Raw genomic sequence first — 113,876 nt, 5'->3', positions numbered from 1 at the left:
GGATGCCCACCAGCATGAACAGGAACGGCTGGAAGGCGATGCCCACGAACAGCGATCCGACAAGGTAGATGATCTGCCCCTGTTGCAGCGCAGTGGCCAGGCCCCATTGCCAGCTTTTCTCGCCCGACCCGTCGGCCACGGCCTTGCGATTGTATCGCCAGCGGATGCGCTCCATCTGCCACACGCCCAGCCCCTGCAGCAGCAGCCACATGAATAGGCCGGGATAGCCCTGCTCGCCCAGCATCTCGAAATAGCTCGAATGGTATGCGCGCGCCTCGTCGGTGACTTCTTCGTATTTGACCACCTTCTGGCCGCCCACTTCCTCCACCGTGCGGGTGTTGTAAGTGAAGCTGTTGCCCAGGAAGGCAGAGAAGCCGCCGCCCATCGGATTGCGCTCCGCATAGTCCATCGTCCAGGTCCAGACGCGCACGCGGGTGGAGGCGGATTCGTCGCCTTCATGGCTGGCGATGGTGGTCATGCGCTCGGTGTAGGATTGCGGCAGGAAGGGGAAGGCCGCCACGGCCAGCAGTCCTGCCAGGCCCATGTAAAGGAAGCGGTGCTTCACGGAGCGCAAGAGCAGCACGGCCAGCACGCCCAGACAGACAAGGCCCGTCCGCGCTGCCGTCCCCACCGGGATCAGCAGGCAGGCGAAGATGAGCGCAGCGGCAAAGGCCTTAACCCGCCAGTCCGGCTTGAAGATCGTGCCGTGCCGCGTCAGCCACAGCACCAGCGGGATGATGGCCACGGTCGCGGTGGACAGGATGGAGCCTTCGTAAAGGCCGTAATCCTCCTTCACCAACAGGCTGAGCGTGCCGTAGCCGCCGCCGCCAAAGACCGTCTTGATACCGCCGTTGATGATGATGAGGCCGATCGACAGCACGATGGTCAGCACCGCCGCCTCGATCCGCAGCTTGGTGCGCAGGGTCAGCGGCAGGAAGGCGGCGAAGACCAGCGCCTTCCACACCCATTCCCATTTCACCGCCGCTTCGACCGGGAAATCGGCATTCATCGTGGTCCAGCCGGCATAGGCCAGCAGCGCCAGGATCAGGCCCTGGCGAAAGGTGAAGCGCGAGCCCTTCTTGCTGTCGAACAGCAGCCAGCCGGTAAAGGCGGCCAAGAAAGCGATCAGCGACAATTGCAGCGTCGTGATCATGCCCCAGCCCATCTTCTGCGGGGCCACGCTGTCGACATACATGTACAGCAGCACCCAGAAGAACGGCCGTTTCAGGCCGAGCAGCAACGCGATGAAGAAAAACGCGACGAGGAAAAGGTCGAACATCTCAGCCGTCCGCCTCACCGTCACCCGGTGCGGGCTTGCCGCTCCGGGGGCGCCGGGGCTGTTCTTCCTTGTCCAGCTCGTCCCGCGTCAGCAGGCGCGCGAACATGACCAGCAGCAGGCCGTGCATCAGCAGGACGGTGGCGATGTCGATCATGTCTCGGCGTGCTCAATGGCGCGGGCGGATGCGCCCATGGCCTGCGTGATAGCGCCATGCAGTTGACGCGGCGTTAAGGGTGTTGTGGCAGGCAGGCCCCGTCATGACCCGCCCCTTGCGCATCCTCCACGTCCTCGACCATTCGCTGCCGCTGCACAGTGGCTATACCTTCCGCACGCGCGCCATACTGAAGGCGCAGCAGGCGCTGGGTCTGGAGGTGCGCGGCATCACCGGGCAGCGCCACAGCGCCGATGGACCGGAAGTGGAAGAAGCGGACGGGCTCACATTTTACCGCACACCCGGCGCCGCCTCGGGCCCGCCTGGCGTCGGCGAATGGCGCGAGGTTAATGCGCTGGCGCAGGCGATCGAGCGCGCTGCGGCGGACTATAAGCCTGACATCCTCCACGCCCATTCGCCCGCCCTGTGCGGCATGGCGGCCAAGAAGGCTGCGCGCCGGCTGGGCATCCCCTTCGTCTATGAGATCCGCGCCTTCTGGGAAGATGCGGCCGTAGGCAATGGCACGGGGCGCGAGGGATCGGTCAAATACCGCCTGACGCGCAGCCTTGAAAACCATGTCGTGTCGGAAGCGGACGCGGTCTTCACCATCTGTCATGGCCTGCGCGACGATCTGGTCACTCGCGGTTTCGATGGCGGGAAGATCGGCATCATGCCCAATGGCGTGGACCTGTCGCTGTTCGGCGATCCTCCCCCGCGCGATGCGGCTCTGGCGAAGCGCCTCGGCATCCCGGACGGCGCGCCGGTGATCGGCTTCATCGGCAGTTTCTACGATTACGAAGGGCTGGACGATCTCGTCGCAGCCATGCCGCGCCTGATCGAACGCCAGCCCGGGGCACGCCTGCTGCTGGTGGGCGGCGGGCCGATGCAGGACGCAATCCGCGCGGCAGCCGAAGCCTCCTCCGCTGCACCTGCCATCGTGATGACCGGCCGCGTGCCGCATGGCGAGGTGCAGGATTACTACGCCTTGTGCGACATCATGGCCTATCCCCGGAAAGCCAGCCGCCTGACAGAACTGGTCACGCCGCTGAAGCCACTCGAAGCGATGGCCGAAGGCAGACTGGTCGCAGCGTCGGACGTTGGCGGACACCGGGAACTTGTGACCGATGGTTCCACCGGCACGCTGTTCGCGCCGGACGATCCGGCAGCCCTTGCAGAAGCGCTGGCGGACCTGATCGAACGCAAGCCGGCCTGGCCCGCAATGCGCGAAAGGGCACGCCAGCACGTGCGCGAAAAGCACGACTGGGCCCGCAATGCACAGCGTTATCCAGACGTTTACCATCTGTTGCTAGACAGCCCTTCCGACCGCCGGGACATGCGCGCCGCCTGAGGCGTGCCTGACCGCAAACGAAACGAGACGGGGTTATCTTGGCCACACTTGCTGCCGATACCGTGAAACAGCAAAGCCGCGCGAAGGGTGGAAAACCGCCCATCAGCGCGCATCCGGCCTTTCCGGCCGTGGTGGCGCTGTGGTTCGCCGCGCTGTTCGGCCTGGGCTGCATGGTCCTGCCGATTGCCCTGCTCGAATCCTTCGTGACGGCGACGGGTATTTCATCCTTCTTCGCCGCCGCGCAACCGCCGCTCGGCATGACGGCGCGCCTTTCCATGGCCCTTGGTTTCGCCGCGATCGGCGCGGGCTTCGGCTATTGGCTGGGCAACAAGGTGGCCGATGCGCAAGCTCCGAAGCCGGAAGGCCGCGCGCTTTTCGGTGAGATTGCGGGTGGCGGCACGTCCGCGCCGACCCCGATCTCCGCGCGGGACGAACTGGGTGAAGAGGGCCTCGGCGGCGAGCAGCCTGCTGGACAGAAGCAGAAGCGCCGCTCCCTCGCCATCGAGGAAGATGAAGGCCCGAGCGATTACATGACTTATGTGCCCGTGCCGGGTGAAGGCGAAGGATCGCCCGTTCACGAGCCGGTGGACATCGACGCGCTGGAGCTGGGCGATTTCGCCAGCGAAGAAGGTGAGCCGGATGATCCGGAGCCCGTCCACCTTGAACATTTGCGCAATGACACGGCCGAAGTCGGCGAAGACGGCGAAGACGCAGCCGAACCGGCTGACGAAGCCGATTCGGCAGCATCGCCGCCACTGCAGTTTTCTGCGCCTTCGCTGGCGAGCGAGCGTCAGCTCTTCCAGCCGGATATGCCGGCGCCGGAACCAGATTCCGAACCTATCACCGATCTGATTTCCGACCCTGCCATCAAGCAAACCTATGAGCCGGCACCGGAACCGGCCAAAACGCTGGCATTTTCCGCGCCATCGCAGGCAGAGATGCCCGCGCAGCCTGCTTCTTTCGAGATGCCGCACGACCACGCAGCAGAGCCCCTTGCGGCCACACCCCCAATCCACGCCGAAAGGCCCGCCATGCCCAGTGAATTCACGCCCGAAGACCAGCCGCAGCTCCATGCCGCGCCCGTCCAGCAGCCGGCGGCACCGCAGCAAAGCGGGTCCGAACCCGGCCTGATGGCATTGGCCGAGCGGCTTGGCGGCGCGATCCGTAAACGGCAGGAAATGGCTGCTGCGGCGCCGCAGCCGGCCTTTGCCCCGCAGGCCGCACCGGCTGGCCTGGACGCCCGCGGTGCCGTTCCGGCACTGGCCGCAGAAGAAATCGACCCGCTGCAGGACGACGATGTCGCCAGCGCAGTTGCCAGCTTCTTCAAGAAGCCTGAGGCCGCCGCGCCTGCCGACTTCTCGGCACCCTCTCCCGCTACGGAACCCGCAGCGCAGTCCGCCATGCCGCAGGCTTTTGCCGCGCCCCAGCAGCCGCCCGAGCAGGCACCCGAGCCCGCAGAGCCGATGGAACAGGTAGCCGAAGCGCAGCCCGCTTTCGCAGCCGAGCCAACCCCGGTCGCCCCGCCCGCGCCATCCAATCCCTTCGCGCGGATGGATCTCTCTGTGCATGATGATGACGATGAGGATGACGACAGCGACGATCTCGCCGCTTCGCTCACCTTGCCGCTCAATGCCATGCGTGCCGATCCGAGCCAGCCGCGGCAGGTCTTCCAGGCCCCGCAGGCGGTCGACGCGCACGAGGATGAGGCGCATGACGATGAGGCGGGCGAAGACGTGGCGGACGAGAGCACCGACCGGTTCGGCTCGCTGTCGGAAATGTCCAACCCCTTCGCTCGCAAACAGGAATTCGTCCGCGTGGACGAGCCGGAAGACGATGGCGTCCAGCAGAGCGTCAGCTTCCCGCCGCAGGCCGCGGTCGATGGCAAGCCGTCAGAGGCAGCAAGCGCGGCCCCGCGTCCGTTCGACCCGCCCGCAGGCATGGCTGCGGCTGAAGCGCCGGCCGATCGCGAGAAGGCCGAGCGCGAATTGCGCGAGGCGCTGGAAACGCTGCAACGCATCAGCGGCGCCGCCTAAAGTCCAACTTTGCTGCGGCGCAGCAAAACGCGCCGCCACGAATCTTGCCAAAACAGTTTCCTGTCTCCAATAGGGGCTTTCGCGACATTTTGTGAAAGCACCCGGTGCGGTGGGCGCGGTTTCGTTTCGGATGAAACCATTCTGACGCCCTGTCCCCCGCTCCGGCCCGGTTAGAGAGCGACAGGAAGGGCCGCCTTGGACGATTTTCCCGCCCCGCAAGGTTTGTACGATTCCCGCAACGAGCATGACGCCTGCGGCGTCGGCTTCATCGCGCATATCAAGGGCGAGAAGAGTCACTCCATCGTCAGCCAGGCGCTGGAGATCCTGCAGAACCTGGACCATCGCGGCGCGGTGGGGGCGGATCCGCTGCTGGGTGACGGCGCGGGCCTGCTGATGCAGATCCCCGATACGCTGTATCGCAAATGGGCGGACGGCAAGGGCCTGACCCTGCCTGCGGCCGGCGATTATGCCGTCGCCATGTGCTTCATGCCGCAGGAAGCCGAAGCGCGCGATTTCATCACCACGCAGTTCGAGAAATTCATCGCCAAAGAAGGCCAAGGCCTGATCGGCTGGCGCGATGTGCCCACCACCACGCAAGGGCTGGGCAAGGCAGTGCTCGATTCGATGCCGGTGATCCGCCAGTGCTTCATCGCCCGCGGCGAGAACTGCGCCGACCAGGACGCGTTCGAACGCAAGTTGATCGTCATCCGCAAGCAGACCCAGAACCCGCTGAAGGAACTGGCAAAGAAGCACGGCATGCCAGGGCTGGAGAGGCTCTACATCCCCAGTTTCTCCAGCCGGACGGTGGTCTACAAGGGGCTGCTGCTGGCTACGCAGGTGGGCAGTTTCTACGACGATTTGCGCGATCCGGACTGCACCAGCGCACTGGGCCTGGTGCACCAGCGCTTCTCCACCAACACCTTCCCCAGCTGGCGCCTTGCCCAGCCCTTCCGCCTGATCGCTCACAACGGAGAGATCAACACGGTGCGCGGCAATGTGAACTGGATGAACGCCCGCCGCCGCACGATGGAAAGCGAGCTGCTGGGCGCCGACCTCGACAAGCTGTGGCCGATCGTCCCGCACGGGCAGAGCGATACCGCCTGCCTCGACAATGCGCTGGAGCTGCTGCTGCTGGGCGGATATTCCCTCGCCCACGCGATGATGATGCTGATCCCGGAGGCCTGGGCGCGCGATCCGCTGATCGATCCGGCGCGCAAGGCCTTCTATGAATATCACGCCGCGCTGATGGAGCCGTGGGACGGCCCGGCCGCCGTGGCCTTTACCGATGGCCGCCAGATCGCCGCCACGCTGGACCGCAACGGCCTGCGCCCGGCGCGTTTCTGCGTGACGAAGGATGACCTGGTCTGCCTCAGCTCCGAAAGCGGCGTGCTGCCGTTTGCGGAAGAGGATATTACGCGGAAATGGCGCCTGCAGCCCGGCAAGATGCTGCTGATCGACCTGGAAGAAGGTCGCATCGTTGAAGACGCCGAGCTGAAGGCGCAGCTGGCCTCAGCGCATCCTTACGACAAGTGGCTGAAGGACGCGCAGTACAAGCTGGCCGACCTTGAAACCATAGAGACGGACAAGGACGCCGTGCGCGAGCCGGAGGCATCGCTGCTGAACCGTCAGCAGGCCTTTGGTTACACGCAAGAGGACATCTCCCGCTTCCTGGAACCCATGGCGGTGAACGGCGAGGATCCCATCGGCTCCATGGGTACGGACACGCCCATCGCCGTTCTCTCCGACCGGTCGCGGCTGCTTTACGATTACTTCAAGCAGAACTTCGCGCAGGTCACCAATCCGCCGATCGACCCGATCCGCGAGGAGCTGGTGATGAGCCTGCTTTCGATGATCGGTCCGCGCCCGAACCTGCTGGGCCGCGAGGCCGGCACGCACAGGCGACTGGAAGTCGAACAGCCGATCCTGACCAATTCGGACCTCGAGAAAATCCGCTCGGTCGAAACCAGCCTGGACGGTGCTTTCCGCACCGAGACCATCGACATTACCTGGGATGCCGCCAGCGGGGCAGAGGGCCTCGAGATGGCATTGAAGGAGATGTGCTGGGCCGCGACGGAAGCCGTGCTGCAGGACAAGAACATCCTGATCCTGTCCGACCGGGCGCATTCGGCGGACCGCATTCCCATGCCCGCCCTTTTGGCCACGGCAGCCGTCCACCACCATCTGGTGCGGCAGGGCCTGCGGATGCAGACCGGGCTGGTCGTGGAAACCGGCGAAGCGCGCGAAGTGCACCATTTCTGCGTGCTGGCAGGTTACGGGGCGGAAGCCATCAACCCCTATCTCGCCTTCGAGACGCTGGAGGATATCCGCGCCCGCAAGGTCCCTGACCTGGACCCGCAGGCGGTCGAGAAGAACTTCGTGAAGGCCATCGGCAAGGGCATCCAGAAGGTGATGTCCAAGATGGGCATCTCCACTTACCAGTCCTATTGCGGGGCGCAGATCTTCGATGCTGTCGGCCTGTCCAGCGCCTTCATCGACAGCTATTTCAAGGGCACGGCCACCACCATCGAAGGCGTGGGCCTGCAGGAAGTGGCGACCGAAGCGGTGCGCCGCCACGCCACCGCTTACGGCGACAATCCGCTTTACAAGAGCATGCTCGATGTCGGCGGCATCTACCAATACCGCCTGCGCGGCGAGGAGCATGCCTGGACCCCGGCGAACATCGCCAACCTCCAGCACGCAGTGCGCGGTGAGAACCCCAAGAATTACGAGGAATTCGCCAAGAGCGTGAACGAGCAGTCCGAACGGCTGCTGACCATTCGCGGCCTGATGGAACTGAAGACGGCGGACACGGCCATCCCGCTGGAAGAGGTTGAAAGCGCGGAAAGCATCGTGAAACGCTTCAGCACCGGCGCGATGAGCTTCGGCTCCATCAGCCACGAGGCGCATTCCACACTGGCCATCGCGATGAACCGCATCGGCGGCCGTTCCAACACCGGCGAGGGCGGCGAGGAGCCGTTCCGTTTCAAGCCGCTGGAGAACGGCGATTCCATGCGCAGCCGCATCAAGCAGGTCGCCAGCGGCCGCTTCGGCGTGACGACGGAATATCTCGCCAATTCGGACGATATCCAGATCAAGATGGCGCAGGGCGCGAAGCCGGGTGAAGGCGGCCAGCTGCCCGGCCACAAGGTGGACAAGCGGATCGGCGCGGTGCGCCATTCGACGCCGGGCGTGGGCCTGATCAGCCCACCCCCGCACCACGACATCTATTCGATCGAGGACCTGGCGCAGCTGATCCACGATTTGAAGAACGTGAACCCGGTCGCGCGCATTTCCGTGAAGCTGGTGTCCGAAGTGGGCGTGGGCACGGTGGCCGCCGGCGTGTCCAAGGCGCGCGCCGACCATGTGACCATTTCCGGTTATGAAGGCGGCACGGGCGCGTCCCCGCTGACCAGCCTGACGCATGCCGGTTCCCCGTGGGAGATCGGCCTCGCCGAAACGCAGCAGACGCTGATCCTGAACGATTTGCGCAGCCGCATCGCCGTGCAGGTGGATGGCGGCCTTCGCACGGGCCGCGACGTGGCCATCGGAGCGCTGCTGGGTGCGGACGAGTTCGGCTTTGCCACCGCCCCGCTAATCGCGGCGGGCTGCATCATGATGAGGAAGTGCCACCTCAACACCTGCCCGGTGGGTGTCGCGACGCAGAACCCGGAACTGCGCAAGCGCTTCGTCGGCACGCCAGAGCATGTCATCAACTACTTCTTCTATGTCGCGGAAGAGCTGCGCCAGATCATGGCGGACATGGGCTTCCGCACGGTGGGCGAAATGGTCGGCCGGGTGGACCGGATCGACATGGCCCGCGTGCATCGCCACTGGAAGGCCGCCGGCGTGGACCTTGGCAAGCTGCTGCACCAGGTCGAGCCGCATGACGGGCACACCATCTATCATTCCGAAGAGCAGGACCATGGCCTTGGCGCGGTCCTCGATGTCAGCCTGATCGAGGAGTCGCAGGCCGCCATCCAGTCCGGCGAGGCGATGGTGATCACGCGCGAGGTGCGCAATGTGAACCGCACCGTGGGCGCAATGCTTTCAGGCGAGATTGCCAAGGCGCATGGTCACGAGGGCCTGGCGGCCGATACGCTGCGTATCAACCTGACCGGCGTTGCCGGGCAGAGCTTCGGGGCATGGCTGGCGCACGGCGTAACGCTGGACCTGACCGGCGATGCCAATGACTATGTCGGCAAGGGCCTGTCGGGCGGCCGCATCATCGTGAAGCAGCCCGAAGGCGTGTCCCGCGATCCGGGCGAAAATATCATCGTGGGCAATACGGTGCTTTACGGCGCCATCGCGGGCGAAGCCTATTTCGGCGGCGTTGCGGGTGAACGCTTCGCTGTGCGCAATTCGGGCGCGGTCGCCGTGGTCGAGGGCACGGGCGACCATGGCTGCGAATACATGACCGGCGGCGTTGTCTGCGTGCTTGGCCCGACGGGCCGCAATTTCGCGGCCGGGATGAGCGGCGGCATCGCTTACGTCTATGACCCCGACGATACCTTCCTGCTGCGCTGCAATTTGGCGCAGGTCACGCTGGAGCCGATTGCGGCCGATGCGGAAGACCCGGAAGGGACAGGCCTGCCGCAGCAGCGCGCCAGCCATGTCGGCGACAATGGCATGGGCGATCCCCTGTACCACGATGCGCAGCGCCTGCGCGTGCTGCTGGAACGGCACAAGCTGCACACCGGAAGCGCACGGGCCGCGGCGCTGCTGGACGATTTCGACAATGCTTTGGGCAAGTTCAAGAAAGTGATGCCGGTGGATTATGCCCGCGCCCTCAAGCAGCTTGAAACCGAACGCGAAGCAGCCGCCAGCGTGGCGGCGGAGTAAGGGACATGGGCAAGGAAACGGGCTTTCTCGAAATCGAGCGGCAGGACCGCGGCTATGCGGCGCCGGAAGAGCGGCTGAAGCATTACCGCGAGTTTGCCATCCCGCATTCGGAAGAGGCGATCTCCAACCAGGCGGCGCGCTGCATGAATTGCGGCATCCCGTATTGTCACAACGGCTGCCCGGTAAACAACATCATCCCGGACTGGAACCACCTGGTGTACGAAGGCGACTGGCGCAACGCGCTGGAAGTGCTGCATTCCACCAACAATTTCCCGGAGTTTACCGGCCGCGTCTGCCCCGCCCCGTGCGAGGCGAGCTGCACGCTGAACATCACCGAGGAACCGGTGACCATCAAGAGCATCGAATGCGCCATCGTCGATCGCGGGTGGAAGGAAGGCTGGATCAAGCCGGTGGAAACCGCGCGCAAGACCGGCAAGACCGTGGCCGTGGTCGGCAGCGGCCCCGCGGGGCTCGCCTGCGCGCAGCAACTGGCACGTGCCGGGCACACCGTGACCGTGTTCGAGAAGAGCGACCGTGTGGGCGGGCTGCTGCGTTACGGCATCCCCGACTTCAAGATGGAAAAGCAGCTGATCAACCGGCGCGCCGTGCAGATGGAGGCCGAGGGCGTCACCTTCCGCACCAGCACGGAAATCGGCGTAGATGTGTCCATCAAGAGCCTGAAGGAAAACTTCGATGCCGTGGTGCTGTCCGGCGGGGCGGAGCATCCCCGCGCGCTGGATATTCCCGGTGCGGAGCTGCCCGGCGTGCGGCTGGCGATGGAATTCCTGACCCAGCAGAACAAGCGCAATGCGGGCGATGACGAGACGCGCGCGGCCCCGCGCGGCAGCCTGACGGCAACGGGCAAGGACGTGATCGTAATCGGCGGCGGCGACACCGGCAGCGACTGCGTGGGCACGTCCAACCGCCAGGGCGCGAAGAGCGTGACGCAGATCGAGATCATGCCCCAGCCGCCCGAGATGGAAGACAAGCTGCTGACCTGGCCCGACTGGCCAATGAAGCTGCGCACGTCCAGCAGCCACGAGGAAGGCGTCAATCGCGACTGGGCCGTGCTGACCAAGGAAGTGGTCGGGCAGGACGGCCAGGTCACCGGCCTGAAATGCGTGCGCGCCGACTGGTCCGATGGTTCGCTGAAAGAAGTCCCCGGCAGCGAGTTCACCCTGCCGGCCGACTTGATCCTGCTGGCCATGGGATTCCTCGGCCCCCAGAAAACCGGCATGCTGGACCAGGCCGGCGTTGCCCTGACCGATCGCGGCAATGTGGATGCGGATACGAGTGCTTACGCCACCAGCGAGGAAGGCATCTGGGCCTGCGGCGATATGCGGCGCGGCCAGAGCCTCGTGGTCTGGGCAATCCGTGAAGGCCGCCAGTGCGCCGCAAGCGTGGACGAAGCGCTGACCGGAAGCACCCAATTGCCCCGTTGAAGCAACACCTCGTCGCAAACATACGTATGTATAGGTAATCCGCCTTCCCTTTACGTCAGGCAGCCTCTAGCCGCCCCCGCTTGCCCCAGCCCTTCGGGTCGCATCCCGGGACTGGCTGTCCGCGCTTACGCGTTGGACAGGGCCGCCGTGACTGCCCCCCAAGTCAGCGCGGCGGCCGGCTTTTACGCCTGATTGCGATCAACGAGCCGCCAGTCGATTGCGCCGCGCCCGCTGTGCTCCAGAAAGGCATTCACCTGGCTGAATGGCTTGCTGCCGAAGAAACCGCGATGGGCGGAAAGCGGGCTCGGATGCGGGCTCGACAGCACGAAATGCGGCGATCCGGCCTGCAGGCCCGCAATGGCCTGCGCCTTTCTCTGCGCGTGGCCGCCCCACAGCACGAAGGCGGTTGGCGCATCGCGGTCCGCCACGGCTTGGACAATCGCATCGGTGATGGCCTTCCAGCCGCGCCCCGCATGGCTTCCAGCCTTTCCGGCTTCCACGGTAAGCGATGTATTGAGCAGCAGCACGCCCTGCCGCGCCCAGGCGATCAGGTCGCCATGCTGCGGCGCTGCGATGTCCAGATCGCTCGCCAGCTCCTTGTAGATGTTGCGCAGGCTGGGCGGCAGCTTCTCTCCGCGCGGTACGGAGAAGCTGAGGCCCATGGCCTGCCTCGGGCCGTGATAGGGATCCTGCCCGATGATCACCGCCTTCACATCCTCCAGCGGCGTGAGCTCCAGCGCACGCAGGCGCTGTCCGCGCGGGGGATAGATCGTCTTGCCAGCGGCTTCCTCCGCCTGAAGCCAGCCGCCCAGAGCGCGGGCTTCCGGCGTGGCCAGGGCCGGCTCCAGCGCGGCGCGCCAGCTTTCGGGAACGCTTTCGTTCATGCATCGGGGAATACAGGCTGGCGCACACGCGCACCAGTTGCCCTTTCCCTCCATCCCCAATCGGCCTAGGGCGCTTCCATGGCTGTATATTTTCACGAAGAAGACCTGCCCGAAGGCGTGCTGGCGCCGGGCGATATTGCCGTCGACACCGAGACGATGGGCCTGATCACTGCGCGCGACCGCCTGTGCGTCGTACAATTGTCCGATGGCGGGGGCGACGAGCACCTGGTGCGCTTCAAGGTGGGCAGCGATTATGCCGCGCCTAACCTGAAGGCCGTGCTGGCGGACCCTTCGCGCACGAAGCTGTATCACTTCGGCCGCTTCGACCTGGCCGCGATCGAACATTACCTTGGCGTGATGGCCGCGCCGGTTTTCTGCACCAAGATCGCCAGCAAGCTGGTGCGCACCTATACCGACCGGCATGGCCTGAAGATCCTGGTCGACGAACTGCTGGGCGAGAGCATCTCCAAGCAACAGCAGTCGAGCGACTGGGGCGCCGACGAAATTACCGAGGCCCAGCGCGATTACGCCGCCTCCGACGTGCGTTACCTCCACCGCATGCGAGTCATCCTGGTGGAGCGGCTGGCACGCGAAGGCCGCACGGAAATGGCGCAGGCCTGCTTCGATTTCCTGCCCACCCGCGCCCGGCTGGACCTGGCCGGTTGGGCGGACCACGACATTTTCAGCCACATGTAAGCCGCCATGAGCGAAGCCGCAGACCGCATCCGCACACGCCGCCAGCAATTCGCCGCCCCGGGCAGCGCGCTGGACAAGACTGTGCGCACGCTGGCCTGGCTGCTCCCGGCGCTGGTGGGCAGCGTGCTCGCAATGATGGTGATCACCCCGCTCAGCCCTCGCGGCGAGGTCAGCTTCCTGCTCGATCGCAACAAGGTGGACATTGCCGACAACCGGCTGAGCGTGGAAAACGCGCTTTATCGCGGTCAGGACGGCCAGGGCCGACCCTTCTCCATCGGCGCTGACGAGGCGGTGCAGCGCAGCGCCAGCGTGCCCGTGGTGCTGATGCGCGAATTGCAGGCCCGCATCCTGCTGCAGGGCGGCCCCGCATCGCTGGTGGCGGACAAGGGCTTCTTCCAGCTGGAGGAAGACAGCGTCACGATCGACGGAATGGTGCAATTCGTCGCTTCCGACGGCTTCACCATGCAGGCGCGCAATGTCACGGTGGACCTTGCAGACAAGACCATGCGCGGCAGTGGCGGCATTTCCGGCGCGGTGCCCGCGGGCACGTTCAGCGCCAACGCGATCAATGCAGACCTGGAGACGCGCACCATCTCGCTGGATGGCAATGCCAGGATGCGAATGGTGCCGGGGCAGCTGCGCCTGCCTGCCGGACTTTGAGGACAAGACGATGACGAGACAGACCATAGCCCCGCAAACCCCGCCGCGCCGCTCGCTTCGCCAGCTCGCGCTGGGCGGCCTGGGTGCAGGCTTCCTCGCCAGCTGCGCGGCCACGCTGGCCTTTGGCGGCATTGCGGGCGCACAGAGCATCGCCGGGTTCAATTCCAACCAGCCGGTCAATTACGCCGCCGACCGGATCGAGCTGCAGGATCGGCAGAACCGCGTGGTCCTGTCCGGCGGCGTCGTGATTACGCAGGGCGATCTGCGCCTCACCGCCAGCCGCATGACCGTGGCCTATACCGACACCAACGGCTTGCAGATCCAGCGCATCGACGCGGTCGGCGGCGTCACCGTGACGCGCGGGAACGAGCGCGCCAGCGGCAATGCGGCGGTTTATGACTTCAATCGCCGCGTCATCGTGCTTTCGGGCGGCGTGGCGCTGCGCCGCGGCGGCGATACGCTGAACGGCGGACGCCTGGTCATCGACCTGAAGTCCGGCCTTTCCAGCGTGGACGGCCAGGGCGCGGCATCCTCCGATCCGGGTCCGACAGGCACGGGCGGCAATGGCCGGGTCAGCGGCAGTTTCGCCGTCCCCGACAGCTGAGGCAGGTCGCGCCGTGATCGACAGGTCCGGCCATTCCGACATGACCCAGCGCGCGCTGCTGGCGCTGCTGCGTCCGGACTTATCGGCCAGTCCGCTAACCGGCGACCAGTGGCAGGACCTGCAGGCCATGGCGCGCGAGCATCGCCTGATGCCGCTGCTCCATGCCGAACGGGGCGCCGATGCGCCGATCCCGCAGATGGTCCGGGAGGAATGGGCGGCGGCTTACCGCCAATCCGCCCTGACGGCCCTGGCCCAGCGGCGCGACCTCCTGCTGGCCGTGGACGTGCTGGGGCAGGCCGGGCTCGATAGCGTTTGCCTGAAGGGCAGCTGCCTTGCTTGGCAGGCCTATCCGGATCCGGCGCTCAGGCCCAATCGCGACATCGACATTCTCGTCGCCGCCGACCGGGCGGAAGAGGGCTGGCACGCGCTGCGCGCTTCAGGTTTCGCGCAGGAGGAGCCGGGCACGCCCGCCGATCCGGCGCGCGCTCCAAAGCATCTGCCCGGCCTGCTGGCCCCCGGCGGCACGATCGTGGAACTGCACCTGCATTGCTGGGAAGACGCGGCGGCTGTCGGCCATCCCATGCCGCCGCGGATCGATGAGCGCATCCTGTCCGGCCGGGTACAATGCGCCGCAGATACGGTCCCCTGCCCCGCCCCGCGCGACATGCTGGCCCACATCACGGTGCATGCAGCCTATTCCAACTGGCTCGACGGCGGGCCCCTCGCCCTGATCGACATGGCCGTGCTGGCGGCATCCGGGGATCTCGACTGGCCGGAGGTGTGGGCCGATGCGCACAGCGGCGGCTGGGCGCCCGGCCTTGCCCTGATGCTGACGCTGGCAGACCGCTCGCGGGCGCCGGGACTGCTGGAGAAATCGGGCTGCACGCTGGAGGTCGCGCCGGAAATCCTGTCCGACGCGCCATCGCTATTGCTGCAGCCACTGGGAGAGCGATCCGGCGCAGCGCTGATGGCAGGCGGGGTGAAGGGATCGGGCGGTATCGGCGAGCGTCTTGCCCGCGCGCGCAGGCAGGGGCTGGCATCATGGCTGGCCAGCCGCGTCCGCCGCACGATCGGCGATCTGGCCAATCCTGCGCTGCGCAGGCGCGCATCTGCGATGAAGCGTTTGGGGAAATGGCTGGATAGTGCGGGATAGGCCCTTCGCCGGGGGCCCCTGATACCGTAAGGTCACGCGATGCGTGCAAGGGCCCGGCCATGACACAAAGCAATGTCGCGAAGCGCGCGCTGATCACCGGCGTCACCGGGCAGGACGGTGCCTACCTTGCCCGGCTGCTGCTGGCGAAGGGCTATGAGGTCCACGGACTGAAGCGCCGTTCCTCCAGTTTCAACACCGGCCGGATCGAGGACATCTACCAGGATCCGCACGATCCGGACCCGCGGCTGGTGCTGCATTACGGCGATTTGACCGATGCGACCAACATCATCCGCGTGATGCAGGATGTGCGCCCGCACGAGGTCTACAACCTTGGCGCGCAAAGCCATGTGCAGGTGAGTTTCGAGACGCCGGAATACACCGCGAATGCCGATGCGATGGGCACGCTGCGCTTGCTGGAGGCGATCCGCATCCTGGGCCTGCAGGACCACACGCGCTTCTACCAGGCCAGCACGTCGGAAATGTTCGGCAAGGTCCGCCAGACCCCGCAGGACGAAGACACGCCCTTCCATCCGCGCAGCCCTTACGGCGTGGCAAAGCTCTATGCCCACTGGATCACGGTGAATTACCGCGAAGCCTACGGCATGCACGCGTCCAGCGGCATCCTGTTCAACCATGAAAGCCCGGTGCGCGGCGAAACCTTTGTGACCCGAAAGATCACCCGCGCCGCAGCCGCCATCGCGCATGGGCGGCAGGACACGCTTTACCTCGGCAACCTCGATGCCCGCCGCGACTGGGGCCATGCGGCCGATTTCGTGAAGGGCATGTGGGCCATGCTGCAGCAGGACGTGCCGGATGATTACGTGCTGGCGACAGGCGTCTCTCACACGGTTCGCGAATTTGCGGGCTGGGCCTTTGCCGATGCGGGATTGCCGATCCGCTTCGAGGGCGAAGGCGCAGGCGAAGTCGGCATCAGCGAAGCCGACGGGCGCATCCTGGTGCGGATCGACGAGCGTTACCTGCGCCCGGCCGAGGTCGAAACACTGCTCGGCAACCCGGCCAAGGCGCGCGAGAAGCTTGGCTGGGAGCCTGCGACCACCGCCCGCGAACTGGCCCGCGAAATGGTCGAGGCCGACCTTGCCGCGCTGCGCCAGCCGACATGAACTGGGCGCTGGAAGGCAAGAGGATCTATGTCGCGGGCGATCGCGGCATGGTGGGGCAGGCCATGCTTCGCCGCCTCTCGCAAGAGGACTGTGCGGTCCTGGCCGCGCCGCGCAGCCTCGACCTGCGCGAACAGGCCCCTGTGCGCGACTGGCTCGCCTCCGAGAAACCCGACGCGGTCATCGTCGCCGCCGCGAAAGTGGGCGGTATCCTCGCCAATGACAGCTGCCCGGCGGACTTCCTGTACGACAATCTCGCCATCGCGGCGAATTTGGTGGAAGGTGCACACCGCGCCGATATTGGCCGGCTGCTGTTCCTCGGCTCCTCCTGCATCTACCCGCGCCTTGCCGACCAGCCGATGGCCGAAGATGCCCTGTTGACCGGCCCGCTGGAGCCGACGAACGAATGGTATGCGATTGCGAAGATCGCCGGGATAAAGCTGTGCCAGGCTTACCGCGCGCAGCATGGCCGCAGCTACATCTCCGCCATGCCGACGAACCTTTACGGGCCGGGCGACAATTACGACCTTGCCGCCAGCCACGTCCTGCCCGCGCTCATCCGCAAGGCTCACGAGGCGAAGCTGGCGGGCGACCAGCGCCTGACTGTCTGGGGAAGTGGGAAGCCCTTGCGCGAATTCCTGCATGTCGACGACCTAGCGGACGCGCTCGTCTTCCTGCTGCGCGGTTATGACGCGGCGGAGCAGGTCAATGTCGGCAGCGGCGAGGAAACGAGCATCGCCGAACTCGCCCGCACGGTGGCCGAAATCGTCGGTTTCGAAGGGGCACTCTCCTTCGACAGCGGGAAGCCCGATGGCGCCCCGCGCAAGCTGCTCGACAGCAGCAGGCTTTCCGCGATGGGCTGGCAGCCGTCCATTTCGCTGCGCGAGGGCATAGCCGATGCTTACCGCGCCTTCCTGGCGGGTGAGGGGCGCGGCCTCTCGTGAAGCTCCTGGCCCTCGGTATCAATTACGCGCCCGAACTGATCGGCATCGGCCCTTATACCAGCGGCCTGCTGGAGGCGCTCGCGGCGGGCGGTGACGAGGTGAAGATCGTCACGGGTAAGCCCTATTACCCGGCATGGAAGCTGCCCGAAGGCTACAGGCAGTTCGATTACGAGACGGAGGATGCCGGCGGCGTGGAGATCCTGCGCGCGCCGCTTTACGTCCCGCGCCATCCGGGCGGGAAGCGCCGGATCGTCCACCACATGTCCTTTGCGGCCAGCGCCGTACCGCCCATGCTGGCGCGGGCGATGCGCTGGCGGCCGGACGTGGTGCTCTGCATAGCGCCCTCGCTGTTCTCGATCCCCGTCGCGGCGCTCGCCGCGCGCATGGCCGGGGCGAAACTGTGGGTGCATGTGCAGGATTTCGAGATCGATGCTGCCTTCGCGCTCGGCCTGCTGAGCGAATATGGACAGGTCGCGGTGAAGGCGCGAAATTTTGAATCCTCGCTGCTCCAGCGGGCCGATATCGTGTCCACAATCGGCCCCAAGATGGTCGCCAAGCTGCGCGCGAAGCAGGTCGATCCCGGCAAGATCCGCGAACTGCGCAATTGGGCGGAGCCTGGCTTCGGCCCGCAGTATGCAGATGGCGATACCATGCGCGCGGAATTGGGCCTGCAGGGCAAGACGGTTGCGCTCTACGCCGGCAATATCGCCAACAAGCAGGGGCTGGAACTGCCAATCGAGGCGGCGCAGATGCTGGCAGATCGCCCGGACATCGCCATCGTGATCTGCGGCGAGGGATCGCAGCGCGAGCGGCTGCAGGCGATGGGCGAAGGCCTGCCCAATTTGCATTTCCACCCGCCCCAGCCGGCGCAGCGCATGGCCAGCCTGCTGGCGATGGCGGACATGCACCTGCTGCCCCAGCACCCGCAGGCAGCTGACCTGGTCCTACCATCCAAGCTGACGAATATCCTCCTGTCCGAACGCCCCGTCATCGCCTCCGCTGCGCCGGGAACCGGCCTGCATGACGAGGTGCAGGGCTGCGGCATCCTGACCCCGCCGGGCGATGCCGCCGCGATGGCGGGCGCGATTGCGGAATTGGCGGACGATCCGGCCAAACGAGCTCGCCTCGGCAAGGCGGCGGGCGAGCGTGCGGCCGAGCGCTGGCAGAAAAAGGCCATCATCGAGCAGTGGCGCAGCGAGCTGCATGCGCTTGCGGCGGGATGACCGCCATGCGCATCTCCATTGCGCTCGCCACTTTCAACGGCGCGAGATTTCTGGCCGCGCAGCTGCAGAGCTTGGCGGCGCAAAGCCATCCGCCATTCGAGATCGTGATCGGGGACGACGGTTCGCGCGACGAAACGCTGGCCATCATCGCCAGCTTTTCTGCCATCAGCGACATCCCCGTCCGGCTGCTGGACGGGGCCGGGCCGAGCGGACCGAGCGCAAACTTCGCGCGGATCGCCGCGGCTTGCAGGGGGGATGTGATCGCCTTTTGCGACCAGGACGACATCTGGCGCGCAGACAAGCTGGCTAGCCTGTCGCGCGCCTTTGCCGCCAAACCTGCACCCTGGGTGGCGGTGCACGATGCGCGGATCGTGGACAGCGAGGGGGAGGACACCGGCCTGACCCTGTCCGGGCAGGCGCGCGCCGCGGGAGAGGGCACGCAGGCGCTGGTGGCCGGATGCTGCATGGCCTTCGACGCCCGGCTGCAGCCCGCCTTCGCCATGCAGCCCTTCGCGATGCGCGAGCACGATGCATGGCTGCCCGGGTTCGCCGCCCACTTCGGTCTGGCAAATTGGACGGACGACACGCTGGTCGATTACCGGCGTCACAGAGATAATGTGTCGCAGGGCTGGATCAGCCAGACCGCACAGGCATCGCGGCTCTCCCCCTTTGCGGACCGGCTTTCGCGCGCCCGCAGGGAGCCGATCCGGGGCAGGCTGGAAGCGGAAGAACTCCAGCTTTGCGCCATGCTGGAGCTTGGCAGCGGCCTGCGATCCGAACTCGAGAGCGAGATCGGAGGCGCGCGATACGGCGCCGGGATGGAGAGCCTTTGGAAGGACGAGCGCGCCGCGTCGCTGCGGCTGCAAGCAATCTCCGAGCCTGCGCTGCGGCGCCCCTTCCACATCGCGCGTGCGGCCGCTTCGGGCGCCTATCGCAAGGGCGGGCTGGGCAGCATGATACGGGACCTGCTGGCATGACGGGATGGCCCCGTAGCGTCCTGATCTTCTGCCCGGAAGCGCATGGCGGGCTGGCCGAACACGTCCATTATCAGGCGCGCGAGCTGGCTGGCCGCGCTATCGACGTGACCCTGCTGTGCCGGCCCGATTTCGTGAAACCGGCTGCCGGCGAACCCTACAGGCAGGATCGCAGCCTTGCCGCCGGGCCGGAAGGTCCCGGCATCATGGCCAGGCTTGGCCGGGCGGCGGCCGACGTTCGCAACAGGCTGGCGCTTGCAGTGCGTATCGGGCGCACGCGGCCCGATTTCGTGCTGTTGTCCGCCAATGCCGAATACCGCGCCGCCTTGTGGAGCGCGCCCCACATTGCGCTGCACCGGGCGGGCCAGATCTATCTCGCGAACTTCCACGACCATCGCTATCCGGCCGAGCTGCCCGCGGGCCGCATGGCAAACCTGCGCCTGGGCTATGCAATGATCGATGGAGGGCTGGAATATGCCTCGCGCGATGGCGAGCCATATCTGCCGGAGCGAATGATCGTCCGCAGCGCGCCATTCGGGTCCTTCGACGATCTGGGCGATTGCGATGCGGGCGGGGCACGGGAGTTTCGCGCATCGATCGGCGCCGCGGACGCAGAGACGCTGGCGCTCGCCTTCGGCCATATCAGGGACAGCAAGCGGCTGGACGTCGCCGTGCAGGCGCTGGCTCATATGCCGGGCGCGCACCTGCTGATCGCGGGCGGGCTGGCCAATGCCAGCCAGCGTCCCGCCAGCCATTACCGTGACATTGCACAGGCGCTGGGCGTGGCGGAGCGGTTGCACATCATCGACCGGTTCATCGAGGAGGCCGAGATCGCGAAGATGTTCCGCGCTGCCGATATCTGCCTCCTGCCTTATGGCGCGGACTTCCGCTCCGCCAGCGGCGTGCTGCATATCGCGGCGCATTACGGCCTGCCGGTCGTCGCATCGGGCGGGGAAGGCCCGCTTGTGGAGGCCATCGGCACCTTCGGCATCGGCAGCATCGTGCCGCCCGGCGATCCGGCGGCGCTGGCCGAGGCCATCCAGCATACGGCGCAGCGCAGCCGCGCCGAATTTGCGCCATCTTTCGCCCGCTTCCGCGAAACCCTGTCCTGGCAGCGCAATATCGACCTGCTGCTGGAGGTCGCCCGAGAGGTAAAGGCGCGCCGCGGCATCTAGCGCGCGCCATCCTTCCGCCAGAAACCGTTTTCCTACAGCCCCCAAGGCCCCCGATGCGCTGCCGCCTGATTCGCGCAGCAATGAGGAGGCCAGCATGGCAGACCCGCATCCGATCTCTATTCCGGCCGGTTACGCCCCGGCCTTTGCCCTCGGCTATTCCGATGCCGAAGGTGACCTGACGCTGGTGAAACGCGATGCGCCGCTGCCCGTGCACCTACGCTTCGAAGCCGACGGCGCGCCTGCGCTGACAGGGGAGACCTCGGCCACCATGCTCGCGGGGCCATTCTCCCCGCAGCCCGGCCTGCCGGTGATGTTGACGCTGTCCGGCAGCTGGCAGGGGCGCGTGCAGCTCCAGCGAAGCATGGATGATGGCGCAACGGTGCACGGCGTGACCGTGGCGGGCCAGCCTTGGGGCGAGTTTTCGGCCAATGCCTGCGAGCCTGTCTGGACCGAGAGCGAGGCGGGCGCGCAGCTCTTCCTCGCGGTCACGATCGACAGCGGGACGCTGGCATACCGGATCGCGCAATGATCGGGCCCGATTTTACCGCACGCGGCCTCGCTGTGCAGGCCGCCGCTCCCGCCATGCTCGCCCGCCTTGCGGATATCGCGACAGCCGCGCTGCCGGCTGGTGTGGCCCTCGTGCAGACCGCAGGGCACCACGCGCCCGGGCTTGGAGGCGGGCAGTATGTCGCGGATGCGCTGGCCGATGAGGCGCTGCTCCTCGCCCATCCGCGCTTCTGCATGCGCACCCGCAGCGGCACGATCCTGCGCCTCGCACCGGTAAATGGTGCGATTTGCGTGGAGCAGGGCGGTGCAAGGGGTGACGCAGCACGGGGCGACGGCGTGGACGACCGCGAGGCCGTGCAGGCGGCGCTCGATTACGCAGCGGCGACCGGCATCGGCACGGTGCAATTCCACCAGCGCCGCTATTCCATCTGGACCCCGCGCCGCCTCACGCCGATGGACTCCGGCGATCCGCGCGATGGCAAGGCGCTGGTGGCCAGCGCCACCGTCTCGCTCGTCTCCACCATCGGTGACACGACACTGTCCTTCCGCGCACATGACGGCGGATCGCTGGAAACCGGCTGGGAGCTGGTGAAGGCCTCCGCCAGCGACCCTGCACCCACACGCGTCTGGCGCGGCGGCGGCCTGTTCATCCAGGGGGACACCGCGCGGCGGGACCCGCTCTCCATAGAGACCCTGCTGATCGACCACGTCCATCTTGCCGGCGGCCGGGCGCGAACGGGCAATTACGGCTTCCCCGCCGATCCGCAGACCGGCGACGGATGGGACGTGACCGACAAGGGCCTGTGGCTGCAGGATGTGTTCGTCGGGCGGCTGGAGCTGCGCGGCGTCGAAATCTCCGGCTTCAAGGGCGAACTGTTCTACATTGGCGGCGAGGGTCCGGAGGACATTGTCCTGCGCGACTGCCATTTCCACCATACGAATGCCGATGCAATGAACCCGGGCGGGATCGGCGGGGTGGACGCCCGCCACTGCCGCTTCGGCGATGCCTACCAGGCAATCGAAGGCATCGGCGGCAAGCGCTCCGTCTTCGGCGGCTGCGAATTCTACGACAGTGTCACCAGCTCGCTGTGGGGCGGACCGGTACCCGGCTTCCAGCACAGCTACACCTTTGCCACACGCGATGCTGCGCGGCACGCACCCTTCGTGCAGCTGGACGATTGCACCTTCGACGGCGTGGACACATTCTACCTCGGCTGCTGGGTGCGCGGGCGCATCACGGCCATCGACACGCAGCTGATCCTGCCCGCGCTGGGCCAGAACATGCGCACCGATATCGACCTCGACATCACCGGCTGGGCCGACCGCGTGGGTGGCCATGCGCTCGTGACGCTGACCGGGGCGAACGAACTGGCCGAGCTGCCGGGGACGAACGGTTTCGTCGCCCGCGCGGCGGAAAACGTTTCGGTCCGCGTGGCCAGCGCCAAGTCCACGCAGGCCGCCGCCGATGCCGGGCGCGCCTTTGGCAGCATCTTCCGCTTCAAGGGCTTCTACGATCTTGGCAGCGTGACCCTGTCCTGCGGCGATGCGCGCGCGGCCAGCTACGTCTCGCCATATGGCAGCATGCAGATGCAGCCGCTGTGCCTGCCCCCGGCGCGCTGGATCGAAACCAATGCCAGGCTGGGCGGAGGCCGCGTCAGCGACATCACGCCCGATCCGACCAGCGCGGCCGCCCATGTCGATATCGACCCCATCGGCACAGCGCACTGCGTGAACATCCATGCCGCCGGAACAGTCACACTGGGCATCGCTTCGGCAACGCAATTTGCGGACCGGCAACGGCTGCGCATCTATCGCGGGAATGGCAATGCTGGGCGCACGCTGCGGCTGGAGCCGGGCGCCGCAGGGCTGGCGCTGGCTGCGCCGGTCGAGCTCCACGCTTATGGCGATTTCGCGGAACTGGAGTACCGGCAGGCAGACGGGCTGTGGCGCCTGGCGCATGTGGTGGCCGCCCCGGCCTGATCCAGCGCGCCGCGGCGATGCGAGCCTTGCCCTAGGCGGGGCATATGCGCATGGCTTTCAGGCATGAGCCGCCGCCCCATCCGCAAGATCGCCATACTGGCCTCGCAATTTGCGGCCTATCATGTGGACCGCTGCGCAGCCGTGGCGCAGCGCCTTGCTCCGGGCGTAGAGACGGTGGCCGTCGAACTCGCCGCAGGCAGCGACGAATATCGCTGGGAGAAATCCGGAGAGGTTGCAGGCGCACAGAAGCGCACGCTGTTTTCCGGCCGGCTTGAAGACATCGGCTGGTACTGGCGCTTTGCCGCCCTGCGCGATGCAGTGGAGGATTGCGACTGCGTGCTGATGGGCATCAGCTACGACCGGCCCGAGGCCATCGCCCTGTCTTGGCTGCTGAAGTCGCAGGGCCGCCCGGCCATCCTGTTCACCGAAAGCAAGGCCGACGACATGCCCCGCAGTGCGGTCCGCGAGCTGGCAAAGCGCGCTGTCCTCTCCGCTTATGCCGGGGCCATCGTCGGCGCGCGCAGGCAGGCCGATTACATGCGCAGCCTGGGCTTTGCAGGCAGGCCCGTCACGCCGGGATACGACACGGTGGGCACGTCGCGCGTGCGCGCCGCCGCTGGTCTGGGCAAGGAAGCGCAGCCGGTCCCGGCAGCGGATGCGCCTTTCCTCTTCGTTGGCCGCTATGTCGACAAGAAGGGGCTCGACACGCTGCTGTCCGCTTATGCGCAGTACCGGGTCTCGGCACCTGCCCCGCGGCCACTATTGCTGGCAGGCGACGGAGAATTACGCGGCGTCCTGGAACGACAGGCGAGCGAACTCGGCATTGCCGGACATGTCAGCTTCACCGGCTTCCTCTCGGCGCCGGACGTCGCGCGGCAGCTGGCCTCGGCCTTTGCATTCGTCCTTCCCAGCAGAGTGGAGCAATGGGGTCTCGTGGTGAACGAGGCGCTGGCCTGCGACCTTCCGATCATCGCCAGCCATAATGTCGGGTCATGCGATGCGCTGGTTCGGCAGGGGAAGAACGGTTTCACCGTGCCGGCAGATGACGTGCAGGCACTCGCGGATGCACTGGCAGCGATGGACCGCGCCGACTGGGCGGCCATGTCCGCCGTCTCGCGCAGCCGCGCCCCGCTGGGCGACGTGGAGCGGCTGGCAGACGCCGTCTTCATCATGCTCGGCAATGCCCCGCGCGAGGTCAGGGACCGGCATCGCAACTTCGCCCTGCGCGCCGGTTTCAACGCCGAGGGTGCGGACCGCGCGCTGGAAAGCCTGGACATTGCAGGCTAGCGTCTGCCCGATCGCGGCGATGGGCAGGCGCAAGGCACGCAATGTATGATTTCATCCTCTGGCTGAACCTGCTGGTGTGGCTGGGATTCTGCGCGCTTTTTGCCAGCCGTCCCAACGCCTCTCTGTTCCATCCCGGCGCCTTCTATCTGGCCTTCCACGGCTTCGTTTTCACCATCCGCCCGATCATCGCGTGGTACCGCGGTTACGACCGGCTTTACGAGATTTTCGGCTTCACCCCCTCGATCGAGGTGAAGACCACTGTCATCGCCGCCAGCATGCTGGGGAAGATCGCGTTCATGACAGCGACCATGGCCTCCGCCCGCTCGCCCATGGCGTTCAAGTCCGGGCCCGAACACGCGGTGCAGGAACGGCTGCTGGACAAGCCCTTCCTCCTCGCGGTTGCCATCCTCGGGCCAATCGGCCTCTATTCGGTCTATTACTTCTCCACCGAGGTGCTGGGATCGCCTGGCTGGGGCATGGCGCGCGATGCCGCCAGCGGGATTGCCTATAACACCAGGCACAATGGCTATGTGCTTTCCGCGCAGTTCCTGCTCGTCCCGCTATGCGCCGTCTTCGCATGGCGGATGCGCTTCGTCTGGTGGTCGCTGATTCCGTCAGTCCTGTTCATCGTCCAGCGCGCCGGCAGCGGCATCCGCGGGCCCTTCATCGCGCTGTGCATCGCGCTCCTGCTACTCTGGCTGTGGCAGAACCGCAGGCGCTGGCCCTCGGCCGTGACGCTTCCGGCTGCCGCCATCGTGCTCGTGCTGTTCGTGCAGGTGGGGGAGTATCGCGGCACGCTGGTGCGATCGATCCTGGAGCCTGACCGGATCGAGCTGACCGGCAGCGGGTACGACATGCGCATGCTGGAAGGCATGCACACGGCAAATATGGAATTCTTCGAATATCTGGTGCTGACCGTGCCGGAGAAATCCGGGACCTACGGATACTTCGTGGAGAACCTGCAGGTCTTCACTGAGCCCGTGCCGCGCGTGTTGTGGAAGGACAAGCCGAAGGGCGCGCCGATCCCGATGTTTGACTGGGGGAAGCTGGGCCGTCCGGTGGGGATGACCTCATCGCTGCCCGGCGAAGGCTGGACGCAGCTTGGCTGGCTGGGAGTCATCATCTGGTGCGGCCTCGCGGGGCTGGTGATGGGCCGGGCTTACGAATGGTTCGTGCGCAGCCGGCAAAGCGTGTTCGCGGTGCTGGCCTACATCATGTTCCTGCCGCAATGCGTGCTGTTCTTCCGCGACGGGCTGCTGCTGAGCCCCCTGCGCGACGGCATATTCTACCTCTTTCCCATCGGCCTTATGTGGGTTCTGTACCGGGCGATGGACTTCCCGCCCCTGCGCCATCTTGCGCGGTTAGTGAATGGCGATCTCGCCGCGCCGTCCGCAGCCAGTGCCATTCCCAACGAGCTTGCCGGGATGACCCCGTCGCAGCGCAGGCGAAAACTCGCAAGCCGGCTGGATGGGTGACATTACAGGCAAGCGCATCGGCCTGCTGACGGCCAGTGCATCGCGCGCGGGCGGCGGCGTGGCGGAGGCTGTGCTGCGCCATGCGCGGCTGCTGCATTCGCTCGGAGCGCATCCCATTGTGCTCACCCTGCAGGACAGCGAGCTTTCGCAGGATGCGGCGCGCTTTGGCGAAATCCCGCTGATCGCCCATCCCGTGATCGGCCCGAGGCAGGTCGGTTACGCGCCGGGGCTGGCCGCCTCGTTGCGCGCCGCGCGGCTCGATTGCCTGCACCTGCATGGTATCTGGCAATATCCGTCACGCGCCGCCGGAAGCTGGGCAAAGGAAAGCGGCAGGCCGCTGGTCATTTCCCCGCACGGCATGCTGGCCCCGTGGATCCGGGGGCGCAGCCGGGTGCGCAAGGCCTTGGCGCAGATCGGTTACGAGCGGCGCAGCTGGCAAAGCGCCGCCGCCTTCCACGCGCTGACGCAGCAGGAAGCAGCCGAGATCGAGGATGCCACCGGGCGCCCCGCAAAAATCGTGATCGCCAACGCTGCCCCGCCTGCGCAGCCATCCGGCGGCGACGTGCCGCCACCCACACTGCTTTATCTTGGCCGAATTCACCCAAAGAAAAACGTGCTGGGAATGGTGGAAGCCTGGCGCCGCGCCGAGCGCCCGAAGGGTGCACGGCTGGTGATCGCCGGGTGGGGCGCAGATGTGGATGTGGACGCTTTGCGCTCCGCCATCGCGGACTGCCCTTCTGCCGAATTCATCGAGGCCGTCCACGGGGCGGAGAAGGCAGCTGCGATTGCCGGCGCACGCTTCCTCGTGTTGCCCAGCCTGAGTGAAGGCCTGCCAATGACCGCGCTGGAGGCATGGGCGCATGGCAGGCCCATGCTGATGACGCCGGAATGCAATCTTCCCGAAGGCTTCGCATCGGGCGCGGCAATGCCCTGTCCCGCCAATCCGGACGGCCTGTCACGATCGCTGGGCGCGGCGCTGGCGCTGGGCGAAGCGGAATGGCGGCGCATGTCCGCCGCCGCGACCGGCCTTGCTACCGGGCCTTTTTCTGCCGAGACTATCGCGCGCCAGTGGCAGGCGGCCTATGCCGGTTTGATGGAGACAAGCGCGTGAGTGATGGCAAGGCCCGGTTCCGCCCCGCGGCGCGCGGCGCAGAGTTTACGCTCGGCAACCGTATAGCGCGCGCGGTTTTTCAGCTGGCCTGGCTTGGCCTGGCGCGTTTCACACCGCCCTTCCTGCATTCCTGGCGGCGACTGGTGCTGCGGACATTCGGTGCCAAGATCGGGGCCGGCACACGCGTCTATGCCAGCGTGCGCATCTGGCTGCCGGGCAATCTTGCCATCGGTTCCGGCTGCATCATCGGCCCGCGCGTACGGCTCTACAACCAGGGGCGCATCACGATCGGCGATGATTGCGTGGTGAGCCAGGATGCCAGCCTGTGCGCCAGTACGCACTCGCCGCATGATCCGGCATTCGCGCTGCAGCTTTCCCCCATCACGATCGCCGACCAGTGCTGGATCGCGGCAGAGGCCTTTGTCGGACCCGGCGTCTCCATGGGGGAGGGAGCAGTGCTGGGCGCACGCGGCGCGCTGTTCGAGGATGCGGAACCGGTGACCATCTATCGCGGCAATCCGGCAGCACCCATCGGGCCGCGGAAACTGGAGCGTCGTTGAGCGCTATTCCCGCTCGAGGATAATCCCGGCGAGGTCGGCCTCTCCAGCCCCCGGCTCCAGCCACAGGCCCAGCGCTGGCGATGGGCAGTCATTTACAGAGAATGCCAGCCCCCTTGCCGGGGCGCGCGCGGCTGGCTGGCCGTCGCAGTCGAGCGAGATGCGCCAGCGCCCGCTGTCCGCGCCCTTCAGTACCGCGCGGTACTCGCCCTCCTCCAGCATGACCGGCTGCCATGCAACGAGGCGCGGCGCGGAGGCCCGGTTGCGCACGCGCAGCGCACCGTCCGCGCGGCCAATGCTGACATCCCCGCTCGGTGCCTTGCGCCAGCCAAAGGGCGAAGCCTCACCCTGCCCGAATTGCCGGAAATCCGAATCGACAAGGCCCTCGCCGGAAGCTGCTTCCCCGCAGGATACGCCTGCAAGGGACCGCGCCTGCGACTGGTATCCAAGGTCCGCCAGTTTCATCACGAGCGGCGCCGTTTTGGTGCACCTGTCTGTCAGAGCAATCCCGTCGGCCGACAGCATTCCGGCGCGGCGCAGCAGGCCATCGGCATCGGCCGAATTGCCCGGCATAAGGTAAGCCTCCGTCCACGGAGCAGCGTCGGCCACCAGCGGCGCGAAGGCCGCGCGCCCCTCGGCAGTCGCTTCGAAGGGCGCGAGCAGGGCAAAGTCGCTGCGCAGCGGCGCGCGGGCCCGCAGCAGCGCATCGGCGCGAAGCGCCGCGCTGGCCCAGTCCCCGGCGCCAAGGGCGGCTTGCAACCAATAGGCCTGCGTCGCAGGCTCGCGCCATCCGAATGCCGCCGAGGCCCGGAAGGCCGCCTCCGCCCCGTCCGCATCCCCGGCCTGCAAGCGCGCCTGCCCCAGCAGGCCGAGCATGCGCGGATCGGCGGGACTGCTGGCAATGGCTTTCGCGGCAAGGGCCTCGGCCCTCGCGTAATCGTCCGCCAGCGCCGCCATCCGCCCGCGCGCCAGCATGGCCTCGCTGGCGATTATATCCGGGACATGGCCCGCCATCGTGGGGTGATCCGCCGAAATCCGGTCCAGCGCGCTGCCCAGCGTCGGCACGGCCAGCAGGACTGCACCAATGGCCGGGAGCCAGCGATGCCGGCCGCCAGCCATCTCAGGCCGTTTCCGTTTCCGGATCGTAGCGATAGTAATCATAGCCGTAATAGGCCGAATAGCTGTTTCCGGCCTTTGCCGGGTCGAACTTGGTCAGCACCGCGCCAAGGATATTGGGCCGCGTATCGCGCAGGCGGCGCAGCGCCGCCTTCAGCTGCCCACCGCGTGCGCGGTCTGCCTCGATGACCACCAGCACACCATCGGCCAGCGCCGCCAGTTCGGGCGAATCGGCAAGGCCGAGGATGGGGGCGCTGTCCACGATCACCAGGTCGTATTCCGCATCGCCCTGCTCCAGCATGGCGGCCATGCGCGGGCTGGAAAGCAGCTCCGTCGGGCTTGGCGGGATCGGGCCGGATGGCAGTAGGAAGAGGTTCTCCTGCTTGTCCTGAACCACCGTTTCGGACAGCGCAGTCTCGCCCACCAGCACGCTGGAAAGCCCCGCTTCATTGGCGATCCCGGCCCGCTTGTGCAGCGATGGGCGCCTGAGATCGGCATCGACCAGCAGGACCTTGCGGCCCAGCCGCGCAAAGCCCTTTGCAATCGCGAGGCTGCTGGTCGATTTGCCCTCCAGCGGCTGCGCGCTGGTCACCAGCAATACGCCCGGCAGCCCATCGCGAGTGGAATAGAGCAGCGCGGTGCGCAGCGCGTTATAGGCTTCGGCGACCGGGCTTTTCGCATTTTCGAGCGCGGCGACGGGATCGTCCGCCTCAGCCCGTGGGATCACGCCGACCAGGCCCATGCCGACCTTGCTTTCAAGGTCTTCCGGCACGCGGATCCGGTCGTCCAGCTGGTCGCGCAGGAACACTATCGTGCCAGCCAGACCGATGCCGACCAGCAGGCCCAGCAGCAAGTTGATCGTCAGGTTCGGCGAGGAAGGCCCGCCCGGCGGCTGGGCCAGGTCGACCACCGCGATGTTGCTGGCCGTGATGCCGGCCGCCGCGTTCAGCTCGCGGTAGCGTTGCAGCAGCCCGTCGTACAATTGCCGGTTGGTGTCCGCCTCGCGCGCAAGCACATTGTAGCGCACCGAGCGGTCCTGCTCCGCCAGCGTGCGCCCTTCCAGGCTGCGCACCTGGCCCTGCAACTGGCGTTCGGTCGCCACGGCGGCGCGGTATTGCGCCTGCACCGCGCCGCGAGCCTCTCGCGCGGCCTGTGCGACCTGCGCATCCAGCCCTGCCGCCTCGGCTTCCAGCCGCTGGAGCGTGGGGTGGCCGGGCAGGTAGCGACCGCGCGCAGCCTGCAACTCGGATTGCACCGCACCGCGGCGCGCGGCGAGCTGCTGCACGACCTCGCTGTTCTGTACGGCGGGCGAAGCCATCAGCGGGGCGCTGCGCTCAGCATTCCAGCGCGCCTCTGCCGCCACGCGGGCAGCCTGCGCATCATTGGCCGCGCGATTGGCCTGCACCAGGCTGGAGGCGGTGATGCTGCCGGCATAATCCGAATCCACGCCCTGCGTCCGGTCCGGGTTTCGGGCGCGGATCAGGCCGGCATCGCGGGCATAGCTGTTCAGCTCGCGCTCCGATTCCTCCAGCGCCTGGCGCGCCTCGTCCAGCTGCTCCGCCACGAACTGGCGGGCATAGGCGCTGGAATCATATTTGCGCTGCAGGTTGGCCTGGATGAATTCCTGCGCATAGGCGTTGGTCACCCGGGCCGACATTTCACGGTCATTGCTGGTGAAGAAGATCTGCGCGATGCGCGTCTCGCGCGGCAGGTCGACCGAGAAGCCCGACATCAGCATGCCGATCACGGCCTGCTTGCGCGCGCCGTCCGGCAGGTCCGCCGTGCCGGGTGCACCCATGGCCAGGAAGAAGGCGGGATCGCTCGCCAGGTCCAGCCGGTCAGCCACCCGCTCCGCCAGCGCGCGGCTGCGCAGGATTTCCAGTTGCGTGTTGAGATAGCGGTCGACTTCCCATTCCACGCTGTTGTTCCCGTCGCTGTCCAGCTCTTCGCCCAGGACCTCGTCGGCCCGCTCGTTGATCTCGACCGTGGCGCGTGCGGTATATTGCGGCGTCTGCAGCATGGTCAGCACCAGCGCCAGCAACATGGTGGCACCGATGATGGTCAGGATCAGCCAGATGTTCCGCTTCAGCAGCGACAACAGGTAGCGCAGCGTATCGCCCAGGCCGCCGAAGGCACGGCCATTGCCCAGCCCCAGCGCGGCGCGCCAGTCCTGCGGACCGGAGGAGAATTCGGGGCGCGCGTCGTTCATCGCTCAGAACCGTCCGAAAATGCCGAGGATGGGCACGGCGCGCAGGAAATCCTGGTAGCGGCCGCGCGCGGCGGAGAAGCCCACCACGATCACATCGCCGGGAAGAAGAGCAGGATCAGGCATGCGGCCCGAACGGATTTCATTGATGTCGAAGCGGCCGCCGAATCGCTCTCCGTTCACGGTGCGGAAGATCAGCACCTCGTCCAGCTTCGCCGTATCCGTCGGGCTGCCGGATAGCGCCATGGCGGTCAGCAGCGTTTGCCCCGGCTGGATGGCGTAGACGCCGGGGCGTTCGACCTCGCCCTCCACTGAAACGGTGCGGGCGACGGCGGCGCGCAGCACCACGGTGACATAGGGATCGCGCAGGAAGCGTGCGCCATAGGCCCGCTCCACGTCCTTCGCGAGAACCTGCGTGGTGCGCCCTGCGGCCTGGATGCTGCCAACCAGCGGCAGGGTGATGGACCCGGTCTCGTCGATAGCGACATCTTCAACCGAAAGGTCCGCCTCCTGGAACACGCGCACATCGACCCGGTCCCCGACCTGCAGCGCATAGACGACCGGCCCGGCATCGGGCACCGCAACCGCCGCATAGGCGGCATCGCCAGCAGGCAGGGTGGATTCGAGCGATTGCTGGCAGGCGCACAGCAGCAGCGCGCAGGCGAGCGCGGCCATGCGCTTCAAAGGTGCAAAGGAAGTGGGCAACCCGTTCATGTCCCGTCCCGCTTAGACGCCTTTTCCGGCGGAATCCTGCCGGTATTGCCGCTTAGTCCCACGGCCAGCCCAGCGAGGCAAGCCAGCGAAAGGGCGCGCAGGGGATAATCTACGACGGAATGCAGGGCGATGATGCCGAAGGCCGCGAGCGTGAAGGCCGGCAGGGCGGACGCGATGCGATCGTCGCTCATCGCTCGCCAGATGATCCGCGCCACCAGCGCGAGGCCGATGGCGATGGCAAGTAGGCCGGGAAGGCCCGCCTCCAGCGCTATCTCGAGATATTCGTTATGCGCGCGGTTGGGCCAGCTCTCGTCCACGGCGGAAAGGCGTTCGGACGCCTGGATGACCACGGGGAAGCTGCCAAGGCCCGATCCCATGGGCCAGAACTGGCTGACCGCGTGCCAGCTGTCCTGCCACAGGTCCGCGCGCGCATCGCCAGTTGCATCGAAACGCGCGGCGACCGGAGCGAAGCGGCCCGGCGCAAATACCAGCATTGCTGCCGCTCCGGCGGCTATCGCCCCCACTGCAACCAAAAGCGCGCGCAGGCGGTGCCGCCAGCGCAGCAGCGCAAAGACCAGTGCGCCTGCCACCAACAGGGCGATCCCCGTACGCGACCCGGTCAGCAGGATTGCCAGCGCAAGAATGGCCGCCGGAATTGCAATGCGCGCGGCGGAGGCCTCGCGTCTCCACGACCATGCAGCCAGGGCCGCCAGCGCCAGCAGGAAGAGGTCCGCCGCCGCATTCCGGTTGGCGTTGAGGCCGGACACCCATTGCCTGTGCCCGCCGCCATAGGGCGACCATTCGCCCAGCCACACCGCCAGGGCAAACAGCGCGGCGCCAACCCCCAGCGCTGCGATCACGCCAAGCATGGCCAGGCGTTCGCGTATGCCAAGCATGGAGGCGAGCAGCATGGCGATTACCGGCGGGAGCAGTGCAAGGAGATAGGCAAGCGTGCGCGCCGGCGTAAGGCTCATCGGCATCCACTGGCCCGCCTGCCCCGCCGCAGCAAGCGACGCGGCAGCGGGCGCGCGCCCTGGCAGAGCTTCCCACAGGGACGGTGGCAGTGGAACCAGCTGGAGCAGGGGAGGTGCGGCAAGCACAGCGGCAAGCCAGTAGAGGGCCGGGTCTGCGGGCGAGCCGCGTTCACCGCTTGCAAGGAAAGGCCATGAAGCCAGCAGCACCAGTGCAGCAACCTGCACGGCGAGTTCGGGCAGGGGCACCGGCGTGCCGCCGCCGCCAAGCACGACTGCTATTGCTACAAAAGCCGACAGCGCGAAGAACCGCGCCGAATATCGCTGGGGTGAGTAAGCCGCATCCGCCATCCGCTACACGCCTCGCGCGCGGCGGCGCTCAGGTCAACCCGGGCTGTCGGGCCCGCCAGAGCCGACGCTGCCGCCACCGCCGCCACCAAGGGCGACCAGGCCGAGGCCAAGCAGAAGCGGGCCGATGAGATAGGGCAGGAAGCCCACCGAAGGCGGCGGGATGATGGCCGCAGCGCCTTCTTCCACCCGGATCACTTCGCGGATGTAAGGATTGCTGGCGCCGGTTTGCGGGATCGCATCGGCAGAACGCGTGTCCGCAACCTGCGCCAGGGCAGGCTGCGCCATGGCCAGAAGGGCCACCGACAGGCTGGACAGGACAATCCCGGTCCGTTTCATGGTTCGCGTCCTCATGCTTTTCGGCATTACGTGCCGCGTCTTAGCATATCGCAAACCCGCGCAATAGGCCTGCAATGCGGGGCCATATCGCGTTTTCGCAACGCCCGGCCCCGCACAACAAGGTTAATCAGCCGTCTCGCGCAGGAAGATCTCCTCGATCGCCATCCCGAACAGGTCCGCAATGCGGAAGGCCAGCGGCAGGCTGGGATCGTATTTCCCGGTCTCGATGGCGTTCACGGACTGGCGGCTGACCTCCAGCCGTTCGGCCAGGTCCTGCTGGCTCCAGTCGCGCTCTGCGCGCAGGACTTTCAGGCGGTTCTTCACGCGTTGTCCCCGCGCCGGTCGGACAGGGCCATCCAGCCCTGCGACAGGCCCATGCCCATGGCCCAGACCGGGAAGACCCACCAGGCCCAGATGTGCGGGACCACGCCGAACGTCTCCAGGAAACCCCAGAACGTGCCGAGGCCGAGCACCAGTGCCAGGCCTGTAAGGCTGGCCATGGTGGCGCGGTGGCGCAGGAACTCGTCCTCCTCCTCCACGATATAGCGGGCCATCGTCCAGATCATGCCAAACACCGGGATGATGGGCAGCAGCGCGATCAGCACCGTCTCCCCCGTGCCCAGATCGATGCGATCATTGATCGTGATCGCCAGCCCCAGGCCAAGGACATAGCCGGCAGACGCGGCCATAAACCGCTTGTTATAGCGGGTGATCGCCGGACTGATGAAACCCTGCCGCCGCTGCTCAGCGGACGCAGCGCGCACCATGGGCACCAGCAGCGACATCGAGAGTGCCATGAGGATGAAACCGGTCGTGCCATTGATGGCATCGGTAATGCGCAGGAATGCGATCAGCGCGAAGCTGGCGAAGAAGGATACGCACCACGTCAGCGGGCGCTGGAAGAGGGACGGGCGCGAGCCGCCCTGCGTGTCAGGCGATGCAGGCATCGAAAATTCCTTTGTCGGATGGGTAGGCCAGGTCAGCGGATTTCGCCGAAGGTCCCGTATTTCACCTTGTTGAAGACAGCGCCGACGGCGATGCCGCCGCACCACAGCGTGGGCCACCAGAAGGCTCGGATGTGCTCCACCGGCATGTAGGTTTCCAGGAAGCCCCAGACCGCCGCCGCCGTCAGCGCGATCGTCGTGGCGATCAGGCCCTGCCGCACGTAAAGCAGGCGGAAGAACTCGTCCTGCTCCTCCACGATCAGCGCCCCGAAGGCCCAGATCACGGCAGCAAAGGACAGGCCCGGAATGGAGGCGAGGATATAGGCCGGCGCGCCGGACAGTCCGCCATCCTCGATGAAAGTCTCGGCCGCGAACAGGCTGGCGATGTAAATGACCATCGCAGCGGCAATCCGCACGAGGTAGCGCTTCGTCGCCGCGGTCGGCCTGCGCTGGCAATTGGCTGGTTCAGACATTTCCTGTCTCCTTGGATGCGGCAGTGTGCGCCGCGAGGGATGTGAACATCGGCAGGACCGAAGCCTCGCCGGAAGAACGGGTGGCCGGACCCGAAGGCGCGTCCGGGGCTGCGGCCATGACCATGGCGGCCAGCAGCAGCAGCGCGGCCGCCGCTATCGCTGCCGCCAGCCATTCGCGCCGCCAAGTCATGCTGCGCACCGGCCCGATTGCAGGCGGCAGACCTGCTGGCGCGCCATGGCGAAGGCGATGGTTGGCGTGATGATGAAAGCTGTGACTGCCGCCTTTTCCGAAATGATTCCGAGCGCGCTGAGCGCGGCGATGCAGAGGATGATTGCAGCGACAATGGCCGATGGCTTGTCGAATTCCATGTCAAACTCCCTTGAAACGATGTCAAGGTAACTAGACACGTGATTCGCCAGTGTCAAGCGTCATTTACAAAATGTATGGCTCGCTTGAAGTCGCGCTTCCATTTTTGCAACACGCGCCTATCTCGCGCTCCACCTCTCCCTTTGCCGCGGGCGCTGCCTGTGCCATGGCGCTGGCCAAGCGAAACTGGACGAAATTGCATGACCGAACTGCTCAAGATCAGCCTGCCCGATGGCTCCGTGCGCGAGATGGAGCCCGGCTCCACCCCGGCGGACGTTGCCGCTGCCATCGGCCCGGGCCTTGCCAAGGCTGCCATCGCCGCGCGCGTGGATGGCGAATTGCGCGATCTCAACCGCCCCTTCGATGGCGATGCGGAGCTGGCCCTTGTCACCAATCGCGACGAGGAAGACGCGCTGGAACTGGCGCGCCACGATTTCGCGCATGTGCTGGCCGAAGCGGTGCAATCGCTGTTCCCCGGCACGCAGATCACCTTCGGTCCGGCCACCGACGATGGCTTCTATTACGACGTGAAAGCGCCCGCGACGCGCGATCCCTTCAGCATGGACGACTTGCCCGCAATCGAGGAGGAGATGCGCCGCATCATCAAGGCGGACAAGCCGCTGATCCGCGAGGTCTGGAGCCGCCAACAGCTGATCGAGAAATGGGAAGCGGAAGGCGAGACCTTCAAGGCGGAATGGGCAAAGGAACTGCCCGAGGACGAGGAGCTGACCGTCTATCATTCCGGCCCGGCCGACAGCGAAGACACCTGGCTGGACATGTGCCGCGGCCCGCACCTGGCCAGCACCGGGAAGCTGGACCCGCAGGCCTTCAAGCTGATGCGCGTGGCCGGGGCATACTGGCGCGGCGACCAGGCCAATGCGCAGCTGACCCGCATCTACGGCACGGGGTGGCTGAACAAGAAGCAGCTGAACGCTCACCTGATGCGGCTGGAAGAGGCCGCAAAGCGCGACCATCGCAAGCTGGGCCGCGAGATGGACCTGTTCCACTTGGCTGAAGAGGCGCATGGCAGCGTGTTCTGGCATCCCAAGGGTTATCGCATCTGGCGCGAGCTTGAAGCCTATATGCGCCGCAAGATGGATGGCGGCGGGTATCGCGAAATCAAGACGCCGCAGCTGATGGACATCCGCCAGTGGGAGCAGTCCGGACACTGGGGCAAATATGCCGAGAACATGTTCGCCGTGCCCGACATGGTGCCCGAGGTGGACGAAGCAGGCGACGGCCCGGCAAAGCCTTCGGTCGAGAAGGACGCCGAGTGGATGGCGATCAAGCCGATGAACTGCCCGGCGCATGTGCTGGTCTTCAAGCAGGGCATCACCAGTTACCGCGACTTGCCGATCCGGCTGGGCGAGATGGGCTGCTGCCACCGTAACGAACCGCATGGGGCGCTGCACGGGCTGATGCGCGTGCGCCAGTTCACGCAGGACGATGCGCATATCTTCTGCACGGAAGAGCAGGTGGTCGACGAGGTGCGCAAGTTCTGCAAGCTGGCGGACGAGGTCTATCGCGACTTCGGCTTCAGCTACCACGTCAAGCTGGCCCTGCGCCCGGAGAAGCGTTTCGGCAGCGAGGCGGACTGGGACAAGGCCGAGCAGGAATTGCGCGATGCCGTGGCCGAGGCCGGCATGGACAATGAGGAATTCGGCTGGGAAGAACTGCCCGGCGAAGGCGCCTTCTACGCCCCCAAGCTGGAATGGCACCTGACGGACGCAATCGGCCGCACCTGGCAGGTCGGCACGATCCAGGGCGACCGCGTGCTGCCCGACCGGCTGGACGCGACTTACGTGGGAGAAGACGGCGACAAGCACCGCCCGGTGATGCTCCACCGCGCGATCTTCGGCAGCTACGAGCGTTTCATCGGCATCCTGATCGAGCATTTCGCCGGCCGCCTGCCGTGCTGGCTCGCGCCGGTTCAGGCCGTGGTTGCAACCATTGTTTCCGACGCGGACGAATACGCCAAGGACGCCGTGGCGAAGCTGGAAGCTGCGGGCATCCGCGTGGAAACCGACTTCCGCAACGAGAGCATCAATTACAAGGTGCGCGAACACTCCCACGCAAAGGTGCCGCATATCCTTGTGATCGGGAAACGCGAGGCGGAGGAAGGCACGGTCGCGATCCGCACGCTGGGCGAGAAGCAGCAGAAGCTGGTGAGCCTGGAAGAAGCCATCGCGATGCTTAAGGTGGAAGCGACGCCGCCCGACTTGCGCGAAGGCTGACCGTTTGGAAATCCTCGACGGATTTTCGACCGCGCAGATTGTCGCGGCGGCGGCTGCGGTGCTGGTGTCCGCCTTCGTGCGCGGGCTCACCGGCTTTGGCTTCGGGTTCCTGCTGACGCCGATCCTCGCGCTGGCGCTCTCTCCAGTGCAGGCGGTGCTGCTGGTGAACGTGCTTGCCTTTTCGCTGGCAGCGGCGGAGGTGCGCTACGTGCTGCGCGAGGCGGATCGCTCCGCGATCTGGATTTCGGGGCTGCTCGTTCTCACCGTGATGCCGGGCCTCCTGCTATTGTCCGCAATCCCGGCGCAATATGGCCGCGTGCTGATTGCGCTGGCGGCACTGACAGCCTTCGTGATCGTGGTCCTGCCGCGCCGCAAGCAAGCCGAGCCAGCGCCTCCCGGACCGGTGACCACGGGCGCGACGGGGCTGATCGCAGGCGTCGCGACGGGCTTTGCCGCCATGCCAGGCATCTCGGTCGTGCCCTACTACGTCCGACAGGCCATGCCGCGCACGAGGGCGAAGGCGTCCATGATCGGCATTTTCGGCGTGTCGGCCTTGGCCAGCCTGGTGTCCGGCGCAGTGACAGGGCTGCTGGAATGGAAGCTGCTCTTATTCGGCGTCCTGCTCTTCCCGGTCATGGCGGCAGGCAATTGGGTGGGCTCGCTCGTCTTCGGGCGGGTGAGCGATCCGCTATGGCGCACCTTTGTCGGCGTAATCCTGGGCGCAGCGGCGCTCGCCGCCTTGGCAAGGCTGTAACGCGATGCTGGGCTTCGAAATTGAGGCTGTCGCCGTCGCGCTGGGCGCAGCGCTTGCTGCGGGTTTTGTGCGCGGGCTGGCGGGCTTCGGCCTTTCCGTAGTCCTCGTCCCCGTGCTGCAACTGGCCATAGAGCCGCGCGCCGCCGTGCTGGTGGGGCTGGTCTCACTGTTCCTGATCGGCCTGACCGATGTGGGGCGCATCAGGCGCGATGCGGACCGCTCGGCCCTCCCCATCCTGGCGTTGGCACTGGCGTTCACGCCGGTCGGCCTCTGGGCGCTCGTGACGCTGCCGGCGGACTGGGCGCGCCTGCTGATCGCGCTGGTTTCGCTTGGCGCCTTCGTGCTGGTCGTGGTCCCGCTGGGGCGCGTCACGCTGGCGCGGCATCCCGCCATGGCGCTGAGCGGTTTCTTCACGGGCTTCTTTGGCGGCTTTGCCGGAATGCCCGGGCCGGGAATGGCGCCGTTCTACCTTCGCGGCAGGCTGGAGCCGCGCGCCGCGCGTGCCAGCATGATGACGATCTTCCTGGTGCTGACGCCGGTTTCGGCCATCCTCTTCGCCCTGTTGGGCGTGGGAGGATTGCGCGAGACGGGACTGGCACTGGCGCTGTTCCCCGCCGTGATCGTCGGCGACTGGTTTGGGCACCGCGCATTCGGCAGGGTCAGCGCCGCACAATGGCAGGTGGCCACCGCATTGGTGCTGGGCGCGGCCGCAGTCGGCGCGCTCATCAAGCTGCTGGGATAGCCTTACAGAGTAGGTGCAAGCACGCCGGCGAGGGCCAGCGCCATTGCGCAGCCGCCGGTGATCGCCACGCGCGCGAGATCGGCCAGCGTCACATCGCTGGCTGCAGTCCGGGCGTAGGTCAGGGCGCGTGCCATGCCCTGCATTCTCGGCCCGAAATGCTAACGAAAAGTTAAGGCGCCGCGTCAGGCCACCGGGGCCTGCTGGCTGGAACAGTGGAAACTGCCCCCGCCCGTCAGGACCGCGCTTGAAGGCAGGCCGATGGCCGCGCGGCTGGGAAACAGCGCGCCGATGGCCGCGACGGCATCCTCATCATGAGGCGTGCCATAGGTCGGCACCACGACCACGCCATTGGCAATCAGGAAGTTCATGTAGCTGGCAGGCACCACATCCTCGCCCAGCGTCACCCGGCCGGGCGAGGGCACTTCATGCACCACCAGCCCGAATTCGCGCGCGCGGCGGGCGGCATCGGCATAGATAACCGCATTGGGATCGCCTGGCCCGGTGGCCACGGGCAGGGCCAGTTCGCCGGGCGCAACGAAGCGCGCGAGGTTGTCGACATGGCCGTCGGTATGGTCGCCCACCAGCCCCTCGCCCAGCCACAACACGCGGTCGAAGCCGAGGTCGCGCGCCAGCCGCGCCTCGATATCCTCGCGCGAAAAGCCGGGGTTGCGATTGGGGTTCAGCAGGCACTGCTCGGTCGTGACGGCAAGGCCGGTGCCGTCCGTGTCCACCGCGCCCCCTTCCAGGATCCAGTCGCTGGCATGGACCGGCAGGCCCACCGCCTGCGCGAGGCTTTCGCCCACCTCCTGGTCGCCCGGCATGTCGTCATACTTGCCGCCCCAGCCATTGAAGCCGAAGCGCCGCGCCAGCCTGCCGCCTTGGCCGTCCGGCAGGACGATGGGCCCGGTGTCGCGGATCCAGATGTCGCCATAGGGATGCCGCTCCATGGTGACGGACGCCGTGCACAGCGCCCGCGCCCGCGCCTCATTCGCCGCGTCATGGACCACCAGCCGCACGTCCTGCCCGGCCTCGGCCACGGCGTTGGCAAAGGCTGCCATCTCCTCCTGCGCGGGCGCGAGGTCATCCTCCCACAAATCCGCAGCATGCGGAAAGGCGATCCACAGCCAGTCCTGCCGTGCCCATTCGGCGGGCATGGGCAATTGCCTCGTCGTCATGGGTTCAGCACCCACCGGGCGCGGCGCAGCTTTCGTCGCGGATGCGGCGGAACTCGTCGCCATCGTTCCAGTTCGGCCAGTCCTGCGTGTCCGCCATCATGCGGCCCAGCACATAGAACAGCTCCAGGTCCTGCATCACGCCGGACCAGTCCCAGTTGGCATCGTATTCGTCGCCCGGCCGGTGATAGGCCGTCGCACGGTAAGCCCTCTGGTATGCCGCACCCGCTTCCCGTCCGCCGTTTACGAGATCGTCCCCGCTCTTCACATAGAGCATCGGCACGCCGCGCTTGGCGAGGCTGAAGTGGTCGCTGCGATAGTAATATCCGGCCTGCGGGCTGGGGTTCGGCGTGCCGACGCGGCCCTGCATGGCGAGGCCCTTCATCAGATACGCGTCGAGCTCGCTCTTGCCCGGCCCCACGATGCTGACGTCGCGCGCCGCGCCGGCAAAAACCAACGCATCCATGTTCACGCCGCCCACCGTGCGGTCGAGCGGGAAGACGGGATTCGCGCCGTAATATTCGCTGCCGAGCAGGCCGGATTCCTCAGCCGTTACCGCCAGGAACACCAGCGTGCGCTCTGCCGGGCCTTTATTTGCGTGCGCCTGTGCGAGCGCCACCAGCGCCGCCGTGCCCGAGGCATTGTCGATCGCGCCATTGCAGATGTCGTCGCCCGTCTCGTCCGGCGTGCAGCGGCCAAGGTGGTCCCAATGCGCCGTGTGCAGGACATATTCGTCCGGCCGCGTGCTGCCCGGCAGGATGCCGATCACATTGCGGCTGGAAAAACGGCGGAAGTCGTTCTGGAAGCCGGTCGAGGCGGTCAGGCCCAGCGGCACCGGCTTGAAGCCGGCCTGCGTCGCGGCGGCCTGCATGGCGGCGAAATCCTGGCCCGCGCTGTCGAAGATCGCGCTTGCAGCACCTTCCGTGATCCAGCCGTTCATCATGGTCTGGCTGGCGCCGCCATCCCCGCGCTGGGCGTAGGCCTGCGGACCGGACCAGCTCGATTCCACGACATTCCAGCCGTAGCTTGCCGGTTCGGTCTGGTGGATGACCAGCGCTCCGGCTGCACCCTGCCTCGCTGCTTCCTCATACTTGTAGGTCCAGCGGCCGTAATAGGTCATCGCGCGGCCGTTGAACGTGCCCTCCAGCGTCTCGGAGCGCCAATCCGGGTCGTTGACCAGGATGACGGCGATCTTGCCGCGCATGTCCAGTCCGGCATAATCGTTCCAGCCCTTTTCCGGCGCGTTGATGCCGTAGCCGACGAAGACCAGCTCCGCGTCCGATATCGCGACGCTGTCCACCTCGCGGTAGGATACGCCGACCCAGTCCTGCTGGGGCTCGAAGGTCAGCGCCTGCGCCCCGCCGGTCACGACCAGCGGCTGGAAGTCGCGCCCGGTGATCTCCACCAGCGGCACGTCCTGGCACCAGCTGCCATTATTGCCTGGCTGCAGGCCTGCGCCCTCGAATTGCTCGATCAGGTAAGCGACGGTCTTCTCGCCGCCGGGCGTGCCGGGCGCGCGGCCCTCGAAGCTGTCGTCCGACAGGGTGCGCGTGATGTCCTTCATCGTATCGAGCGAAATGGACTGCGGCGTCACATCGGGGATGCCGCCCTCCGCCGTCTCCATCGTGGGGGTAGCGCAGGCAGCCAGCCCGCACAGGGCAGCGGCGGCGAGGAAGGGGCGAAATGTCATCGGCAGGCCTCTCAATTTCGTGTGGCGCATCCTTGGCAGCGCGGCGCACGGCAAACAAGGTGGCGCTTGTCGCGAAGGTCGCAAGCGGGCAGGCAGGCGGCGATGGCCGACTGGACAAACGCCCTTACCCGCGCGCGCGCTCACGCCCCTTTCCTGGCCAAGGCGCTGGAACGCCAGCCGGAGCTTGCCGCCCTGCTGGAGGCGGGCGAGATCGAGGCGGCGCTGGACTGGGCCCGCGCCCGCTTCGACACCAGCAGCGACGTGGGCGTGGCCATGCGGCGCGAGCGGCTGGCACTGGCCTGCGCGCTGGCCATCGGCGACCTTGCCGGCGCGCTTCCGCTGGCCCGCGTGATGGAGGAGCTATCTGCCCTCGCCGACAGGTCGCTCGACCGCGCGATCCGCGAGGCTGTCTCCCGCCGCGTGCCGGACGCAGAGCCTGCAGGCTTCTTTGCCCTCGCGCTGGGCAAGCATGGCGCACGGGAGCTCAATTACAGCTCCGACATCGATCCGATCCTGCTGTTCGATCCCGAAACCCTGCCGCGCCGCGAGCGCGACGGGCCGGGCGAGGCCGCGCAGCGTTATGCGCGCGAGATTGTGCAATTGCTGAGCACGCAGACCGGTGAAGGCTACGTCTTTCGGGTCGACCTGCGCCTGCGCCCGGCCAGCGAGATCAGCCCGCTGGCCGTCTCGGTCAACGCCGCGCTGACGCATTACGAGAGCAGCGCGCTAGCGTGGGAGCGGGCCGCCTTCATCCGCGCGCGCGCCGCTGCGGGCGATGTCGATGCCGCGCGCGGCTTCCTCGATCATATCCGCCCCTTCGTCTGGCGTCGCAGCCTGGACTTCCAGGCCATCGAAGAGGTGCGCCGCCTGACCGAACGCATCCGGCAGGACGTGGAAGGCCCGGCCGAGCCCGGACCCGGCTTCGACGTGAAGCGCGGGCGCGGCGGCATTCGCGAAGTGGAATTCTTCGCGCAGACGCACCAGCTGATCCATGGCGGGCGCGATCCCTCGCTGCGCACGCGCAGCACGCGCGGCGCGCTGGATGCGCTGGCGGCGGCGGGCCACATCGCCCCGCATGCCGCGCAGGAACTGGGCGAGGCTTACGACCGTCTGCGCACCGTGGAGCACCGCCTGCAGATGGTGGCCGACCGGCAGACGCATACGTTGCCAGGCGGGGACGCGCTGGACGGGGTCGCCAAGCTGGACGGGCTGGAGGATGGCCCCGCGCTGCTGGACGAATTGCAGGGCATCACCGCCCTCGTCGCCGCGCATTACGATGCGCTGCTGGGCGAGGAACCGCAGGGTCCGCCTGCCGAACCGCGCCCCTCCGTCCCGGAAGCCATCACGGCCCGCCTTGCGCGGTGGCCGGAGAAACTGCGCATCCTGCGAAGCTCCGAAGCGCAGCAGGCCTTTGCCGCCGTGCGCGAGGACCTGGCGGAATCGCTCGCCGCCGCGCCTGATCCCGATCGCTCGCTGGCGCGGTGGGAGACGTTACTGGAGCGGCTGCCCAGCGCTATCAACCTGTTCCGCCTGTTCGAAGCGCGGCCGGGCCTGCTGGAGCAGGTTTCGCGCGCCATCGCGCTGGCCCCGCCGCTGGCCGATGCGCTGGGGCGGAGGCTCGAACTGCTCGACGCCCTGATCGATGCCCGCGCCATGGACCTGCCGCCTGCCGCCCCTGAGCTGGCCGCACGCATGGCCCGCGTCGACGGCACCGCTGCCTATGAGGACCGGCTGGACCGCATAAGGCAGGTGGTAGGCGAGGAACGCTTTGCGCTGGGCATGCAGCTGGTGGAGGCGCGGCACGATCCGCTGGCCATCGCCGCGGGACTGGCGCGGCTGGCGGAGGCGGCGCTGGAGACCGGTGCTGCCGCTGCAATCGAGGAATTCGAGGCAGCACATGGCCGCGTTCCGGGCGGGGCGCTTGTGATCCTGGGCCTTGGCCGACTGGGCGGGGGATCGCTCACCCACGCATCCGACCTAGACATCATTTACCTGTTCACAGGCGACATCGGCGTCGAATCCGATGGGCCGCGCCCGCTGACCGCCTCGCTCTATTTCAACCGGCTCGCCGCGCGCGTGACGGCGGCACTCAGCGTGGCGACGGCCGAGGGCGCGCTATACGAGGTGGATACGCGCCTGCGCCCGCAAGGCGCGCAGGGTCCGCTGGCCGTCAGCATGGAAAGCTTTGCCCAGTACCAGCAGCGCGACGCATGGACCTGGGAACATATGGCGCTGGCGCGGGCCCGCCCGGTCTTCGGGCCAAAGGACGCAAAGGCGCAATTGGCAGAAACCGTGCGCGAAGTTCTGTTGTCCAGCCGAGATCCGGCGAAGCTGCGCACCGATGTGCTGGCGATGCGCGCCGACATGGCCGCCGCCAAGCCGCCCCGCGGGCCCCTGGACGTGAAGCTGCTGCGCGGCGGGCTCGTCGATTGCGAATTCCTGGTCCACTTCCTGCAATTGCGCGACGGCGCTGCGCTCGATCCGGACCTTGGCACAGCGATTGCGGGCCTTTGCGAGGCTGGCTTGCTGCCAGTGAGCTTCGCCGCCCATCATGACCTGCTGACCCGCATGCTGGTGGCACAGCGCCTGCTCGCACCCGACGCGAATGAGCCGCCCGAAATCGCGCAGCACGCCCTTGCCGCCGCCTGCAAGTGCGTGGATTACCCCGCCCTCTTGCAAGCATGCAGCGATGCGCGCCATGGGGTGGCGCAAAGCTGGGCCGAGATATTCGGCGAGACACTGGAGACCGACACATGATCACCCGCCCCGACGCCGGAGACGCCTTTCCCGATACCCCGCTGGAGAAGCCCGGCGGCGGCACGGTGAAGGCCTCCGATTTCCGCGGCAGCAAGCTGGTCGTCTTCTTCTACCCCAAGGACGATACGCCGGGCTGCACCACGGAAAACAAGGATTTCACCGCGCTGATGCCGGACTTCACCGCGGCCGGGACGGCGCTGCTGGGCGTGAGCAAGGACCCGCCGGCCAAGCATGAGAAGTTCGCCGCCAAGCATGACCTGCTGGCCCCGCTCGCCAGCGATGCGCCGGAGGCCGGACTGGCGGAGGCGCTGGGCATCTGGGTCGAGAAGAACATGTACGGGCGTAAATACATGGGCATGGAGCGCACGACATACCTCGTCGATGCGGATGGCCAGATTGCGCAGGTCTGGCGCAAGGTGAAAGTGAAGGGCCACGCGGCGCAGGTGCTGGAAGCGGCGCAGGCCCTCTAATCCATGGAAACGCTGGGCGAGGCGATCCGCGAGGCCCTGCTGAGCGGGGAGCCTTACGACAAGGTGATGCGCACGCGGGCGCTGGTCCGGGCGTTTCGCGCCGGGCGACTGGCGGCCCGGTTCCCGGTGCCAATGCCGGAGAGGCCCGCATGGCCGGCGGCGCTGCAACTGCTGCCGCCTTCGCAGATGCCTCGCCGGGGCAAGGCAGGATCGCAGCGCACGCGGATCGCCCTGTGGCATTCGCTGGCGCATATCGAATTCGTCGCCATCGACCTGGCATTGGACATGGCCGGTCGCTTCGGCGCGCAGATGGGCCACGAATTTGTCGGCGATTTCCTGTCAGTGGCGGCGGACGAGGCGATGCATTTCGCCCTGATCGACCGCAAGCTGCGCACATTGGGCAGCCATTACGGTGCCCTGCCCGCGCATGACGGATTGTGGGAAGCGGCGATGGAAACGCGCCACGACGTGGCCGCGCGGCTGGCGGTCGTGCCCATGGTTCTGGAAGCGCGCGGGCTGGACGTCACCCCTGCAGCGCGTGGCAGGATTGCAGCGCAGGGTGATTCGCACGGCGCGAAAATCCTGAGTCGCATCCTTGACGACGAAATTCGTCATGTCGCCGCTGGAACAAGGCATTTCGTCGCACTCGCTAACCGAAACGGCCGAAACCCGCAGAAATACTGGAAAAATCTGGTCGAAACACACTTCCGCGGCTCCCTGAAGCCGCCATTCAACGACTCAGCGCGCGAAGCTGCCGGTTTATCGCTCAGTTTCTACGGTGAGGTTGCTTAACGCCGCAGCGCCTGCATACCTCCAACCTACGAAATCGCGGCGGGTTCCCGCAGTTTCGAAAAAATTTTGGGTCGCTGGGCCAGCCATGGCTGTTCCGGCAAATTGGACGGGAAAAATTCATGGCTTCTGCAAGGTCTTTCAAGGCTGTCCTGTGCACGGCGTTCGCCAGTGCTGCGATTGCCGCCAGCCCCGCCGCTGCCACCACCACCGAAGATTCTGCCCCGGCCGCGGCAAGTGCTGCGCCGGTTACCGGTGCGGTGACGGGCACGATTACCGACACCCGCCTGGACAGCGGGCAGTTCCGCACGCTGTTCGGCGAATGGAAGCAGCATGACGGCGACGGCGCCCTGCCGGGTTCCGCTCCCGCCGAAACGGTCAGCATGCCGCAGGGCATGCCGGTCGAAGGTGTTCGCCTGTCCAGCGGTTACGGCATGCGCAACCACCCGGTTCTGCGTAAGCGCGCCAATCACAAAGGCGTGGACCTTGCCGGTGCACGCGGCACGCCGGTTTACGCCACGGCCGATGGCACGGTGGAAATGGCGCAGTGGTTCAGCAGCTACGGCAAGTATGTGCAGATCGACCATGGCGGCGACGTGGAAACGCGCTACGCCCACCTCTCCCGCTACACCGTCAATCCCGGTGACCGCGTCCAGAAGGGTGAGCTGATCGGCTACATCGGTTCCACCGGCCGCTCCACCGGCCCGCACCTGCATTATGAAATCCGCATCGCCGGCGTTGCCGTCGATCCCACGCCTTACATGATCACCAACCAGTACGCCCTGAACGAAGGCGAAGGTGGCATGGGCGGCGACGACTAAACGTCGCGCAAGACAGTTTCCCTTGGACGGGGATGAAGGGCGGCCTGCGGGTCGCCCTTTTCATTTTGCCTGATCAGCGGGCCAGCAGCCGCTCCGCCATGGCGCGTACATCGCCGCCCATGTCATCGCGCTGCAGCGCCAGCGCCAGCGTCGCTTCCACGAAGCCCAGCTTGCTGCCGCAGTCGTAGCGATTGCCTTCGAAGGTGACGGCGTGGAACGGCTGGTCGCCGATCATCTTGGCCATTGCGTCCGTCAGCTGGATTTCTCCGCCCGCGCCCTTGCCCTGGTCTTCCAGCACCCGCATCACTTCGGGCTGCAGGATATAGCGGCCGGATACGATCTTGTTGCTGGGCGCCTGGTCCACGGGCGGCTTTTCCACCAGCCCCTTCACCTGCGTCAGCGCGCCATTGGCCTCGCCCGGGTCGATTACGCCGTAGCTGGACACTTCCTCATGCGGGACTTCCAGCACGGAGACCAGGTTTCCGCCAACCTCGTCATAGGCCTCGACCATCTGCTTCATGCAGCCCGGCTCGCCCACCATCAGCTCGTCCGGCAGAAGGATCGCAAATGGCTCGTCCCCCACGATGGCGCGCGCACACCAGATGGCGTGACCAAGGCCCATCGGGACCTGCTGGCGCACCGTGATGATATCGCCCGGCGTCGCGCGCGAGGAATCGAGCGCGCCCAGGTCCTTGCCCCGCTCCCCCATGGTCGTTTCCAGCTCGAAGGCGACGTCGAAATGCTCGACAATGGCGGTCTTGCCGCGCCCGGTGACGAAGATCATCTGCTCGATCCCCGCCTCCCGCGCCTCGTCAACCGCATACTGGATCAGCGGGCGGTCCACGATCGCCATCATCTCCTTGGGGATTGCCTTGGTGGCGGGCAGGAAGCGGGTGCCGAGCCCGGCGACGGGAAACACGGCCTTGCGGATGGGTTTGCGGTTGCTCATGCAAAAGGGTTTAGGCAGGCGCCGTGGATGGGGCAAGCTTGCGCGCGCGGCGCGGGCCGCTAAAGCCTGACAGATGGACAAGATTCTCATTCGCGGCGGCAAGCGCCTTTCCGGCACCATCCCCGTCTCCGGCGCCAAGAACGCCGCCCTCACGCTGATCCCCTGCGCACTGCTGACGGAAGAGCCGGTTACGCTGCGCAACCTGCCGCGGCTGGCGGATATCGACAGCTTCCAGCACCTGATGACGCAGTTCGGCGTCTCGGTCAGCATTCCCGGTCGCCGTCCGGAAGACTTCGGCCGCGTCGTCACGCTGGAGGCCACGCGCCTCACTTCCACCGTCGCGCCTTACGACCTGGTCCGCAAGATGCGCGCCTCCATCCTCGTGCTCGGCCCGCTGCTGGCCCGCGCGGGCGAGGCGAAGGTGTCGCTGCCCGGCGGCTGCGCCATCGGCAACCGCCCGATCGACCTGCACTTGAAGGCGCTGGAAGCGCTGGGCGCGGAAATCGAGCTGGCGAGCGGCTTCGTGCGCGCCAGCGCCCCCGATGGCGGCCTGCCGGGGGGCGAGTTCGACTTCCCCGTCGTCTCCGTCGGCGCGACCGAGAACGCCATCATGGCCGCCACGCTGACCAATGGCACCAGCCGCCTGTTCAACGCCGCGCGCGAGCCGGAGATCGTGGACCTTTGCAACCTGCTGGTCTCCATGGGCGCAGAAATCGAAGGCATCGGCACGTCCGAGCTGACCATTCACGGGGTGAAGCGCCTGCACGGCACCACCCACATGGTCATGCCCGACCGGATCGAGGCCGGATCCTATGCCTGCGCGGCAGCCATCACCGGCGGCGAAGTGCGGCTGGAAGGCGCGCGCGAGGAAGACATGGGCGCCACGATCCATGCCCTGCGCAATGCCGGGATCCATGTCGAATGCGACAAGAAGGGCATGCATGTCGCAGCGGGCGGCAAGCTGATCGGTGTGAACCTTTCGACCGCACCCTTCCCTGGTTTTGCCACCGACATGCAGGCCCAGATGATGGCCCTGCTGGCCCGCGCCGAAGGTACCAGCGTGCTGACCGAGACGATCTTCGAGAACCGTTACATGCACGTGCCGGAACTGAATCGCATGGGCGCCAATATCGAGACGACGGGCCGCACCGCCATCGTCCATGGCGTGACCTCCATGACCGGCGCGCCTGTCATGGCGACCGACCTTCGCGCCAGCATGAGCCTGGTGATCGCCGGCCTCGCTGCCGAAGGTGAGACGGAGGTGAACCGCCTCTACCACCTCGACCGAGGATACGAGCGGCTGGAAGAAAAGCTGGCCCTGCTGGGCGCGGATATCGAGCGCGTGGGGGCGGACTGATCGCGCCCGTTTCACGGCAGGCCTGCTGAAACCCTTTCTGTCCCCAACCGTTGATGGGGTAACGAAAGGATACATTTCATGGCCTTGTTGAAACTCGCCGCCCTCGGGGCGCTCGGTTACGCCGGATACAAATATTACGAGAAGCAGAAGATCGACCGCAATGGCGTCGCCTTTGCCGATGGCCAGGCCGTCGGCGCGCACCGCGATGCCGGTCCGGAAGCGATGGGCGATGCGCCCAAGCGCGAATGGACCAAGACGGATGAGGAGCTGGATGAAAGCTTCCCCGCCAGCGATCCGCCGGCGAATTACTGACCGGAACGACCGGTCTTGAAAGGGCGGCCCCTTATCGGGGGTCGCCCTTTTGCATGTCCGCCATCAGCCAGCATCGAATCGCGGAGGCGAGGCCGGAAGGCGTTTCGCTGGCAATCCGCTCCTCGTCGATCTGCGCCACCAGCGCATTGATCGCCATGCCGCGCCGCTCCGCCGCCTGCCGCAGCGCGTCCCAGAATACCGGCTCAAGACTGACCGAGGTCTTGTGCCCGGCGATCCCGATCGAGCGCTTCACGGGTGGGTGGTAGGGGTCGTTCATGCGTGACGTTTAGCGGCGGGCGCAGGGCGCTCCACCAATTTTTCGGGGTGGGATGGGTTCTGCATGCCGAATAAGGGTGGCGAATGGGCGCAGATATCGAACGGCTGACGGAGAAGGAGCGCGAAACGCTGCGCCTGATGCTGCGTTGCCATGACGCGAAATCCATGGCGCGTGAGCTGGACCTGTCCGTCCATACGGTGAACGACCGGCTGAAGGAGGCACGGCGCAAGCTGGGCGTTACCAGCAGCCGGGAGGCCGCCCGCCTTCTGCTGGAACACGAAGGCCCACCCCCCGAATTGCTGGGGGCCAAGACTTTCGGGGATGCGCCGGGCAACGCTTCGTCCGACCCTGCAAGAATGAAGCGGCGCCTGTCGCGCCGCACCATCATTGCAGGAGCCATCGCCATGTCCATCATCTTTGCAATCGGACTGATCCTCACCTCGCAGATGCCCGATGACGGCGCCGCCAGTCAGGCCGCCACAGTCGAGGCGGAAGATGCCCGGGCGGAGGATGCTGCCCGCCGCTGGCTGGAACTGGGCGATGCCGGAAGCTGGGATGCGGCCTATCAGTCTGCCGCCACTTTCCTGCGCGAAGCGAACACGCAGGACAATTTCGTGCGGGTGTCCAGTCAGGTCCGCGCTCCGCTGGGCGAGAACCTGTCGCGCGAGCTCGTGAGCGTGCGCTTCCTCAATGCGCCGCCAGAAGGCTTCATGGAAGTCACCTTCCGCAGCCAATTCTCCGCCAAACCGGACGTAATGGAAGTGCTTACCCTGCAGGAAGAAGCAGGCGAATGGCGCGTGGTGGGGATCCTGCTGGATTGAGAAGATAAGCGGCGGCGGGCTGCGGTTGCGATTGCGACGAGCCCGTTATCGCTCCCCGATCCGCCGGCCCTGATCACCGAAAAGGCCTGGCCGCGCCCGCGTCAAAGGTGGATGATTGCCCCGTCGCGCCGTTCGATCAGCGGCTCGGCCACCTCCAGAACGTTGCGGTACCGGTAGAAGGGGATCCACGGGTAGAGGTGATGCGCCAGATGGTAATTCTGCTGCATCCACAGGGCGGAGCCGATCCGTCGCCAGCGTGCAGGGAGGATATAGGCGCGCGTCGCCGCGAAGCGCCCTTCATGCAGGTACGGCGCATGGACGATGTAATCGAACAGGAAAGCCAGCAGCGTCATCCCGGCGATGGCGGGCAGGACCATGGCGAATAGCAGCACCTGCCATCCGGCCGTCACCAGCACGAAGGCAGCGACGGCGAGCGTCGCGCAGTTTTCGGCCAAGCCCAGCAGCTTGCTGCGCCGGTCCGCGATGCGCCAGCCGATCCGGTAATGTGAGAGGAAGACAGTGGAGCAGCGCGCCAGCACGCTCCACCAGCGCTGCCCGGCGACCCAGTGATCGGCGTCGCGTTCCGGATCGTTGAGGTGCTTGTGATGCGAGAGATGCGTCACGCGGTGGAGCGAGAAGTTGTGCAGCGCAATGAAGGCGGGGAGCAGGCCAATGGCATGGTTCAGCCATTCATGTCGCCTGCGTGCGATACTGCCATGCGCGGCATCGTGCAGCGGGGTGTAGGAAAGGTAAGTCAGCACCGCATTGATAAGGAACGCGGCCCATAATGGCATCGCACCCGCAGCCGCTGCGGCCACGGTGGCGGCCCAGCCGGCAAAGACAAGCAGCGCCAGCGCAATCGTCGGCCAGGCGAGCGGCACTTCCAGCGCGCGCACCCCGGCAATGACCGCGCGCTCTATGTCGCGGGTTTGCGCTTTGGTGGTGGATTCCATCGGCTCGACCTTCGTTACCTACATCAGTGTAAGTAACGAAGGTCGATGGCCTTGGCAAGAACCATGCGCCGCGGTGCCTCGGCACCCCGGCAGCGGGTCAGTACATGTGCTGGCCGCCGTTGATGCTCATGGTGGAGCCGGTGACGAAGCCGGCCTCTTCCGAACACAGGAAAGCCACGCCGCGGGCAATTTCCCCGGCCTGGCCGAGGCGGCCGACCGGAATGCGGGCGACGATCTTTTCCAGCACATTGTCCGGCACGGCGGCGACCATGTCAGTATCGATATAGCCCGGCGCGATAGCGTTGACGGTGATGCCGGCGCGCGCGCCTTCCTGCGCCAGCGCCTTGGTGAAGCCGTGGATGCCGGACTTGGCAGCGGCGTAATTGACCTGGCCGTACTGGCCTGCCTGTCCGTTGATGGAACCGATGTTGACGAAACGGCCCCAGCCGCGCTCCTTCATGCTGGCGAATGTCGCCTTGGCCATGTTGAAGCAGCCGCCAAGGTTGATGCGCATGACATCGTGCCAGTCTTCATAGCTCATCTTCATCAGCGTGCCGTCACGCGTGATGCCGGCATTGTTGACCACCACGTCGATCGGGCCGACTTCTTCGGCAATCTTCGCGCAGCCTTCCTGGCATGCCTCGTGGTCGCCCACGTCGAATTTGTAAGTGGCGATGCCGGTTTCATCGGTGAACTTGCGCGCCGCATCGTCATTGCCGGCGTAAGTCGCGACGACGGTGAAGCCGTCGTCCTTCAGCGCCTCGCAGATCGCCTTGCCGATACCGCGCGAACCGCCGGTTACAACTGCCACCTTACCCATAGTGCATCCTTTCGCTTTGTTATCTGACCCCGGCATAGGGAACGAGGCCGTCATGACAAAGAAAAACCCCGCCGAAGCGAGGTTCCCTGCATTGCTATTCGTGAGAGGCGGCGCTTGCCGCGGCAGCGCTCAGAAGCGGAACTGCGTGCCTACGTAAACGGCCTGGCTGTCCTGCTGCGAAGAATCGGTGACCGGGTCCAGCCGGTCACGGTCCTGCTCGTAACGCACGCCGGCCGTCACGTTCAGATTGTCCGTGATGCGATAGGAACCGGCGACATCCAGCGACTGGTCTGCCAGGCGGTCACGCGTGCGCGGCGTCGTGCCAGGCTCGCGGCCCTGCTCCAGCGCGATGCGCGCGCCGAACCGGCTCGGGTCCTTCTTCACGCCCGGCGTGGGGCGGAAGGTGGCCAGATCGGGGATGGCGGCGGCAGACAGCGTTTCGTCCAGCTCCACCTTCGGAGTGGCGAATTTCTGGTAACCGCGGGCGAGGCCCAGATTGTAGCGCGTGGGCGCGATCCGCACCGGCAGCGCGGCGGAAACCGGCGAATCGTCGCGGCCCGCCAGCGTGCTGCGCACCGTAATGGCCTGTGCCGTATCGGCACTGACGCGAACGGCCACCGTCACCGGCTTGCCGCCACGTTCCACCATGCCGGCCGGCGTGAAGCGCATCAGGCGCCCCTTGCCCGTGACACGATTGGAGACGAATTCCGCCATGCGAGGATCGACCGAAGCCGGCGTGAAGTTCGCGAAATTACCGGGGAGGGAGAGCGCCGTGTCCTGGCCGAAACCATCGACGGCAAGGCCGGCACTGGGCAATGCGACGAGCACGGACGCGAAAGCAGCCGCGAAAGCGACGCCTTTCCTGCCCTTGCCGTGCCGGTTGCCAGTCATGGTAACAGCCTCTCTCTTCACATTTCCAGACCGATCCCAGGCCCGGAAGTTCCCGATTTCCGACTCGGCCTGCGTGGGCCGGGCGGTTCTCGACTCGCAATAGATAGGGCCTATGCGCGCCGTTCACCAGCAAAACCGGACAAATCTGCGGGCGATTGCCGGCCGGTGTTGCACGGTGTCCACAATCGTCCTGCACGCTTGGTGAACGGGTGCCGGATGGTTCACGGAGCATTCACCGCTTCTCCGGCCTTTCGGCAGCCCCGTTCAGAAGCCTTGAAGCGCCACGTCCGGCGCTCTAGAGGCAATGGCGAAGCTTCACAGGATTACCCATGGCACTGCGCACCACCAATCGTTTCCGTCTCATCTCCCGCCGCGCGGCACGCGCCCTGCTGCTGGCAGGCGGCGCGGCTGCCCTTGCCGCATGTGGCGGCGGCGGCGAACGTCCGGAAGCGGACCTTGCGGCATCGCAGGTCACCTCCATCGGGGTGAATTCCTACCTCTGGCGCGCCAGCCTGGACACGCTCAGCTTCATGCCGCTGCTGCAGGCAGACAGCGCGGGCGGCGTGATCGTGACGGACTGGTACACCAACCCCAGCAACCCGAACGAGCGGGTGAAGATCACCGTTTCCATCCTGGACCAGGACCTGCGCGCCGATGCGCTGCGCGTCGCCGCCAGCCGCGAAGTGATGCAGAACGGTTCGTGGGTTTCGGCCCCGGTCCAGGCTGCCACGGTGCAGAAGCTGGAAGACATCATCCTGACCAAGGCACGCGACCTGCGGCGCTCCGCCGTCAGCTAAACGCCTCGCGCGGCCTGTCTCTGGGGGCAAAATGACAGACCAACGTTTCAATCCGTCGCGGGCCGACGGGCGGTGGCAGCGTGCGTGGGACGAAGCGCGCCTGTTCGAGGCCGACAGCGATTCGCCCAAGCCCAAGAGCTATGTGCTGGAGATGTTCCCCTATCCCAGCGGGCGCATCCATATCGGCCACGTGCGCAATTACACGATGGGCGACGTGCTGGCCCGCTACAAGAAGCTGAAGGGCCATGAAGTCCTGCACCCGATGGGCTGGGACGCCTTCGGCATGCCGGCGGAAAACGCCGCGATGGAAAAGGGCGTGCATCCGGGCGGCTGGACGCGCGAGAACATCGCCAACATGAAGGCGCAGCTGAAGCGGCTGGGCTTCGCGCTCGACTGGTCCCGCGAATTCGCCACCTGCGACCCGGAATATTACGGCCACGAGCAGGCGCTGTTCATCGCCCTGTACGAAGCGGGCCTGGTCTATCGCAAGGAGAGCGAGGTCAATTGGGACCCGGTCGACATGACGGTGCTGGCCAACGAGCAGGTGATCGACGGCAAGGGCTGGCGATCGGGCGCGGAAGTGGAAAAGCGCAAGCTGAACCAGTGGTTCCTGAAGATCACCGACTTTGCTGACGATCTGCTCGAAGGTCTCGGCAATCTCGAGGACTGGCCGGACAAGGTGCGGCTGATGCAGGAAAACTGGATCGGCAAGAGCCAAGGCCTCGAATTCAGCTTCGACCTGTCGAACGGCGAGACGCTGCCGGTCTATACCACGCGGCCCGACACGATCTTCGGCGCCAGCTTCGTGGCCGTGGCGGCGGACCATCCGGTTGCGCAGTCACTCGGCAGCGATGCCGCGCGTGACTTCATCGCCCTGTGCAAGCGCGGCGGGACCACGGCGGCAGAGCTGGAGACGGCGGAGAAGCTGGGCTTCGACACCGGCATCACGGCCAGGCACCCATTCACCGAGACGGAGCTGCCGGTCTATATCGCGAACTTCGTGCTGATGGATTACGGCACCGGCGCCATCATGGCCGTGCCGGGCCACGACCAGCGCGACTTCGACTTCGCCACGAAATACGGCCTGCCGATCCCGCGCGTTGTAGCGCCTTCGGTGGAAGAAGCGGCCAAACCGTTCGATGGCGAGGCCGAAGCGGGTGAAGGCGTGCTCGTCAATTCCGACTTCCTCGACGGTATGGAGGTCGAGGCCGCCAAGCGCGAAATCATCGCCCGCATCGAGGAGCAGGGCGCGGGCCAGGGCAAGACCGTGTGGCGCCTGCGCGACTGGGGCGTATCGCGCCAGCGGTATTGGGGCACACCCATCCCCTTCATCCACTGCTCGGATTGCGGCGTGGTGCCTGCGCCGCTGGATAGCCTCCCGATCACCCTGCCCGAGGACGTCGATTTCCAGACGCCGGGCAATCCGCTGCTGCGCCATGCGACATGGAAGCATGTCGACTGCCCCAAATGCGGCGGCAAGGCGGAGCGGGAGACCGACACGCTCGACACTTTCGTCGATTCCAGCTGGTATTTCCTGCGCTTCGCCAGCCAGCCGGCGGACCGCCCCTTCGATCCTGCCGAAGTCGCCAAGTGGCTGCCGGTGGAGCAATATATCGGGGGTATCGAGCACGCGATCCTGCACCTGCTCTACGCCCGTTTCTGGACCCGCGCGCTCGCCCATGTCGGCATGATCGACGTGAAGGAGCCTTTCGCCAGCCTGTTCACGCAGGGAATGGTGACGCATGAGACCTACCAACTTCCAGTCGATGTCGTCGTCGACGGCAAGGTAGTAAAGACTGTGAAAGCATGGCTCGCTCCTGACGAGGTGGAAGCGCGCGACGGAGTTGTCGTCGATAAGGTCGGCAAACGACCTGTCGAAATCGGCCGCGTCATCAAGATGTCCAAGTCGAAAAAGAACGTCGTCGATCCGGACACCATCATCGCGCAATACGGCGCGGACGCGGTTCGCTGGTTCATGCTCAGCGACAGCCCGCCCGAGCGCGACCTGCCCTGGTCGGAAGCCGGCATCGAGGGCTGTTCGCGCTTCGTGAACCGGCTGTGGCGCCTATTCGGCCAGTTCGAGGCGGAAGCCACCGGCGAGGACAAGCCGCTTGCCCGCAAGACGCACCAGACCATCGCCGCCGTAGCCGAGGATATCGAGGCGCTGGCCTTCAACAAGGCCGTCGCCCGCCTCTATGAACTGGCCAGCGCGACCGAGAAGGCTGCGCCCTCGGCCAGCCGCAGCGAGGCGATCCGCGCCATGCTGGTAATGGCCAGCCCGATGATGCCGCATCTTGCCGAGGAGGCGAATGCGGAGTTCTTCGGCGGCGGGGAACTGGTCGCGGCGGGCCATTGGCCGCAGGTGGACGAGAGCCTGCTGGTCGAGGACGAGGTGACCATCGCCGTCCAGCACATGGGCAAGCTGCGCGACACGGTAACCGCACCCAAGGGCGCCTCCAAGGAAGACCTCGAAGCGCTTGCGCTCGCCAGCGAGAAGGTCCAGCGTTCCATCGATGGCGCGGAAATTCGCAAGGTGATCGTGGTGCCCGACAGGCTGGTAAACATCGTCGCATGAGGCTGCTCGCCGCCCTCCTCCTGCTCGGCACGCTGGCGGCGTGCGGCCTGCGCCCGGTCTATTCCGGCGGGGCTCAGGGGCAGGTGGCGCAGGGCCTTGCCGCAGTGGAGGTGCCTGCCATCGCGGGGCGTGCCGGCTGGCTGGTGCGCAATGCGCTGACCGACCGGCTGGACCCGGCCGGCAGCAATCCTACCCCGCGCTATCGGCTCGACGTGCTGCTGGATGACAAGCTGGAAGGCCTTGGCCTGCTGACCGATGACACCATCGGCCGCGAACGCCGCACGCTGCGGGCGCGCTACCAGCTGGTGGACCTGGAGACGGGCGAGATCGTGCTGGACGCCACTGCAGGCTCGGATGCCGGGATCGACGTCGTCTCCAGCGAATATGCCACCATCGCGGCGGAGGAACGCGCGCTGGAAAACCTGGCGCTGGAAGTGGCGGACCAGATCACCGCACGCGTCGCCCTGTTTTTGGGCGAAACGCGGTAATGCAGCGATGAAGCTGACCCAGCGCGACTTCCGCCAAGGTGCAGCGCGCGCGGCGTCGGAATGCCGCATCTTCTTCTTCTGCGGGCCGGACGAGGCAGGCGCCAGCGCCGCCGCCAATGCCATTGCCGGGCTGATCGAGGACCCGGGCGAGCGGGTGGAATTTTCCGGCGCGGATATGCGCAGCGATCCCGTGCGGCTGGTGGACGAGGCGCGCAGTTCCTCGCTGTTCGGGGACAAGCGCCACCTCTTCATCCGCGCCTCGGGCGAGGAAGCGCATGAGGGGCTGAAACTGCTCACCGCAGCCATCGACATGGGCGAAGGCGACGGCGCCTGCCCCGTGCTGGTCCATGCGACCTCCGCCACGGACAAGAGCCGCACCGCCAAGCTGCTGGCCGGGCGAAAGGATGCGCTGGTGGCGATGTTCTATCCGCCCGACCTGCGCGACATGGCGCGCGAGGTGCGCCAGATGGCGGGCGCTGCGGGCCTGACGCTGAGCGGCGACATCGCCGAACGCATCGCCCGCGGCTGCGGACTGGATGCGCGGCTGGCCCAGTCCGAGGTCACCAAGCTGGCGCTTTACCTCGGCGCGGATCCGCAATCGCCCAAGCAGGCGAGCGTGGAGGCGCTGGAGGAAATCGGCGCGGTGACCGAGGAAGACGGTTTCCAGCCGGTGGTCGATGCGGTGCTGGGCGGGCAGGTTCGCAGGCTGCCGGCAGAGATAGCCCGCATGCGCGAACTCTCGTTGAACCCCGTCGGCCTGCTGCTGGCCATGGAACGCCGCGCGGCGCAACTGGCAGGTCTGGCCGGCAGGCTCGGCCGCAGGCCCGACGTGCAGGCCTTCATGAACGAGGAGAAGCAGGCGCGCCGCATCTTCTTCAAGGACCAGCGCGCACTGGCCCAGCAGCTGGAACGCTGGCGCGGCCGCAATCTGGAACGGCTGGTGGACCGGCTGACCGCGCTGCACCGCCAGCTGCTGACAAACAGCCAGGCCGCCGAACTGCTGCTGGCGCAAGAATTGACCCAGATCGCCCGTTTCGCCGCAAGAAAACGCTGAATTCGCTGCGTTTATCGGCCCGGCGCGGCACATCATCGTTTCAGGCTTTGGCATTTTGCCGCCCCAAGAGTATAGGGCCAGCTTCGCATTTGGGGTTAACATGAATTACCAGTCGACCAATGGCAGGCCTGCCGGCGGCCGGGTGCTTTCCGCGCCCTCGGCTGGCTTTGCCCCGTCGCTGGAGCGCAAGCGCATCCAGATGTACCTGCTGGAAGTGGTGCTGGATTCGCTGCTGGTGCTGTGCTGCTTCGCGCTGGTCGGCTACCTCGTTCACGGCGAATATCTGCGCGGATCGCCCTGGCTGATCGGCATGCTGGCCCTGCCGATCTTCCTGACCATCGCTTTTCACAACGCGACCTATTCCATCGCCACGCTGGCGGATTGGAAAAAGGGCGCATTCCGCGCAATTTCCGCGCTGGTCCTGTCCGGCGTGCTGCTGAACTTCATGGCCTTCTTCGTGAAGCTGAACGAGACATTCTCGCGCCTCGCCTTCGTGGGCGGCATGGTGCTGGCTGCCGCGCTGATGCTGGCGTACCGCGTGGCGGTTGCCCGGGTGGTGAAGAACCGCTGGGGACCCAATCCGAAGAACGTGCTGATCATCCAGGCGGGTGGGCCGAAGGTGAAAATCCGTGATGCCTACCGCGTCGATGCGGCGGAGCACGGACTGACCGCCTCGCTGGACGATCCCCACCTGTTCGACCGGCTGGGCAAGTACCTGCGCAACATGGACGAGGTGATCGTCAGTTCCGACAGCGAGCATCGCAAGATGTGGTCCACCATGCTGAAGGCGAGCGGCATGCATGGCGAGATCGTGACCAAAAGCGTTCGCGATATCGGCGCGCTGGGCGTCGTGAACCACGAGGGCGACCTGTCGACCCTGCTGGTGTCCGCCGGCCCTCTGGGCTTTCGCAGCCGCTTGCTGAAGCGCGGGCTGGACCTGGCGGTGGGCGGGCTCGCGCTGGTGCTGCTGTCCCCGATCATTGCGCTCGCCGCCTCGCTCATCAAGCTGGAGGATGGCGGGCCGGTGTTCTTCCGGCAGGACCGCATCGGCCGCGCCAACAGGCTGTTCGGCATCTGGAAGCTGCGCACGATGCGGCAGGATGCCTGCGATGCGCACGGTACCGTCTCCACCGCCGGGCGCAGCGATGCGCGCGTGACCCGGATCGGCGGCTTCCTGCGCAAGACCTCGATCGACGAGCTGCCGCAGCTGATAAACGTCCTCACTGGCGACATGTCGCTGGTGGGGCCGCGCCCACATGCGATCGGCTCGCAGGCCGGCACCAAGCTGTTCTGGGAAGTGGACGACCAGTACTGGCTGCGCCACTCGCTGCGCCCTGGCCTGACCGGCCTTGCCCAGATCCGCGGGTTTCGCGGCGCGACGCACAAGGAATCGGACCTGTCCGACCGATTGAAGGCTGACCTGGAATACCTGCGCGGCTGGACGATCTGGCGCGATATCGGGATCCTGCTGTCCACCGCCCGCGTGCTGGTGCATCACCGCGCCTTCTGATGCCTGTTGATGCAGGCGGCGCGCAGGTCCATCATCCTGCCATGAACGATCAGGTCCAGTTCCACGCCATGCCGGACGGGCGCAAGATCGCCTTCCGCCACGCCGCAGGCAGCGGCCCGGCCGTGGTCTTCCTGCCCGGCTACATGTCCGACATGGACGGATCGAAAGCGACCGAGATCCATGGCTGGGCACAGGCCCAGGGCCGCGAGTGCCTGCTGATCGACTATTCCGGGTGCGGGCGCAGCGATGGCGACTTCGCAGATGGCACGCTGTCGCGCTGGCGGGACGAAGTCATCGCCCTGGTCGAGGCGCATGTGTCAGGGCCCGTCATCCTCGTCGGGTCCTCCATGGGGGGCTGGCTGATGCTGCTGGTCGCGCAGGCCCTTGGCGACAGGCTGCAGGCGATGCTCGGCATCGCTGCCGCGCCGGACTTCACCGAATGGGGATATGACGCAGCGCAGAAAGATGCGCTGGCGCAGGGCGAGACGATCTTCGAAGACAATCCCTACGGGCCCGAGCCGACGCCGACGCATGCCGCTTTCTGGCAGGACGGGCAGGCGCAGCGCCAGCTCGCCGCGCCCATCGCGCTCACCTGCCCGGTGCGCCTGCTGCACGGGCAGCGCGATACGGATGTGCCGCACGGCATATCCCTGGCGCTGGCGGACAAGCTCTCTTCCGAGGATGTCGAAGTAACACTGGTCAAGGACGGCGATCACCGCCTCTCGCGCCAGCAGGACATTGCCCTGCTCCTCTCCACGCTGGAGCGGCTGGCATGATCGGCGCGGTGCTTCTCGCTTTGGCGCAGGCTGCACCGCTGCCGCAGCCTATCCTCACACCGGCGCAGGCGCGGCTGGAAAGCTGCCTGCAGACCGCGGCTGTCGATGCCACCACCGCGCTGGTCGAGGCCGCCGAATGGCAGGAAGGGACCGTCGGGACGGAACGCAGCTACGCGCTGCAGTGCCAAGGTCAGGCGCTGGTCTTCCTGCTGCGCTGGGATGCGGCGGCACAGAGCTTCATCGCTGCGCGCGACGCCCGGCTCGCCAGCTCTTTCGATGCGCGGGCTCGGCTTGGGGCCATGGCGGGCAATGCCTTGCTCGCAAGCGGCGACGCCGAAGCGGCGCTGGTCGCGCTCGACCAGGCGCGCGGCGATGCCATGACGTGGGGTGATGCCGTGATGCTGGGCGGGATCGAGGTGGACCGGGGCCGCGTCCTCGTGGCGCTTGGCCGCCCCGTCGACGCCGCAGCCGCATTGCTCGACGCACGGCGCAATGCTCCGCAAAATCCCGAGGCCTGGCTGCTGTCCGCAACACTGGCGCGGCGGCAGGACGACCTGGCCCGCGCCTCGGGATGGATCGGCACCGCGCTGGCGCTGGACCCGCGCAATCCGGACATCCTGCTGGAGGCCGGACTGATCGATGCGCTGCTGGGCAATGACGAGCGCGCCCGCGAATACTGGGCCGCCGCGCGGCAGCTGGCTCCCGGATCGCAGCAGGCCGAAACCGCCGCGCAATATCTGGCGCAGCTGGACGGGGCGCCTTGATCGGGGGGCCCTCCACTATGACCAAGGCAACGTGCCGGTTTTGCCTGTCGGGCGAAAAGGGGCTGTTGGCGCAGGTGAAAATTGCCTAGGGGCGCACGATAATTCTATCGCGGTGAGCGAATGTTGCACCGCAACATGGGAGGCTGGGCCATGGCGGCTGGCAAATCGGCAAAGAGCGATACGGCAACATCCGAACTGGAGGGCCTGGCCAGGGAATTGCGCGGCCGGATCGGCGAATCGCTGCTGCCCGGGGAGCCCGTGCCCGAAGGTGCGAACCTGGACGCGGCGGCGCAGTTCCTGTTCGCCGCTGCCGAAAAGCGCGAGTCCGAAGACGCCGTGATCCATGTCGATACGGCGGCCGGCACCGAGGCAGCACGCCGCTTCATGCGCATCGCCATCGTCAATGACGACATGCCCTTCCTGGTCGATTCCATCGCCATGACGATCGCCGACCAGGGGCTGGCCATCGACATGCTGGTGCACCCCATGGTTTCCGTCCGGCGCGACAAGAAGGGCACCCTCACCGCCCTGCCCGGCCCGGAAGAGAAGGGCGAGAAGACCGAATCGCTGATCTATATCGAGACCGCCCGCGTGGACGCGAAAGAACGACGCGCCCTGGAGCAGGCGCTGGCCACCACCATGGGCGATGTGAACGCCGCCGTGGAAGACTGGCCCCGCCTGCGCGAAGCCATGCTGGAAGATGCCGACCGCGTGGCCGATGGCGAAGGTGCCGCGCTGCTGCGCTGGCTGGGCAGCGGCATGCTGACGCAGCTTGGCCACATGACCCGCAACCGCGAGGGCAAGCGCTCCGGACTGCTGGGCATCTGCCGCAAGAGTGCGCGCGACCTGCTGGCCGAGGAAACCTACGAACGCGCCTTTGCCTGGTTCGAGGAGCACGAGGGCGGTCACGGCCGCGCGCCGCTGATCATCAAGGCCAACCGGCTGAGCAATGTGCACCGCCGCAGCCCGCTGGACATCTTCATCGTGCCGGTGGTGGAAGACGGGAAGGTCACCGCCCTTTCGGTCCATGCCGGCCTCTGGACCAGCGCCGCGCTTAACACCCCGCCCGAAGAAGTGCCGGTGCTGCGACGGCAGGTCGAAAACATCATGGACCGGTTCGATTTCGCGCCCAAAAGCCATGATGCCAAGGCCCTGCTCCATGCGCTGACCGTGCTCCCGCACGACTTGGTGATCGGCTTCACCGAAGACGATGTCAGCCGCGTCGCCACTGCGATGATCGGCGTCGGCGACCGGCCCAGGCCGCGCCTCGCCCTGGTGACCGCGCCGCTGCAGCGCCACCTTTTCGCCTTCGTCTGGCTGCCGCGCGATCTGGTCTCCACGGCGCGCCGCCAGCAGATCCAGAGCCTGCTGGAAGACGGTGCAGGCGGCGAGACGCTGGAGTGGAACCTGGTGGTCGAAGGCGGCAGCCTGGCCATGCTGCGCTTCGTGCTCGACATCCGCGATGCCGGCTCCGTGCCCGACGACGATGCGCTGGACCGCAAGTTGCAGGAATTGCTGCGCGGCTGGGGCGATGCGGTAGAACAAGCCCTGCGCGAGCATGAGGAACCTGGCCGTGCCGCCGCTCTCGCCAGCCGCTTCGCCAACGCCTTTCCCGGCAGTTACCGCGAAGTCTACGGCGCAGAGGAGGCTGCTCGCGACATCGAACGGCTGCACACGATCGCAGGCCGCGACGACTTGGCAGAAGGCCGCGATGCGCGCCTCTACCACCTCGACGGTGACCCCGAAGACCAGCTGCGCCTGAAGATCTACCAGCGCGATGGCACGATGGCCCTGTCCGATGCCGTCCCGGCGCTGGAGAATTTCGGCCTTAGTGTATTGAAGGAAATCCCCACCACCCTGCGCGGCGGGGAAAGCGGGACGATCCACGATTTCACGCTGGGCCTGCCCAGCTGCGCCGGCGCGCGGGACGCGCTCGCCCGCGCCGACGTGATCGAACAGGCCATCGTGGCGGTCCTGAACGGCCGGGCGGAAGACGACGTCTTCAACAAGCTGGTGATCGGCGCGGAGCTAACCAGCTGCGATGCGGACTGGCTGCGCGCGATCTATCGCTACCTCAGGCAGGGCCGCATGGCCTTCACGATTTACACCGTGGTCGATGCGCTGATGGCCAGCCCGCATGTCACGCGTAATCTGGTGTGCCTGTTCGCCACACATCACGATCCCGATTTCGATGGCGACCGCGAAGAATCCGCTGCGGGCTGCGAGGACGAGATCCGATCGGGCCTGGCAAAGGTTTCCGCCATCAACGAGGACCGCTTGCTGCGCCTCTACTGGTCCACCATCAGCGCGGTGCTGAGGACCAATGCCTTTGCGCCTGCTGCCGAGGAAGCGCTGGCTTTCAAGTTCGATTCCACGCTGGTGCCCAACCTGCCCAAGCCCGTGCCTTGGCGCGAAATCTTCGTCTATTCGCGGCGGCTCGAAGGCATCCACCTTCGTGCGGGCGCGGTGGCGCGCGGGGGCCTGCGCTGGTCCGACCGGCGCGACGATTACCGCACCGAAATCCTGGGCCTGATGAAGGCGCAGCGCGTGAAGAATGCCGTCATCGTGCCAACCGGCGCGAAGGGCGGCTTCTATCCCAAGCAGCTGCCCAACCCGGCCGAAGACCGCGATGCCTGGTTCGAGGAAGGCAAGGAAGCTTACCGCATCTTCATCCGCACGCTGCTGTCCGTCACCGACAATATCGTGGACGACAAGGTGGTGCATCCGGACCGCGTGGTAATCCGCGACGGGGACGATCCCTATTTCGTGGTCGCCGCCGACAAGGGCACGGCCAGCTTCTCCGACGTGGCCAATGCCATTGCCGAGGAGCGCGACTTCTGGCTGGGCGACGCCTTCGCCAGCGGCGGCTCCAACGGATATGACCACAAGGTGATGGGCATCACCGCGCGCGGCGCGTGGCTTTCCGTCCAGCGTCACTTCCTGGAAATGGGCGTGGACGTGCAGACTGACGAGACCACCGTGGTAGGCTGCGGCGACATGTCGGGTGACGTGTTCGGCAACGGCATGCTGCTGTCCAAGACGCTGAAGCTGGTGGGCGCTTTCGACCACCGACATATCTTCATCGACCCCGATCCCGATCCCGCAGCCAGCTGGAAGGAGCGCAAGCGCCTGTTCGAAATGGGTCGCTCCAGCTGGGAAGATTATTCCAAGGACGTGATGAGCAAGGGCGGCGGCATTTATCCGCGCCACGCAAAATCCATCAAGATCAGCAAGCAGGCGGCCGATGCTTTGGGCACGGACCAGCGCGAATTCGACCCCGAAACGCTGATCTCCACCATCCTGAAGGCGCCGGTGGACCTGCTGTGGTTCGGCGGCATCGGCACTTACATCCGCGCCGAGCGCGAGAGCGATGCGCAGGTGGGCGATCCGGCCAATGACGGCGTGCGCGTGACGGGCGAGGAGCTGCGCGTGAAGGTCGTGGGCGAAGGCGCCAACCTTGGCGCGACGCAGGCCGGACGTATCGAATTCGCGCTGCAGGGCGGGCGCATAAACACCGATTTCATCGACAATTCGGCCGGCGTGGACTGCTCTGATAACGAGGTGAACATCAAGATCGCGCTGACCGCGGCGCGCAAGGCCGGGCGCCTGTCCGAGGAGCGGCGCAATACGCTGCTGCAGGATATGACCGAAGAGGTCGCCGAGCTGGTGCTGGAGGATAACCGCCTGCAGGCGCTGGCGCTTTCCATCGCCCAGCAGGGCGGCGCGGGCGCGGTCGCCAGCCAGATCCGCCTGATCGAGACGCTGGAAGAAATCGGCGGGCTGGACCGGCAGACCGAAGGACTGGACCACGCCGAGGGGCTGGCCCGCCGGGCAAGCGAGGGCGTGGGCCTGACACGGCCCGAACTCGCCGTGCTGCTGTCGAGCAGCAAGCTGGTGCTGCAGGACGCGGTCGAGCAATCCGACCTGGCCGATGACGAGGCGATGGTGCCTTACCTCGTCGGCGACTTCCCCGAGCCGCTGCGCAGCGAATTCGCCCGGCAGCTGGAGAACCACCAGCTGCGCAAGGAAATCATCGCCACGGTGATCGCCAACCGCGTAATCAACCGCATGGGCCTGGTCCATCCCTTCGAATTGGCCGAGGAAGAAGGCGCCGGCCTGGACCAGATCTGCGCAGCTTTCGTCACCGCCAGCCAGCTGCTGGGCATGGACCAAATCTGGGCCGAACTGGATACGGCAAAGATGCCCGAAGATGCGCGCCTCGCGCTGTTCGACCGGGCCGCCCGCAGCCTGCGCGGGCACATGGCGGACCTGCTGCGCATTTCCGGCACCATCCAGCCAGGCGACGTGATCGGCACGCTGGGCACATCCATCGGCAAGCTGAACGAGCAGGTGGACGATCTGCTCGCCCCGCAGGCGCGCGATCATGCCTCTGCCATCGTGCAGGAGCTGGAAGAGATCGGTGCACCGCGCAAGCAGGCGCATTCGGTCGCCAATCTCTACGCCATCGACGGGGCCATCGGCCTGGCGCAACTGGCGGTGAAGACGGAGCTGGCGCCCACGCTGCTGACGCGCGCCTTCATCGACCTGGGCGAGCGGCTGGGCCTGGACTGGGCGCAATCGCGGGCCGCGGTGATGAACCCGTCCGACCCGTGGGAGCGGCTGCTGGTGGCGGGCCTTGCGCGCGATTTCCAGCAGATGCGTTTCGAGTTTCTCTCCAGCCTCGCTCGTCGCAAGGCCGGGAAGGACGACATGGAAGGCGCCATTGCCAGCTGGGCGGAAAAATACGCCATCCCCATCAAGCAGTTCCGCGCATTGATCGGACGGGCGCAGGCGGCCAGCCCGCTTGCCCCGGCCATGCTGGCCCAGATCGCCAGCCAGGCGCGCAACCTCCTGCAGCGATAAGGGCACGCCGCGCATCGCCGGGCTTGACGCAAGGGCGATGCGCGGCAACCACTTGCAGACATGAGAACATGCGATGTCCTGATAGTCGGCACCGGCCACGGCGGTGCGCAGGCTGCGATCATGCTCCGCCAGCTTGGCTTCAAGGGCTCCATCCGAATGGTCGGGCGCGATCTTGCCATGCCGTATGAGCGCCCGCCGCTGAGCAAGGAATACCTCGCCGGCGACAAGCCTTTCGAGCGAATCATGGTCCGGCCCGAAAGCTTCTGGGCGGAAAAGGACATTCGCCTCCACCTGGGCAGCGCGGTGCGCAAGATCGACGCGCGCAAGCGGCGTGCGGAGCTGGGCACTGGCGAGGAGATCGGCTTCGACAAGCTGATCTGGGCCGGCGGCGGCGATGCGCGGCGGCTGCCCATTCCCGGCGCGGAGCTGGAAGGCGTGCACTGCGTGCGCGACAAGGCACATGCGGACCTGCTGCGCAGCGAGCTGGACGCAGGGCGCAGGCGCGTCGTCGTGATCGGCGGTGGATATATCGGGCTGGAAGCAGCCGCCGTGCTGCGCAAGTCTGGCTGCGAGGTAACCCTGCTGGAGATGCAGGACCGCCTGCTGGCCCGCGTCGCCGGGGATGAGCTGTCGGGGTTTTACCTGGAAGAGCACCGCAGGCAGGGCGTCGATATCCGCCTGTCGACCTGGGTCGAGAAGCTGGACGGCGACGATACCCGCGTCACCGGCGTGGTGACCGATGCGGGCGAGACCATCCCGTGCGATTTCGTGGTCGCCGGCATTGGCATCGTCCCTGCCGTAGGCCCGCTGATCGCGGCCGGGGCTGCCGGGGCGAACGGCGTGGACGTGGACGAACATTGCCGCACCAGCCTGCCGCACATCTATGCCGTGGGCGACTGCGCGGCGCACGCCAATCCCTATGCCGCGGGCGAGGTCATCCGGCTGGAAAGCGTGCAGAACGCGCATGACATGGCCAAGACCGTGGCCCGGCACATCACCGGTGACCCGCTGCCTTACGACGCGCTGCCGTGGTTCTGGTCAAATCAGTACGATCTGAAATTGCAGACCTGCGGCCTCTCCTTCGGCCATGACGAGACCGTGCTGCGCGGCAGCATGGAAGAACGCAGCTTCAGCGTCACTTACCTGCGCGAAGGGCGCGTGATCGCACTCGACTGCGTGAACCGGGTGAAGGATTATGTCGCGGGCAGCAAGCTGGTGGCAGAGCGTGTGAGCGCCACAGCCGAACAGATCGTGGAGGCTGAAAGCCTTAAGGAATTGCGCTAGGCCTCACTGAGGCGTGCAGCTGCCCAATCCGCCGCTTCCGCCACCACCGGGTCGGGATCATCCCGCAGGGTCTCCACCATGGCCAGCAGCGCGCCATTGCCGCTGTTGCCAGCCGCGACCAGGCAATTCCTCACGAAGCGGTCCCGCCCGATACGCTTGATCGGGCTGCCGGAGAATTTCTGCCGGAAGCCCGCATCGTCAAGCGCCAGCAGCGCGGCGAGGTCGGGTGCCACCAGCTCCTCTCGCGGCACGAAGGCTTTGTGGCGCGCCGCGCTGTCGGCAAACTTGTTCCACGGGCACACGGCCAGGCAATCGTCGCAGCCATAGATGCGGTTGCCCATTGCCTCGCGGAATTCGTGCGGGATGGGGCCCTTCAGCTCGATGGTCAGGTAGGAGATGCAGCGCCGCGCATCGACCACATAGGGCTGCGGGAAGGCGTCCGTCGGGCAGGCCTGGTGGCAGGCGGTGCACGATCCGCAATGGTCGGCCTCCGCCGCGTCCGGCTCGAAGGCAAGCGTCGTGTAGATCGCGCCCAGGAACAGCCAGCTGCCATGCTCCCGGCTGACGAGGTTGCTATGCTTGCCCTGCCAGCCGATGCCAGCCGCCTGCCCCAGCGGCTTTTCCATCACCGGGGCGGTGTCCACGAAGACCTTCAGCTGCGTTTCGGGCGCCTGTTCCACCAGCCAGCGGGCGAGCGCCTTCAGCGCCTTCTTCACTGTGTCATGATAATCGCGCCCTTGCGCATAGACGGAGATGCGGGCCTTTGCCCCGTCTCCCTCCAGCGCCAGCGGGTCGGCATCGGGCGTATAGGCCATGCCCAGCGCAATGACGCTCTTTGCCTCGGGCCACATGCTGGCGGGGCCCTGCCGCACATCGGCGCGGTCTTCCATCCACGCCATATCGCCGTGATGGCCCGCCTCCAGCCATTCATGCAGGCGGCGCGCACGCTCCGGATCGTCGGCCGCATGGGTGAAACCGACCGCTACGAAGCCCAGTTCACGCGCCTTCTCCCGCAAGGCTTCCTGCAGGGCGGCAATAGGCTGATTTCGCGCCATCTTACGCCTTGCCCCTCCGGCCCCGCGCTGTGTAGGCGTGTTGCATGGACGCAGCGCTAGGCCAACGGGCCGCATCTCACAACACACCAGCCACCCCGCGCCTTGCCATAGAGGCACGCGGGCTGGTCAAACGCTTCGGCGGCACGCTGGCCGTGGACGGGGTGGACCTGTCCGTGCCCGAAGGCGCGATCTACGGCATCCTGGGCCCCAATGGCGCGGGCAAGACGACCACGCTGCGCATGCTCCTGGGCATTATCGACCCGGACGAGGGAGAGCGTTTCCTGCTGGGCCATGCGCGCCCGCAGGAAATCGCCGGCGCGGTGGGTTACCTGCCCGAAGAGCGCGGCCTGTACCCCGCGATGAAAGCGCCCGACGCCATCGCCTTCATGGGCGCGCTGCGCGGCCTGCCCTTGGCCGAAGGGCGCAAGCGCGGCATCGCCATGATGGAAGAGTACGGCCTCGGCCACGCGGTGGATCGCCAGATCCGCCAGCTGTCCAAGGGCATGGCGCAGACCGTACAATTGCTGGGCACGCTGGTGCATGAGCCGCGACTGGTGGTGCTGGACGAGCCCTTCAGCGGGCTGGACGCCATCAACCAGGGCAAGCTGGAAGGTCTCATCCGCGACCTCGCCGCCAAGGGCACGACGGTGATCTTCTCCACCCACGTCATCGCCCATGCGGAGCGATTGTGCGAGCAGATCGCCATCATCGCGGGCGGCAAGGTGCCCTATGCCGGCGACGTCGACGAGGCGCGCGACCGCATCCCGGCGCAGGTCCGGCTGGAAGTGGCGCAGCGCGAGGGCGAATGGCGCAAGGCCCTGCCGAGCGATTACCGGCGCGAAGGCGACTTCTTCATGTTTTCCCTGCCCGATGACGGGGTGGAGCCGCTGCTGCGCGCCCTGATCGAAGGGGATGCGGGCATATTGTCGCTCTCCATCGAGCGGGCCGGGCTGCACGATGCCTTCGTTGCCATCGCGGGCGAGGCAGCCGCGCGGCAGCTGGAAGCCGACCAGGCAGCAGGAGTGGCGGCATGAGCGATCCCTTCATCGATGCCAGCGGCAATAAGCCAAAGGCGCGGCTGTCACTGCTGCAGGCGGCATGGGTTATCGCCCGGCGCGATTTCTTGGCGATCCTGTTTTCCAAGAGTTTCTTTTTCTTCCTCCTCGGCCCGCTGTTCCCGCTGGTGGTGGGCTTGCTTGCCGGCGGAATCGGCAGCACGATCCGCGACAGCGCGGGCGCACCGCAGGTTGCGGTAGTCATGGCGCCTGGCGATGCGGCGGCGATGATGGAGGGTTATGACGCCCTCAAGCGCCAGATGGGACCGGACCGCCTGCCCGATTTCGTGGTGCGGCCGGACCTGATGGCCAGCCAGTCGGACACCATCGCGCTGCTTGAATCCAGCGAGGGCAATCTTGCCGCCGTCATCTCCGGCAGCCCGCAGGCTCCCGTGCTCACCGCCACGCCGGAACGGCTGCAGCGTTACCGCGGCACGGTGGCGCTGGTCGCCTCCATCGCGTCGGGCAAAGGCCCTGCGGATTTCCCGCCCGTCTCGCTGCAGGCCGCCGCGGGCAGCGGTGCAAACCAGCAGGATGCGCAGCGCGCCACAGCCATTGCGGGCCAGACCGTATTGTTCCTGCTGATCATGCTGCTGGCGGGCATGGTGCTGTCCAATTTGGTCGAGGAGAAGGGCAACAAGATCATCGAGATCCTGGCCGCCGCCATCCCGCTGGACGCACTGTTCCTGGGCAAGCTGTTCGCCATGCTGGGCGTGTCTCTGGTGGGGGTCGCCGTCTGGGTCGCGGTGGGTGCGCCCATCGTCTATTTCGCGGGTGCCGCCATCCCGGACCTGCCGCAGCCCGGCGTGGGCTGGCCTGCCTTCATCCTGCTGGGCGTTGCCTATTTCGGCATGGGCTACCTCCTGCTGGGATCGCTGTTCCTGGCCATCGGCTCGCTCGCGACAACGGTGCGCGAGGTGCAGACGCTGTCCATGCCCGTGACCATGGCGCAGGTTCTGCTGTTCTTCTTCGCCAATTACGCCCTGGCCGAGCAGGGCACGATGGTGGAGTGGATCGCCATTGCCTTCCCGCTCTCCAGCCCCTTTGCGATGCTGGCGCAGGCCGCCACGCAGGAAGGGTATTGGCTGCACGCGCTGGCGCTGGCCTGGCAGGCCATGTGGGTGTTGATCGCCGTGAGGCTGGGATCCGGCCTGTTCCGGCGGCGCGTCATGCAAAGCGGGCCCGCCGTGAAGGAGAAGGGCGGCAAGGGCATGCTCGCCCTGCTTGCCGCGCCGTTCAGGAACGGTTCGCGTGCCGGCGGGTAAATCCCGTGTGATGACCCAAAAACAGATCAATCGCCGCGGTGTGCTGGGCTGGCTCGGAGCCGGCAGCGCCTTCACCGTGCTCGCCGCCTGCGGAGGCTCCCCCGCCGAGGCCAAGAATTTCCCCGTCAAGCTGACCGCTGCCCAGTGGCGCAAGAAGCTGACGAAGCAGGAATTCTACGTCCTGCGCGAAGCGGGGACGGAGCGGCCCTACACCTCCCCCCTCAACAAGGAAAAGCGCGCCGGGACCTACGTCTGCGCAGGCTGCGGCAACCGGCTCTATTCCTCCAGGACGAAGTTCGAGAGCGGCACGGGCTGGCCCAGCTTCTACGCCGCCATCGACAAGGGCGCGGTGGGGACCAGCACGGATTACAAGATCGGCTATCCCCGCACCGAAGTGCACTGCGCCGATTGCGGCGGACACCTGGGCCATATCTTCGATGATGGACCCAAGCCGACCGGCCAGCGCCATTGCATCAATGGCGTCGCGATGGATTTCAAGCCGGCATAAGCCGGCGGGGGATTCCAAGCCGGCTTAATCCCGCCCATTCCTGACGCGCCAGACGCGGAATTGCGGCGGCGCGCCGATATCGACCGGCTCCAGCCATTCCGGCGTGCTGCCCCGCAACAGCATCGCAGCGAAGCCCCGTCCGTTCGCCGTCCGGTATATCTCCGGTTCCGCAACATCGCTGCACAAGGCGACATAATCGGCCCCGCGCGCCGCGATTGTCTTTCGCGCCTCTTCAGGTGACTGTGTAAAGGCGCCGATCACGTCGGCCATGGCGTCATTCGCGCGGTGATGGCTGGTCGCCACGACGCTGTGCGAAGATCCCAGCAGGATTGCAGGCCCGAGATCGAGCGGCGCAAACACCGTTCCGGTCGGCAGGCTGTCCAGCTTCCGTGCGCTGCCCGTCACGTCGCAGGCCGAGTGTGCCAGGCTGAGGATGGGCGCAGCTCTTTCTCCCGGTGCTGGATCGCCAACCGGGGCATCCTTGCCGCCCGAGCCAATGCGCTCGGCAATCAGGAATGGCGCTGCAGGCAGAAATACCAATGTGAGAAGCGCCGCGAGAGATAGCTTGGAAATGGCACGCGTAGCAGCAGATATCCGCTCCAGCAGTCCGGCCGCCAGCATGCCGAGGATAGGCAGCGCGAGGAGCTGCGCAAAAGCGACCGAACGCCAGGTGAGCAGCGCGGCAAGCACAGCCAGGGCGAGCAGCAGCACATGGTCCACGATGGCACTGCGCGCGGGGCCGCGAGATCTCGCGGCCAGCACGGCGCCCACCGCCAGTGCGACGGCCAGCTGCGCCAGTGCGGGCAGCGCCTCCGTCCAGTCCTGACGCCAGGCGGGCATGCCCTCCGCGATGTTCGCGTACCAATATCGCTGCACCAGCGGGTCGAGCGATCCGAAGGGTGAGCCCACGCATTCGGGCGCTTGCATGGCAAACACGGCGAGTCCCGCAGCGCCGCCCACGGACAGCACGCCAAGCCAGACGAATTTCGATGCCGAGCGGGACAAGCCCGCAGCCAACGCCGTGATCGCGAAGAATGCGATGTGCGGAAGCGAAATCGCATCGCAATAAACCACCAGGTCTCCCGGACCGCGCAAGGCCAGGAACAGCCCGATCATCGAGATGGCCAGTCCGGACAGGTAAGACGTCAGCCAGCGGCGGCCTTCGCCACTCCGCAAGCCGCGCAGCAGGAAAACCAGACCAAATGCGGCGGCGAGCGGCAGGAGCTCGATGGACACGAGCAGCCCGGCGGCCATCGACAGGCCGGCCAGCGCGCCGCCCATCCGCGCCGAGCGCATGCTTGAGGCCGCCATGGCCAGCGCCACCAGCGCAATCTGCCAGCCATGGTGATCTATCCGCAGCGGTTGCAGCTGGAACACGATCATCGGCATGAAGCCGGTGAACAGCGCGGCAAGGATCGCCGCCTGCCGCCCGAACATCCGCCGCGTGGCCACTCCGACGGAGGCAATGGTCACCCCCAGCAGCAGCAGCGGCACGATGAGGGCGGCCGCCATCTCCGCCCCGGCCTGCCCCAGCAGTGGTGTCAGCATGGCTATCAGCACAGCAAGGGGCGCGTCGACAAGGCGGGACCAGTGCATCGGCGTCCCCTCCGGCGGGGCGATGCGGTATTGGGTGAGATCGAACCAGCCCTGGCCTGCCAGCAGGTCGCGCACCTGGATCAGGCGCAGCGTATCGTCGGGATCGGGAAAGCGGCCCAGCCGGATATTCGCCAGCGCGCCCAGCACCAGCAGCGCAGACAGCCCCAGCCAAATGAGGAGGAGAGGCAGCCGGAGCCCGCGTCCTTGCCGATCGCTTGCCACTGCCCGCCCCTCACCGGAACACGATTTGCTTGCGCAGCCAGTATGTCGTGCAGAAACTCACCCCCACGGCCAGCACCTTGGCCAGCCGGGGGTCCCAGCCGCCCGCCTGCCCTGCGGCCACGATCAGCGTGGTCAGGCCAAGGCCGACCAGCGCCGACATAACAAACAGCGCCTTCTGCCGGTGCCTGCGAGAGCCGCGCTCCGCGGCATTGTCCGCGAACACCGCGCGGCTGGACAGCAGCCAGTGCGCTGCCATGCCGAGGGAATAGCCACCGGCCGCAGCGGGCGTTGCCGCCACACCGACCTGCAGCATGGCGAGGAAGCTGCCGAAATCGACCGCCAGTGCGCCCGCGCTGGCGAGCACGTATCGCACGAAGCGGATATCGCCCATGCGCGAGGCAAGCGATCCGATGCTGGTGAGGCTCACCGCGCGCCTCCTCAGGCGACCTTGCGCGTATCCGCGCCCGCCGCAACATTCGTTTCGGCAGCAGGCTTCACCCGCTCCGGCACATCGCGCAGGGAGGCAAGCGCGGCGGCCTGGTCTTCGGACACTTCGCGGCGCGGCAGCGCACGCTCGGCGCCCTCGTCCCCGGCTTCATGGTATTCGGCATCTTCATTGACGCACCAGGTGTCATAGACCCGCTCGCCGGCGAGGATATTCTCCACCGTCAGCATGGCGGTCATCATCGCGTGGTCCTGGTTGTTGTAGCGGTGCATTCCGTTGCGGCCCACAAGGTGCAGCGTGGGGTGCCTGTGTTCCAGCTCGCGGCGCATTGCCTCCACATTGGCGGCGTAATCCTCGTCATAAACGGGGTATGCCTTGGGCTGGCGCACGACGACCCCGCCCTTCACGCGGGCAGGATCGAGCAGGCCGAGCGTCTTCATCTCCACTGTGGCGAGATCGACCAGGGCCGCGTCTTCCATGTCCCACAGGCCGTCACCCTCGAAGCAGAAATACTCCAGGCCGATGCAGGCCATGTCTTCGTCCGGAATTAGTTCGGGCGACCAGCTGCGGAAGTTCTGCACGCGGCCGACCTGGACCTTGGAATCGTGGATGTAGATCCAGTTGTCGGGGAACAGGTCTTCGCCTTCCACCATCAGCGCGACGGTCAGGAAATCGCGGTAATTAAGCTCGGCCGCATTCAATCCTGTGTCCGGCAGCGGGTGCAGGCGGCGGCCCAGCTCGCGCATGGGGGCGGAGCTGATGGCGTGGTCTGCCGCAATCACCACCTCGCCGTCAGCTGTGGTCGCACTCATGCGCCACCCGCCACGGCCATCGGCGGACAGCTGCTTCAGCGAATGGCCCATCAATACGGTGCCGCCCATTGCCTCGATCTTGTCGCGCGCGGCTTCCCACATCATGCCCGGGCCAAGGCGCGGGTAGCGGAAGTTTTCCAGCAGCGTCTTGGCCTGCATGCCGTCATTGGGTTTCTTGTTCAGGCCAAGCGAACGCTTCAGCCCGTCCACCACCGCGCTCCAGAGCGAGAGGCCCTTGATGCGCTGGGCGGCCCAGTCCGCGCTCATCTCGTTACACGGCATGCCCCACACCTTTTCCGTGTAGGTCTTGAAGAAGATGGAATAGAGCTTCTGCCCGAACTGGTTGATCGTCCAGTCCTCGAAGCTCTTCACATCCTTCTTCGGGAACAGCTTGAACCAGGCATAACTCGCCATGCAGTGCGCCGAGCGCAGCAGGCCCAGATTACGCAGCGCCTCGAAGGCGCGCAGCGGGTAGCTGTAGAACTTGCCCTCGTAATAGATGCGGCTCATGCGCGGGCGTTCGATGAAATCGTCGGGCAGGATCTCGTTCCACAGGTCCACGACAGCCGCGCTCTTGGAAAAGAAGCGGTGGCCGCCGATATCGAAGCGATAGCCTTCGTGCTCCACCGTGCGGCTGATGCCGCCGACATAGGTCTCGTCCTGCTCGATGATGACGACGGACTTTCCAGCCTTGGCCAGCAGGTAACCCGCCGTCAGGCCCGCAGGTCCTGCGCCGATGATCGCCACATCCGCGCGGCGCTCGCCCCCTGCCGTGCCGCCGATATCCGCCTGTTCGAAAGCCATTCTTCACCCCTGGTCGCGTGTCTTGTCCGGGAGTGAAGGAAATTGGTTAGGAGATGGTTAAGTCCGCGCGGCCTGCGGCGGCCTTATCGGAATTCCAGCGGGAAGGCCTGCACCTGCGCGGCAAGGCGGGCCAGCTGCGCAAAGGTCAGCACGTCATCGAACACCAGGCCATATGTGTCCTCGTGCCGCCAGCGCACATTGGCTTCCAGTTCCGGCAGCGTCTCGGCCTGTACCCGCAGGCGCTGGTCGATCGACAGGCGGTACGATGTGACCACGCTGGCGCCCTGCTGCGATATGTTGCGGATTTCCGCCATGTGCTTGCCCTGGCAGTCCACCAGTTCCACGCCGAAGCGGATGTTCAGGCGCAGCGGGCGGCGCGGCATGTTGCCGACGCCTGCGATCAGTTCGGCCAGGTCCACTTCGCCGGCAAAGCGGAAACCGGCACGCTCACCGCTCTGCCACACGGGCAGCAGGCCATGGCGCGTGCCATCGGCCATTTCCAGCGCCAGCGCCTTCTGGTCCGGCAGCGGGTGGAACAGCTTAACCGCCACGCCCGTGTCCGAAATGTCGCGCACGACGCACAGCATCTCGCCCCGGCGCGCCACCAGCTTGGCAGTGCGCATCATGGGCGTAAAGCGTTCCGCCCCCCGCTGGTCCACGGAGGCGGACATCTCCTGATGACTGTCAAAACCGGTCGGCATACTTGCCATGGACGTGTGGTTCCCTGTCTGGGCCATGGTGGCATCCTGCTGCGAATATCCATCGATTGCCCGCAGAGGCCTTACAAACAGCCCTAACCGCAATTAGGGATTTGCCCGTGGTTGGCTGCGCGCTGCCCGCCGCCTGCCCCGCAGCATCGTAAATATTTCGCGCCGCGGGATGGGCAAAAGGGGCATGGAGCCGCTAAGCGGCTGTAAGCATGAGCGGCCGCGTCCACACTTTCGACAGCTTGCCGGAAATGAAATCCGGCTCCGCCCCTGCCGCGGCGCGGGCTGGCGAGCCGGCGCGCGAAAGGCCGCTGATCGGCCTGATACGCAACACCCGCAGCCATCTGGAAGGCGGTCCGCTGCCGGTAGAAGGCCTGGGCGCGGACGTGATCTCGCAGGTGCCCGACCGGCGCGAGCTGCTGCACGGCGTGCTGCAAAGCTTTGCCGACCGGCATGTCGATGCCATCGCCATTTCCGGCGGTGACGGGACCGTGCGCGATGTGCTGACCAGCGGCATGGCCGTGTTCGGGCATGACTGGCCGCCCATCATCCTGCTGCCATATGGCAAGACCAATGCGCTGGCCTGCGACCTGGGCCTGGCGCGCAACTGGGCGCTGCCCGATGCGATCCGTGCGCTGCAGGGCGGCAAGACGTCGCAGCGCAAGCCGCTGGTCGTGGCCGATGCGCAGAATGCCGCCGCGCGCGTGGTGGGCTTCGTGATCGGTGCGGGCGTGTTCACCAACATGATCGAACTGGGCCAGCGCGTGCACGGCATGGGGGCCTTCAACGCCTTCGCCGTGGGCATGACCACTGTGTGGAGCGCGCTGCAGATCGTATTCGGCCGGGCGGAGAACCGTTGGCGCCAGCCCGTCGGCATGCGAATCGTGGTGGAAGACGGCCAGCCCCTGCCGCACCGCGAGGAGGACAAGAATGACGGCGATACCGCGACGCGTTTCCTGATGTTCGCCTCCTCGCTCAAGCACCTGCCATCGGGCATCGCGCCCTTCGACCATGTCTCCGGCCCCATCGGCCTGGCGGCGATCGACCGGATGACCGCGCGCCTGATGCCGCTGATCCTGAAGATGCTGCGCGGCGGCCAGTCGGACCGGGCGCAGGAAAACGGCATCCACATCGTGGGCGCGGACGGCTTCGCCTTTTCCTGTGAGAAGCCCTTCATCCTCGACGGGGAAGCCTTCCCGGCAGGCGATTACGAGGTTGATACCGGCCTGACCCTGCATTTCGTGGTCCCATGACGGGGCCGCACGGCGCGGCGCCTTCCCGCGGCATCCAGCCCGAGGTGCGCGATATTGCCGGGACACTGGCGCGCGAAGCCAATGCGCTTGCCGTGCTGTTCTACGGATCGAACCTGCGCACCGGATCGCTCGAAGGCGTGTTGGACTTCTATGTCCTGACCGGCGGCGCGCGCGAGAAAGGCATCTGGCCGCGCGTGTCCTACCGCGAGTTTGACCAGGCCGATGGCACCAGGCTGCGGGCAAAGATTGCCACGATGAACATGGCGACCTTCGCCCATGCCGCCAGCGGTACATCGCGCGACACCACTATCTGGAGCCGGTTCGTCCAGCCTTGCGCTGCGATCTGGACGCGCGATGACGCGGCCGCCCGGAAGCTGGAGGCAGCGCTGGATGACGCCGCGCAGACTGCCGCGCTGCTTGCGGCGGCGCTCGGCCCGCCATCCGCGCCGGAGCGCGCTTATTGGAAGGGCCTGTTTCGCGCCACATACAAGGCAGAACTGCGGGTCGAGGCACCGGGACGCGAGGCGCAGATCCTTGACGTCAATGCCAGCCATTTTGACGGACTGCTCGCCCCCGCGCTGGAACGTGCGGGCGTACCCGTTTCACAGGAAGGCGATATGCTGCATGTCACCATGGCGGAGAAGCGAAGGGCCGAAGTGCTGGCCTGGTGGAAGAAGCGCCAGCGGCTGGGCAAGCCGATCAACCTGCTGCGGCTCGCGAAAGCGACGACCACCTTCGAAGGGGCTGCGCGCTACGGTGCGTGGAAGCTGGAGCGCCACAGCGGCATCGCGCTGGAGATGACGCCCTTCCGCGAGCGCCACCCGATATTGGCGGCACCCGGCGCGGCGCTGGAATACTGGCGAAAGAAGCGCACCCGCGCGGCGTCCGAAGACGCCTAAGCGCGCTTACATCGCGCGGTCACATATACCGCATCTTGATGGTGATGCTTTCCACGCCGTCGACCGTGAACCGCGTCTTCTTGTAGCTCGGCTTGCCAAGGTTGAAGATGTTGATGCTGGGGTTGTTCGACATCGCGCCGCCATCCTCGGAAATGTCGGTCTTGCCATTGCCATTGGCGTCGTGGCGCACGGCGATCCCGTAAACACCGGCGCCCGGGGTCGGCATGCAGAAACTCATCGTGCCGCGGCTGGCCGGAACTTCGATCCGGTTGATCCAGCGGCCCTTAACCAGCCAGTCCGCCTTCGTACCGTTGTACAGCTGCAGGCGCACCTTGCCGGTGGAGCTCTTCACGCCCGTAACCGTCACGCGCACGGCGGTGCCGGAGTTGCATTTCGACATGGAGTTGGAGATCGTCTGGCCATAGGCGGTCGGCGCAGCAGCAGCCGGGATCGCCGCCCCGGCAGCCATCGCTGCGGCTGCGGCAAGCGCGATCGCGCCCTTGGAGAGAGTGTGAGTCGTCATACAAAATTTCCCTGTGTTGGACTGCCGTATGCGGCAAACGCACTGAATATGCGCTGAATTGGCTCAGGCCGCCGCATCGTTGCGACCCTCCACCCAGCGTGCAAACCGGCTCACCATGACCGCCCCCGGCAGGGCATGGAGCAGCTGCGCCGCGACGCGCGGGTCCGCCGGGGCATGCTGCGGCCACTGGCGCAGCAGGGTGCGCGCCCGCGCCGTATCGACCAGCGCCGACAATTGGGGGTGCGACTCGATATCAGCGATTGCCGCTTCGATCTCCGTGCGCCGCGCTGAAAGCCCGGCAAAGCGCCCGGCATTGTGCAGGCCGATCCGGCGCTCCAGCCGCTGGCTTTCCGGCATGCGTCCCTTGGCCAGCTGCCGTGCCAGGAACCGCGTCTGCCCTCCGCGAACGAACTGGCTGGTGGGGAGGCCTGCGCAGAATTCTATCAGCGGGCGATATGCCAACACGTCGCGCTGGCGGATGCCGAAGACCTGTTCGAACCCGTGGTGTTGCTCCGTGCCCATATCCATGCCGAGCCAGAACCGCTCCAGCCACTCGCGGCGCGAGGCGGGCCATTCACCCGTCTGAAGATCGCCCACGCGCTGCGCCCGCGCGCCATGGGCGGCAAAGGCAGCACGCGTCATCAGGCTGCCTCCGCGCGCGATGTAATCGGGCGATCCGTGCACCAGCTGGCGGGCCATGCGGCGAAGGGCGCGCGGCAGCAGCGGCAGCAGGGAGCGGGCGGCAAGGCGGCGGGCGAAACTGCGCGCATCGTCCGCAGGAGGGTTGCGCGTCAAGGCGGCCAGTTCACCCCATTTGCCGGATTTCAGCAGTTCCACATGCGCCCAGCGCGCATCTTGGCTGATCGTGTCATTGCCGCAGGCCGCGTCCAGCACCCAGTCGCAGCCATCCTCCGCAGCCGTGCGGTAGCAGCCGTGATAGGCGGTGGACGCCATGCGCGCCGCAGGGCCGGTATCGGTCGCGGCAAAGAACGCCTCCGCCCGGGCATCGAAACCGCCGCCTGTATCCTCCACGAAGCGCGGATCAAGGCGGGGATGCATGGCGGCAAAGGCCTCCACAGCCTCCCGCTCGTCCAGCACCATGCCGGGACGGCGGTCGGACAATACATTGGCTGCGGGCACGAAGGTATAGCTTCGCAGCCTGCCCTCGTCCGGCATGGCGCCCAGCAGCGCATCGGCCACCAGCGCGCTGTCGAGACCGCCGGACAGCATCAGCCCGGGCCTCGCTGACCGTGCCAGCGCCGCCTCCGCCGCCTCGTGCAGCAATTTATCGGCCCGGCGCTGGTAATCCTGATCCGTCGGTAGCCTTGTCTCAGGCAGCGCATGCGGATCGTACCATGTGTGTGAAATTGCAGCTTCGCCCGGGCGCAGCGTGACGATTGTTCCCTGCGGCACGCGCTCCACACCCTCGTACCAATAGCCGCCTTCATCGTCGAAAATGCCCAGCAAGGCGTCGGCCAGCTGGTCGCGCTTCGGCACGCGGCGATGGCCTGCCGCAAACAGGATGCGCGGGAGCGATGCGGCGGCGACGGCGCTGTCATCACCTGCCCAGAACAGCGATGGCCCGCCCCAGGGGCTGCGCGAGAGGCGCAGCGTAGCGTCCGGCAGGCGGCAGATCGCGGCGTAGGAACCGACCGCCACCCTGTCTGCGCCCTCGCCGAAGTGTTCCACCGCGTGCGCAAACAGTAGCGCATCGGGCGTATCCGCCGCGCATTCCAGCAAGCGAGCGAGTTCCGCCCTGTTGTCCAACCAGCCTTCGAGCAGGCACAGAGTGCCATCAGGCGAGATCGCGGGCGTCCAGCCGCGGCGCGCCGGCTGGCGCGGGCCGCGAAGCTGGGCGGCGATACCCCCCTCCACGGCAATCTGGTCGGCAGGCCCGCCTGCGAACACGCCAAGCGATGCGGCAATGTGATCGGGCCGTAGCCAGCTGCTTGTTTCGGAAATCCGGAGGGCGAGCGCAATCATGCCGGGCCAGCCGGCGCAGCAGCCTTAGCTGCGGTTAGTCTGGTTCTTGCCGTTGCCCTGGTCGCGAGCAGTGCCGGAGCCTGCAATGTCGCGCACGCCGCCTGCGCGCACAAGGCGCGGCGTCGTCCAGCGATCGGATCGCTCGGCGCGCTCATTCGGCAGATGGCTCTTCTTCGACATGGGACCTCAAATACGCGGAAATCCGCCATTTTGCAATTATGGGAGTGCCGCAGATACGCGCGCGGGCCTTGATGCGTCCTGAATGCGCCACGCCCTATCCCGCTTCCAGCAGGCCTGCCGCATGCAGGCGTTCCAGGAAGGCGTCGGTCTCGCGCTCCATTTCCGGCACATCGCCATAACGTTCGCGCAGGGCTTCCAGCAGGGCGTCGCGGCTGCGCGTACCGTCCAGCATGGCCCAAATCGTGCGCGCTGTGCCGGTCATCTCGAAAAAATCGCCATCGGACAGCCGCATTACGACGATATCGCCTTCCACGCGCGTCTCGATCGTGGCCCCCGGCGTCTTTTTCAGGATCTCGCTCATCGAACCGCCTCCTCCAGCCCCATACGCAGCATCGCCGCCGCCTCTTGCGGACCAGTGTGCTCCACCGGGCGGGTGAAGACGAAAGCCGGGCACGCCGCAACCTTCTCGGCGGCATCCTTGAACCTGTCCGCCGCCGTCCAGCCGCGCGCTGCCGCTAGCAGGGCGCTGGAATAATGCTCCTGCGTCCAGGCAGCCATGGCCTCGCCTGCGCTGGCTGCGCAAAGCCCTGCCAAGCCGTCCGCCAGGATGACCAGGGCCGATAGCGGTGCGGCCGTGTCGGCACGCGGTACATCGACGAAATGCTTGGGATATTCGGGCGACACCATCGGTCCCGCCGCAAGCCCGAGCGCTTCGATGATATCGGGCCACAGTTTCAGCCGCTTTCGCCAAGGCAGGACGTGCTGGCGTCCCTCATGCGGCAGCAGGATCGAAAGATCGTCCGCCAGCAGCGGCCAGCCGGACAGGGCGAGGGCCGCCGCAAGGGTCGATTTGCCCGCGCCGCTCGTACCCGCCAGCATCACTGCGCCCCGCGGGCCCAGAACCGTGCTGGCGTGGAAGGGATACAGGCCGTTCAGCGCAGTCACGGCAGCGGCCATCGTACCTTCGCAGAACAGGTCGATCTCCTGCGCGTGGGTCTGCTCGCCCCGGTCCACGATTATGCCTTCGCCCTGCGCATACCCCAGCATGCTGTCGGGCTGCACGCGCATGCGGAAGGCGGGAGGGTCGAGCTGCCAGAGCTGCCCTTCCGGCAAGGCGGCGACCGCGCCGCCTGTACGCCGCATCGCCGCCTCAAGCCGCATTTCCGCCTCCGCCGGGCTCATTTTGCGGCCGTCCCATGTGGAAAAGCGCCGCGACCCCGCTTGTGAGCACGAGTCGCGAGGTTTACGCGCAGGAGGCACATATGGCCCCGCCACTCATCTCGCCCTCCATCCTGTCTGCGGACTTCGCCGCACTCGGAGAGGAAGTGCGCGCCATCGATGCGGCGGGGGCGGACTGGATCCATGTCGATGTGATGGACGGGCATTATGTCCCCAATATCACGATTGGCCCCGCAGTCGTGAAGGCCCTGCGCCCGCATACGAAAAAACCCTTCGACGTCCACCTGATGATTTCACCGGTAGATGGCTATCTGGAGGAATTCGCGGAGGCAGGCGCGGACATCATCACCGTCCACCCCGAGGCCGGCCCGCATGTCCACCGCACGGTGCAGGCCATCAAGGCGCTGGGCTGCAAGGCGGGCATCTCGCTCAATCCCGGCACGCCGGCCAAGATGCTCGATTACCTGATCGACGATATCGACCTGGTGCTGGTGATGAGCGTCAATCCCGGCTTCGGCGGGCAGAGCTTCATCCATTCGCAGCTGAAGAAGATCGAGGCGGTGCGCCGCATGATCGACAAGACGGGCCGCGAAATCCACCTGGAGGTGGACGGCGGCGTCAATCCGGACACGGCCAAAAAGTGTCTCGAAGCGGGAGCAGACGTGCTTGTGGCAGGCTCTGCCACTTTCAAGGGCGGCCCCGATTGCTATGCCGCCAACATCGCGGCCCTTAAGGGGCAGGGGTGATGGTCGATTACGCCACCCAGGGCCGCCTCGTTTTCGACGAAGGCAGTATGTCTGGTGGTGATAGTGACATTGCGGAAGCAGACGGCACGCAAAGCGCCATCCCGCTGGGCACTGGCGGTTCGGCCGACGACGCGCATGTCATGGCGCGCGAGGATGTTCACGCCCAGCACGCCCCCGCTCCGCTGGCCCCTGGCAAGGCGCTCGCCCTGACCGATTTTGCCCCGCCCAGCATTTCCGCAGGCGAGCGGCTGGTGCGCATGGCGTACCGGCTGGGCGTGCCGGGCAGCACGCTGTCCGCGCCCTTCGGCAAGAAGGGCAAGCTGCGCCTGCTGGCAACCGTGGAAAGCCCGCTGGCGGGCGAACGCGTGGGCGGCATGGCGCTGCGGGCCGGGCATTTCCTGATCCACGGGGTGAAGGCCCCGGTCGCGCAGGTCGATTTCAAGCCCGGCGCGCGCCTGACCCCGCCCTTCGAGCGGGTGGTGCATGGCTTCACTTGGCTGCGTGACCTGCATGGCTGCGCGCCGCGTCCGCAATGCCTCAACACCGCGAACCGCGTGATGACCGCCTGGCTGGACGCGAACACCAAGCCGGGCAAGGGCGCGGCATGGAATGTCGGCAATGCCGGGCACCGCCTGCTGAACTGGCTTGTGCACGCCCCGCTGACGCTGGGCACGCAGGACAAGGCGATGCGTGGCCGCGTGCTGGGCGCAATCGACGAGACGGCTCGCTGGTTGGACCGCAACATCAGCCGCGCAGATGACCGGCTGGCGGAGACTGCGGGCTGGTGCGGTATCGTGGCCGCCGGACTGCTGCTGCCCGATGGCAAGCCGCGCCGCCTGTTCGGCGAAGCCGGCCTGGTCCGCGCGCTGGGCGAGCTGGTGGGCGAGGATGGCGGCGTTCTGTCGCGCAGCCCGATCGACCAGATGGACGCCGTTGCCCTGCTGGTGGACGTGGCCGCCTGTTACCAGGCCGTGCGCCGCGACGTGCCCGATGCCATAGGTGCCATGCTGAACATGCTGGTCCCGCCGCTGCTGGCGCTGCTGCATGCCGATGGATCGCTGGGCAGCTGGCAGGGCGCGACGCCCGTTTCGGCCGACCGGATCGCCGCACTGGTGGAGGCGAGCGGCGTGCGCACCCGCCCGATGAAGGAATCGCGCCGCTGGGGATACCAGCGCGTGACCGGCGGCAGCTCCGTGCTGCAGATGGATGCCGCTCCCCCGCCGCTGGCGCGCCATACGCGCCATGGCTGCGCCTCCACACTGGCGCTGGAATTCAGCCGCGACGGGCGGCGCATCTTCGTCAATTGCGGCGGCGCGCATGCCGCCGGAGGGCAGGTTCCAGTCCGCATCGAGCAGGGCCTGCGCGCGACTGCTGCCCACTCCACGCTGGTTCTGGGGGATTCGAATTCCACCGCCGTGCTGATCCGCGGAAAACTCGGCGCGGGCGTGGACGAGGTCGAAGTTGACCGCCGCGCCATCGACCTGAAAGATGGCGGCGCGACCCGGCTGGAGGCGAGCCATGACGGCTACGTCAACCGCTTCGGCCTGGTCCACCAGCGCATCTGCATCCTGCGCGACGACGGCACGGAACTGCGCGGCGAGGACCTGCTGGTCCCGCGCGGCAAGAAGGGCAAGCGCGGCAAGGTCCCCTTCGCCATCCGCTTCCACCTCGGCCCCGATATCGAGGTCAAGATCGGCGATGGCGGGCGCAATGCGGGCCTGGCCCTGCCCGATGGCACATATTGGCAATTCGTCAGCGGCGCGGGCGACGTGCAGCTGGAAGAAAGCCTGTGGGTCGATGGCGATGGCCGTCCGCGCCCGGTGCAGCAATTGGTGATAGAGGGCATGGTCTCTCGCGGCGGGGGGAATTTCTCCTGGCTGCTCAAGAAAATGGGCTGATTTTGAATGTCTGATGTAGCGATCAAGCGGGCACTGCTTTCGGTGTCCGACAAGAGCGGTTTGGTGGAACTGGGCAAGGGCCTGGCGGAAGCGGGCGTGGAGCTGGTTTCGACCGGCGGCACGGCCAAGGCGCTACGCGATGCGGGTCTTGAGGTGAAGGACGTCTCCGACCTCACTGGCTTCCCCGAAATGATGGACGGGCGCGTGAAGACGCTGCACCCAAAGGTCCATGGCGGCTTGCTGGCGGTGCGCGACGACGCCGCCCATGCCGCCGCAATGGAAGAACACGGCATCGGCGCGATCGACCTCGTCGTGGTCAATCTCTACCCCTTCCAGCAGACCGTGGCGAAGGGTGCAGGGCGCGACGAAATTATTGAGAACATCGATATCGGCGGGCCGAGCATGGTGCGCAGCGCAGCCAAGAACCATCGCTACGTCACCATCCTGACCGACCCTGCCGATTACGACGCCATGCTGGCGGAGATGGGCGAGAAGGGCGGCGCGACCTCGCAGGACTTCCGCAATCGCATGGCGGCCAAGGCCTTTGCCGCCACCGCCGCCTATGATGCCGCGATCAGCCAGTGGTTCGCCTATGCCGACCAGGGCAAGCGCTTCCCCGCACGCCGCGCCATGGCGAGCCGCCTCGTCACCACGCTCCGCTATGGCGAGAACCCGCACCAGAATGCCGCGCTCTACGTGCCCGAAGGCCCGCATGCCGTTGGCCTGCCGCAGGCCGAGCAGGTGCAGGGCAAGGAGCTGAGCTACAACAATTACAACGACGCCAATGCCGCGCTGGAACTGGTCGCCGAATTCAAGGGGCAGCAGCCCGCCGTGGTGATCGTGAAACACGCCAACCCCTGCGGTGTCGCGCAGGCGGGCAGTGCGCTGGAGGCTTGGAAAGCCGCGCTGGCCTGCGACGATGTGAGCGCATTCGGTGGCATCGTGGCGCTGAATGTGCCGCTGGACGGTCCGACGGCAGAGGCGATCTGCGAGATCTTCACCGAAGTCGTGGTAGCGCCGGGCGCCGACGATGCGGCGCGCGCGGCCTTTGCGAAGAAGAAGAACCTGCGCCTGCTGATCGTGCCCGACCTGCCCGATCCGCGCCGCCCGGGCACCATGCAGGTGGTGATCGCAGGCGGACTGCTCGCGCAGGACCGCGACGCCGCCGCCATCACGCGCGATGACCTGAAGATCGTGACCGATCGCGAGCCGACCGAGCAGGAAGTGAAAGATTGCCTTTTCGCCTGGACGGTGGCGCGCCACGTCAAATCCAACGCCATCGTCTATGCCAAGGACGGCGCGACGGCAGGCATCGGCGCAGGCCAGATGAACCGGCGCGATTCGGCGCGCATTGCCGCCATGAAGGCAGCCGAAGCGGCGGAGAAATATGGCTGGGACCAGCCGAAGACCGTCGGCAGCGCGGTCGCCTCCGACGCTTTCTTCCCCTTCGCGGACGGATTGCTGTCAGCCGCCGAGGCAGGCGCGACAGCGGTGATCCAGCCGGGCGGCTCCATGCGCGATGCTGAAGTGATCGACGCGGCGAACGAGGCGGGCCTCGCCATGGTTTTCACCGGGATGCGCCACTTTCGTCACTGATCAGTCCGCGCGGCAGAGCGTCAGCGTGCGGCCATCGGCGGCGCGCATGACCAGCTGGCCGGTCTCGTCGAAAGCCAGCGCATCCGGGCGCAGCAGTGCCAGCGTCGAGACCTCGCGCCCCGCATAATCGCGCCCTTCGTCCCAACGGTCTATCCGCGGGGTCGAACAGGCCGGGCTGTCGTCGAAATCAAGCGAGAGCGCGGTCCCGTCCACCGAGTAGCTGGCGCGGCATCCGGCCTGGTCGGTCGCCGTGTCGCTGGCGAAGTCCATCGTCAGCTCGCCGCCATACAGGCCGATTATGGTGTTGCCGCAGCCCCTGTAGCGGCCCTTCAGCCGCGCACTCGGCGCCGGCGGGCGTTCCAGCACAATCTCCTGCCGCCCGGTCAGGACCATGCGGCCTTCCGCGCCGGCCTCGTAACCCGTGACACCTGCAAGAGCGCCGAACAGGCGGCTGTCCGATTCTAGCAACTCCTGCGAACAACCCATCTGCGTCGCGGCGAAGCTGCCGACCGCGATGCGGCCCGGTGCGGGCGCGCTCCATTGCGCGCCGCCGGTATTGCAGCCTGCGCTGCCGCTCATCCAGCCCGGCTGGAACTGGACAGTAGGCGTGACAGAACCGGTCCATACCTGCCCGCCGATGGTAACAATTTGCCACCGTCCCGCTAGTGCCGGAACGGGGTCGGCCGGGCGCTCGAGCACGGCGACCTGGCCGTCGCTGTCGGTGAGCCGGAGGACATCGCCATCGCGCGACCAGGTGGCAGCCTTGTCGAAAAACGCCGCGAGCCGCCTCTCGAAATCCGGCGCCCAATCGCCTTCGCATTTGCCAATGCGGACCGCTTCGCGCCGCCGCACCTCCAGCGTGCCATCGGCCCTCGCCTGGTAGAAGGCAGGATGGCCGCCGCCGCAGCCCGCTTCATGCGTAAAAAAGCCGCCGCCGCTGAAATTGACCCTGCCCCAGTCGCCCGGAAAATCCCGCATACCCACGCTGCGCACGATCCACGTGCCGCCCAAAGGATCGATCTGCGCCAGCGCAGCCTCGCCCATCGGAACGGTGGTCGCGGCCATATCGCCAAGTGATTCGCTGGAGGTGCCAGCATCGGCCACCGGCCCCGCCCCCGCATTGCAGGCGGCCAGTGCCAGAACGGAAATCGCCAAACAGGCTCCACGCATCGTCTCTCTCCTTGAAAGGCCAACGTTCACGCCCAGATACGGCTCCCGGCCTGCGTCAGGTCGCCTGAACGGATGCTGCAAGCCGGTTCAATCTTTCAGAAAGCACTCCTGCGCTAGATGTAACCTTTCACGCATTCCGTTCGAAAGACAGACCATGGAACTCTTCACCGCAGACCTCTTCCGCAACTTCGCCATCGGCTTTGGCCTGACCGCGCTGGTGCTGGCTGCCAATATCGTGCCGCAGCTGGTATAAGCCGCACGATGCGAACACCCGTCCTCCTGCTGGCAGCCGCGCTTGCGGCCTGCATGCCCGCCACCGGCGCGTCGGCGGAGAATTACGTGAACGCCCCCGCCGCGCAGCGCGTGGCCAAGGAAAGCGGCCTGAAGACGGCGATCTTCGCCGGCGGCTGTTTCTGGGGCGTCGAGGCGGTGTTCAGCCATACCAAGGGCGTGAAGAGCGCCATTTCCGGCTATCACGGCGGCACGAAGCGGCAGGCGACTTACGACCTCGTCTCGGGCGGGATGACCGACCACGCAGAAGTGGTGAAGGTCACCTACGATCCGCGCGTCGTGCGGTATGACCAGCTGCTGCAGGTCTTCTTCTCCGTCGTCGCCGATCCCACGCTGAAGAACCGGCAGGGTCCCGACGTTGGCCGCCATTACCGCGCCGCGCTGATCCCGGTGAGCAAGGAACAGGCCGCCGTGGCCCGGTCCTACCTTGCCCAGATGAAGAAGAGCGGGAAGTGGAGCCGCCCCATCGTGACGGGGATCGAGGCGTACAAGACGTTCTATCCGGCAGAGACCTACCACCAGGATTTCGCCAAGAAGAACCCGCGCCACCCCTACATCCGCCGCTGGGACGCGCCCAAGGTCGCTGCCTTCAAGCGGATGTATCCGGGGCTGTACCGCAGCGGCTTCGTCACCGGCTGATTGCCCGCCCGCCGCGCGCACCCTATATCGGGTGGCATGAGCGGACATACCCATACCGAACTTAGCGGCGACAGCCTGGTTTCCGAGGCCGAGCGCGTCCTGACCAATTCCGGCGAGCAGTGGACCGGCCTGCGGGGAGACACCTTCCGCGCGCTCGCCGCTTACGACAAGCCTGCCAGCGCCTATGACATTGCCGATGATGTGGGGAAGCTGCGCGGCAAGCGCGTGGCCGCCAACAGCGTCTATCGCATCCTCGACCTGTTCGTGCGTACCAACCTCGCCAACCGGATCGAGAGCGCCAACGCCTATCTCGCCAACACCCATCCCGGTTGCCGGCACGATTGCATCTTCCTGATCTGCGACGATTGCGGGAAGGCGATCCACGTTGACGACCACCGCGTGACCGACGCGCTGCGCGAGGCAGGCGGCCGCAATGGCTTTGCCGACGTGCGCCCGGTGGTGGAACTGCGCGGGCTTTGTCAGGATTGCGCGGAATGACCGCGCGGGGCGAGGAATGCGCGAGCTGATCCCGCCCGGGCTGCGACGAAGCGTTCCTGTGCATCGACAAACCGTTCATGGACGCGCCACAATTTCCGTTGTAACCACTCTGCCATGACAACACGGCCAGACACTCCACTGCTCGACACCGTCGACACGCCCGCAGACCTCCGCAAGCTCGATCAGTCGCAGCTTCGCCAGCTTTCCGACGAGCTTCGCGCCGAGATGATCGACGCGGTCAGCACCAGTGGCGGACACCTGGGTTCCGGCCTCGGCGTGGTCGAACTGACCACCGCGATCCACTATGTGTTCAACACGCCGGACGACAAGCTGGTCTTCGACGTCGGGCACCAGTGCTATCCCCACAAGATCCTGACCGGGCGGCGCGACCGCATCCGCACCCTGCGCCAGGGCGGCGGCCTGTCCGGCTTCACCAAGCGCAGCGAAAGCGAATACGACCCCTTCGGCGCGGCCCACTCCTCCACCTCGATCAGCGCAGGCCTGGGCTTCGCCATCGCCAACAAGCTGAAGGGCCAGCCGGGCAAGGCCATCGCCGTCATCGGCGACGGCGCGATGAGCGCAGGGATGGCCTATGAGGCGATGAACAATGCCGAACAGGCCGGCAACCGCCTGATCGTGATCCTGAACGATAACGACATGTCGATCGCCCCGCCCGTGGGCGGCCTTTCGGCATACCTCGCGCGCATGGTCAGCAGCAGCGAATATCTCGGCCTGCGCTCCATGGCGTCCAAGATCGCCAAGAAGCTGGGCCGCCGCGTCTGGGGCGGGCTGGAAAAGGCCGAGGAATATGCCCGCGGCATGGTCACCGGCGGCACGATGTTCGAGGAGCTGGGCTTCTATTACGTCGGCCCGATCGACGGGCACAATCTCGACCACCTGATCCCGGTACTGGAAAACGTGCGCGACAGCGAGCAGGGCCCCGTCCTGATCCATGTCGTCACCACCAAGGGCAAGGGTTACCAGCCGGCCGAGGAAAGCGCCGACAAATATCACGGCGTGCCCAAGTTCGACGTGGTCACCGGCGAGAAAGCGAAGTCCGCCCCCGGCGCGCCCGCTTACCAGAACGTGTTTGGCGAGACGCTGGCCAAGCTGGCCGATACGGACGACCGCATCTGCGCCATCACCGCCGCCATGCCCAGCGGCACGGGCGTCGACAAGTTCGCCCAGGCCCATCCGGACCGCGCATTCGACGTCGGCATTGCCGAACAGCACGGCGTGACATTCGCCGCCGGCCTCGCTGCGCAGGGCATGCGCCCCTTCGCCGCGATCTACTCCACCTTCCTGCAGCGGGCGTACGACCAGGTGGTGCATGACGTGGCGATCCAGAACCTGCCCGTACGCTTCGCAATCGACCGCGCCGGCCTTGTCGGCGCGGACGGCAGCACGCACGCAGGCAGCTTCGACATCACCTATCTCGCCACCTTGCCCAATTTCGTGGTCATGGCCGCGGCTGACGAGGCGGAGCTGGTCCACATGACCTACACCGCCGCCGAATATGACGACGGCCCCATCGCCTTCCGCTATCCGCGCGGCAATGGCGTGGGCGTGGAGATGCCCGAAACGCCGCAGAAGCTGGAAATCGGCAAGGGCCGCATGGTCAAGGAAGGCAGCAAGATCGCGCTTCTGAGCCTCGGCACGCGCCTCGCCGAAGCCATGGACGCCGCCGAGCAGCTGGAGGCCAAGGGCCTGTCCACCAGCGTCGCCGATTTGCGCTTCGCCAAGCCGCTCGACACCGACCTGATCCGCCGCCTGATGACCACCCACGAAGTGGTGGTGACGGTGGAGGAAGGCGCCATCGGCGGCCTCGGCGCGCACGTCCTCACCATGGCCAGCGACGAGGGCCTGACCGATGGCGGCCTGAAAATCCGCACCATGCGCCTGCCGGACGCCTTCCAGGACCAGGACGACCCGAAGAAGCAATATGCCGAAGCCGGATTGGACGCGGATGCGATCGTCGACACGGTGCTGAACGCGCTGCGGCATAACAGCGCAGGCGTGGAGGAAGCGCGGGCCTGATCGCATGACCGCGCCTAAGCCATTCAAGGCGCGCTATTCCGTGCCAAAGATGCTTGGCTGGGTGGCGCTGACTACGGTCTTGGTCGCCTTCTGTGTTTTCATCGCGATTGATGCGCCTGGCATCGTTGGGCTAGCCGGGGCGGTGGGCGCGGCCGTATTCGCTATTCCGTTGGCAATCTTCCTCAGGAAGCTGTTCGACCGGCGGGTGCAATTGCAGATTGCCGACAACACATTTTTCCTGCGCCCGCATTCGGACAAACGCATATCCCTGCGCTCCATCAAGAATTTCCGCATCCTCGACGGGCGAATAATCTTTCTGTTTTACAAGCCTTCGAAATACCCGATCGAGAAGCCGCTGCGGCGTTTGATCTACCGAATGAACGGGGCGCAGGCGCGGCAGTTTTTCGGCGATGCATGGATGTGGACCTCGCAATATGATTGCACGGCTGCGGAGATCATGGACGGCGTCAATGCCCATATCGAACTGACGGAGTTCGAGAAGGACATGCTTGAGCGCAAGAAGGTCATGCTTGCCGGACTGGACGCGGAAGCCGAACTGCCTGCGGCCGAGGAATCCCCGTCACCCCGGACTTGATCCGGGGTCCCGCTTCCTGTCACGCTGCGCTTCAAAAAGCGGGACCCCGGCTCGGGGGCCGGGGTGACGATGCGGCGAGGTTTCTGAATTGTGCGAAAGGCAAGGCGCATCGTGACCTGGCTCCTCACCTTTCTCGCCGTTTTCTACCTCGCGGCACTCGTGCTGGTATGGAGCCTGCAGGAACGCTTTATCTATCCCGCGCCTCCTGAGCAGGCAGGTGTGCCCGCCGGATTCGAGCGGATCACCTATACAGCGGCAGACGGTGTGGAGATCGGCGCAGGCTACCGCCCTGCGCGCGAGGGCATGCCGACGCTGCTGTTCTTCCACGGCAATGGGTCGAGCTGGCAATCCACCGCATATGTAACGGACCGGCTTGCCGCGCTCGGCTACGGCGTGCTGGCGGCCAGCTATCGCGGCTATGCCGGGAATGCCGGCTCCCCGTCGGAGAAGGGCTTATATGCCGATGGCCGCGCGGCCTATGCCTTCCTGCGAGAACGGGGCGTCGCGCCGCAAGACATCGTGCTGACCGGCAATTCCATCGGATCGGGCGTGGCGACGCATCTCGCAACCGAAGTGGAGGCGCGCGCGCTCGTCCTGATCTCCCCCTTCGACAGCCTGGAGGAGACCGCGAGCCGCGCCATGCGCTGGCTGCCCGTGCGCACGCTGATCCGTGACCGCTACGACAATGTCGGCAAGTTGCCCGGCATCGAAATCCCCGTCCTGATCCTGCATGGCGAGGAAGACACGCTGATCCGCCTGGAGCAGGCCCGGACACTGGCCGCCGCGCGGCCCGGTACGAAGCTGGTCACCTATCCCGGCTGGGGCCATGACCTTGTGGTGCATCCCGCCGTGCAGGGTGAGATTGCGGCGAATCTAATCGACCAGTGACATTGCCACGCGATTGACAGGCGTGGCCCACCCGCCCAAGTGTGTTGTGTAAATAATACACTTGGGGAGAGCAGACATCGTGCGCAACATCCTGATCGGGGCCCTTTCGCTGGCGGCCCTTGGCTGCACGCAAGGTGCCGCCTCCTCAGTCCAGTCCGCCCCCGCCGAGGCAGCACAGGCGCCGGCCTTGCTCCCGCTGCCGGAGACCGCGCTGGAAAGCGCGCGCCGCGAGGCCGGGCTGATGGGCTTGAGCGTGGCGGTGTTCGACGATTACGGATCGATCCGCACCGCCACTTTCGGCACCAAATCCAGCGGCGGCGCGGCGATCGCGACCACCACCGCTTTCTCCACCGCCAGCGTGGCCAAGCCCTTCACGGCCATGCTCTGCCTGATCCTGGAAGCAGAAGGCCTGCTGGACCTCGACGAGCCGATTGCTGCCTCGCTCACGCGCTGGAAGCTGCCCGAAAGCGATGTGGAAGGCGCGGCGGGTGTCACATGGCGGCAGCTGCTGAGCCACACCGGCGGCACGTCGCAGCACGGCTTTGCCGATTTCTACGAGGGCGACACGCTGCCCACGCTGGTGGACAGCGTGGAAGGGCGGCTGCCGCGTTATGACAAGCCGATCGAGTTCCTCTTCCCGCCGGGACAGGGCTGGAAATACAGCGGCGGCGGTTACACCATTATCCAGATCGCGCTGGAGGACCGAATGGGCCAGCCGCTGCACGCCATGGTGCAGGATCGCATCCTCACCCCGCTGGGCATGACAAACAGCACCATGATCCAGCCCGGCCAGCCCGGATTCCCGGATGATGTCGCGCTGGTGCATGCAGCCGATGGCTCGCAGATCCGCGATGGCCGGCCAATCACGCCGCAGGTTTCCGCCTCGGGCCTGTGGTCCACCCCCCGCGACCTTGCGCTTTATGCCATCGCCATCCAGCGCGGCCTTCGTGGCGAGACGACCGGACCGGTCACCCCGCAGCTGGCCCGCGCGATGACCGACATCTGGTCGCTTGACCATGTCGGCGGCATGGGGACGCCCTTCTTCCGTGGCTTCGGCTACGGCAATACGGAGTGGTTCCAGCACGGCGGCTCCAACACCGGCGTCAATGTGGACATGTATGGCGCGATGGAGGGCGGATACGGCTTCGTCATCATGGGCAATGGCGATGACCCGGCGACCGATCCGGTGTTTGCCGCCGCCCGCCGCGAAATCATCGCCAGCCAGCGATGGGCGGAGCGCAAGCCGCTTCCCAGCGTGCCGCTGGAGCCGGAAATGCGCCGCGCGATCATGGGTGATTACACAGGCCTGCTCTACGACCTCGGCCTGCCCTATACGGTCGAAGAGCAGGGCGGACGGATGATGGTCGTCTCGCCCTTCTTCACCCAGTTCCTGGGGCGCGACAGCAGCGAAATGCATTACCAGGGCGGCGGGGCTTTCCGCATCACGGATTACCCCAATTTGCTCACCTTCGAGCTGGGGGATGACGGGCAGGTGGCCGCCGTCACCATCTCACGCCCGGGCAGCGACGCAAAGCCGCTCACGCGCCCGATTGCCGCGCTTCGCAAGTAAGGCGGATCAGCTCCAGCGCCACAGACCGGCGGGGATCCCGCCTGCGTGGATATGGCCGTACGTGATGGCGAGCCATGCGATGATGGCGACGAGCCACAGCAGCCAGCCTGCGCGCAGGAGCTTTGCCCAGCGCGGCCAATAGCTGGTGCGCGCTTCCCAGCTGGCCCATGCCTCGCCCATCAGGCGGCGCTTCTTGCGGTCCTGCAGATGCGCGCCGAGCAGCGCGAGAACCAGTATGGCAAGAGCGACCACATTGGTGCGCCAGCTCCACCAGAGCGCGATATGCGCGAGCGCCCAGAGTGCGAAACCCCACATCATCGGGTGCCGGGTAACGGCAAATGCGCCGCTCGGTGCGCGCTCGGCCGCGTCCTTTTGCGCTCCCGGGGCGGGCAGGGCGGGATTGCGCCACAGAGAGCCGAAGAACAGGACCAGCGCGACCAGGGTCAGCAGGCTGGCAATGGCCCAACCCACGTCCCCGCTGCCGCCAAGGCCCGGCGCGTCCACAGCCATGAAGGCATGCGCCATCCAGCCCAGCGTCACGAAGGCGACCACGCTGTAGACCAGCATGAAGCCGCTCTCCTTCAGCACGCGCACGAGCGGCGCGCGAAGCGGGTGCGACAGGGCAAAATGCGTGCCGACAAAGGCGATGCTGGCGGAAATCAGCTGCACCATGTCCGGGTCGAGCGGCCCGCGCCCCTGTCCGGAATACATCGTCATCGGATCGCTCATGCCAGCCTCCCTGTATTCGGGCCGAAAGGGCGCAGGTGCGACTTACCAGTCGTAAGCCTTGGGCAGCTCATCCTCGTCCAGGTCGCGGTAGCGTTCGCGCAGGCGGCTCTGGTGGTTGTCGAGCGGCTGCTCCACCCCGTCGATCCAGACCCGCAGCGGCGCACTGGTCAGCTCCAGCGGATCGCCGTCCCAGATCACCACGTCGCCATAGGCACCGGGCGCCAGCACGCCGGCCCGGCCCTCATACCCGCTGATCGCGGCGGGGATGGAGGTGATGGCGGCAAAGGCCTCGCCCCAGGTCAGGCCCGTGGCGCCCGGCACGCGGGCGAGGCCCACGAGGTTGCCAGCCTGCTGCGGGGCGTAGCGCGCGTGATTCATGTCGTTGAAGCGGCCGATGCCGACCGTCACGCCCGCATCCACCATGCGGCCCACGTTGGACTGCGTGGCGGCGAGCTGCTCGAAACTGCTGGGCAGGTCGGTCAGCGGGTGAGTGATCACCGGCACGCCCGATGCAGCGATCTGGTCCGCCACCATCCAGCCTTCCGCCGCGCCAACCAGCACCATGCGCAGGTTCGGGAATTCGCGTTTCAGGTCCAGCGCATTGAGGATGTCCTGCGCCCGGTCGACCTCGACATACAGCACCTGCTGGCCGGTCACGACCGGAACCAGCGCGGCGGCGTCGAAGCGGGTCAGCAGCACGTCGCCATCCCGCTCCGCCCGGCCGGTCATGCGCGGATCGAGCGGAAGGTCGTCGCCGGTAGTGACGCGGGCGTTGCGGGTGTCGCCTGTCAGGCGTGCATCCTCGCCATAATTGGTCGCCTCGCGCAGGGCGTTGCGCAGCAGGGCATGGGCCGAAGCGCGGCTCCCGCCTGCCAGGCGCGCACCGCCTTCGCCCAGCTCCACATACTGGAAGGCGCGCGGCCGCATCACGGCATCGCGGTCATCACCGAGGTCGATGACAGCGCCCTGCCCTGCAAAGATCGAGGTGGTCGCTTCCGGCGCAACGGTAGCGCGCGTGACGCCGCCTGCGCGGCTGATGGCCACGTTCTGCGCCGCTGGATTGACGGCAGGCGCGATATCTATGGCGGCGGAGAACGGGCTGCCGCGCGCGGTCGTGTCATTGCTGTTGGACACGCCGAAGACGTCGACGATCCCGATGTCGGTCAGCGTCGCGAACAGGCCGGGGGTGACCCAGCCGCCCTGCGCGTCGATCGCCTGTCCGGCGGCAGCGGGCGCACCTGCGGCGGGGCCGGCATAGACCACGGCGCCGCCGCGCACGACGACAGTGCCGTTCGCGATCGGCTCCGACCCGTCGCCCGTGGCAACGGTTGCATTTGTGATGGTCACGTCCTGCGCCAGAGCGGGGACGGCGAATGCGCTGGCGGCCAAGGCCACGGTGGCGGCGAGCGAGTGTGCGATACGGCGCATCATTTCACGTCTCCTTCACCGGGCTGGCCAAGCTCAAAGTCGCTCACCGGCCGGCGCTTGGGATCGTTGGCATCGTACAGCAGCGCTCCGTCCACCCAGACCATTTCGGGGCGCGAATAAACGCTCAGCGGGTTGCCGTTCCACAGCACCACATCGGCCATCTTGCCGGTTTCGAGGCTGCCGGTCATCGCGTCGATGCCCATGCCCTTGGCGGCGTTGAGGGTGATCCAGCCGATCGCCTGCGCGTCGGTGATCTCGATGCCCATGCGCCGCCCGTCGGCCTGCGCCTTGGACGCTTCCTGGTTCAGGCGCTGGATCCCGTTGGCATCGTCGGAATGGATGATGACGCAGGCCCCCGCCTGGTGCAGCAGCGCCGCGTTTTCGGGGATGGCGTCATAGGCTTCCATCTTGAAGCCGAACCAGTCGGCCCAGACCGCGCTGCACACGTCCTTCTCGCGCAGCAGGTCGCCGATCTTGTAGCTTTCGACGGCGTGGTGGAAGGCCGTGACGCGGTATCCCATCTCGTCCGCCATATCCATCACCTGCGCCATCTCGTCCGCGCGGTAACAGTGGTTCTGGATCAGGATCTCGCCGTCCAGCACGCCCTTCAGCGTTTCCATGCCCAGATCGCGCTTCTTGCCGTCGTAATCGCGCGCCTTGATCCAGGTCTGCCGGTTGACGGCGTAATTGCCCATGCGGGTGGAAGGCATGCGCCCGCGCCCGCCATAGACGCGCTTGGGGTTCTCACCGCAGGCCATCTTCAGCGAATAGGGCGCGCCGGGGAATTTCATGCCCTGCACCGTGCGGCTGGGCACGTTCTTCAGCGTGACGGCTCGCCCGCCCATCAGGTTCGCGCTGCCGGGCAGGATCTGCAGGCTGGTGACGCCGCCATTGGCCAGCGCGCGGGAGAAGCCCGGGTCCTGCGGCCAGACGGAATGTTCGGCCCAGACTTCCGGCGTGGTGGGGCTGGTCGCCTCGTTCCCGTCGGAATGCGCCGCGACCTGCGGGCTTGGATAGTCGCCAAGGTGCGAATGAATATCGATGATGCCGGGCGTGACATATTTGCCCGTCCCGTCGATCCGCAGATAGCCGTCCGGGATGGCGAGATCCGCGCCGCCCACGCCGACCACCTTGCCATCGGCAAACAGCACGGTGCCGTTGTCGATCTGCCCGCCCGCACCATCGAACACCGTCGCCCCGACCAGTGCGGTCGGCACGCCGGGATAGGCGCGGTAAGTCGAGGGATAGGGATTGTCCCACTCGGCAGGAGCCGGGGCGGACGCCACGTCCTCCCCGTCACTCCCATCGCCGGTGGCGGCACAAGCGGAGAGGGCCAGCGCCCCCAGTACGGTTACCAGGTGGCGCATACCCATTCCCTCTTTCATGCGATCAACCCTGCGGGCGGACGTCGGGGCGGATGCCCGCTTCCTGCGGCTCGATGCCTGCCTGGGCCTGGCCCATCAGGTCATCATCAACCGTCTCGTCCACCAGCGTGTCGAGATGCATCAGCTTCTTGACCAGCGGGCTGATGACCATGACGACAACGCCGATACCCACGGCGTACCAGCCGACGGTGGAATAGACGCTCAGGACCAGCTCCTTGCCCGCTTCCTCGCTCACACCTTCCGCGCCGGTGGCGGCGGCGATCAGGCCGGCGGCGAAATTGCCGGTGGCCGATGCGAAGAACCAGGTGCCCATGATCAGCGATGCCATGTGACCCGGGCTGAGGCGGTTCATCGCCGACAGACCGACCGGGCTGAGGCAGAGCTCACCCGTCGTGTGCAGCAGGTAGATCAGGAAGATGAAGATGACCGGGGTCGGCACATTCACGCCCACGCTCTGCGAACCCCAGACCAGCACCAGGAAGCCAAGGCCGACCTGGATGACGGCGAGGCCGAACTTCATCGGCGTGGAAGGCTCAGCACCCTTGCGCGCCAGGCCCTGCCACAGCATCGCGAACACCGGTGCCAGCAGCACGATGTAAATCGCGTTGATGGACTGGAACATCGAGGCGCTGACACCCTGCGTATCGACATGGCGATCGGTGAACAGGTTAAGCGAGGAACCGGCCTGCTCGAACAGCGCCCAGAACACGATCGAGACGAAGATCAGGAACATGGCCGCAAAGATGCGATCACGCTCGTCCGAAGATAGCCTGACAGTCGCGATGTAAAGGACATAAGCGACCAGACCGAGGCCGAAGATGCCAAGCACCCAGCCGACAAGCTCCTGGTACTGGATTGCGAACCAGCACAGCGCGACCATGCCGAGGCCCAGGCCATAGATGCCCCATTCCTTGCCGCCCTTGAGCGCCTCGGGATCCTTGGGCTCGCCCTTGCCCAGCAGCAGCGGCTTGCCCAGCACGAAGAAGATAAGGCCGATCAGCATGCCGATACCGGCCAGGCCGAAGCCGTATTCCCAGCCCACCGTCTGGCCCAGATAGCCGCAGATGATGGAAGCCGTCGCCGCACCGACGTTAATGCCCATGTAGAAGATGGTGTATGCCGGATCGCGGCGGATGTCGGTGCGCGAGTACAGCTGCCCGACCATCACGGAGATATTGGCCTTCAGGAAGCCGGAGCCGACGATGATCAGCGCCAGGGCCAGCCAGAACACGTTGATGAAGGCGGAGCCTTGTCCGCCATCGCCCTCGAAGGCCATGAAGAAGTGGCCGAATGTCAGCAGCACGGCGCCGAACAGCACCGCCTTGCGCTGGCCGAGGTAACGGTCAGCCAGGAAGCCGCCCACGACCGGGGCGATATAGACCAGCGCGGTATAAGCGCCGTAGATTATCGAGGCTTCGCTATCGGTGAACAGCCAGTGCTGTACGAGATAGAAGATCAGGAGGGCGCGCATCCCGTAATAGGAAAACCGCTCCCACATTTCCGCCATGAACAGGAGGAACAGGCCCTTGGGATGGCCGATCACCTCGGCCTGCGGGCGCGTTACGATGAAAAGACCGCCCAGAAGGAATGCCGCAAGGGCCACCACAGCAATCCAGAACGCCCACATTTCGTAGGCAGAACCGAAGGTGAAGATAAATTCGTTCATGGCCTGCGGCCTCCCCTTGCAATCCCCGTCCTGCTGTCATGGCGGCAGGAAGGCGGACACACTAGCGGGCAATTCCGTCATGTGAAGCTTTTGTTGCGCGAGAAACCAATATCCTTGCGCGGCGCACTTCGCTCGGCGGGTTGACCCGGCATGCTGTATTATGGCACTGCATCACCATGGCTGACGAGACCCGCCCCGTATACCTTCGCCTGCGAGACCTGATTGCCGCGGCGATCATCGACGGGCGCTACGGCGAAGGGGACATGCTCCCCTCCGTGCGCGCCTTTGCCGCAGAGCAGGGGGCGAACCCGCTCACCGTGGCCAAGGCCTACCAGCAATTCCAGGCCGACGGGCTGATTCGCGTGCAGCGCGGGGTCGGCATGTTCGTGCGGCAGGGCGCTGCGGCGCAGCTGCTGGAGACCGAACGCCAGCGCTTCCTGCAGGAAGAATGGCCGGAAATTCGCGCGCGGATGAAGCGGCTCGGGCTGGAAATCGAGGCCATGGCAGACGTCTGACCATCTGTTTTCCCGGCAAAACCCGCAGAATCCCGCGCCAAGGTCAAGTCCGGAACAATCCGATAAATGTTAAGTAGGTCATTGTGCGGCGCGTCTTGCTCTGGCAGGGGCGGATTGGGTCGCGCGCATAGGAAGAAATGCCGCACTGCCGCCGGCAGTCATGGCTTCACGCGAGAATGCGGCGCTTGCCGCGGAAGGACCCGCCGATGATAAGGTCGGAACTTGTTCAGGAACTGGCTTCGGAAAACCCGGACCTCAGGCCCGAGGAAGTCGAGGGCGTCGTGGACGTATTCTTCGACGAGATCGCCCAGCGCCTGGCCGAAGGTGGCCGCGTGGAACTGCGCGGCTTCGGTGCCTTTTCCACCCGCGCACGCGATGCGCGCACCGGACGCAACCCGCGCACCGGCGAAGCGGTGGAAGTCCCCGCCAAGCGTGTGCCCTATTTCAAGGCCGGCAAGGACATGCGCGAGCGTTTGAACGACGATTGAGCGCATCGTCGAACCAACACGTCCGCCCCGGAAACCACTCCATAACCAACACCCCGCTTGCCCATCGGCGATGCCGGACGCTAACGCCCGCAGGCGCTGTCATGCGGGCGTGGCGGAACTGGTAGACGCCGGGGACTTAAAATCCCCTGATCCCTGATCGTGCGGGTTCGAGTCCCGCCGCCCGCACCAGTTTCGATCAGACAAAACCATCCGGGGGATGGTTTTGCATCGAAACTCACGAAAAAGGGCGAGGCCAAGCCGCCCAATCCTCCAACTCACGAAAAAGGGCGAGGCTTCGCAGCCCCGCCCCTCCTTCGGTCCCGGGAGGGGGGACCGTCAGTCCGTGACCGGCTCCAACCGAATGGCCGCGCCGCCGCCGGGGGCAAGGAACAGCTCGTAGCTGTCGCCCGCCGTGAAGGTCGCGGTATCATAGACAATGTCGTGCCGCCGCTCGGCATCGCGGTAATCGGCGTCGGGGCCGTCGCGATAGATTGTGGCGCGGTACGTCTTGCCCGGCTCCAGGAAATCCATGGACAGCGTCAGTGTGCGGGCCGTCCCGTCATTCACGCCGCCCAGATACCAGTCCTCGCTGTTGCGATCCTTGCGCGCGAAGATGGCATAATCGCCCACTTCGCCCGCGATCAGGCGGCTGTCCGACCAGTCGGCCGGGACCTGCCGGATGAAGGCAATCTCGTTGGGATATTGCTTCAGATTGTCGACCAGGTCCGCCGCCATCTGGATCGGCGAGTAGATGGCAAGGTACAGGCCCAGCTGCTTTGCGCGAGTCGAGGCCAGCGCATTGCCCGTCGGCGCGACGAGCGAGAGGACGCCCGGCGTGAAGTCCATCGGGCCCGACAGCATGCGGGTGTAGACCAGCGTCGGCTCGTGATCGGCCGGGTTCGCATATTCGCCCCAGGCATTGTATTCCATGCCCCGCGCACCTTCGCGCGCCACCCAGTTGGGATAGGTACGGCGGATGCCGGTGGCCTTCACCGGCTCGTGCGGGTTGATGGCAATCTGGTAGCGCGCGGCCGTCTCGATCACCTTCTGGTGGTGGTTCACCATCCGCTGCCCGTCATGCCAGGCCATGGCGATCTCGCCCGGCTCTTCGCCAGGGGCGATGATGCCGCCCGCATCGGCGACATAGCCGGTCTTGACCACGCCCACGCCCAGCCGGTTGTAAAGCGCCATCGCGTCTTCCAGCTGGTCTTCATAGACGATGATGTTGCCGCCGGTTTCGTGGTGGCCCACAATCGCAACGCCGCGCTCGCGGCCATAGGCTGCCACGCGTTCGAGGTCGAAATCGGGCACCGCCTTGGTGAAGCTGTATTCGTCGCCATGGCCGAACCAATTGTTGTTCCAGCCCTCGTTCCAGCCTTCGATCAGCACGCCGGAGAAGCCGTTCTCCGCAGCGTAGTCGATCGTTTCCAGCGCACGCTCGGTCGTTGCGCCGTGGTTGGGACCTTCGGCCCAGCTCCAGATGCCGCCGATCATGCCCCACCAGATGCCGATGTATTTCTGCGGCTTGAACCAGCTGACATCGCCCAGCTTGTTGGGTTCGTTGAGGTTCAGCTCAAGGTCGCTCTCAACCAGTGCCGCCGCATCGTCGCCCACGCGGATCGTGCGCCAGGGCGTGTGGAACGGCGTGTCGCGGATGACCTTGGCGCTCTCGCCCGTGCCGGGTGCCAGCGTGGTGCGGAAGCTGTGGCCATCCTGGCGCTTCAGCCAATAGCCGGAGTAATCGACCAGCGCCGCCTCGTGGAAGGACATGTGCGTGCCATCTTCCAGCTTCATGGTGATGGGCGTGTGCGCCACCGAAACCGCATCGATCGGCGTCTGCTGGTAGATCTGTTCGTAGCGGTTGAAATCGCCGCCCGTCACCCACCAGGCCGTGCCTTCGGAGGCGATGTTGAACTCGGTCAGCTCCTCGGCGATTTTCACCGTGACGAGGTTTTCCTGCTCCGGGAATTCGTAGCGGAAGCCGATACCGTCATCGAACACGCGGAAGCGCAGGTTCATCTGCCGGTCGCCGTCTTCGGGCGGCTGCTGGAAGCGCACGACCATTTCATGGTGGTGATCGCGCACGAAGCGGCGCTCGCCCCAGGGCTGCTCCCATGTCTCGTCATGCTCGGTGACTTCTTCCATGCCGGTCATGGTGAAGCCGCGCACCATGGGCAGGCCGTCCGTCAGCAGGATGCCCAGCTTGGAAGGCGAGACCAGCAGCTGGCCCTTGCGCGACATCTGCCAGGTTACGCGCCGGTCGTTGTCAGTGGTCACCTGCACCTCGATCGAGCCATCGGGCGATGTGATCGTGGCGACGGGCTTTTCGTCCTGCGCGGCGGCGGGCTGCGTTGCCAGTGCCAGCGCGAATACGCCTGCAACTGCCCCGGCCAGCGCGCGATTCTTGCGCGCGATGAATGCGTGGAATGCCATACTGTCTCTCCTGCTCCGTCATCAGGGATGGCAGAGCAGGCAGGCGATGACACTACCGCATACGAATGTGATGGAGGCCGCGCGCGGCGTGAGCATTTGGTTTGCGCCGCCTACCATCTGCCATTAAGCCGCAGCGCAATACAGCCATGAAGCAGCCCGCACGCACGGGCGGCCCATGCAAGACAAGAGAGGCCTTTTCGCATGACAACCATCCGCAATCTGTCCGCCGCGCTGCTCGCGGGCGCCGCAATGCTCGCCACGCCGGCCGCCGCCAAGGAAGGGATGTTCACGCCCGACCAGCTGCAGGAAATCGCCAGCGAACTGCAGGAGGCCGGGCTCGAACTCGACCCCGCATCGCTCGCCGACCTGACCGCCTTCCCGATGGGCGCGATCGTCTCTCTGGGCGGCTGTTCGGCCAGCTTCGTCTCTCCTGAAGGCCTGGTGGTCACGAACCACCACTGCGCACGCGGATCGGTGCAGTACAATTCCACCGCGGAGAACAATTACCTCGAGAACGGCTTCCTGGCGAAAGAGAAGTCCGCCGAACTGCCCGCAGCCCCCGGCTCGCGCATCTATGTCACCACCGAGGTAACGGACGTGACCGGCGAAGTGCGCGCCGGCACGGAGCAGCTGGAGCCGCTGGCGCGGTATGAGACCGTCGAACAGCGCGGCAAGGACCTCGTCGCGCAGTGCGAAGTCACCGCCGGTTACCGCTGCCGCGTGGCCAGCTTCTATGGCGGCGCGCAGTACAAGCTGATCAAGAGCCTGGAAGTGCGCGACGTGCGGCTGGTCTATGCCCCGTCGGATTCGATCGGCAATTACGGCGGCGATATCGATAATTGGCAGTGGCCGCGCCACACCGGCGATTTCGCCTTCTACCGCGCCTATGTCGCGCCCGATGGCTCGGCTGCGGATTACAGCGAAGAGAACGTCCCTTACCGCCCCGATCACTTCCTGAAAGTGAGCGCAGCAGGACTGGAAGATGGCGATTTCGTGATGGCCGCCGGCTATCCTGGCTCCACCAGCCGCTATGCCCCGCTGGCCGAAGTGGAGAACACCTTCGGCTGGGCTTACCCGGTCTTCGAAGGCCTGCTGAACGAGTGGATCGCCACGATCGAGGAAGCCGCCCCGGCAGGCAGCGATGCGCGCGTGAAGTATGAAAGCCGCCTCGCCGGCCTCAACAATTACAGCAAGAACCTGCGCGGCCAGATCGAGGGCGCACGCCGCGTGGGCCTGGTGGACCGCCGCCGTGCCCGCGAAGCTGCGCTGGGCGAATGGATCGCAGCCGATCCTTCCCGCGCCGGATATGGCGAGGCCATCGCCGAACTGTCGGAGCTTTCGGAAGAAAGCGCGCAGGCATCGCGCACCGGCTTCTGGTACAACAACGCCACCCGGCCCGCCCTGTATGGCACGGCACGGCGGCTCTATCGCCTCGCGCATGAGCGGATGCTGCCCGATGCGGAACGCTCGCCCGGTTACCAGGAGCGCGACATGCGCTTCTTCGAGCAGGGCCTGACCGCGCTGGACCGGCGTTACGATCCCGCGGTCGACCGCGCCGAGTGGCTGCTGTTCCTGACCGGCTACATCGCCCAGCCGATGGAAGAACGCGTGCCGCAGTTCGATGCGGCGCTGGGCCTGACGGCGGAAACGACGGCCGAGGACCTGCCTGCCCTGCTCGACAATTTCTATTCCGCAACCAGCCTTGGCGACGGTGCGACCCGCATCGCGCTGATGGGTGCCAGCGTAGAAGAGCTGGAAGCGAGCGAGGACCCCTTCATCAAGCTTGCCGTGGCCATGTACGCCTATGACCGCGAGCTGGAGGAGCAGTCCGACATCCGCTCCGGCCGCGCCCTGGCCCTGCGCCCCGCCTATATGGAGGCGATCACGCAGTGGCAGCGCGAAAGCGGTGTGCTGACCTATCCCGATGCCAACAGCACGCTGCGCATCACCTTTGGCAAGGTGATGGGTGGCAGCCCGCGTGACGGGATGGCTTATCTGCCCTTCACGACGCTGGAAGGCATCGTGGACAAGGATACCGGCGTCGATCCGTTCAATGCCCCGCCCGAGCTGCTCGCCCGGATCCGGGCCGGCGATTACGGCGATTACGCGCTGGACAGCCTCGGCACTGTGCCGGTCAATTTCCTGACCGACCTGGACAGCACGGGCGGCAACAGCGGTTCCGCCACGCTGAATTCCCGCGGCGAGCTGGTTGGCCTGCTATTCGACGGCACGTTCGAAAGCGTCAATTCGGACTGGGACTTCGATCCCCGCACCACGCGCACGATCCACGTGGATTCGCGCTACATGCTGTGGGTGATGGAAAAGGTCGACGGCGCCGATGCGCTGATCGAGGAGATGGACATCGTTCGCTAAGCCGCGCGATCGCCGGAAATCACGGGGCGGGGCCTATTTGGGCCTCGCCCCTTTTTCTTGGAAGGTCTCAGCCTTCGGTCAGCCGGACCAGAGCCATGCCTGCCAGCATGGCCACGACGAAGATCGCGGCAGACACCGGCTCTATCACCAGTGCCGCAATGCCCGGCCCGGGGCACAGGCCCGCCACACCCCAGCCCACGCCGAACAGCGCAGCCCCGCCGATCAGGCGCGGGGTCAGGTCCGATTTCGATGGCAGCTGGAAGGTTTCCGCCATCACCGGGCGCGCCATGCGCGGGACGATTTGCCAGGCTATCGCCATCACCACCAGCGCGCCGCCCATGACGAAGGCAAGCGTGGGGTCCCAATTGCCGAATAAGTCCAGGAAGCCGCGCACGCGTGCGGGATTGGTCATGCCGCCCAGCGCAAGGCCGGCGCCGAACAGCGTGCCCGAGACGAGCGATGTCACATTCGCGCGCATCACAGCACCTCCCAGCCCAGGGCATTCATGATCGCCACCGTGGCAATCCCTGCGGCCATAAAGGTCACGGTGGCCACGATCGAGCGGCCCGACAGGCGGCTCATCCCGCATACGCCGTGGCCACTTGTGCAACCGCTTCCCAGCCGCGTTCCCACGCCCACCAGCAGGCCCGCGATCGCCAGGACGAGCGGGCTTGCAAAGCGCGCTTCCAGCCCGCCAGAGGCAAGCATCACGGCCAGCGCGCCCAGCGGCAGGCCGATGAAGAACATCCACGCCGAACCGCGCGCCATTCCGCTGCCGCCAAGGCCTGCAGCCTTTGCCGCGATGCCAGACACGCCGGCGATCCGCCCCAGTCCCAGCAGCATGACCGCTGCGGCCAGGCCGATCAGCACGCCGCCCGCCAGCCCGTCGAGCGGGGCGGCGTCGGGAAAGCCCGGCAGCATCATACCGCGTTCACCGGGATCTTGATGTAGCTCACGCCATTATCCTCCGGCTCCGGCAGGCGGCCGCCGCGGATATTCACCTGGACGGACGGCATGATCAGGGCCGGCATCGCCAGCTTGCGGTCGCGGGTCGTGCGCATTTCGACAAATTCCTCCTCGCTCACGCCATCCCTGACATGGACATTGTGGGCGCGTTGCTGGCCGACACTCGTCTCCCAGGCATATTCGTCGCGGCCCGGCGCCTTGTAATCGTGGCACAGGAACAGGCGCGTTTCCTCGGGCAGTTCCAGAAGCCGCCGGATCGAGCGGAAGAGCTGGCCCGCATCGCCGCCCGGGAAATCCGCCCGCGCAGTGCCGAAATCCGGCATGAACATCGTATCGCCGATAAACGCTGCATCGCCGATGATGAAGGCCATGTCGGCCGGCGTGTGGCCGGGCACATGCAGCGCGGTGGCCTCGATTTCGCCGATGTGGAACCGGTCCCCGTCATCGAAAAGCCGGTCGAACTGCGACCCGTCGCGCTCGAAATCGGTGCCCGCGTTGAACAGCTTCCCGAAGACCTCCTGCACGCGGATGATCCCGCGCCCGATGGCCAGCTTCCCGCCCAGCTTTTCCTGCAAATAGGGCGCGGCCGAGATGTGATCGGCATGGGCATGGGTCTCGATCAGCCAGGCGACCTGCAGGTCGTTCGAGGTGACATATTCAACGATCCGGTCGGCAGATCCATTCGACGTGCGCCCGGACGCGGCCTCGAAATCCAGCACGGAATCGATGATGGCCGCCTCGCCGCTGGCCGGATCGTGCACGACATAGGAAACCGTGTTGGTCGCCTCGTCGAAGAACCCCGCGATGGATGGGCGCTGGCCCTTGTCAGACAGCGCCTGCCGGACCTGCTGCGCGGCAATCTGCAAATTCCGGTCATCAGCCATGGCGCCCTCCAATCCAGTAATCGGCACTATATACGCATTGCCCGAAACAGTTCCAAGCGCCGGGCGGGATGGGACACACGCGCGAGGTTAGGCAGCGCCGATCAGCACACCTCTATCTGATGTGCCCCATCCTCCGTATCCGAGACCCGGAAGCCTCGTCCTGTAAACCGCTCGATCAGCGCCATCGCCGTGCGGCTGTGCTGGCTGAGCTTGACGGTCGTGAAAGCCCCGCCGCCAGCCATGGCAAACGGCAGTAACAACTGATCCTGCAGGTATGGCCCGGCAAACGCCTGTGAGGCGAGGTAGCCCGCCATGCGCTTTGCCGCCGTCTTGGCCAGGCGTTCTGCAGGAACTCCAAGCTTCCCGAAACCAGACACCACCTCGGTCACATGTTCGAACGAGGCTTCCAGCAACAACGCGTTGCCCGGCCCGCAATCCGCGGGCAGCAGGGCCGGCGCGAAGGCTTCTTCCGGCCATTCGGACAGCACCTTGCGCGCCGCCGTCAACTCGCGATCGGCAATATCGAAGGGGATACCGGCAAGCAGCACCTCCGCCTTCCCGCCGAGGAAGGCGCCGCGCTGCGTGCACTGGATCGTACGGAGTGCCGAGGGCTCGATGTCCACCACGATGCGGCCCCCGCCGCGCGGGTAGAATCCATGGCGCTCGAGGGTGATGGAGAGTGTCGGCCCCAGCCGCTCCAGAACCGGCAGCAGCGTCTTCTGAAGGAATTCGAAGGGCGGAGCAGCCATTGCATGGGTGCCGCCCTCGATCATGATCCTGGAGGGCGCATCGGCCATCATCAGCGGCACCAGGATGGCCTGCAAGACCAGCCCCGTGCTTCCCGCCGTTCCGACGGCGAAGCTGTATTCTCCGGGTATGACGCGGCCCGGGCGAAACGTCAGCTCGCGAGAACCGACCATCAGCCCGCTGCATTCGGCCCCGCCAATGGCACAAGCGGCCTCCAGCGAGGTGACGTGCTGGCGCATCATGCCGGGCTTGGCCCGCCCACCGCGAATGTTCTGGATGGTGAAGGGCTCGCCGGTCAGCAGCGACAGGGCTGCGGAATTCCGCAAGACCTGCCCGCCACCTTCGCCGTCGGAGCCGTCAATTGTGATCATGTTTCAGTCTTTCGGAATTCGGTGTTGTCCGGGTCTGGAACGAATATGAGCGGCGTCCAACAATCGGACTGCTTGGTCCCAATTTCGGTTCCGCACTCTCGGCATTCGATGTTGGGACCGTCGCAGCCATCCAATCCGCAACAACCGTTTGTGCGGCCACGCTTGCGGGTAACTTTACCCGTCGCCTCGAAATCTTCTGGATTGAGCCAATACTGCGGCACAAATTCCAAAGCGGCCGGCCTGATCGGGTCATGCGAACGCAGGAGCGGTTCGTAAGATTTGAAACCGCTTCCCTTCGCGCAGACAGGCCGCTGATCGATCAAACAGGCGGTCTGAACGCTCGGATCCTTTAGCGATTGAACGGTGATTTCACCGGTCAGGGCACGGTCACAGCCCTGACAATGAAATTTACCTTTCATGGCGACCTCCCAGTAGCGGCGTGAAGGGCGCTAACCCTTCACGCACACCACCTGTTTCAAGGTATGGACGATCTCCACCAGATCGGCCTGCGCGGCCATCACGGCTTCGATCGGCTTGTAGGCCTTGGGCGTTTCATCGATCACGCCCTCGTCCTTGCGGCATTCGACACCGGCGGTATCGGCAACATGCTCGTCGAGCGTCACCAGCTTCTTCGCCTGGGTCCGGGACATTACGCGCCCCGCGCCGTGCGAGCAGCTGTCGAAGCTCTCGGCATTGCCCAGCCCGCGCACGATGAAGCTCTTCGCCCCCATCGATCCGGGGATGATGCCCATCGTACCCTTCGCCGCCCGCACCGCACCCTTCCGGGTGACGAGCACGTTTTCGCCGAAGTGGTTTTCCCGCGTCACATAGTTGTGATGGCAGTTCACCGCTTCGCAGTCCGCCTCGAAAGGCTTGGCGATCTGGCCTCGCAGCGCATCGAGCACATGCGTCATCATCACGCGCCGGTTGAGCGCCGCAAAGTCCTGCGCCCATTCGACGGCTTCGACATAATCGTCGAAATGATCGGTCCCTTCGGGGAAATAGGCGAGGTCCTGGTCAGGCAGGTTGATATGCCACTTGCGCATGTCCTGCTTGGCCAGTTCGATGAAGAACGTGCCGATGGCATTGCCCACCCCGCGCGAGCCCGAGTGGAGCATGACCCACACCCGCTGCTCGGTATCGAGGCACAGCTCGATGAAGTGGTTGCCGGTTCCCAGTGTCCCCAGATGCACGAGGTTGTTCGTGTTCTTGAGCCGCGGGTACTTGGCGACGATCCGCCCGAACCGCTCGGCGAGCTTCACCCAGGCGTCGACCACGGCCGGGGGCGGATCGCCCCACGAACCCTTGTCGCGCTTGCCGCGGCCGGCTGTCCGGCCATGCGGTACGGCGGCTTCGATTGCCGAGCGGATGCCGGCAAGATTGTCCGGCAGGTCGCTCGCCATCAGCGAGGTCCGCGCCGCCATCATGCCGCAGCCGATGTCCACGCCCACAGCCGCCGGGATTACCGCGCCCTTGGTCGGGATCACCGAGCCCACGGTCGCGCCGATCCCGACATGCACGTCGGGCATGGCCGCAACATGCTTGAAGATGAACGGCATCTTCGCCGCCTTGGTCAGCTGCTCCCGCGCCTTGTCGTCAACGGGAACGCCGCGGGTCCACATCTTGATCGGCGACCCGCCTTCCACGTCCTGATATTCATACGTCGTCTGGGTCATCGCGACCTCCTCCATGCTTCTTGATAGGTGCTGGCGACGAGTTTTGGCGAGACTTCTCCGCATGTTGCCATGCAGGGGCGGGTTCGAACCGCCTGGTTACCGATGTAGTCCCGACCGGCATTCGCCAGCGATTTGTATTCAGGTTCACGGCGACGAGGTTCTGGAAAGACGTTCCTGCTCTATCCGCTGAGCTACAGGCCCATAATTGGTGGACCTGGCGGGATTCGAACCCGCGACCTGGCGATTACAAGTCGATGTAGTCCTTCCGGCATTCGCCGTGAATTTGGAAAAGGCCGGGGCAACGAGTGTTGGTGAGACAATCGGCCCTTAAGCTACGTTCCAGCGGCGGGATTCGAACCCGCATCTCCCCGCAGGATTGCTCCCATGGGGCGCTTTACTCGTCGGGCCTTTCATGTCGGAGATGTAGTCCCACCGGCATTTGCCCCGGCCCTTTCCAAAATCAATCTATGCAAAGGTCGCGGCGACGAGGCTTGGGAAAGACAGGTGCCCCTTTTCAGAGACCACCATCGTGACAGGATGTAGTCCTTCCCGGCATTCGCCGCGACCTTTGTGCTCCTTTCTTACAATTCTACTTCGTTCACGATCTCGACCCAGTCGCGCGCCTCGTTACTGGCGAAGCGCGCCATCGCGCCGAACACCGCGTCGGTGAAACCACCGACATTCATGATGTCCTTGCGGTCCTTGGCCTGCGTCGAGCCATAGGGCTGGATGTCGATGCAGATCAGCTTCGCGCCCGGGTTGCGGGCCTTCAGCCTGGTCCATTCGTTCATCGTCGCCGTGGCTCCGTAGCGGGCAGGGTCGACCCAGGATTCGTTGTCCGAAACGATCACGACGCAATCGACCTTTGCCTTCTCGCGATTCAGCAAGGCAAGCGGGGCCGAGACATTGGTTCCGCCGCCGCCGACCCCTGCCAGCTTGGCGGCATTCACCGCCACGCGGGCCTTGGGATCGAGCTTGAGCTTCACCACGTCCACCGCGAACGGCAGCACGCGGGTCTGCGGATTGCTCCGCAGCATCGCGGCCGAAACCAGCGCGGCGATATCGATGCAGCGCACGACCGAAGTCGCACCCCTGCGGTAACCGGTCGCGGGCGAGCCCATCGAGCCCGACACGTCCGGACACACCACGACATTGCCTTCCAGCACCGGGACCTTCGCAAGCGACAGGTCCAGGGCCTTCTCGAGCGCAGCCTGCACGGCCAGCGGAACACCATCCCCGACCTGCGTTAGCGCCGTCATCAACTGGTAGGGCATCGGCCTCACGCGGGCGATGGCATCGGGATCGGCCAGCCGGGCAGCAACCATCTCGGTCACTCCGTCGATCTGGAACACTCCCTTACGCGCCAGCGTGTTCAGGTTCATCCGCAACGCCTGCCACCCGATGCGTTCTGCCAGCACAGCCCACTGCTTTGCCGCGAGATCGAAGGCGGTCAGCCACTCGAAGGGCACATCGGGCAGGGGCCGCGAGGGCTCCGCCTTCCATGCTTCGAAATCGGCAATCTCCTTCGGCAACGCGGCGACATCGTAGGGCTTGCCAATCAGCCAGCCGTAGAAGGCACGCCGCTCGGCCGAAGCCGGAGCCGGATGAACCATCTTCACGATATCCGCCAGGCTCGGATCATTGCCCGTCGCCGCCTGCATCAGCTGGCGGGTCGAGGCATTTTCCAACCATACACGCACCAGCCGCTTCGGACGCGAGCCGAGCGAAGTCCGCCCGATCTGGCCCGAACGCATGATCTGCACGAAGTTGCGCAGCATGCGCCCGTTATCGATCACGCGCTTGAACACCGGGACCATCAGGTCCGGATCGGACATCGACAGCACTGCAGTGAGCAATGCCGGCATGTCCTTCATCGCGCCCGACTGGCGAGCATAGATCGCGCACTTGGCGACCCATGCGGCGTCCACCGCCCAGGCCGCTTCGAGCGCCTTGGCAAGCTGGTCCTGCGCATCGGCGTAGAAACCGTCCGACAACGTGCCGGTTGCGGCTAGCTGCGCGAGCAGGGCTTCGGGGCCATAGGCATAGGCGCTGCCGCCTGCCTCGTTCACCGTGTCCTTGCGCGGCAGGAACTTCGCCCCAAAGGAAGAGAGTGCCGAGGAAAAAAGCGTCTTGTTGGCCATAGTCCAACTCCATCATGAAACTTCACCGGGCTTTGGGCGGCCGGCCCATTCCGGCCGCCCATCTCCCGCGTCTCGCCGGGTGTTCGACTTACCCGACGGTCACGATAGAGCATGAGGCGTGCCAGTTTTGCGCCGAGCGCTGTAAATTTCTGCTAGTGAAATGAAATATAATGGTATTTTTATCGCAAGCCCTTTCAACAGCATCGCTCGGAATAGCGAGAAATCTATTCTCTTGTATCGTTTGTGATAAAATTTTATCGATGCGTGCATGAAGTCCACCACTGTCATCGGTTTTCTTGGCTCGACACTCGATGCCGCGAAGTTTGGTCCGTCACGCTGGAACAAGTGGCGGCCCACGGTCAGCATCTGCATGCAGGAGGACCTGCGGGTGGATCGGTTTGTGTTGATCCACGGCAGCTATCACCGCCGCCTCGCCGAATTCGTAATGCAGGATATCCGCGACGTTTCACCCGAGACCGAGGTCGTCCCCCACGTCATGGATTTTGAAGACGCATGGGACTTCGAGGAGGTTTATGGAAAGCTGCTCGATTTCGCGCGTGAGTTCGATTTTGATCCGGACACGCAAGATTACCTGATCCACATCACCACCGGCACCCATGTGGCGCAAATCTGCCTCTTCCTGCTGACCGAGGCGCGCTATCTTCCGGGAAAACTGCTCCAAACACAGCCGCACAAGGGAGGGCCGCAGCCGATAGGCACCTGGGCCTCGATCGATCTCGACCTTTCCCGCTACGATTCCATCGCTAGCCGCTTTGCCGAAGCGAGCGCGGAAAGCACCAGCTTTCTCAAGAGCGGGATCGAAACCCGCAACGCGGCCTTCAACCGCATGATCGAGGAGATCGAACAGGTCGCTGTGCGCAGCCGCGCGCCGATCCTGCTGATGGGCCCGACCGGTGCCGGCAAGAGCCAGCTCGCGCGCAAGGTCTATGAGCTCAAGAAACTGCGCCACCAGGTCGAAGGGCCATTCGTGGAGGTCAACTGTGCGACGCTGAAGGGCGACAGCGCAATGTCCGCGCTGTTCGGCCACAAGAAAGGTGCCTTCACCGGTGCAGTGCAGGACCGGCCCGGCCTGCTCAAGGGCGCCGACAAGGGCCTCCTGTTCCTAGACGAGATTGGCGAACTGGGGCTTGACGAGCAGGCGATGATCCTGCGCGCGATCGAGGAGGGGCGCTTCCTTCCGGTTGGCGCAGATAGCGAGGCGAAAAGCGAGTTCCAGCTGATCGCCGGGACCAACCGCAACCTGATTGACGAAGTCGCAGCCGGGAATTTCCGCGAAGACCTGTTCGCACGGCTCAACCTCTGGACCTTTGCATTGCCCGGGCTCGCCGAGCGGCGCGAGGATATCGAACCCAATTTGGACTACGAGCTTGAACGCTTTGCCGAACGTGAAGGCACACGCGTTACATTCAACAAGGAGGCCCGGGACCGCTTTCTCGCCTTTGCCGAGAGTTCGTCCGCCCGCTGGCAAGGCAATTTCCGCGACCTCGCCGCCAGCGTAACCCGTATGGCGACACTGTGCCCCACCGGCAGGATCGACCGCGAGGCCGTGGATTTCGAAACCGGCCGCCTTGCACGGCTCTGGTCAGGGGGCAGCGCAGGTGAAGACAGGCTTGTCGGGATAATCGGTGCTGACCGCCTCGGGTCCATCGATCCCTTCGATCGGGTCCAGCTGGATTTCGTCGTGCAGGTTTGCCGCCAGTCAATCAGCCTCTCGGAGGCAGGACGCACCCTGTTCGCCGCCTCACGCGAGCAGCGAAAGTCCACGAACGATTCCGACCGCCTGCGCAAATACCTCGCCAGGTTCGAACTGGATTGGGCCGCGATTACCCATTGAGGCCGGGCTGCATGGTTTGATAGCTGCCTTGGCTTGGCCGGAGCCGATGCGAGGTAATTTGCAGGCCTCCCCCCTTGGCGCACCCGACAGGATTCGAACCTGTGGCCTCTGCCTTCGGAGGGCAGCGCTCTATCCAGCTGAGCTACGGGTGCCTTGGCCAGGCGGCTGGGTGCGAGCGCGGTTAGCAAGCGGGGCGGGGCGCGCCAAGCGTTATTCGCCCCCGATGCCCGACCTAAGCCCGCCCCGATGCCCGGCCTAAGCCCGGCCCGGCAGGTGACTGGCATCCCGGCCCGCTTAGCAATTTGGCAAGGCAGCCGCTGTATGGACCTGCGCATGAACATGCAGCCTACCTCCATGACGCAGCCGGGCGGCCGCACCCGGCTGGCCAATGCCTCGGCCAGTGCGCTGAGCCGGCAATGGGCCGCGCTGCAGGATGCGGCCCGCGTCGTGTCCGCACTCGCCGGGCTGGAGGCCGAGCGGCCCTCGCCCGAAATCCGCAATTTCCCCGCGCTCGTGCGCGATTGCGGCGCGTGGCGCCAGGCGATCGCGGAGGACGGCATTGCCGACCTTGCCGCCATGATGCAGCCCGGCATCACGGCTCTGCTGGGCGTGAATGCACGCGGCGCCGACGCCCGGCCCGCGGCGCTGGCCCTGCTGCGCGAGTTCAATGCCGCCCGCGCCAGCCTGCTTTCGCTGCTGCCACCAGCCGGTGACCTGGGCCCGCGCCGGTCGGCCTGAGCGCAATGACGCGTGGACCGGCCCTGAATTTTCCTGTTGCATCGCGTTCCGGTTTCGTTCCATTTATGGGCCATGCCGGAATCGCAGACACTCCCCAAATCGCCGCCCCAATCCGCTGCCGAGTCCGAGACCGGGCAGGAGATGGACGGATACCGCTCCGCCGCCGTGGCGCGGGGGATCTGCCGCCTGTTTGCGCGCAACGACATCTGGTGCCTCACCGAAATGCCGC

At 66.2% G+C, this 113,876-nt stretch carries 102 protein-coding genes and 2 tRNA genes (2 of these 104 cut by a window edge); 59 read left to right on the top strand and 45 right to left on the bottom strand.

The annotated features are described in order from the left end of the window. Window positions 1-1,279, bottom strand: partial view of a DUF5935 domain-containing protein gene (locus A6F65_RS02980; protein WP_067785843.1) — the 5' portion only. Its footprint begins 110 nt before the window's first position; only the first 1,279 of its 1,389 coding nucleotides appear in the window; its start codon is at window positions 1,277-1,279; its stop codon lies off the left edge, out of view. 1 nt (window position 1,280) lies between these two features. Continuing rightward, on the bottom strand, window positions 1,281-1,433 hold the full coding sequence (locus tag A6F65_RS12830) for a hypothetical protein (RefSeq protein ID WP_157093029.1): 153 nt from the start codon (window positions 1,431-1,433) through the stop codon (window positions 1,281-1,283). Between the two features lie 103 nt (window positions 1,434-1,536). Between A6F65_RS12830 and A6F65_RS02975 the strand changes: the two genes are divergently transcribed. From A6F65_RS02975 to A6F65_RS02960, 4 genes are all read left to right on the top strand, one after another. Continuing rightward, complete coding sequence (locus A6F65_RS02975; RefSeq protein ID WP_067789865.1) at window positions 1,537-2,778, top strand: TIGR04063 family PEP-CTERM/XrtA system glycosyltransferase; 1,242 nt, start codon at window positions 1,537-1,539, stop codon at window positions 2,776-2,778. A 38-nt stretch (window positions 2,779-2,816) separates the two neighbouring features. Further along, window positions 2,817-4,811, top strand: a complete 1,995-nt coding sequence (locus A6F65_RS02970; protein WP_157093028.1) for a hypothetical protein — start codon at window positions 2,817-2,819, stop codon at window positions 4,809-4,811. Between the two features lie 195 nt (window positions 4,812-5,006). Next, window positions 5,007-9,650 carry a glutamate synthase large subunit gene (gene gltB, locus A6F65_RS02965; protein WP_067785836.1) on the top strand — a complete coding sequence of 1,548 codons (4,644 nt, stop codon included), beginning with the start codon at window positions 5,007-5,009 and terminating at the stop codon, window positions 9,648-9,650. Between the two features lie 5 nt (window positions 9,651-9,655). After that, the gene (locus A6F65_RS02960) at window positions 9,656-11,092 is read left to right on the top strand and encodes a glutamate synthase subunit beta (RefSeq protein ID WP_067785832.1); all 1,437 of its coding nucleotides are present in this window, start codon (window positions 9,656-9,658) and stop codon (window positions 11,090-11,092) included. Between the two features lie 182 nt (window positions 11,093-11,274). Here A6F65_RS02960 and ung read toward each other — a convergent pair whose 3' ends face one another. Beyond that, window positions 11,275-11,976 (bottom strand): uracil-DNA glycosylase, encoded by a 702-nt coding sequence (gene ung / locus A6F65_RS02955; protein ID WP_067785829.1) that lies wholly within the window; start codon window positions 11,974-11,976, stop codon window positions 11,275-11,277. A 78-nt stretch (window positions 11,977-12,054) separates the two neighbouring features. Between ung and A6F65_RS02950 the strand changes: the two genes are divergently transcribed. The 15 genes from A6F65_RS02950 (at window position 12,055) to A6F65_RS02880 (ending at window position 27,443) form a co-directional block, all read left to right on the top strand. Continuing rightward, entirely contained in the window at window positions 12,055-12,672 is a 618-nt protein-coding gene (locus A6F65_RS02950) for a ribonuclease D (RefSeq protein ID WP_067785826.1), read from the top strand. A gap of 6 nt (window positions 12,673-12,678) precedes the next feature. Continuing rightward, window positions 12,679-13,332, top strand: coding sequence for an LPS export ABC transporter periplasmic protein LptC (lptC, locus tag A6F65_RS02945; RefSeq protein WP_067785821.1), 654 nt, complete (start codon window positions 12,679-12,681; stop codon window positions 13,330-13,332). A 10-nt stretch (window positions 13,333-13,342) separates the two neighbouring features. Continuing rightward, window positions 13,343-13,936: an LptA/OstA family protein gene (locus tag A6F65_RS02940; RefSeq protein WP_067785817.1), complete on the top strand. Its 594-nt coding sequence runs from the start codon at window positions 13,343-13,345 to the stop codon at window positions 13,934-13,936. A 13-nt stretch (window positions 13,937-13,949) separates the two neighbouring features. Then, entirely contained in the window at window positions 13,950-15,089 is a 1,140-nt protein-coding gene (locus A6F65_RS02935) for a nucleotidyltransferase domain-containing protein (RefSeq protein ID WP_067785813.1), read from the top strand. A gap of 59 nt (window positions 15,090-15,148) precedes the next feature. Continuing rightward, a complete protein-coding gene (gene gmd, locus A6F65_RS02930; protein ID WP_067785810.1) occupies window positions 15,149-16,210 on the top strand; it encodes a GDP-mannose 4,6-dehydratase in 1,062 nt (353 codons plus the stop codon). Continuing rightward, entirely contained in the window at window positions 16,207-17,151 is a 945-nt protein-coding gene (locus A6F65_RS02925; RefSeq protein ID WP_067785807.1) for a GDP-L-fucose synthase family protein, read from the top strand. The genes gmd and A6F65_RS02925 overlap by 4 nt, the downstream gene beginning before the upstream one ends. Then, window positions 17,148-18,374 (top strand): WcaI family glycosyltransferase, encoded by a 1,227-nt coding sequence (locus tag A6F65_RS02920; protein ID WP_067785804.1) that lies wholly within the window; start codon window positions 17,148-17,150, stop codon window positions 18,372-18,374. Before A6F65_RS02925 ends, A6F65_RS02920 begins: the two co-directional genes overlap by 4 nt. After that, window positions 18,371-19,351 (top strand): glycosyltransferase, encoded by a 981-nt coding sequence (locus tag A6F65_RS02915; protein ID WP_067785802.1) that lies wholly within the window; start codon window positions 18,371-18,373, stop codon window positions 19,349-19,351. The genes A6F65_RS02920 and A6F65_RS02915 overlap by 4 nt, the downstream gene beginning before the upstream one ends. Further along, the gene (locus A6F65_RS02910) at window positions 19,348-20,523 is read left to right on the top strand and encodes a glycosyltransferase (RefSeq protein WP_067785799.1); all 1,176 of its coding nucleotides are present in this window, start codon (window positions 19,348-19,350) and stop codon (window positions 20,521-20,523) included. The genes A6F65_RS02915 and A6F65_RS02910 overlap by 4 nt, the downstream gene beginning before the upstream one ends. A gap of 94 nt (window positions 20,524-20,617) precedes the next feature. After that, window positions 20,618-21,052, top strand: coding sequence for a hypothetical protein (locus A6F65_RS02905; protein ID WP_067785796.1), 435 nt, complete (start codon window positions 20,618-20,620; stop codon window positions 21,050-21,052). Then, window positions 21,049-23,010, top strand: a complete 1,962-nt coding sequence (locus A6F65_RS02900; RefSeq protein WP_067785792.1) for a hypothetical protein — start codon at window positions 21,049-21,051, stop codon at window positions 23,008-23,010. Before A6F65_RS02905 ends, A6F65_RS02900 begins: the two co-directional genes overlap by 4 nt. Before the next feature lie 63 nt (window positions 23,011-23,073). Next, window positions 23,074-24,297 carry a glycosyltransferase gene (locus A6F65_RS02895; RefSeq protein ID WP_067785790.1) on the top strand — a complete coding sequence of 408 codons (1,224 nt, stop codon included), beginning with the start codon at window positions 23,074-23,076 and terminating at the stop codon, window positions 24,295-24,297. 41 nt (window positions 24,298-24,338) lie between these two features. Then, on the top strand, window positions 24,339-25,772 hold the full coding sequence (locus A6F65_RS02890) for a hypothetical protein (RefSeq protein ID WP_067785787.1): 1,434 nt from the start codon (window positions 24,339-24,341) through the stop codon (window positions 25,770-25,772). Continuing rightward, window positions 25,765-26,883 carry a glycosyltransferase gene (locus A6F65_RS02885; protein ID WP_067785784.1) on the top strand — a complete coding sequence of 373 codons (1,119 nt, stop codon included), beginning with the start codon at window positions 25,765-25,767 and terminating at the stop codon, window positions 26,881-26,883. Before A6F65_RS02890 ends, A6F65_RS02885 begins: the two co-directional genes overlap by 8 nt. Further along, complete coding sequence (locus tag A6F65_RS02880) at window positions 26,880-27,443, top strand: LbetaH domain-containing protein (RefSeq protein ID WP_067785781.1); 564 nt, start codon at window positions 26,880-26,882, stop codon at window positions 27,441-27,443. The genes A6F65_RS02885 and A6F65_RS02880 overlap by 4 nt, the downstream gene beginning before the upstream one ends. Before the next feature lie 3 nt (window positions 27,444-27,446). On the opposite strand, the gene A6F65_RS02875 is transcribed toward A6F65_RS02880, so the two are convergent. From A6F65_RS02875 to A6F65_RS02830, 10 genes are all read right to left on the bottom strand, one after another. After that, window positions 27,447-28,559 (bottom strand): hypothetical protein, encoded by a 1,113-nt coding sequence (locus A6F65_RS02875; protein ID WP_067785778.1) that lies wholly within the window; start codon window positions 28,557-28,559, stop codon window positions 27,447-27,449. Window position 28,560: 1 nt separating this feature from the next. Then, entirely contained in the window at window positions 28,561-30,765 is a 2,205-nt protein-coding gene (locus tag A6F65_RS02870; RefSeq protein ID WP_083989171.1) for a GumC family protein, read from the bottom strand. A 3-nt stretch (window positions 30,766-30,768) separates the two neighbouring features. Further along, a complete protein-coding gene (locus tag A6F65_RS02865) occupies window positions 30,769-31,437 on the bottom strand; it encodes a polysaccharide biosynthesis/export family protein (RefSeq protein WP_169816991.1) in 669 nt (222 codons plus the stop codon). A 35-nt stretch (window positions 31,438-31,472) separates the two neighbouring features. Next, window positions 31,473-32,798, bottom strand: coding sequence for an O-antigen ligase family protein (locus A6F65_RS02860; RefSeq protein WP_083989170.1), 1,326 nt, complete (start codon window positions 32,796-32,798; stop codon window positions 31,473-31,475). Between the two features lie 33 nt (window positions 32,799-32,831). Then, entirely contained in the window at window positions 32,832-33,134 is a 303-nt protein-coding gene (locus A6F65_RS02855) for a hypothetical protein (protein ID WP_067785769.1), read from the bottom strand. Window positions 33,135-33,257: 123 nt separating this feature from the next. Continuing rightward, window positions 33,258-33,458: a helix-turn-helix transcriptional regulator gene (locus tag A6F65_RS02850; RefSeq protein ID WP_067785766.1), complete on the bottom strand. Its 201-nt coding sequence runs from the start codon at window positions 33,456-33,458 to the stop codon at window positions 33,258-33,260. Continuing rightward, window positions 33,455-34,081, bottom strand: a complete 627-nt coding sequence (locus tag A6F65_RS02845) for a hypothetical protein (RefSeq protein ID WP_083989169.1) — start codon at window positions 34,079-34,081, stop codon at window positions 33,455-33,457. The genes A6F65_RS02850 and A6F65_RS02845 overlap by 4 nt, the downstream gene beginning before the upstream one ends. Window positions 34,082-34,113: 32 nt before the next feature. Next, window positions 34,114-34,551 (bottom strand): hypothetical protein, encoded by a 438-nt coding sequence (locus A6F65_RS02840; RefSeq protein ID WP_157093027.1) that lies wholly within the window; start codon window positions 34,549-34,551, stop codon window positions 34,114-34,116. Continuing rightward, window positions 34,544-34,750, bottom strand: coding sequence for a hypothetical protein (locus tag A6F65_RS02835; protein ID WP_157093026.1), 207 nt, complete (start codon window positions 34,748-34,750; stop codon window positions 34,544-34,546). Before A6F65_RS02835 ends, A6F65_RS02840 begins: the two co-directional genes overlap by 8 nt. After that, window positions 34,738-34,920 (bottom strand): hypothetical protein, encoded by a 183-nt coding sequence (locus tag A6F65_RS02830; RefSeq protein ID WP_067785757.1) that lies wholly within the window; start codon window positions 34,918-34,920, stop codon window positions 34,738-34,740. The genes A6F65_RS02835 and A6F65_RS02830 overlap by 13 nt, the downstream gene beginning before the upstream one ends. 198 nt (window positions 34,921-35,118) lie before the next feature. Between A6F65_RS02830 and thrS the strand changes: the two genes are divergently transcribed. The 3 genes from thrS to A6F65_RS02815 are packed head-to-tail and all read left to right on the top strand — an operon-like array spanning window position 35,119 to window position 38,648. After that, window positions 35,119-37,152: a threonine--tRNA ligase gene (thrS, locus tag A6F65_RS02825; protein ID WP_067785754.1), complete on the top strand. Its 2,034-nt coding sequence runs from the start codon at window positions 35,119-35,121 to the stop codon at window positions 37,150-37,152. Window positions 37,153-37,156: 4 nt separating this feature from the next. Beyond that, window positions 37,157-37,906, top strand: a complete 750-nt coding sequence (locus tag A6F65_RS02820) for a sulfite exporter TauE/SafE family protein (protein WP_067785751.1) — start codon at window positions 37,157-37,159, stop codon at window positions 37,904-37,906. A gap of 4 nt (window positions 37,907-37,910) precedes the next feature. Beyond that, complete coding sequence (locus A6F65_RS02815) at window positions 37,911-38,648, top strand: sulfite exporter TauE/SafE family protein (RefSeq protein WP_067785748.1); 738 nt, start codon at window positions 37,911-37,913, stop codon at window positions 38,646-38,648. A 2-nt stretch (window positions 38,649-38,650) separates the two neighbouring features. On the opposite strand, the gene A6F65_RS13205 is transcribed toward A6F65_RS02815, so the two are convergent. The 3 genes from A6F65_RS13205 to A6F65_RS02805 are packed head-to-tail and all read right to left on the bottom strand — an operon-like array spanning window position 38,651 to window position 41,510. Beyond that, on the bottom strand, window positions 38,651-38,782 hold the full coding sequence (locus tag A6F65_RS13205) for a hypothetical protein (RefSeq protein ID WP_257784261.1): 132 nt from the start codon (window positions 38,780-38,782) through the stop codon (window positions 38,651-38,653). Window positions 38,783-38,830: 48 nt separating this feature from the next. Then, a complete protein-coding gene (locus A6F65_RS02810) occupies window positions 38,831-39,823 on the bottom strand; it encodes an agmatine deiminase family protein (RefSeq protein WP_067785745.1) in 993 nt (330 codons plus the stop codon). 4 nt (window positions 39,824-39,827) lie between these two features. Further along, window positions 39,828-41,510, bottom strand: a complete 1,683-nt coding sequence (locus A6F65_RS02805; protein WP_067785742.1) for a M28 family metallopeptidase — start codon at window positions 41,508-41,510, stop codon at window positions 39,828-39,830. 102 nt (window positions 41,511-41,612) lie between these two features. On the opposite strand from A6F65_RS02805, the gene A6F65_RS02800 reads away from it, so the two are divergent. From A6F65_RS02800 to A6F65_RS02785, 4 genes are all read left to right on the top strand, one after another. Further along, a complete protein-coding gene (locus A6F65_RS02800; RefSeq protein ID WP_067785739.1) occupies window positions 41,613-44,267 on the top strand; it encodes a [protein-PII] uridylyltransferase family protein in 2,655 nt (884 codons plus the stop codon). Next, complete coding sequence (locus A6F65_RS13100; RefSeq protein WP_067785736.1) at window positions 44,264-44,737, top strand: peroxiredoxin; 474 nt, start codon at window positions 44,264-44,266, stop codon at window positions 44,735-44,737. Before A6F65_RS02800 ends, A6F65_RS13100 begins: the two co-directional genes overlap by 4 nt. Before the next feature lie 3 nt (window positions 44,738-44,740). Next, window positions 44,741-45,529: a ferritin-like domain-containing protein gene (locus A6F65_RS13095; protein ID WP_067785733.1), complete on the top strand. Its 789-nt coding sequence runs from the start codon at window positions 44,741-44,743 to the stop codon at window positions 45,527-45,529. Window positions 45,530-45,648: 119 nt separating this feature from the next. Continuing rightward, window positions 45,649-46,347, top strand: coding sequence for a M23 family metallopeptidase (locus tag A6F65_RS02785; protein WP_067785730.1), 699 nt, complete (start codon window positions 45,649-45,651; stop codon window positions 46,345-46,347). Window positions 46,348-46,420: 73 nt separating this feature from the next. Here A6F65_RS02785 and galU read toward each other — a convergent pair whose 3' ends face one another. Then, window positions 46,421-47,296: a UTP--glucose-1-phosphate uridylyltransferase GalU gene (galU, locus tag A6F65_RS02780; RefSeq protein WP_067785727.1), complete on the bottom strand. Its 876-nt coding sequence runs from the start codon at window positions 47,294-47,296 to the stop codon at window positions 46,421-46,423. A gap of 73 nt (window positions 47,297-47,369) precedes the next feature. Between galU and murA the strand changes: the two genes are divergently transcribed. Next, the gene (gene murA / locus A6F65_RS02775) at window positions 47,370-48,653 is read left to right on the top strand and encodes a UDP-N-acetylglucosamine 1-carboxyvinyltransferase (RefSeq protein ID WP_067785722.1); all 1,284 of its coding nucleotides are present in this window, start codon (window positions 47,370-47,372) and stop codon (window positions 48,651-48,653) included. A gap of 78 nt (window positions 48,654-48,731) precedes the next feature. Then, window positions 48,732-48,965 carry a hypothetical protein gene (locus A6F65_RS02770; RefSeq protein WP_067785719.1) on the top strand — a complete coding sequence of 78 codons (234 nt, stop codon included), beginning with the start codon at window positions 48,732-48,734 and terminating at the stop codon, window positions 48,963-48,965. A gap of 31 nt (window positions 48,966-48,996) precedes the next feature. Here the strand turns inward: A6F65_RS02770 and A6F65_RS02765 are convergent, their stop codons facing one another. Then, window positions 48,997-49,242, bottom strand: a complete 246-nt coding sequence (locus tag A6F65_RS02765; protein WP_067785716.1) for a ribbon-helix-helix domain-containing protein — start codon at window positions 49,240-49,242, stop codon at window positions 48,997-48,999. Window positions 49,243-49,325: 83 nt separating this feature from the next. Here A6F65_RS02765 and A6F65_RS02760 point away from each other — a divergent pair, with 83 nt between their 5' ends. Further along, window positions 49,326-50,063 carry a helix-turn-helix domain-containing protein gene (locus A6F65_RS02760; RefSeq protein ID WP_067785713.1) on the top strand — a complete coding sequence of 246 codons (738 nt, stop codon included), beginning with the start codon at window positions 49,326-49,328 and terminating at the stop codon, window positions 50,061-50,063. Between the two features lie 101 nt (window positions 50,064-50,164). Here the strand turns inward: A6F65_RS02760 and A6F65_RS02755 are convergent, their stop codons facing one another. From A6F65_RS02755 to A6F65_RS02745, 3 genes are all read right to left on the bottom strand, one after another. Continuing rightward, complete coding sequence (locus A6F65_RS02755) at window positions 50,165-51,016, bottom strand: fatty acid desaturase (protein WP_067785710.1); 852 nt, start codon at window positions 51,014-51,016, stop codon at window positions 50,165-50,167. Between the two features lie 97 nt (window positions 51,017-51,113). Continuing rightward, window positions 51,114-51,836: an acetoacetyl-CoA reductase gene (gene phbB / locus A6F65_RS02750; RefSeq protein ID WP_067785707.1), complete on the bottom strand. Its 723-nt coding sequence runs from the start codon at window positions 51,834-51,836 to the stop codon at window positions 51,114-51,116. A 129-nt stretch (window positions 51,837-51,965) separates the two neighbouring features. Further along, on the bottom strand, window positions 51,966-52,727 hold the full coding sequence (locus A6F65_RS02745; protein ID WP_067785704.1) for a hypothetical protein: 762 nt from the start codon (window positions 52,725-52,727) through the stop codon (window positions 51,966-51,968). Between the two features lie 329 nt (window positions 52,728-53,056). Here A6F65_RS02745 and A6F65_RS02740 point away from each other — a divergent pair, with 329 nt between their 5' ends. The 9 genes from A6F65_RS02740 (at window position 53,057) to A6F65_RS02700 (ending at window position 66,838) form a co-directional block, all read left to right on the top strand. Beyond that, on the top strand, window positions 53,057-53,524 hold the full coding sequence (locus A6F65_RS02740; RefSeq protein ID WP_067785702.1) for a DUF3576 domain-containing protein: 468 nt from the start codon (window positions 53,057-53,059) through the stop codon (window positions 53,522-53,524). Window positions 53,525-53,555: 31 nt separating this feature from the next. Next, window positions 53,556-56,099: a leucine--tRNA ligase gene (gene leuS, locus A6F65_RS02735; protein ID WP_067785699.1), complete on the top strand. Its 2,544-nt coding sequence runs from the start codon at window positions 53,556-53,558 to the stop codon at window positions 56,097-56,099. Then, the gene (gene lptE / locus A6F65_RS02730) at window positions 56,096-56,587 is read left to right on the top strand and encodes an LPS assembly lipoprotein LptE (RefSeq protein ID WP_067785698.1); all 492 of its coding nucleotides are present in this window, start codon (window positions 56,096-56,098) and stop codon (window positions 56,585-56,587) included. Before leuS ends, lptE begins: the two co-directional genes overlap by 4 nt. Before the next feature lie 7 nt (window positions 56,588-56,594). Further along, the gene (gene holA, locus A6F65_RS02725) at window positions 56,595-57,641 is read left to right on the top strand and encodes a DNA polymerase III subunit delta (protein ID WP_067785695.1); all 1,047 of its coding nucleotides are present in this window, start codon (window positions 56,595-56,597) and stop codon (window positions 57,639-57,641) included. 100 nt (window positions 57,642-57,741) lie between these two features. Further along, a complete protein-coding gene (locus A6F65_RS02720; RefSeq protein WP_157093025.1) occupies window positions 57,742-59,151 on the top strand; it encodes an exopolysaccharide biosynthesis polyprenyl glycosylphosphotransferase in 1,410 nt (469 codons plus the stop codon). 41 nt (window positions 59,152-59,192) lie between these two features. After that, window positions 59,193-59,927, top strand: a complete 735-nt coding sequence (locus tag A6F65_RS02715) for an alpha/beta fold hydrolase (RefSeq protein ID WP_067789850.1) — start codon at window positions 59,193-59,195, stop codon at window positions 59,925-59,927. Beyond that, entirely contained in the window at window positions 59,924-60,691 is a 768-nt protein-coding gene (locus A6F65_RS02710; RefSeq protein WP_067785692.1) for a tetratricopeptide repeat protein, read from the top strand. The genes A6F65_RS02715 and A6F65_RS02710 overlap by 4 nt, the downstream gene beginning before the upstream one ends. A 150-nt stretch (window positions 60,692-60,841) precedes the next feature. Beyond that, window positions 60,842-65,554 (top strand): NAD-glutamate dehydrogenase, encoded by a 4,713-nt coding sequence (locus A6F65_RS02705; RefSeq protein WP_067789847.1) that lies wholly within the window; start codon window positions 60,842-60,844, stop codon window positions 65,552-65,554. Between the two features lie 60 nt (window positions 65,555-65,614). Further along, complete coding sequence (locus A6F65_RS02700) at window positions 65,615-66,838, top strand: NAD(P)/FAD-dependent oxidoreductase (RefSeq protein WP_067785689.1); 1,224 nt, start codon at window positions 65,615-65,617, stop codon at window positions 66,836-66,838. Here A6F65_RS02700 and queG read toward each other — a convergent pair. After that, window positions 66,835-67,893 (bottom strand): tRNA epoxyqueuosine(34) reductase QueG, encoded by a 1,059-nt coding sequence (gene queG, locus A6F65_RS02695; RefSeq protein ID WP_205631897.1) that lies wholly within the window; start codon window positions 67,891-67,893, stop codon window positions 66,835-66,837. The two genes, A6F65_RS02700 and queG, sit on opposite strands and share 4 nt — an antisense overlap. 44 nt (window positions 67,894-67,937) lie before the next feature. On the opposite strand from queG, the gene A6F65_RS02690 reads away from it, so the two are divergent. The 3 genes from A6F65_RS02690 to msrB are packed head-to-tail and all read left to right on the top strand — an operon-like array spanning window position 67,938 to window position 70,721. Further along, the gene (locus tag A6F65_RS02690; RefSeq protein ID WP_067785686.1) at window positions 67,938-68,927 is read left to right on the top strand and encodes an ABC transporter ATP-binding protein; all 990 of its coding nucleotides are present in this window, start codon (window positions 67,938-67,940) and stop codon (window positions 68,925-68,927) included. Beyond that, window positions 68,924-70,213, top strand: coding sequence for an ABC transporter permease (locus A6F65_RS02685; RefSeq protein ID WP_067785684.1), 1,290 nt, complete (start codon window positions 68,924-68,926; stop codon window positions 70,211-70,213). The genes A6F65_RS02690 and A6F65_RS02685 overlap by 4 nt, the downstream gene beginning before the upstream one ends. 10 nt (window positions 70,214-70,223) lie before the next feature. Further along, entirely contained in the window at window positions 70,224-70,721 is a 498-nt protein-coding gene (msrB, locus tag A6F65_RS02680) for a peptide-methionine (R)-S-oxide reductase MsrB (RefSeq protein WP_067785681.1), read from the top strand. 24 nt (window positions 70,722-70,745) lie between these two features. On the opposite strand, the gene A6F65_RS02675 is transcribed toward msrB, so the two are convergent. The 4 genes from A6F65_RS02675 to A6F65_RS02660 form a co-directional block, all read right to left on the bottom strand. Further along, complete coding sequence (locus tag A6F65_RS02675; protein WP_083989168.1) at window positions 70,746-72,539, bottom strand: hypothetical protein; 1,794 nt, start codon at window positions 72,537-72,539, stop codon at window positions 70,746-70,748. A 10-nt stretch (window positions 72,540-72,549) separates the two neighbouring features. Beyond that, the gene (locus tag A6F65_RS02670) at window positions 72,550-72,966 is read right to left on the bottom strand and encodes a GtrA family protein (RefSeq protein ID WP_237164869.1); all 417 of its coding nucleotides are present in this window, start codon (window positions 72,964-72,966) and stop codon (window positions 72,550-72,552) included. A gap of 11 nt (window positions 72,967-72,977) precedes the next feature. Beyond that, entirely contained in the window at window positions 72,978-74,600 is a 1,623-nt protein-coding gene (locus A6F65_RS02665; protein WP_067785678.1) for an NAD(P)/FAD-dependent oxidoreductase, read from the bottom strand. An 83-nt stretch (window positions 74,601-74,683) separates the two neighbouring features. After that, window positions 74,684-75,310 carry a PilZ domain-containing protein gene (locus A6F65_RS02660; RefSeq protein ID WP_067785675.1) on the bottom strand — a complete coding sequence of 209 codons (627 nt, stop codon included), beginning with the start codon at window positions 75,308-75,310 and terminating at the stop codon, window positions 74,684-74,686. 209 nt (window positions 75,311-75,519) lie between these two features. Between A6F65_RS02660 and A6F65_RS02655 the strand changes: the two genes are divergently transcribed. Together A6F65_RS02655 and A6F65_RS02650 are read left to right on the top strand one after the other, a co-directional pair. Then, window positions 75,520-76,560, top strand: a complete 1,041-nt coding sequence (locus tag A6F65_RS02655; protein ID WP_067785672.1) for a diacylglycerol/lipid kinase family protein — start codon at window positions 75,520-75,522, stop codon at window positions 76,558-76,560. Next, entirely contained in the window at window positions 76,557-77,459 is a 903-nt protein-coding gene (locus A6F65_RS02650) for a hypothetical protein (protein WP_067785669.1), read from the top strand. The genes A6F65_RS02655 and A6F65_RS02650 overlap by 4 nt, the downstream gene beginning before the upstream one ends. 19 nt (window positions 77,460-77,478) lie before the next feature. Here the strand turns inward: A6F65_RS02650 and A6F65_RS02645 are convergent, their stop codons facing one another. The 5 genes from A6F65_RS02645 to A6F65_RS02630 form a co-directional block, all read right to left on the bottom strand. Then, window positions 77,479-77,982 (bottom strand): DUF2141 domain-containing protein, encoded by a 504-nt coding sequence (locus tag A6F65_RS02645; protein WP_067785666.1) that lies wholly within the window; start codon window positions 77,980-77,982, stop codon window positions 77,479-77,481. Window positions 77,983-78,045: 63 nt separating this feature from the next. Then, window positions 78,046-79,965: an asparagine synthase-related protein gene (locus tag A6F65_RS02640; protein ID WP_067785663.1), complete on the bottom strand. Its 1,920-nt coding sequence runs from the start codon at window positions 79,963-79,965 to the stop codon at window positions 78,046-78,048. A gap of 24 nt (window positions 79,966-79,989) precedes the next feature. After that, window positions 79,990-80,145, bottom strand: coding sequence for a hypothetical protein (locus A6F65_RS12825; RefSeq protein ID WP_157093024.1), 156 nt, complete (start codon window positions 80,143-80,145; stop codon window positions 79,990-79,992). Window positions 80,146-80,239: 94 nt separating this feature from the next. Beyond that, entirely contained in the window at window positions 80,240-80,506 is a 267-nt protein-coding gene (locus A6F65_RS02635) for a PqqD family protein (RefSeq protein WP_067785660.1), read from the bottom strand. Next, complete coding sequence (locus A6F65_RS02630) at window positions 80,503-81,288, bottom strand: hypothetical protein (protein WP_157093023.1); 786 nt, start codon at window positions 81,286-81,288, stop codon at window positions 80,503-80,505. The genes A6F65_RS02635 and A6F65_RS02630 overlap by 4 nt, the downstream gene beginning before the upstream one ends. Window positions 81,289-81,407: 119 nt before the next feature. On the opposite strand from A6F65_RS02630, the gene rpe reads away from it, so the two are divergent. The 3 genes from rpe to purH are packed head-to-tail and all read left to right on the top strand — an operon-like array spanning window position 81,408 to window position 85,564. Further along, a complete protein-coding gene (gene rpe, locus A6F65_RS02625) occupies window positions 81,408-82,070 on the top strand; it encodes a ribulose-phosphate 3-epimerase (RefSeq protein WP_067789833.1) in 663 nt (220 codons plus the stop codon). Further along, window positions 82,070-83,968 carry a heparinase II/III family protein gene (locus A6F65_RS02620; protein WP_237164868.1) on the top strand — a complete coding sequence of 633 codons (1,899 nt, stop codon included), beginning with the start codon at window positions 82,070-82,072 and terminating at the stop codon, window positions 83,966-83,968. Before rpe ends, A6F65_RS02620 begins: the two co-directional genes overlap by 1 nt. Window positions 83,969-83,974: 6 nt before the next feature. Then, complete coding sequence (purH, locus tag A6F65_RS02615; RefSeq protein WP_067785654.1) at window positions 83,975-85,564, top strand: bifunctional phosphoribosylaminoimidazolecarboxamide formyltransferase/IMP cyclohydrolase; 1,590 nt, start codon at window positions 83,975-83,977, stop codon at window positions 85,562-85,564. On the opposite strand, the gene A6F65_RS02610 is transcribed toward purH, so the two are convergent. Then, entirely contained in the window at window positions 85,565-86,734 is a 1,170-nt protein-coding gene (locus tag A6F65_RS02610; RefSeq protein ID WP_083989166.1) for an META domain-containing protein, read from the bottom strand. A 261-nt stretch (window positions 86,735-86,995) separates the two neighbouring features. On the opposite strand from A6F65_RS02610, the gene msrA reads away from it, so the two are divergent. The 6 genes from msrA (at window position 86,996) to A6F65_RS02580 (ending at window position 93,252) form a co-directional block, all read left to right on the top strand. Beyond that, a complete protein-coding gene (gene msrA, locus A6F65_RS02605; protein WP_067785648.1) occupies window positions 86,996-87,664 on the top strand; it encodes a peptide-methionine (S)-S-oxide reductase MsrA in 669 nt (222 codons plus the stop codon). Between the two features lie 36 nt (window positions 87,665-87,700). After that, window positions 87,701-88,162 carry a Fur family transcriptional regulator gene (locus tag A6F65_RS02600; RefSeq protein WP_067785645.1) on the top strand — a complete coding sequence of 154 codons (462 nt, stop codon included), beginning with the start codon at window positions 87,701-87,703 and terminating at the stop codon, window positions 88,160-88,162. A gap of 114 nt (window positions 88,163-88,276) precedes the next feature. Beyond that, complete coding sequence (gene dxs, locus A6F65_RS02595) at window positions 88,277-90,199, top strand: 1-deoxy-D-xylulose-5-phosphate synthase (RefSeq protein ID WP_067785642.1); 1,923 nt, start codon at window positions 88,277-88,279, stop codon at window positions 90,197-90,199. Window positions 90,200-90,203: 4 nt separating this feature from the next. Then, complete coding sequence (locus A6F65_RS02590; RefSeq protein WP_067785639.1) at window positions 90,204-90,794, top strand: hypothetical protein; 591 nt, start codon at window positions 90,204-90,206, stop codon at window positions 90,792-90,794. A 111-nt stretch (window positions 90,795-90,905) separates the two neighbouring features. Next, complete coding sequence (locus tag A6F65_RS02585; protein ID WP_083989165.1) at window positions 90,906-91,682, top strand: alpha/beta hydrolase; 777 nt, start codon at window positions 90,906-90,908, stop codon at window positions 91,680-91,682. Between the two features lie 79 nt (window positions 91,683-91,761). Beyond that, the gene (locus A6F65_RS02580) at window positions 91,762-93,252 is read left to right on the top strand and encodes a serine hydrolase domain-containing protein (protein WP_067785636.1); all 1,491 of its coding nucleotides are present in this window, start codon (window positions 91,762-91,764) and stop codon (window positions 93,250-93,252) included. Between the two features lie 6 nt (window positions 93,253-93,258). On the opposite strand, the gene A6F65_RS02575 is transcribed toward A6F65_RS02580, so the two are convergent. The 4 genes from A6F65_RS02575 to A6F65_RS02560 are packed head-to-tail and all read right to left on the bottom strand — an operon-like array spanning window position 93,259 to window position 98,460. Further along, window positions 93,259-93,981, bottom strand: coding sequence for an NnrU family protein (locus A6F65_RS02575; protein WP_237164866.1), 723 nt, complete (start codon window positions 93,979-93,981; stop codon window positions 93,259-93,261). 42 nt (window positions 93,982-94,023) lie between these two features. Further along, window positions 94,024-95,409, bottom strand: a complete 1,386-nt coding sequence (locus tag A6F65_RS02570) for an amidohydrolase family protein (RefSeq protein ID WP_067789819.1) — start codon at window positions 95,407-95,409, stop codon at window positions 94,024-94,026. After that, complete coding sequence (locus A6F65_RS02565; protein ID WP_418303113.1) at window positions 95,409-96,776, bottom strand: amidohydrolase; 1,368 nt, start codon at window positions 96,774-96,776, stop codon at window positions 95,409-95,411. Before A6F65_RS02565 ends, A6F65_RS02570 begins: the two co-directional genes overlap by 1 nt. Before the next feature lie 22 nt (window positions 96,777-96,798). Further along, window positions 96,799-98,460 carry a peptide MFS transporter gene (locus A6F65_RS02560; RefSeq protein ID WP_237164863.1) on the bottom strand — a complete coding sequence of 554 codons (1,662 nt, stop codon included), beginning with the start codon at window positions 98,458-98,460 and terminating at the stop codon, window positions 96,799-96,801. A 176-nt stretch (window positions 98,461-98,636) separates the two neighbouring features. On the opposite strand from A6F65_RS02560, the gene A6F65_RS02555 reads away from it, so the two are divergent. The 3 genes from A6F65_RS02555 to A6F65_RS02545 all read left to right on the top strand — a co-directional run bounded on the left by A6F65_RS02555 (window position 98,637) and on the right by A6F65_RS02545 (window position 99,652). After that, window positions 98,637-98,975: a GntR family transcriptional regulator gene (locus A6F65_RS02555; protein ID WP_067785630.1), complete on the top strand. Its 339-nt coding sequence runs from the start codon at window positions 98,637-98,639 to the stop codon at window positions 98,973-98,975. A gap of 206 nt (window positions 98,976-99,181) precedes the next feature. Then, window positions 99,182-99,463, top strand: a complete 282-nt coding sequence (locus A6F65_RS02550) for an integration host factor subunit beta (RefSeq protein WP_067789812.1) — start codon at window positions 99,182-99,184, stop codon at window positions 99,461-99,463. 103 nt (window positions 99,464-99,566) lie between these two features. Further along, window positions 99,567-99,652: transfer RNA gene (locus A6F65_RS02545), tRNA-Leu, on the top strand. A gap of 147 nt (window positions 99,653-99,799) precedes the next feature. On the opposite strand, the gene A6F65_RS02540 is transcribed toward A6F65_RS02545, so the two are convergent. Beyond that, entirely contained in the window at window positions 99,800-101,896 is a 2,097-nt protein-coding gene (locus tag A6F65_RS02540) for a glycoside hydrolase family 97 protein (protein ID WP_067785627.1), read from the bottom strand. Between the two features lie 201 nt (window positions 101,897-102,097). Here A6F65_RS02540 and A6F65_RS02535 point away from each other — a divergent pair, with 201 nt between their 5' ends. Then, window positions 102,098-104,269 carry a S46 family peptidase gene (locus A6F65_RS02535; RefSeq protein ID WP_067785624.1) on the top strand — a complete coding sequence of 724 codons (2,172 nt, stop codon included), beginning with the start codon at window positions 102,098-102,100 and terminating at the stop codon, window positions 104,267-104,269. Window positions 104,270-104,336: 67 nt separating this feature from the next. Here A6F65_RS02535 and A6F65_RS02530 read toward each other — a convergent pair whose 3' ends face one another. From A6F65_RS02530 to A6F65_RS02505, 7 genes are all read right to left on the bottom strand, one after another. After that, window positions 104,337-104,747 carry a DUF6691 family protein gene (locus tag A6F65_RS02530; protein WP_067785621.1) on the bottom strand — a complete coding sequence of 137 codons (411 nt, stop codon included), beginning with the start codon at window positions 104,745-104,747 and terminating at the stop codon, window positions 104,337-104,339. Beyond that, complete coding sequence (locus tag A6F65_RS02525; protein ID WP_067785618.1) at window positions 104,747-105,193, bottom strand: YeeE/YedE family protein; 447 nt, start codon at window positions 105,191-105,193, stop codon at window positions 104,747-104,749. Before A6F65_RS02525 ends, A6F65_RS02530 begins: the two co-directional genes overlap by 1 nt. Then, window positions 105,190-106,119: an MBL fold metallo-hydrolase gene (locus tag A6F65_RS02520; protein ID WP_067785615.1), complete on the bottom strand. Its 930-nt coding sequence runs from the start codon at window positions 106,117-106,119 to the stop codon at window positions 105,190-105,192. The genes A6F65_RS02525 and A6F65_RS02520 overlap by 4 nt, the downstream gene beginning before the upstream one ends. A gap of 101 nt (window positions 106,120-106,220) precedes the next feature. Next, window positions 106,221-107,237, bottom strand: a complete 1,017-nt coding sequence (rtcA, locus tag A6F65_RS02515) for an RNA 3'-terminal phosphate cyclase (protein WP_067785612.1) — start codon at window positions 107,235-107,237, stop codon at window positions 106,221-106,223. Then, entirely contained in the window at window positions 107,234-107,656 is a 423-nt protein-coding gene (locus A6F65_RS12820) for a hypothetical protein (protein WP_157093022.1), read from the bottom strand. Before A6F65_RS12820 ends, rtcA begins: the two co-directional genes overlap by 4 nt. A gap of 30 nt (window positions 107,657-107,686) precedes the next feature. Continuing rightward, a complete protein-coding gene (locus A6F65_RS02510; RefSeq protein ID WP_067789807.1) occupies window positions 107,687-108,913 on the bottom strand; it encodes an RtcB family protein in 1,227 nt (408 codons plus the stop codon). Window positions 108,914-109,494: 581 nt separating this feature from the next. Then, on the bottom strand, window positions 109,495-111,054 hold the full coding sequence (locus A6F65_RS02505) for a vWA domain-containing protein (protein WP_067785609.1): 1,560 nt from the start codon (window positions 111,052-111,054) through the stop codon (window positions 109,495-109,497). Between the two features lie 268 nt (window positions 111,055-111,322). Here A6F65_RS02505 and rtcR point away from each other — a divergent pair, with 268 nt between their 5' ends. Further along, a complete protein-coding gene (rtcR, locus tag A6F65_RS02500) occupies window positions 111,323-112,909 on the top strand; it encodes an RNA repair transcriptional activator RtcR (protein WP_067785606.1) in 1,587 nt (528 codons plus the stop codon). A gap of 75 nt (window positions 112,910-112,984) precedes the next feature. Here the strand turns inward: rtcR and A6F65_RS02495 are convergent. Beyond that, window positions 112,985-113,061: transfer RNA gene (locus A6F65_RS02495), tRNA-Arg, on the bottom strand. A 181-nt stretch (window positions 113,062-113,242) separates the two neighbouring features. Here A6F65_RS02495 and A6F65_RS02490 point away from each other — a divergent pair. Continuing rightward, window positions 113,243-113,647, top strand: a complete 405-nt coding sequence (locus A6F65_RS02490) for a hypothetical protein (protein ID WP_067789803.1) — start codon at window positions 113,243-113,245, stop codon at window positions 113,645-113,647. A gap of 141 nt (window positions 113,648-113,788) precedes the next feature. Continuing rightward, window positions 113,789-113,876 carry the 5' portion of an MmcB family DNA repair protein gene (locus A6F65_RS02485; RefSeq protein WP_067789800.1) on the top strand. The gene runs 380 nt beyond the window's last position, so only the first 88 of its 468 coding nucleotides appear in the window; it begins with the start codon at window positions 113,789-113,791; the stop codon falls past the right edge of the window.

Source organism: Paraurantiacibacter namhicola (assembly GCF_001687545.1).
Taxonomy (GTDB): Bacteria; Pseudomonadota; Alphaproteobacteria; order Sphingomonadales; family Sphingomonadaceae; genus Paraurantiacibacter; species Paraurantiacibacter namhicola.
This window is presented reverse-complemented; position numbering and strand designations above follow the sequence as displayed.

Coding starts and splice junctions, on each gene's coding strand:
- A6F65_RS12830 (WP_157093029.1), bottom strand. CDS start 1,433: ATGATCGACATCGCCACCGTCCTGCTGATGCACGGCCTGCTGCTGGTC.
- A6F65_RS02975 (WP_067789865.1), top strand. CDS start 1,537: ATGACCCGCCCCTTGCGCATCCTCCACGTCCTCGACCATTCGCTGCCG.
- A6F65_RS02960 (WP_067785832.1), top strand. CDS start 9,656: ATGGGCAAGGAAACGGGCTTTCTCGAAATCGAGCGGCAGGACCGCGGC.
- ung (WP_067785829.1), bottom strand. CDS start 11,976: ATGAACGAAAGCGTTCCCGAAAGCTGGCGCGCCGCGCTGGAGCCGGCC.
- A6F65_RS02950 (WP_067785826.1), top strand. CDS start 12,055: ATGGCTGTATATTTTCACGAAGAAGACCTGCCCGAAGGCGTGCTGGCG.
- lptC (WP_067785821.1), top strand. CDS start 12,679: ATGAGCGAAGCCGCAGACCGCATCCGCACACGCCGCCAGCAATTCGCC.
- A6F65_RS02940 (WP_067785817.1), top strand. CDS start 13,343: ATGACGAGACAGACCATAGCCCCGCAAACCCCGCCGCGCCGCTCGCTT.
- gmd (WP_067785810.1), top strand. CDS start 15,149: ATGACACAAAGCAATGTCGCGAAGCGCGCGCTGATCACCGGCGTCACC.
- A6F65_RS02925 (WP_067785807.1), top strand. CDS start 16,207: ATGAACTGGGCGCTGGAAGGCAAGAGGATCTATGTCGCGGGCGATCGC.
- A6F65_RS02915 (WP_067785802.1), top strand. CDS start 18,371: ATGACCGCCATGCGCATCTCCATTGCGCTCGCCACTTTCAACGGCGCG.
- A6F65_RS02910 (WP_067785799.1), top strand. CDS start 19,348: ATGACGGGATGGCCCCGTAGCGTCCTGATCTTCTGCCCGGAAGCGCAT.
- A6F65_RS02905 (WP_067785796.1), top strand. CDS start 20,618: ATGGCAGACCCGCATCCGATCTCTATTCCGGCCGGTTACGCCCCGGCC.
- A6F65_RS02900 (WP_067785792.1), top strand. CDS start 21,049: ATGATCGGGCCCGATTTTACCGCACGCGGCCTCGCTGTGCAGGCCGCC.
- A6F65_RS02895 (WP_067785790.1), top strand. CDS start 23,074: ATGAGCCGCCGCCCCATCCGCAAGATCGCCATACTGGCCTCGCAATTT.
- A6F65_RS02890 (WP_067785787.1), top strand. CDS start 24,339: ATGTATGATTTCATCCTCTGGCTGAACCTGCTGGTGTGGCTGGGATTC.
- A6F65_RS02885 (WP_067785784.1), top strand. CDS start 25,765: ATGGGTGACATTACAGGCAAGCGCATCGGCCTGCTGACGGCCAGTGCA.
- A6F65_RS02875 (WP_067785778.1), bottom strand. CDS start 28,559: ATGGCTGGCGGCCGGCATCGCTGGCTCCCGGCCATTGGTGCAGTCCTG.
- A6F65_RS02870 (WP_083989171.1), bottom strand. CDS start 30,765: ATGAACGACGCGCGCCCCGAATTCTCCTCCGGTCCGCAGGACTGGCGC.
- A6F65_RS02865 (WP_169816991.1), bottom strand. CDS start 31,437: ATGGCCGCGCTCGCCTGCGCGCTGCTGCTGTGCGCCTGCCAGCAATCG.
- A6F65_RS02860 (WP_083989170.1), bottom strand. CDS start 32,798: ATGGCGGATGCGGCTTACTCACCCCAGCGATATTCGGCGCGGTTCTTC.
- A6F65_RS02855 (WP_067785769.1), bottom strand. CDS start 33,134: ATGAAACGGACCGGGATTGTCCTGTCCAGCCTGTCGGTGGCCCTTCTG.
- A6F65_RS02845 (WP_083989169.1), bottom strand. CDS start 34,081: ATGCCTGCATCGCCTGACACGCAGGGCGGCTCGCGCCCGTCCCTCTTC.
- A6F65_RS02840 (WP_157093027.1), bottom strand. CDS start 34,551: ATGTCTGAACCAGCCAATTGCCAGCGCAGGCCGACCGCGGCGACGAAG.
- A6F65_RS02830 (WP_067785757.1), bottom strand. CDS start 34,920: ATGGAATTCGACAAGCCATCGGCCATTGTCGCTGCAATCATCCTCTGC.
- thrS (WP_067785754.1), top strand. CDS start 35,119: ATGACCGAACTGCTCAAGATCAGCCTGCCCGATGGCTCCGTGCGCGAG.
- A6F65_RS02815 (WP_067785748.1), top strand. CDS start 37,911: ATGCTGGGCTTCGAAATTGAGGCTGTCGCCGTCGCGCTGGGCGCAGCG.
- A6F65_RS13205 (WP_257784261.1), bottom strand. CDS start 38,782: ATGGCACGCGCCCTGACCTACGCCCGGACTGCAGCCAGCGATGTGACG.
- A6F65_RS02810 (WP_067785745.1), bottom strand. CDS start 39,823: ATGACGACGAGGCAATTGCCCATGCCCGCCGAATGGGCACGGCAGGAC.
- A6F65_RS02805 (WP_067785742.1), bottom strand. CDS start 41,510: ATGACATTTCGCCCCTTCCTCGCCGCCGCTGCCCTGTGCGGGCTGGCT.
- A6F65_RS02800 (WP_067785739.1), top strand. CDS start 41,613: ATGGCCGACTGGACAAACGCCCTTACCCGCGCGCGCGCTCACGCCCCT.
- A6F65_RS13100 (WP_067785736.1), top strand. CDS start 44,264: ATGATCACCCGCCCCGACGCCGGAGACGCCTTTCCCGATACCCCGCTG.
- A6F65_RS13095 (WP_067785733.1), top strand. CDS start 44,741: ATGGAAACGCTGGGCGAGGCGATCCGCGAGGCCCTGCTGAGCGGGGAG.
- A6F65_RS02785 (WP_067785730.1), top strand. CDS start 45,649: ATGGCTTCTGCAAGGTCTTTCAAGGCTGTCCTGTGCACGGCGTTCGCC.
- galU (WP_067785727.1), bottom strand. CDS start 47,296: ATGAGCAACCGCAAACCCATCCGCAAGGCCGTGTTTCCCGTCGCCGGG.
- murA (WP_067785722.1), top strand. CDS start 47,370: ATGGACAAGATTCTCATTCGCGGCGGCAAGCGCCTTTCCGGCACCATC.
- A6F65_RS02770 (WP_067785719.1), top strand. CDS start 48,732: ATGGCCTTGTTGAAACTCGCCGCCCTCGGGGCGCTCGGTTACGCCGGA.
- A6F65_RS02765 (WP_067785716.1), bottom strand. CDS start 49,242: ATGAACGACCCCTACCACCCACCCGTGAAGCGCTCGATCGGGATCGCC.
- A6F65_RS02760 (WP_067785713.1), top strand. CDS start 49,326: ATGGGCGCAGATATCGAACGGCTGACGGAGAAGGAGCGCGAAACGCTG.
- A6F65_RS02755 (WP_067785710.1), bottom strand. CDS start 51,016: ATGGAATCCACCACCAAAGCGCAAACCCGCGACATAGAGCGCGCGGTC.
- phbB (WP_067785707.1), bottom strand. CDS start 51,836: ATGGGTAAGGTGGCAGTTGTAACCGGCGGTTCGCGCGGTATCGGCAAG.
- A6F65_RS02745 (WP_067785704.1), bottom strand. CDS start 52,727: ATGACTGGCAACCGGCACGGCAAGGGCAGGAAAGGCGTCGCTTTCGCG.
- A6F65_RS02740 (WP_067785702.1), top strand. CDS start 53,057: ATGGCACTGCGCACCACCAATCGTTTCCGTCTCATCTCCCGCCGCGCG.
- leuS (WP_067785699.1), top strand. CDS start 53,556: ATGACAGACCAACGTTTCAATCCGTCGCGGGCCGACGGGCGGTGGCAG.
- lptE (WP_067785698.1), top strand. CDS start 56,096: ATGAGGCTGCTCGCCGCCCTCCTCCTGCTCGGCACGCTGGCGGCGTGC.
- holA (WP_067785695.1), top strand. CDS start 56,595: ATGAAGCTGACCCAGCGCGACTTCCGCCAAGGTGCAGCGCGCGCGGCG.
- A6F65_RS02720 (WP_157093025.1), top strand. CDS start 57,742: ATGAATTACCAGTCGACCAATGGCAGGCCTGCCGGCGGCCGGGTGCTT.
- A6F65_RS02715 (WP_067789850.1), top strand. CDS start 59,193: ATGAACGATCAGGTCCAGTTCCACGCCATGCCGGACGGGCGCAAGATC.
- A6F65_RS02710 (WP_067785692.1), top strand. CDS start 59,924: ATGATCGGCGCGGTGCTTCTCGCTTTGGCGCAGGCTGCACCGCTGCCG.
- A6F65_RS02705 (WP_067789847.1), top strand. CDS start 60,842: ATGGCGGCTGGCAAATCGGCAAAGAGCGATACGGCAACATCCGAACTG.
- A6F65_RS02700 (WP_067785689.1), top strand. CDS start 65,615: ATGAGAACATGCGATGTCCTGATAGTCGGCACCGGCCACGGCGGTGCG.
- queG (WP_205631897.1), bottom strand. CDS start 67,893: ATGGCGCGAAATCAGCCTATTGCCGCCCTGCAGGAAGCCTTGCGGGAG.
- A6F65_RS02690 (WP_067785686.1), top strand. CDS start 67,938: ATGGACGCAGCGCTAGGCCAACGGGCCGCATCTCACAACACACCAGCC.
- A6F65_RS02685 (WP_067785684.1), top strand. CDS start 68,924: ATGAGCGATCCCTTCATCGATGCCAGCGGCAATAAGCCAAAGGCGCGG.
- msrB (WP_067785681.1), top strand. CDS start 70,224: ATGACCCAAAAACAGATCAATCGCCGCGGTGTGCTGGGCTGGCTCGGA.
- A6F65_RS02665 (WP_067785678.1), bottom strand. CDS start 74,600: ATGGCTTTCGAACAGGCGGATATCGGCGGCACGGCAGGGGGCGAGCGC.
- A6F65_RS02660 (WP_067785675.1), bottom strand. CDS start 75,310: ATGGCAAGTATGCCGACCGGTTTTGACAGTCATCAGGAGATGTCCGCC.
- A6F65_RS02655 (WP_067785672.1), top strand. CDS start 75,520: ATGAGCGGCCGCGTCCACACTTTCGACAGCTTGCCGGAAATGAAATCC.
- A6F65_RS02650 (WP_067785669.1), top strand. CDS start 76,557: ATGACGGGGCCGCACGGCGCGGCGCCTTCCCGCGGCATCCAGCCCGAG.
- A6F65_RS02645 (WP_067785666.1), bottom strand. CDS start 77,982: ATGACGACTCACACTCTCTCCAAGGGCGCGATCGCGCTTGCCGCAGCC.
- A6F65_RS02640 (WP_067785663.1), bottom strand. CDS start 79,965: ATGATTGCGCTCGCCCTCCGGATTTCCGAAACAAGCAGCTGGCTACGG.
- A6F65_RS12825 (WP_157093024.1), bottom strand. CDS start 80,145: ATGTCGAAGAAGAGCCATCTGCCGAATGAGCGCGCCGAGCGATCCGAT.
- A6F65_RS02635 (WP_067785660.1), bottom strand. CDS start 80,506: ATGAGCGAGATCCTGAAAAAGACGCCGGGGGCCACGATCGAGACGCGC.
- A6F65_RS02630 (WP_157093023.1), bottom strand. CDS start 81,288: ATGCGGCGTACAGGCGGCGCGGTCGCCGCCTTGCCGGAAGGGCAGCTC.
- rpe (WP_067789833.1), top strand. CDS start 81,408: ATGGCCCCGCCACTCATCTCGCCCTCCATCCTGTCTGCGGACTTCGCC.
- A6F65_RS02620 (WP_237164868.1), top strand. CDS start 82,070: ATGGTCGATTACGCCACCCAGGGCCGCCTCGTTTTCGACGAAGGCAGT.
- purH (WP_067785654.1), top strand. CDS start 83,975: ATGTCTGATGTAGCGATCAAGCGGGCACTGCTTTCGGTGTCCGACAAG.
- A6F65_RS02610 (WP_083989166.1), bottom strand. CDS start 86,734: ATGCGTGGAGCCTGTTTGGCGATTTCCGTTCTGGCACTGGCCGCCTGC.
- msrA (WP_067785648.1), top strand. CDS start 86,996: ATGCGAACACCCGTCCTCCTGCTGGCAGCCGCGCTTGCGGCCTGCATG.
- A6F65_RS02600 (WP_067785645.1), top strand. CDS start 87,701: ATGAGCGGACATACCCATACCGAACTTAGCGGCGACAGCCTGGTTTCC.
- dxs (WP_067785642.1), top strand. CDS start 88,277: ATGACAACACGGCCAGACACTCCACTGCTCGACACCGTCGACACGCCC.
- A6F65_RS02590 (WP_067785639.1), top strand. CDS start 90,204: ATGACCGCGCCTAAGCCATTCAAGGCGCGCTATTCCGTGCCAAAGATG.
- A6F65_RS02575 (WP_237164866.1), bottom strand. CDS start 93,981: ATGAGCGATCCGATGACGATGTATTCCGGACAGGGGCGCGGGCCGCTC.
- A6F65_RS02570 (WP_067789819.1), bottom strand. CDS start 95,409: ATGCGCCGTATCGCACACTCGCTCGCCGCCACCGTGGCCTTGGCCGCC.
- A6F65_RS02565 (WP_418303113.1), bottom strand. CDS start 96,776: ATGCGCCACCTGGTAACCGTACTGGGGGCGCTGGCCCTCTCCGCTTGT.
- A6F65_RS02560 (WP_237164863.1), bottom strand. CDS start 98,460: ATGAACGAATTTATCTTCACCTTCGGTTCTGCCTACGAAATGTGGGCG.
- A6F65_RS02555 (WP_067785630.1), top strand. CDS start 98,637: ATGGCTGACGAGACCCGCCCCGTATACCTTCGCCTGCGAGACCTGATT.
- A6F65_RS02550 (WP_067789812.1), top strand. CDS start 99,182: ATGATAAGGTCGGAACTTGTTCAGGAACTGGCTTCGGAAAACCCGGAC.
- A6F65_RS02540 (WP_067785627.1), bottom strand. CDS start 101,896: ATGGCATTCCACGCATTCATCGCGCGCAAGAATCGCGCGCTGGCCGGG.
- A6F65_RS02535 (WP_067785624.1), top strand. CDS start 102,098: ATGACAACCATCCGCAATCTGTCCGCCGCGCTGCTCGCGGGCGCCGCA.
- A6F65_RS02530 (WP_067785621.1), bottom strand. CDS start 104,747: ATGCGCGCGAATGTGACATCGCTCGTCTCGGGCACGCTGTTCGGCGCC.
- A6F65_RS02525 (WP_067785618.1), bottom strand. CDS start 105,193: ATGATGCTGCCGGGCTTTCCCGACGCCGCCCCGCTCGACGGGCTGGCG.
- A6F65_RS02520 (WP_067785615.1), bottom strand. CDS start 106,119: ATGGCTGATGACCGGAATTTGCAGATTGCCGCGCAGCAGGTCCGGCAG.
- rtcA (WP_067785612.1), bottom strand. CDS start 107,237: ATGATCACAATTGACGGCTCCGACGGCGAAGGTGGCGGGCAGGTCTTG.
- A6F65_RS12820 (WP_157093022.1), bottom strand. CDS start 107,656: ATGAAAGGTAAATTTCATTGTCAGGGCTGTGACCGTGCCCTGACCGGT.
- A6F65_RS02510 (WP_067789807.1), bottom strand. CDS start 108,913: ATGACCCAGACGACGTATGAATATCAGGACGTGGAAGGCGGGTCGCCG.
- A6F65_RS02505 (WP_067785609.1), bottom strand. CDS start 111,054: ATGGCCAACAAGACGCTTTTTTCCTCGGCACTCTCTTCCTTTGGGGCG.
- rtcR (WP_067785606.1), top strand. CDS start 111,323: ATGAAGTCCACCACTGTCATCGGTTTTCTTGGCTCGACACTCGATGCC.
- A6F65_RS02490 (WP_067789803.1), top strand. CDS start 113,243: ATGAACATGCAGCCTACCTCCATGACGCAGCCGGGCGGCCGCACCCGG.